Source organism: Aurantiacibacter aquimixticola (genome assembly GCF_003605475.1).
GTDB lineage: Bacteria > Pseudomonadota > Alphaproteobacteria > Sphingomonadales > Sphingomonadaceae > Alteraurantiacibacter > Alteraurantiacibacter aquimixticola_B.
Genome location: NZ_RAHX01000001.1, coordinates 1,741,143 through 1,855,097 on the forward strand (window position 1 = coordinate 1,741,143; position 113,955 = coordinate 1,855,097).

Consider the following 113,955-nt stretch of genomic DNA (forward strand, 5'->3'; position numbering starts at 1 on the left):
TGCACTATCCTGAAAGACTGCGCCGAGCGTCGTGTACCCGCACCACGCCAGCAGGGCCACGATCAGCGCCTGTCGCAGGGTGAACCGACTGCCTTCCTTGCTGTCGAGCAACACGTAACCCGCAAAAGCGGCGATGAATGTCACCAGCGACAGCGAAAGCGAACGAATGACGCCCCAGCCGATCAGCTGCGGGGACACGATATCGACATAGATGTAGAGCAGCACCCATAGGAAAGGCCGCTTGAACCCCATCGCGATGACGGCGGCGACGAAAGCTAGGAGGACGAGATCACGCATCGCGGCGCTCGCCCGGCTCGTTCTTCAACCAGGGCCGCTTCGTCTTCGCGGCATCGGGATCGCCGGAATCGAGATCGTCGCGAAAGAGCAACCGCCAGCACGCGGCCAAGATCAGGCCGTGCGTGAGAGCGATGGTGAAAATGTCGATCACGAGCGATGCGTCCGGTCAGCTGCGGGAATATGCGCGTTACCCGCAAGCTCTTGACGCGCCGTTAAGCACAATCTGGCAAAGCGCGATGCGATGACCCGGATCCTGCACATCCTCGATCACTCGCTGCCCATGCATAGCGGCTACACCTTCCGCACCCGTGCGATCATGTCCGCGCAGGCGCGCATGGGGCTGGACGTGCGCGGGCTCACGGGACTGCGTCACACGGCGGATGGACCGAACATGGAGCAGGTGGACGGGCTTACCTTTCATCGCACGGCGGGTGAGGCAAGCGGCCCGCCCGGGCTTCGCGAATGGCGCGAAATCGGCGCGCTTGCCGATGCGATCGCTACGCTTGCACGCGAGTGGCGGCCCGATGTGCTGCACGCGCATTCGCCGGCGCTGGGCGGGCTCGCCGCCTCTCGAGCGGGCAAGCGGCTGGGCATTCCGGTCGTCTATGAAATCCGCGCGTTCTGGGAGGATGCTGCCGTCGGCAATCTCGCATCGCGCGAAGGGTCGCTCAAATATCGGCTGACACGCCGGCTCGAGAACATGGCGGTGGCCGGGGCCGACGCCGTCTTCACCATCTGTAAAGGGCTCAAGAGCGATCTCGTTGCGCGCGGTGTCGCGGCTGGAAAGATCGGCATCATGCCGAATGGTGTCGATCTCACTCTGTTCGGAGACCCTGCAGCACCCGACCCCGAACTCGCCGCACAGCTCGGCCTCGGGAATGGACCGGTGATCGGCTTTATCGGCAGTTTCTACGATTACGAAGGGCTGGACGATCTGATCGACGCCATGCCGCTGCTGGTGCAGCGCCATCCAGATGCGCGGCTGCTGCTGGTCGGTGGCGGCCCGATGGAGGACATGTTGCGTATGCAGGCGGCCACTTCTCCGGCTTGCGATGCCATCATATTCACCGGGCGCGTGCCGCATGACGAGGTCGAGAAATATTACGCGCTGATGGATGTGATGGCCTATCCCCGCAAACGCAGCCGGCTGACCGATCTCGTCACACCGCTCAAGCCATTGGAGGCGATGGCGCAGATGAAGCTGGTGGCGGCGAGCGATGTGGGCGGGCACCGCGAGCTGATGTCGCATGACGACACCGGCACGCTCTTCGCGCCCGACGATCCCGCCGCCTGCGCCGCGGCGCTCGCCGATCTGCTGGACGCGCGCGGCGATTGGCCCGCCATGCGGGAGCGCGCGCTGACCCATGTGCGCATGCGGCACGACTGGGATGCCAATGTGCGCAATTATCTGCCTGTTTACCAAGCGCTGATAGGCGAAGGCGTGAACGGACGGGATCTTACCGCCGCGTAGCAACACGCAAGGATCAGGGCAGAGCATGTTCAGCTCCGAATATGAAAACATGAATACGGCCCGCAAACCGCCGGTCAGCGCGCATCCTGCATTCCCCGCGGTCGTCGCGCTGTGGTTTGCCGCACTGTTCGGTGTCGGCATGATGATCGTTCCGGCCCATGTCCTCGAAACGCTGGTGGCGCGCACCGGCCTTGCTGCTGCCCTCCCCGCCGCAGCACCGCCGCTCGGCGACACGGCCCGGATCGCGATCGCGTCTGTTGCAGCACTGCTGGGAGCTGTGCTGGGCTACCTTGCGGCGAAGCGCCTTGGCAGAACGAATGCGCGCCCGGTCGAAATCGAGGACGAGGCCGATCCCCTGGGCGAGGAAGTGGCCTTCACGTTTGAAGAATTGCCCTCCGATGAAGAGCCGATGCAACGCCCGCGCCGCCGCGCGCTCGCGCTGACGGAAGACGAGCGCCCTGCCGAAGACCCGCTCGCCCAGAAAGCACCCGTGACAGAGCAAGACGAAGTGCCGGTTGGAATCGCCCCGCATATCGACTTGCCGGACACGCAACCCAGCGAAACGATCGCGGAAGAAGCGCCGGGCATTGAAAACGAAACCGCCGTAACGATCGATCCGGTAGAAGTCGACGATCAAGTGCCGGTGCCAGAGAAAGAGGAAGCCGCCGACGAACCGGAGAATATCGTCGAAGGCACCGCGGCTCCACCGCCCTCCTTTCCGCCGTCACTGACTTGCGAATCTGCACAGGACAACGATGAAGCGGCACCCGCCTCCGATCCAGCCCCCAATCGCGAAGAGTCGGCATCGGCGAAGCAGCCCGGCCTGGTTCAGCTCGTCCAGAAGCTGGAAGCCACCCTCGAGCGGCACCGCAACTGGCGCGCGGAACGTGAAGCCGCCGGAGACCCGGTGCCACCGCCTGCGGCCCTGCCGGTCGCAATGCCTGCTGCTACAGCCATCGGCGCGGATTACGGCCCCGCCACCGTTCAGACCGCGATTGCGGCCACTGCGACCTATCTCGGCATGGACGTAGCGCCCATCGAGAACGGCACGCCGCCGCGTGAGGTGAAAGTTCCTACGTCGGAACAGCCCTTCGCGGCCTTTGCGGCGGTCGAGACCGGCAGTCTGCTTGCGGCCGACGATATCGGCGACGATGACGCTCTGGCCGAACTCAACGCGTCGCTGGCTCTGCCACGCGTCCAAGAGGCGGATGAGGCCATTGAGCACTCGGACCCAGTCGCCGACGATGAGGCGAATGAGGATGCGCCGACTCCGCCCACGCCGCTGCGCCGGGCCTCGAACGACGATCATGACCGCGCCTTGCGCGATGCCATCATGAACTTGCAACGCATGGGGAAGTAGGCCGCTTCCGCCACATGCTACGCAGCGCATATTGCGCTGCACCAAAAACTTGCAAAACGTGTTTCCTGTCGCCATGACGGGGTTTCGCGAAATTTTCGTGCAGCTCCGCGCTGTGATTTCGCGTTTCGTTACCGATGAAACCGGTTCCGAAGCGCGCTTCCCGGATGCTGCGCCTCAGGAAGAGAGCCGAGTTTGACCGAGTATCCGCCCCGCCAAGGCCTGTATGACAGCGTCAATGAACACGACAATTGCGGCATGGGCTTCGTCGCCCATATCCGGGGCGAGAAATCCCACGGCATCATCGGCCAGGCGCTGGAAATTCTCGCCAATCTCGATCATCGCGGCGCCGTCGGAGCGGACCCGCTGCTGGGCGATGGCGCGGGCATCCTCCTGCAGATCCCTGACAGGCTCTACCGCCGCTGGGCGGATGGCGAGGGGCTGACGCTTCCGCCGCCGGGCGATTATGCGGTTGCCATGTGCTTCATGCCGCAGCAGGCCGAAGCGCGCAGCTTCATCACCGAGCAATTCGAGAAATTCATCGCCAAGGAAGGCCAGCGCCTGATCGGCTGGCGCGATGTGCCCACGACGACAGCAGGGCTCGGCAAGGCGGTGCTCGATAGCATGCCAATGATCCGCCAGTGCTTCATCGCGCGTGGGCCGAATTGCGCCGATCAGGATGCGTTCGAGCGCAAGCTGATCGTCATCCGCAAGCAGACGCAGAACCCGCTCGCCGAGCTGGCCGAAAAGCACGATATGCCAGAGCTCGTGAAGCTCTACATGCCGAGCTTTTCCAGCCGCACGGTCGTCTATAAGGGCCTGTTGCTGGCGAACCAGGTGGGCAGCTTCTACGATGATCTGCGCGATCCCGACTGCGAGAGCGCCATCGGCCTCGTCCACCAGCGCTTCTCCACCAACACCTTCCCCAGCTGGCGGCTCGCCCAGCCCTTCCGCCTGATCTGTCACAATGGCGAGATCAATACGGTGCGCGGAAACGTGAACTGGATGAATGCGCGGCGCCGCACCATGGAAAGCGAATTGCTCGGTGCCGATCTCGACAAGCTGTGGCCTATCGTCCCGCACGGGCAGAGCGATACGGCCTGCCTCGACAACGCGCTCGAACTGCTGCTGCTCGGCGGATACAGCCTTGCCCATGCAATGATGATGCTGATCCCCGAAGCATGGTCCAAGAACGATCTGATGGATGCCAAGCGCCGGGCGTTCTACGAATATCACGCCGCGCTGATGGAGCCGTGGGACGGCCCTGCCGCCGTTGCCTTCACCGATGGCCGGCAGATCGCCGCCACGCTCGATCGCAACGGCCTTCGCCCGGCGCGCTATTGCGTCACCAAGGACGATCTGTGCATCTGCGCCAGCGAAAGCGGCGTGCTGCCGATCTCAGAAGAAGACATCGTGCGCAAATGGCGGCTGCAGCCGGGGCGCATGCTGCTGATCGATCTCGAAGAAGGCCGCATCATCGAGGACGAGGAGCTGAAGGCGAAGCTAGCCGCGGCGCACCCATACGAGGAATGGCTGGACGCCGCGCAATACAAGCTGCGCGATCTCGAAGCGATCGAGACCGATGCCGAGGCGGTGCACGAGCACGAGGTGTCTCTGCTCGATCGCCAGCAGGCCTTCGGCTATACACAGGAGGATATCTCCCGCTTCCTCGAACCCATGGCCGTGAAGGGCGACGATCCCATCGGTTCGATGGGCACGGACACGCCCATCGCCGTCCTCTCCAAGCGCAGCCGCCTGCTTTACGACTACTTCAAGCAGAACTTCGCGCAGGTCACTAATCCGCCGATCGACCCGATCCGGGAAGAACTGGTGATGAGCCTTCTGACCATGGTCGGCCCGCGCCCGAACCTGCTCGGGCGCGAGGCGGGCACGCATCGCCGCCTGGAAATCAGCCAGCCGATTTTGACCAATCGCGGGATGGAGAAAATCCGCTCGGTGGAAGCGAGCCTCGACGGCGCGTTCCGCACCGAAACCATCGACATCACCTGGGATGCGGCGAGCGGGGCCGAGGGCCTCGAAATGGCGATCAAGGAAATGTGCTGGGCCGCGACGGAGGCGGTGCTGCAGGACAGGAATATTCTTATCCTGTCGGACCGGGCGCAGGGTCCGGATCGCATCCCAATGCCCGCCCTGCTCGCCACCGCAGCCGTGCATCACCAGCTTGTGCGTCAGGGGCTGCGCATGCAGACCGGCATCGTCGTCGAAACGGGCGAGGCGCGTGAAGTGCACCATTTCTGCGTGCTGGCAGGCTACGGCGCGGAAGCCATCAACCCCTATCTCGCCTTCGAAACGCTGGAAGATATCCGCCAGCGCAAGGCGCCTGAACTCTCCGCCGAACAGGTTGAGCAGAATTACGTGAAAGCGGTCGGCAAGGGCATCATGAAGGTGATGTCCAAGATGGGCATCTCCACCTACCAGTCCTATTGCGGCGCGCAGATCTTCGATGCGGTCGGCCTGTCGTCCGAATTCGTCGAGCGCTTCTTTACCCGCACCGCCACCACGATCGAGGGCATCGGCCTTCCCGAAGTGGCGCGCGAGACGGTGCGCCGCCATGAAGAGGCCTATGGCGACAATCCCGTGCTGGCCAACATGCTCGATGTCGGCGGCATCTACCAATATCGCCTGCGCGGCGAGGAGCATGCCTGGACGCCCGCCAATATCGCGCAGCTGCAGCATGCCGTGCGCGGCGAGCCGGGCATGGATGCGAAGCAGAAATACGATGCCTTCGCTGCCAGCGTGAACGAGCAGAGCGAACGCTTGCTGACGATCCGCGGGCTGATGGAATTGAAGACGGCGGACGAGGCGATCCCGCTGGAGGAGGTCGAGCCCGCCGAGGAGATCGTGAAGCGCTTCAGCACCGGGGCCATGAGCCTGGGCTCGATCAGCCACGAAGCGCATTCGACGATGGCGATTGCGATGAACAGGATCGGCGGGCGCTCCAACACCGGTGAAGGCGGGGAAGAACCTTTCCGGTTCAAGCCGCTGGAAAACGGCGATTCCATGCGCAGCCGGATCAAGCAGGTCGCCAGCGGGCGCTTCGGCGTCACGACCGAATACCTCGCCAATTCGGACGATATCCAGATCAAGATGGCGCAAGGCGCGAAGCCCGGCGAAGGCGGCCAGTTGCCGGGCCACAAGGTTGACAAGCGCATTGGCAAGGTGCGCCATTCGACTCCGGGCGTGGGCCTCATCTCGCCTCCGCCGCATCACGATATCTACTCGATCGAGGATCTTGCCCAGCTGATCCACGACCTGAAGAACGTGAACCCCGATGCCCGCATCTCGGTGAAGCTCGTTTCCGAAGTGGGCGTCGGCACCGTGGCCGCAGGCGTTTCCAAGGCGCGGGCCGACCACGTGACCATCTCCGGCTATGAGGGCGGCACGGGCGCATCCCCGCTCACCAGCCTGACCCATGCGGGTAGCCCGTGGGAGATCGGCCTCGCCGAAACGCAGCAGACGCTGCTCCTCAACAATCTGCGCAGCCGCATCGCCGTGCAGGTGGATGGCGGGCTGCGCACCGGGCGCGATGTCGCGATCGGCGCGCTTCTGGGCGCGGACGAATTCGGCTTCGCCACTGCCCCGCTGATCGCTGCAGGCTGCATCATGATGAGGAAGTGCCACCTCAACACCTGCCCCGTCGGCGTGGCGACGCAAAACCCCGAACTCCGCAAGCTGTTCGTCGGGCAGCCCGAGCACGTGATCAATTACTTCTTCTTCGTCGCCGAGGAATTGCGCACCATCATGGCGCAAATGGGCTTCCGCACCGTGGAGGAAATGATCGGCAGGGTGGACCGGATCGATATGAACCGTGCCATTCGCCACTGGAAGGCCGATGGCGTCGATCTCTCCCGGCTGTTGCACACGGTCGAGCCGCCCGAGGGAAAGACGCTCTTCCATACCGAGGAGCAGGATCACGGCCTCGGTGCCGCGCTCGACGTGCAGCTGATCGAGGACTGCAAGCAGGCCATCGCCAGCGCCGCGCCGGTGCAGCGCGAATATGCAATCCGCAACGTCAATCGCACCGTCGGCGCAATGCTGTCTGGCGAGATCGCGAAGGCGCACGGCCATGCCGGCCTGCCCGCCGATACGATCCGCCTCGATTTCACCGGCACGGCTGGGCAAAGCTTCGGCGCGTGGCTCGCCCACGGCGTCACGCTCGATCTCACCGGAGACGCGAACGACTATGTCGGCAAGGGCCTGTCAGGCGGCCGGGTGATCGTGCGGCAGCCCAAAGGCGTCTCACGCAAACCGGACGAGAACATCATCGTCGGCAACACCGTCCTTTACGGCGCGATCTCGGGCGAGGCCTATCTCGCTGGCGTCGCGGGGGAGCGCTTCGCGGTGCGCAATTCGGGCGCGGTCGCCGTGGTCGAGGGAACGGGCGATCACGGCTGCGAATACATGACCGGCGGTGTCGTCGCCGTGCTCGGGCCTACGGGGCGCAACTTCGCCGCGGGCATGAGCGGCGGCGTGGCCTATGTCTACGATCCCGATGGCGATTTCCGGCAGCGCTGCAACACGGCGCAGGTCGATCTCGAAGCGATTGCGGCGGATGTCGACGAGCCCGAGGGAACCGGCCTGCCGCAACAGCGTGCGAACCACGTGGACGATCTGGGCATGGGCGATCCGCTCTATCATGACGCGGCGCGGCTGCGCGTGCTGCTGGAGCGGCACAAGCTGCACACAGGTTCGACCCGCGCCGAAGCGCTGCTCGCCGATTTCGACGGCGCGCTTGGCAAATTCGTCAAGGTCATGCCGAAGGGTTACGCCCGCGCGCTGCGACAACTCGAAGCCGAGCGCGAGCAAGCCGCCACCGTGGCGGCGGAATGAATTAGTCGCCCACCCCCAGCCCCTCCCGCAAGCGGGAGGGGAGCGAGACTTGCCAGCTTGCTGGCGTAGTCGCAGCGGGGTGGGCCAGCGAGACCGAAGGATTGGATATGGGCAAGGAAACCGGATTTCTCGAAATCGAGCGCGAGGATCGTTCCTACGTCGCTCCCGAAGAGCGGCTCAAGAACTACAAGGAATTCGTCGTCCAGCCGGATGACGACAAGCTGCAGAACCAGGCGGCACGCTGCATGAATTGCGGCATTCCCTACTGCCATAACGGCTGCCCGGTGAATAACATCATCCCGGACTGGAACCACCTCGTCTACGAAGGCGACTGGCGCAACGCGCTCGAAGTCCTGCACTCCACCAACAACTTTCCGGAATTCACCGGCCGCGTCTGCCCGGCGCCTTGCGAAGCGGCCTGTACGCTCAACATCACGGACCAGCCGGTCACGATAAAGAGCATCGAATGCGCCATCGTCGATCGCGGGTGGAAGGAAGGCTGGATCGCGCCGCAGCCGCCTGAAAAACAGACCGGAAAGAGCGTTGCCGTGGTTGGAAGCGGCCCGGCGGGCCTCGCCTGCGCCCAGCAACTTGCGCGTGCCGGACACTCTGTCACCGTGTTCGAGAAAAGCGACCGCGTGGGCGGGCTGATGCGTTACGGCATTCCCGACTTCAAGATGGAGAAGAACCTCATCAATCGCCGCGCCGTGCAGATGGAGGCGGAGGGGGTCACCTTCCGCACAAGCAACGAAGTCGGCGTCGACACCTCGATGAAATCGCTCAAGGAGAATTTCGATGCGGTGGTGCTGGCGGGCGGAGCCGAACATCCGCGCAGCCTCGATATTCCCGGTGCCGAGCTACCCGGCGTGCGGCTGGCAATGGAATTCCTCACCCAGCAGAACAAGCGCAATGCGGGCGACGACGAAACCCGCGCCGCCCCGCGTGGCAGCCTGACCGCAACGGGCAAGCATGTCATCGTCATCGGCGGCGGCGATACGGGCAGCGATTGCGTAGGCACCAGCAACCGACAGGGCGCGAAGAGCGTCACCCAGATCGAGATCATGCCGCAGCCGCCCGAGAAGGAGAACAAGCTGCTGACCTGGCCCGACTGGCCGATGAAACTGCGCACCTCCTCCAGCCATGAAGAAGGCGTGGACCGCGATTGGGCGGTGCTGACCAAGGAAGTGGTCGGCAAGGATGGCGAAGTCACCGGCCTCAAATGCGTGCGCGCCGACTGGTCCGAAGGCCAGCTTCGCGAAGTGCCCGGCAGCGAATTCACCCTGCCCGCCGACCTTATCCTGCTGGCCATGGGCTTTCTCGGCCCGCGCCGTCAGGGCATGCTCGATCAGGCCGCGGTCGATCTCACCCAGCGCGGCAATATCGATGCGAACGAGCAGGATTATGCGACCTCCGACCCGCACATCTACGCCTGCGGCGATATGCGGCGCGGGCAGAGTCTGGTGGTCTGGGCGATACGCGAAGGCCGCCAATGCGCAGCCAGCGTGGACGAAGCGCTGATGGGCGTCACCCAGCTACCGCGCTGATTTCGCCTGCGCGCTTAACCTTTATCAAATAACTGATCGGGAACGATTTTTCCGGCGACCCGCTGACCCGCTCGTGCGCCCCACTCGCCGCGCACGAAACTATGAAGCGACCCAGCCCGTGCCACCAGACGCCGGACAGTACCGCCATACCTATCGCCTCCGCTACATGGATGCAGGCGGCACGCTGCCGTGCGAGACCGAGTTCGAGGCGAACGAGGATTACTGCGCGCTGCAACAGGCGAGAAAATTGACCGGGCATCGTCCGGCAGATCTCTGGCGCGACGGACAACGTATCGCCCGCATCCGCGAAATGGCCTGCGGCATGTGGACTATAGAGCGGTGCGAGGATTTACCCAAGCGCTAGCTAATCGGCACACCCCACACAGCGCGGCACACTCGAGTCGCTCGCCAGCCACCCTGCCGCAATTCCTTCACCGCAGGCGACACAGTAGCCCCACTCGCCTTCGTCGAGACGCGAGAGTGCTGCCGCGATACGCGGGCGTTCGGCATCGCGCCGCTGCTGTCCTACAACCTCGCGGACGTGGCAACCGCAAGCCATGCTGGACACCTATCGCTCTTTACCGCGCGCATCGGGCAAAACGGAAGGATACGCACCGAAAGGCGTATCAGTGCCGAAAATCCCCCTAATTCAGCGAGCTGCTCAGACCGGCAGACTTCAAATTCCGGGCCTTCTGTGTAACACCATGCCGCTACAGCCGCCAGTCGACGGCATCGCGACCATGCGCTTCCAGAAATGCATTCGCCCTGCTGAACGGCCTGGAGCCGAAAAAGCCACGATGGGCGGAGAGCGGGCTGGGATGGGGGCTCTCGATCAGACAATGCCCATCACCATCGCGCAGCGTAGCAATCCGCTTCGCCTTGCCCTGTGCGTGGCTGCCCCACAGGATGAATACGGTGGGCACGTCCCGCTCCGCCACCGCCGCCACGCAGGCATCGGTGATCGCATCCCAGCCGCGTCCCGCATGGCTGCCCGCTTGCGCCTCCTCCACGGTCAGGGTGTTGTTGAGCAGCAGCACGCCCTGCCGCGCCCAGCGTTCGAGATTGCCATTGGCGGGCGGCGAAATGCCGAGATCGCTTTCCATCTCTTTGTAGATATTGCGAAGCGAGGGCGGCAGGCGCACACCGTCCGGCACGGAAAAGCAAAGCCCGTGCGCCTGGCCGGGCCCGTGATAGGGATCCTGCCCGAGGATGACGACTTTCACCGCGTCGAGCGGCGTCAGTTCCAGAGCCTTCAAGCGGCAGCCGCGCGGGGGGTATATGCGCTTGCCCGCAGCCTCCTCCGCCCGCAGCCATCCGCCAAGCTGTCGCGCCTCACCTGTAGCCAGTGCAGGCTCAAGCACGCTCGCCCAGCTTTCGGGTATCCGCTCAGTCATGCGCCAGGCGATACGCGCTGCTCGTGGCGGCACAAAGCCGCCCTTCCCTACAATCCCCGATGCGCCTAAGGGAGCGGGCGATGACAGTCCATTTCCACGAAGAAGACCTGCCCGCAGGCGTGCTCGCGGACGGCCCCGTTGCCGTCGATACCGAAACCATGGGGCTGGTCACGCCGCGCGACCGGCTCTGCGTCGTGCAGATCAGCGATGGCGAGGGTGACGAGCATCTCGTGCGTTTTGCCAATGGCAGCGAATACGATGCGCCGAACTTGTGCGAAGTGCTGGCGGATCCGGCGCGGGAGAAGATCTATCACTTCGGACGCTTCGATCTGGCTGCGATCGAGTACTATCTGGGCGTTACGGCAGGCCCGGTGTTCTGTACGAAGATCGCCAGCAAGCTCACCCGCACCTATACAGACCGCCACGGCCTCAAGATGATCGTGTCCGAATTGCTCGGCGAGGATATCTCCAAGCAACAGCAGAGCTCGGACTGGGGCGCGCCGGAATTGAACGATGCGCAGCGCGAATATGCCGCATCCGACGTGCGCTATCTGCACCGCCTTCGCGACGTGTTCATCGAGCGATTGGAACGCGAAGGGCGGATGGAACTGGCGCAGGCCTGCTTCGATTTCCTTCCCACCCGCGCCCGGCTCGACATTGCCGGGTGGGCGGAGAACGACATTTTCAGCCACGCGTAAGGTGCCGGTCCGCACTCTCGCGCATTAGGATAGCAGGATGACGGCAGCAGCAGACCGGATGCGCTCCAGGCGCCAGGCCTTCGCGGCCCCGGGCAGCGCGCTAGACCGGATCGTGCGCCTACTGGCCGTGGCTCTCCCCGCCGCCGTGGGCGTGGTCGCGGCGATGATGCTGATCACGCCGCTGTCCCCGCGCGGCGAAGTGAGCTTCCTGCTCGATCGCAACAAGGTTGCCATTGCGGAGGACCGCCTGCGCGTCGACGATGCGATGTATCGCGGACAGGACGATCGCGGTCGTCCCTTCTCGCTCAATGCCGGCGGCGCGGTCCAGCGCAGCAATACGGTGCCGCTGGTGGAGATGGACGATCTGGTCGCGCGGATACTTCTGCCCGAAGGGCCGGCAATCCTCTCCGCGCTCGAAGGCAGCTACGATATCGACGATCGCCAGGTCGCCATTCCCGGCACTGTGCGTTTCACCGCGTCGGACGGCTACGAGATCGCGGCGCGCGGCGTCGTCCTCGATCTCGCCACGCAAACGCTGCGCGGCAGCGGGCGGGTGAACGGCGTGATCCCGGCCGGCACCTTTTCCGCAGAAAGCTTCCGCGCCGATCTCGCCGCCCGCACCATCCTTTTGCGCGGAAATGTGCGCGGCCGTATGGTGCCCGGCCAGCTGCGCCTGCCGAGCGGCATGTGACGATGGAGAATGCCATGACCTCGAAACGCGCCCCCCTTTCTCGCCCGTCCCTTTCCCGACTCGCTCTGCGCGGACTGCTCGGCGGCGTGATCGCAGGCGGCCTGACGGCGCTCGGCTTCGGGTCGTTGGCGGGTGCACAGGACATTGCCGGGGTGAGCAGCAACCAACCGGTAAGCTGGGCCGCCGATAGCGGGCAGTTGCAGGATCGGCAGAACCGTGTCGTGCTGTCGGGCAATGTGGTGATCGAGCAGGGTGACCTCAGGCTCACCGCGCAGCGCACCACCATCGCCTATTCCGATGCGGGCACCCTGCGCATTCAGCGCATCGACGCCACGGGCGGCGTGGTGGTGACCCGCGGCAGCGAGCGCGTGCGCGGCGATGCGGCAGTCTACGACTTCAATCGCCGCGTGATCGTCCTGTCGGGCGGCGTTGCGATCAATCGCGGGACCGACCGGCTCGATGGCGGGCGGCTGGTGATCGATCTCAATTCCGGCGTGACGAGCGTGGACGGCGCGGGCTCCCGCCCCGCCGACGGTCGCAATGCTGGCCGGGTGTCGGGCACCTTCGCGGTCCCTGAAGGCAATTAGCTGCAGGCAATCGCGGTGAGGCGCTTCACGCGATCGCAAGGCAACTCTGCGCCGAGTTCGAGCGCAAGCGCGATCGTTGCGGCAAAGTCGTTCGCGTCCGACGCGCTGGCCAAGGGGCTAAGCGAATTGACTTGCCAGCGGCCGAAAGCGGCATAGCGCCGCGCCATGGCCTCGCGCCCTTCCGGCGTACGGATATGCGCGGCAAACAGGGCCGCTGTCTCCTCCGGCAGCTGACCGGTCGACAACAGCGCGACGATGCGCTGCGCGGCAATATCCGGAGCACCCGCCGCGATGGCGATGCGCGCGGCGGCAAATTGGGACAGCGGCTCTCGCCAGCCGCGAACCGATGCCGCCTCAAGCGCCGACGCGGAAAGCTCGGGCTCGCCCGCCAGCGCTGCGGCGACGGCAAGTTGCGCCAGGTGCTCGCCAGCGACCGGACGCGAACGGACAAGCGCCTTAGCCTCAGCGAGCGCGCGATCCTCGTCCCGGGCGGCTATCGCGAGGCGCGTGCGCTCTTCGGCTGCGAAACCGCTGAAGGCCTGGGGTACCAGCGGCGCGAGCTGCGGTGCAAACCGCGCGGAGCGATCCAGTTGTGCCAGCATCACAATGCCGGCGAGCGCTGCCATGGCCCCGAACCAGGACAGTCTCCCGATCATCGGCTGCCTTCCGGTGGGCGTATCAGCAGTACGACCAGCACTGCGGCAACACATAGCAGCGTCTGGTTTCGCAGCGGGTAATCGAGCACCGACTGCAGCGCAACGCAGGCGATCCCAAATCCTGCACCGAGCCGGATCCAGACTTCTTCCGGCGGTCCGCGGCGCACGGTCGCGGCGCCACACCATGCCAACCAGGCAAACGCCAAGCTTAGCGAGAAGACACCGCCCTCGATGGCGATCTCGATCCAGTCGCTATGCGCGCGCCCTGCCCTGCGAGGTGACACATATTCAAGCGATTCGTGCAGTTGGAAGACTTCGTCGAACGTCCCCATCCCGCTGCCCACAGGCCAGTAAGCACGAGCGGCGTGAACGCCATCTTCCCACATCTCAGGGCGGTCGGTCTGCATATCGGAGAATCGATCCAAGCTGTCCGCTGCGCGCCCTCCAATCATGGCAGACGCCGCAAGTGCTCCGGCGATCGCGACGGCAATCGCCGATGCGATAAGAGCACCGACGCCAGGTAAACGGCGACCGCTCGACCGCAGCCATTCGACGCTGGCACGAAACGCGGCGAAGATCAGCACAACACCCAGCAATGCCATCGAGGAGCGGGATTGCGTCAGAACCACGCCAAGAGCGAGGAGCGACCCGGCGACGACGTAGACGGTCAAAAGGACGGCTGATCGGATCGGCGCACTTCCAATCAGCAGAAGTCCGGCAAGCAAGAAGAAAAGCCCGGTCGAATTGCGATTGGCAAAGGCGCCGTAAAGCGCATCAGCGTTCGGCGTTATCGGATACAGCATCGCAGCGGAATTCGCCTGCGTTAATTGCGCGGCGCCGAGCAGGAAGGTGAAGCAAGCCGCCGCTGCAAGCAGAATCACAAGGCGCTCGCGGTCTTGTATGCCGAGCTCTCGACCGACGATGATGATAGTCGCAGGAGCGATCATTCCGGAGAATGCGACCAATGTGCGCATCGGGTCTAGGCTTAGCGGAAGCCACGCCTCTTTACCGAGGACATCGAGCGAACGACTGATCGGCTCACGGCCCGGGGCCGCTTCCCAGACCGATGGCGGTAGCGGGACAAGCTGCGCGAGAGGTAGCGCGAGCGATAACAAGACGAGAATAACGAGCATGCGCGGAGCCCGCTTCACGAAGCTCGTAGCTGCACGCCGATTGGCCGCAAGAATCCCAAGGGAGAGAAGCTGTACGAGGCCATTGCGCAAACCGTAGGCAACGCCTCCACCGCCCAGAAGCACCGCTGCCGCGATGAGAACACCCAATTGCATGAGTGGCGAGCTGAGAAATCGCACGGCCGACTTCACGCTATCCGATGATTGAGTATCGCCGATCCGTTCCATCATTCATAAATTGCATTGGAAAAAGAAAAGGCCCGCTAGCGTGCTGGCGGACCCCTTCAACTCAAACTGGCGCTGAGAGCGTCAACCGCCTGTGCCGGGCGACGCATCGTCCTCGCCGGTATCGCTGACGATCACAATAATAAAGCCAATCGCGAGCACAATACCGATAAGGATTGGAAACAGCGCACCTTCATCGTCGTCGTCATCGTCGTTCACGATGAAGTCCGCACTATCCGCACTGTCGAATGAGATCGGCGCGTCGTCGGCACGGGTGTTGGCATATGCAGAAACTGACGCCAATGTGAGCATGGCGGCTGCTGTCGTCGCAATGATCTTTCTCATCTCAGCGCTCCAGGCTCTGGTTGCGTCACGCCGCATACCGCAGTGCGGCATAGTTCGCAACTTTTGTATAGGTGGATGTTCTTTGAGGCATTTTATCCCTGGCATTTGCGAGCTTAGAAGCTAACCGCTTCCGCGCGTAATCGTGGCGGGGCGAAGATCCGCATCTTATTGGAGACGTGGTTTATGAGCGGTATTGCGGCAATCCTGCATGCCAGTGGCAAGCCCGCGAATGCCCAAGATATCGCCGAGATGACGAGAGCGATGTCATACCGCGCGCGGGATGGCAGCGATCACTTGATTGCCGGTTCACTTGCCATGGGGCATTGCGCAAGCCACACCTCACCCGAGGATAGTGCCTGCCGCCAGCCGCTTCGTTCGACGGCAGACAGCACCGTTATCACCATGGACGGATATCTGGCCAATCGCTGCGATCTCTGTCGGCAGTTGCGCCGGTCCGGCGTCGGGCTGCGAAACGACTCTCCCGCCGAGGTATCCCTGGCTGCCTACCGTTTATGGGGCGATGGCTTTGCGCCTTATCTGGAGGGTGAGTTTGCACTCATACTTTTCGATGCGCCACGACAGCGGCTTTTGTGCGTCGGAGACCATGCAGGACTTCGGCAGCTTTACTATTGGTACGATGGGAAGACGTTTATCGCGGCGACCGATATCGTCGCAGTTCTGTCCGCATTACGAGAACGCCCATCGCCCGATCTCTCATATCTGGCACAGCACGTCGCCAATGGCTGGTACGACCACGAAGGCACCGCCTGGAAGGGCATTAAACGATTGCAGCCGGCGTCACTCCTGCGACTTCAAGGCGGGGTCATCTCAGTTGAAACATATTGGCAGCCGCCAGCCGAAGTTGGCGTCCGTTATGAGAGCGATCGGGAATATTTCGAACACTACCGTTCCGTATTCACGGAGAGCGTCCTGGCCGCATCGCGCAGCTCAGCGCCGCTCGCTTGCGACGTGAGCGGAGGACTCGATTCCTCCGCCATTTTCTGTCTCGCCGATCATCTATGCGCTGAAGGACGGCTTGGAGCGCCCGACCTTCTCGGTTTCACCCTCGGCGCTCCGGAAAGTAGCGATGCCGACGAGCGAAGATACGTTGAAGCGGTAGAGCGACAGACCGGGCGCATGATCGAACGCGCCGCGATGTTCGAACCGAAGCTCGACTGGTATATCGCACAGGGACATGCCGACAAGCGACTACCGTCTCTTCCCAACACGGTGATGCTGCGCGCCACTGCTCGCGCGGCTGCGGCACGGGGCTGCCGTGTCAATTTGACCGGCCAGGGCGGCGACCAATGGCTCGACGGTCTGCCCCACAACTTTCGGGAAGATTTGCGAGCTCGGGATTGGAGCGCACTTAAACGCGGTGCCGCAGCAGACCTGTCTGCGCGTGGCAAGCGGCGATTCATAGCGAAAGCGTTGCGGCAGTCCCTTGCCGCATCGATCCCTCACTCGGTCAGGCGGATCCTGCTTGATCGTCGTGATCGCCGCACCGCTGAGCGTCATGGCGAAGATACACGGATGCTATCATCCGCGCTTGCGGCAGCGATTGCAGCGAAGCGCCACACTTATTTCACGCGCACGTCCACGTCAGACCCGGACCGGCGCCATATCCATCGCAAATTGCGCTACCCCTTCGCCCTGCTCGCTTACGACATGATGGAATTGCAGGCTGCTCAGGAAGGGATCGAATATCGCCATCCAATGCTGTCGCGAAAGTTCATAGAGTTCAGTGCTCGCACACCGGAATTCATCCGATTGCGCGGAGAACAGAACAAATTCATTCATCGTCGCGCCATGGCGGGCTTGCTGCCGGATGAAATCGTCGAGCGCGAAGACAAAGCCGGCTTCGACCAGACGTTTCATCCCCACCTGCCAGATATCGAGCAGTATTGTGTCGATGCTCTGGGCAATCCGCAGTTTGCTCGACTGGTTGACGGCGCCACGATGATCGATGATTTTGACCGCATGCGCATGGGGCGGATTGACGAAATCCCGATTTGGACGCTATGGGGATACTTCGCATGTGCAGCATTTCTCGATCTAGAGTGATCGGGAGACGTGACCAGGACGATCTAGCTATGAACCGATCGAAAACTGCCAAAGTTCTTTCGTACGCCAAGCCCGAGCTCCGCGTGTATGGTTCGGTGCGCAACTTGACCGGTGGAAGCGGGGGAATGGGGGCCGATGCAGGTCCGATGAATATGATGTCCGATATGCGCGCTAAGGAAAATGTAGCGAAGGTCGCCACGCATCCTGCAGGATTCGGATTGTACCTCTTCGACTACCGTTCGGAATTTCGCGCCGTTCATGGTGCACGGCGTCAATTCGGCGTTCTGGCGCAGGAAGTCGCCGAATTCGATCCCTCTTCTGTGGTGCGCGAAAAGGACGGATATTTGCGCGTCGATTATGCGAAGCTGGGCATCGTTCTTCATTAGTCCAGCCTACGGTCGCCTTGCGTGACATCCACACTCGACGAGCATATAGATTACCTGCAGCTTGAGGGTCGCCTCGATCTTTACGACGAGGCTCTGGCGAAAGTTCTGCGCGAGGGTGACGTCGTCGCCGATCTTGGCTGCGGGGTTGGCGTTTTAGGACTGGCCGCGCTGAAAGCGGGCGCGTCGCACATCTACGGAATAGACCAGTCCGACGCGATTGAGCTCACCCGTGAGACCATCGCGCGCGCCGGGCTGTCGGATCGCTACACGTGCATGAAGGCTTCCACCTTCCGCTGCAAGTTGCCTGAGCAGGTCGACCTGCTGCTTTGCGATCATGTCGGCTATCTTGGCTTCGATTATGGCATTATCGACATGATGCGCGATGCCGCCCGCCGCTTTCTAAAACCTGGTGGCGATGCCATACCGCGCAAGATTCAGCCGGTCCTTGCGGGTGCCTGTTCTGCGGCCTGTCGCGCGAAGGCGAGAGAATGGGGGGCGCAGGAAATACCGGCGGAGTATCACTGGCTCGAAAACTACGGTCGCAACACAAAACATAATTACGAGTTTGACAATGGCGAACTTTGTACCGCCCCCGCAGCGCTTCAACCCATCGACCTCATCGCGCCTGGGCCGGACCTCTTCGCGATGGAAGCCGATCTCGAAATTACGAGCGCCGGTTTATTCGACGGGCTCGCTGGCTGGTTCGATTGTGAACTCACTCCCGGCGTGGTGATGACGAACGCGCCAGGACGCCCGGAATCGATCGCGAGAAGCAACGCCTTCTTGCCGTGTCAAAGCAGCTTCCATGTCAATGTCGGCGATCGCGTGCATGTCGGGCTGAAATTCCGAAGCGATGGCGAATTTCTTGCCTGGACAATCACGCCACCGTGCGGGAGACCTCAGGTGCTATCCAATTGGAAGAGCCGGATTCTGACGGCCGGTGATCTTAGACAGGCGGCCAATGCACCGATCACTCTCAACGCCCTCGGCCGAGCCCGCAAGGCAGTGTTCGCGGCGACCGACGGCACACGCTCGGCGCAGGCTATTGCAGACAAGGTCGTCTCCGACAATCCCGATCTGTTTCCGACCGAAAGCGCGCTCCGTCGATTTGTCTTGCGCGAGATCGGCAATGTTTCCGAATGAAAGGATGGAAACTTTATGCGCCACGCAAACAGGTCGAGCTTGCCTCTGAAGCGTATGACCGATGGGTCGATCAAGACAATGACACGATCGCCGAATTCCATCGGACGAGCGAGGCCATTTTGGTGCGATTCTGGGACCAGGCCGATATAGCGATCGGCTCCGACAGCGTATCATGCTTCCCCGCGCCTGACACTTCAACAGAGGCCTTGGAGAGACTTCGGCAAAATGCCATTCATCCACTGCTCACCAATCACGAAGGCGGCCTCTGCCTGCATGGCAGTGCAATAGCGTTGAGCGGGGAGGCCATCGCCTTTCTTGGCCACTCCCGAACCGGCAAGACCACCCTCGCCGCAGCCTTTGCCGCATCTGGCGTGCCTTTTCTGACCGAGGACGTCATCGAATTGGAGGAAAAGGATGGCCGCTTTTTCGTGCAACCACAGCAACCCGTGTTGCGCGTGTTCAGTGATACGGCAAACAATGTGCTCGGGCAACGACGCTTGGCATCGGACACCGACAAGCGGGACGTGGCCGCGCAAGAGGGTGTCCCTTTTGCCGTCGAAGCAAGCCCTTTGGCGCGCATCTATCTTCTGGATCGCGACGAGATCGATGAGATTGTCATCAAGCCAGCGGATCCTGCTAACGCGCTTGCGGCGATGCTGCAGCACGCCTTCGTTCTCGATATAGCCGACAAGGCTCGTCTTCGCGGCCACTTCGAGAGGCTCTCCGGTCTTGCCATAAGGACTGCGTGCTTCACGCTTGACTATCCCCGGCGCTTTGCCGACCTGCCGAATGTGCTTAGCGCCATCAAGGACCATGCATGACGACTGACGATACGATCTCTGCTTCACCGGACGTCGTCGCGCGCGAGATCGGCGATGAGATGGTGCTTATGGATTTGCAAAGCGGGACTTATTTCGGCTTGAATCTGGTCGGCAGTTTCATTTGGGAACGCATCTCCGCTGAGCCGCAGACGATTGGCTCGCTCGCCGATGCAGTGGCAGCGCGCTTCGACGCCACTCGGGACGATATTCTGAGCGACATCGTCGATATTGCCGAGCAATTGCAATCGAATGGACTGCTGGCGACCTAGCGGCGCTTCGTGAGCCAGCGAAATGGCGCCGCAAGCATTCGACGCACGTATAGCCATGTAAGCGAAGCACCGGCTCGGTCCGGGTATCGCACTCGCATCCGCACCTCACTAGGGAACAGCTGCGCGCTCAGCACTTGCCTTTTGGCATAAAATCCATGGGCAGCAGATAAGTCGTAACGTAAGCGACGCCACGGCGTGGATGAGGAAATATACTCGTCGAGCCACGATGCGGCGCTCGCACCATTCAAAGCGTCAAGAACCGCCTGCGGAACTTCTGCTTTCAATGATTGAGCCGAGTGCCGAAGCGCCTCAGCAACAGTGCGCGCTATGCCGCGGCTAGCGGCACAATCTTTCAATTGCTCCCAGTTTTCGCTGTCGAATGTACGGCAAAGCACCATAACGTCATGAGCGCCTCCTAGGCGGCGCACGCCCTTGATGCACTCGCCATTGACGACGTAGCCCAGATGAAAATGTCGCGCTTCGTTCAAGGCAATGTTGATGAGGGTGGTCACCGGGTCGGTGCCGCGCGCGCCCATCGTCAATCGAGGCAGGGGCACGGCCAAAGCAAAGGGATCGGCGGGGAAGATCGTGGCAAGAGCAGGCGAATTCGTCATCGCCCAATGAAGATCGACTTGCTGTGAGACGCCGAAAACGGGTCGGCTCTCCCAGCCTTCTTGGGCAAGACCATCCTGCAGTCCGCCCGTGCGGACGAACCCGACTTGGGCAAGTACGCTTCGCGCATTTTCCGCCTGCTCCGGGCGAACGAGCACGTCGATGTCTCCAGACGCACGCTGTTCCGGTTTATCGTAGACGGAGTAGGCGAGGCGAGCGCCCTTCAAAAACAGCAGATCTACGGCTGCGGCGGCGAACTCTTCAGCCAACATCGTCGCCACTTCGTAGCGAGATGCGTTCAATATCGCCAGCCGACTCGCCTCGTTTTCAATGGCTTTGCGTAGGGCCGCATGCGTATCGGAGAAGGCATCCAATTTGTCAGTGAGAATACCAGCGATCCCATGCAGCCGCACCCGCTTCAGAACGTCATGGTCGGCAATCCGATCCGGCAGTTTCAGATCTGCCGCAGCTCCGATTACCAAGCAGCTTGCCAAGAAAGAGTCGATTAGCAGGGTATCATGTGTATCGAGCACGAGGCATCTCTCATTCGGGCACTACGTCCTTGACCCCACCGACATCGCGCTGCAATGCAGCATGGGTCTGCAGCGGCGAGGTATTGCGTGGCATATTCCGAAAGGAAAGGCATCATTCTCGCCGGGGGGTCCGGTACGCGCCTTTATCCGTTGACACGCGGCGTCTCGAAACAGCTGATGCCCGTGTTCGACAAGCCAATGATCTATTATCCGCTATCCGCGCTGATGCTTGCCGGCATTCGCGAAATACTGATCATCACCACGCCTGAAGATCAGGCACAGTTCAAGCGTCTTTTAGGAGATGGATCACAATTCGGCATCGTTTTGCAATATGCCGTGCAGCCGAAGCCCAAGGGGCTGGCGCAAGCTTTTCATATCGGTGCCGATTTCATCGGCGATGCAGCTAGCGCGCTCGTTCTAGGCGACAATATCTTTTACGGCCACGGCCTCCCGCGGCTTCTTGAAGCAGGGATGAACTTGCGCAGCGGAGCGGGCGTCTTCGCCTATCGCGTGAAAAACCCGGCAGCCTACGGGGTAGTCGAATTCGACGGCCGCGGCAGAGCGATTTCACTCGAGGAGAAGCCATTGGCGCCAAAGTCTAATTTCGCTCTCACCGGACTTTATTTTTACGATGATACGGTTGTCGAGCGGGCAAGATCTTTGGCTCCCTCGAAACGGGGAGAATTTGAAATCACCGACCTGAACCGCCTCTATCTCGAGGACGGGTCACTGACGGTATTTTCCATGGGTCGGGGTTTTGCGTGGCTCGACACAGGTACGCATGCGTCGCTGCTCGACGCAGGAACATATGTGCGAATCACTGAGGAACGGCAGGGGCTGAAAATTTGCTGTCCGGAAGAGATAGCTTGGCGGCAGGGTTTCATCAGTGACGATGCCCTAACAGCGATAGCATCGCCGCTCCGCAAATCTGGATACGGCGACTATCTTCTACGCTGTCTCGAGGAAGGCCGTTCCGATGCGCGTGTCTGAATGCGCCGTCGATGGTCCTTTGCTCATCGAGCCGGATGTGCATGGTGATGATCGCGGTTTCTTCATGGAGACTTGGAACGCTCGGACTTTCGCGGATGTCGGCCTGCCGAGCCAATTCGTTCAGGACAACCATTCGCGCTCACGAAAAGGCGTTTTGCGCGGACTGCATTTTCAAAACCCCGCTCCGCAAGGAAAGCTCGTGCGGGTTGCATCCGGTGCGGTGTTCGACGTGGCAGTCGATCTTCGGTCATCTTCGCCTACTTTCGGAAGGTGGGTAGGCTTCGAATTGTCGGCTGCCAATAAGCGAATGTTCTGGGTGCCGCGCGGCTTCGCGCATGGCTTCGTCACGCTGCAGGACGACACCGATTTTCTCTACAAATGCGATGCGCCTTATGCACCGGAAGCGGACCATTCCATCGCCTGGGATGATCCTGAAATCGGGATCGATTGGCCGATACACGATCTGAACGTCACCCTTTCGGAAAAGGACAGGGCGGCCTGCGCTCTGTCGGAAGCACCTGTTTTCACATGAACGTTTTGCTCACCGGTGCCGACGGGCAGCTTGGCACTGCCTTGCTCGAAACACAGCCGCATGGCGCGAATATCACCGGCATTACGGAAAGCGATTGCGACTTCCGCGACCCGGACGCCATCGACGCGGCCCTGAGTCGATATTTACCGGATATCGTCATCAACACAGCCGCCTATACGGCAGTCGATGCAGCCGAAACCGACGTAGATTGCGCGCGACAGATCAATTCCGAAGCTGTCTTGGCCATAACAACATCCCTCCCGGGTAAGCTCGTGCATGTATCGACCGACTTCGTCTTCGATGGCTTGCAAACGCGACCCTACCACCCGGACGACGCGCGAGCACCGCTTTCTGTCTACGGGAGAACGAAGGCGGAGGGTGAGAACCACTTGCGTGCAGGTGATCTACTTGTCCGGACCTCTTGGCTTTATTCTGCACGTGGGCGAAATTTCGTTCGTACTATGTTGCAGCTCATGGGACGCGAAGACCGGCTTCGCGTGGTTTGCGACCAGATTGGCGGGCCAACGTGGGCGGTATCGCTTGCGGAAACGATATGGGGCCTGATTGCCAAAGGCGCGTCGGGCACCTTCCATCACTGCGATGCAGGCGTGGCCAGCTGGTACGATTTTGCAGTCGCCGTTCAGGAAGAAGCGCTTGGCTTGGGCATTCTCGAGAACGCAATTCCGATCGTGCCGATCGCTAGCGAGAAATTTCCAACTGCGGCTAAGCGACCGAATTTCTCCGTGCTGGATTGTAGCGCCACACGAACCTTGCTTGAGGATGGCCATACCCACTGGCGCACGAATTTGCGACGTATGCTTCAGGTGGAACGAGGATATGGCTAATATGCTCGTCACCGGCGGGGCGGGATTTATCGGCGGCAATTTCATTCGCTATTGGTCAGATCATCATCCCGACGACTGGGTCGTGGTCCTCGATGCGCTGACCTATGCTGGAAATGAGGCCACAATTGCTGATGTCGAGAATGTCGAACTCGTCATTGGCGATATTCGCGACGCGGATCTCGTCACGCAGCTCTTGCGCGATCGTTCGGTTGATACTCTGGTCAACTTCGCAGCCGAAAGCCATGTCGACCGTTCCATCGGTGGGCCGGATGCGTTTATCGATACCAATATTGTGGGAACGCACGCACTGCTGAAAGCCGCACGCGCTGTGTGGCTCGATAGCGGCTCAAATACGTCTCACCGCTTTCACCATATCTCGACGGACGAGGTATACGGATCGCTGATGCCCGACGAGGAGCCATTCAGCGAGAATACGCAATACCGCCCGAACTCTCCCTACTCGGCCAGCAAGGCGGCGTCCGATCATCTGGTGCGCGCTTACCACCATACCTATGGCCTACAGGCGACAACCAGCAATTGCTCGAACAATTACGGCCCTTACCAATATCCCGAAAAACTGATTCCGCTATTCATCCTGAACGCGCTTCATGGGAGGCCGCTGCCGATATATGGTGACGGAACGAACGTGCGCGACTGGCTGCACGTTGAAGACCATTGTCGCGGTATCGAGGCTTGCTTGCTGAGAGGCCGAGCCGGCGAAACCTATAATATCGGCGGCGGTGTGGAGCTTGCAAATATCGAGGTGGTGGATCGGGTCTGTACCGAGGTCGATCGTGCATTCAGCGAGATTGGCAATCTTGATGAACGGTTCCCCGACGCTCCAGCAGCGTCAGGCCACAAAAGCTGCGATTTGAAAATATTTGTCGAAGATCGACTGGGCCATGACAAGCGCTATGCGATCGACGACACGAAGGCCCGGAACGAACTCGGTCTCGTTCCGCAGCGCGACTTTTCCGACGGCTTGAGAACCATGGTCCGCTGGTACGTCGACAACCCTAAATGGTGGCAGCCGCTTTGGGCAGACCGGGATACCGGCACGGCATGACAAGAGTCCCAAGCAAGCAGCGGCACATCGGACTGCTGTTTCATTCTTTCGAGTCCGAAAACCTCGGCGTCGGAGCGTTCACCGTTGCCAATAGCCGTATGATCGGAGAGGCTGTCGAGCGTCACGGCGGATCACCGGTATTCCATGTTCTTGGAATGCGCGGTCGACTGGATTACAGCGATTCATGCCCCTGGCAGACCGATTTCACAAATATCGGCACCAAGGCTCTAGCGAACCCCCGCTCCGACTTTCATTCAATGCTTCGAAAATGCGACGCGTTTTTCGATATCGGAGCGGGCGATAGCTTCTCGGATATCTACCAGGCCAGCCGTTTCAGTCGAATCGTAGCGGCGAAGATACTGGCGGCGCGAACCGGCAAACCCTTTCTACTCAGCCCCCAGACAATCGGGCCATTTTCGACATGGTGGGGAAAGGCTGGTGCGAAGATGGCGCTGCGCGGTGCAGATCGGATTTTTGCGCGCGACGAGCTTTCACGCGATGCCTCGCGAGACCTCGGATACGGCGCAAAGACGTCTCTTTCAACGGATCTCGCTTTCGCGCTTCCATACGACCCGCCCGAGGACAAGGGCAAGCTCGGGAAGTGGGTTGGCATCAATGTCTCGGGACTTCTGTTCGACCTGTCGGGCGAGGGAACGGGGCGAGTCAGCCTTGCGCTTGACTATCAAAGTTTGACAAGGCGCATGATCGACCGCCTGCTGAATGAGCCGCAAGTGGAGAAGGTGTTTCTCGTCCCTCACGTGACTGCGCCCAGCTTGGCGCGTGACGATGATGGTGCAGTCAGCGATCTGCTCCACCGCGAATTTCCAGGCCTTCACCGGGCACCTGCGTTCGAGTCCCCGTCGACCGCCAAAAGCTTTATCGCCGGTCTCGACCTCCTGATCGGAGCACGAATGCATGCGACGATCGCAGCCATTTCTTCGGATATCGCCGTGCTCCCGCTGGCTTACAGCCGTAAGTTTAATGGCCTGTATGGCTCGCTTGACTATCCGTTTCTCGCCGATATGGTAAACGCCGGTGAAAACTCATCGCTCGATAAGCTCGATGACGTGCTAGGCCGACTCGATGAGGTGACTGCCGCCGCGAAACGCTCAAATACCGTCGCGCAGGAAAAACTGGCCGAATATACTGGTTTCATCGATCGCTTTGCCGCGCGGATCATGGCGGCGTGACCGCGTTGATTGAACGGATCAAGTCGGCCGATCTGTGCGCCGGCTGCGGACTGTGCGCTGCACTCGCACCCGAAGGCGCAATCAGCATGGAGGAGGATCGCAAGGGGTTTCTTCGCCCCACACAGCTTGCGAAGCTGAGCAGAGGTGCCGAGCAGGTCATCGAGCGCGTCTGCCCGGGCCTCCGAATCGAGGAACCTGCAAAAGAGACCGATGGCGAGGAGCATCACGTTTGGGGTTCGATCGCTGCATTGCAATACACATGGGCGCGTGACCCCGCCACGCGCCATATTGGATCGTCGGGCGGCGCGCTCTCGGCCACGTTGATTTACTTGCTCGAAAGCAGACAGGTGGATGGCGTCGTAACGACTGCGGCCCGTTCCGATATGCCGATCCGCAATGCAACCATCATTGCCGACCATACTGTCGAAATCCAGAAGGCTGCCGGATCGCGCTACGCACCATCGGCCCCGCTCGCCGAAATTGCCGATCTCCTTGACGGACGTAGGGCGCTCGCCTTCGTCGGCAAGCCTTGCGACGTCGCGGCGCTGCGACAGCTCGCGCGGATCGACCCACGGGTTGATCGGACTTTCCCGTGGATGATCTCTTTCTTTTGCGCAGGTTTGCCCAGCTATGAGGGCACAGACGCGCTGCTGAGCGCGATGGGAATTGCGAAGCCGTCCGAAGTGGCGGCGTTCCGGTTCAGGGGCGACGGATGGCCAGGAAAAGCGACGGTTCGTGCAAAGGACGGGCGCGTCGCAAGCCTCGACTACGATACATCTTGGGGCGGCATATTGACCCGCTTCATCCAATTTCGCTGCAAAATCTGCCCGGATGGCATCGGCCAGTTTGCCGACATCGCTTTTGCCGATGGATGGCATCTGAATGCGGCGCGAAGGCCCACGTTCGAGGAGGCCGATGGCCGAAGCCTTGCTTTGGCAAGAACGCATCGCGCGGCTGTAATGCTGCAACAGGCTGTCGATGCGGGATATCTCGCTTCGACCCTGGCAGATGTGACGGATTTGCCTTTCATACAGCCGCATCAGGCGGGAAGGAAAGGCCTTGTGCCCGCGAGACTCTTGGCCATGCGGCTGACAGGTCGCAGATCACCATCGTTCATCGGGCTCAACTTGCGCCAAAACGCCCGGCAGTTGTCCTTTGAAACGAAACTCCGAAATTTTCTGGGTACGCTCCGGAGACTGATCGCGCCGCGCCGACGCCGCTGACGAATTCACTTCGGTTTTGCAATGCCGCGCCATATCTCTATCCGCTCGCGGCGAAGCACAACAAAATAGGCGACGATATTTCGGGCAATGCCCGCAACGCATACGCATGCGGCAATTCCTGGAAGCCCGGTCCACGCCGCCGCAATTGGTACGGAAAGCAGGAGCAAGACGGCACTTGCCAGCGTGATTAGAAGATTGGTTCGCTCATTCCCAGACATGGCCAACACCAGACCGCTGGGACCTGTCAACGCTATAGCGATCTGGCCTAGGGTCAGAATCACCAATGCAGGATAAGCTGCCTCGAATTCGGGGCCGATTTGCCTCAGTAGGATCGCACCGAAAGCGAGGAGACCGACACCTAACGGGATTGCGATAATCGCGCTCAATCGTATGGCAGTTGCCGCGATTTTGGCCGCTGCATGCCGGTCGCTATCGTGGAAGGCGGTGCTGATCTGGGCGGAGTAGACAGAAGACAATGCCATTGTCGTAATCTGAATGACGGCAGCTATTTGAACCGCGACGCGGAAATATCCCGTCTCTTCCGCGCCGAGAGCATGTGCGGCCACTGCTAAACCGTACCAGTCGGCAACGCTCTGAATGACGCCGACACCCCACAGGGGCAGCGACGAAGCCAAGACCGGTCTCAGCGCAATGCTGACAGTGTTTTGCCCGCGGGAAACATGTCGTAGCGCTCCGACGCTTCCAATCGCTGTCGCAAGTATACCTCCCAGCGCAGTAGCCCACATTGCCTCTCGGACATTGTCCGCCAGGCCAGTAAGCAGTGCGAGACCTGCACAGACCGGGATCAGGAGCGTCGACACAAGTTGACCAAACACAAACGAGTGTCGGGACCGAAGGACAGCGCCGAAAAAGCGGGCACCTGCCCGACCGACAATTAAAATACACAGGAGCAGCAGAAAGTCGCTCGGAAGAATATCCGCGAACAAGGCTCGCCATGCAACCGAACCCCCAAGGAAGAGCGCAGCGCATACGATCAGCACCAGACACGCGGCGATCCCGGTTACCGTGAATAGTGAACGTGCCGAAAGCTTCCGCTTGAGCGCAACCGAGCGCGCAAAATGCCGCACGGCGCTGACATCCAGCCCCGCGAGCCCCAACACGGCTAGTAGCATGGCCGTTTGCGTCATCAGGGCATACTGCCCGGTGGCGCTCGCACCAAAATTGCGACCGATCAGAAACGTCACTGCAAAACCCGCAGCGACTGCGCTGCCGGTGATTAAAAGCGACGAAAGCGCCGTACCGTGGCGAGAGACTTCTGCGACGAGCACCCTGACCGCGCGAAAGGCTTTCCAGCGCCGGCCGCGAGAGTTGAAGCCGTTGCTTTTCACCACCGCGTTCTGGAGGTTTTTTTGCACGTGGGCGAGAAGAAATTCGCGGATGTATAGACAGACCGCTCCAACCGGCGCTCTCACCACGACAATAGCCCTAGGACAGGGAGTTCGAACTGGATAAAAGGTAGGCGATGGCGACGATGGCGAAGACGTCCGGGCGGGAAGGCCCACAGACTACCCGGCGGCTTTCGACCGCGAATGGCCGGCGCGTTTATCTCGGAGTGATCCTTGGCTACGCTTTGATGCTGCCACCACAACTGAATGCAAATTTCCTTGGCTCGGTCTTTCCTCCATACCGGATCTTGCTGATGGTCATGTCGCTCTACATATTGTCGGCGATTTTCCGCCGGCAATTGAAGCCGACCTGGGCCGATGGCGCCGTGCTCGCAGCCACGGGATGGATTTGCGCAGCGATGTTCGTCTCGTCCGACACCCAGCAGGCCATTACGGCAAGCCTCGCACACATCGTCGACGTAGCGATTGCCTATTTCCTGTCGCGCGCGATCTTTCGCAATATCGGAGATCTTCGCGCATTTCTCCTGTTAATGCTTCCAGGATTGCTGATCGTGGGGACGATCATCATGGTGGAGGCGATCACGCACACGCACATTATTCAAGGCATTTTCAGCGAACTGACGGGACATCCGGTCCAGTATGGCTCGTCACCCAGGTTCGGCTTGATGCGAGCACAAGGACCATTTCCCCATCCGATCCTTGCCGGAATATTCTTTGTAAGCTTTCTGCCGCTGTATTGGTTGGCCGGATATAAGAAGATACCGCGCATGTCGGGCAGCTTTGCCGCCCTCACAAGCTTCTTTTCCGTCAGTTCCGCAACGCTTCTCGGCCTCGTCGCATCTATCGGGCTATTGGTATATTCCTGGATGACGAAGCGCGTTGCCAACATCACTTGGCCCCTGTTCTTCTTCGCCGCCTCCATCGTCATCTTCGTCGCAGAGCTCGGTACGAAATCCGGCACGTTTTCGCTATTCGTCCGCTTCGCCTCACTCAATTCGATGGGCGCGTACAACCGGATCCTGATCTGGGATTATGGCACCGAGAACGTAGCGCGAAACCCTTGGTTTGGCATTGGATACGCGGACTGGGTCCGCCCAGACTGGATGAGCGCATCGATGGACAACTATTGGCTGCTTTTGGCTGTAAGGTTCGGTTTGCCCGCAAGTATCTTGGTCGCAGTCGCCGTCTTGATCGGTATATCGTCGTTGATGCAGCGCTCTATCGACAATTCGGTTGCGGATGCCGATGTGCTTCGGGGGGTCGCGATCTCTCTCGGCGTCTTCGCCCTCGGTCTCGCCTCGGTTTCACTTTGGTTAGCCGTGCAAGTGTGGTTCTTCGCGCTTTTAGGTATAGCAGTTTCGTTAGGCCAAGCCGACGCGAGAAAGATTGGCAGGGTCGTGCACCCAATGTCTCACGACGGCATACGCAAGTCTAATAGCGGGGCATTCTCCTAATGAAAAAACAATTCTCCTTACTTCGCCGCACCAGCTGGTACTCTTCTGCGTGAAGTCTTTTGACGATTTTCATTACTGACCAGATCGGCGCAGGGGAGTCGAATTCGACACAAAGCTGATTGGGAAAAATACCCTTTTCGAGCATGTCGGTCAAAACCCTCGCCCAACTGCCTTCGATATCGATCTTCAAGAGCTCGATCTTTGAATGGCCCAATTTCTCCATGGCTGTTTCAATCGTGAAGCAATCAGCTTCGAAAAAGGCATCGGTGCGGTGGAGGTTCTCCACAAACCAATTCGCATGCCGGGGGTCGGTAGGTGCGTGAAATCGCACCTTGTCATCTCGATCTAGGAAGCCCCACGGATGAAAGCATACCCTGCCAGCATTCGAACGCTGCATGTATTCGACAGAGGTTGGAGTAGGGTCGAAGCTATGCACTTCCAACGCCATTTTGTCTGCGAGGGCAAAGTCGTAAGTGGCATCAAGCCCGACACCACCACAGTATGCTACCGCCCCCGGCGCGGTTTCGGCGAGCACCCACCAAGAAGCATGCCCTTCGCCAAAGCGCGCTATTTTGGCGTCTGACTTTTTGAGCTGTGTCCGCAACCACGCTCGTGCAGCCATGCGATGCAGCCTACGCCATCCTCGACTAGCAATAACTTTCACAGGCCGGTGTTCCTTTTTATTCTATGAGCGAGACCACTTTTCCAATTGAGAAGAATGATCCACGGTGTCAGAAAATACACATCTGTGATCCCATTTCACGCCACATCCACCATGATCGTTTCGTCATTGTCGCCGCGCAGCACGAAGATGCGGTCCACGCCGGTCAGCGGTTTCGCCACCGTCACCTGCCCGCCATCGAGCGCGAAATACCCCTCGCCATTGCCGCCGTAGCGGGCGTGGAAGGCGGAGGCGGCCACGCCGGTCGCCACCACGCTGCCCACTGCCGCACCCGGCGCGATCTCGGCAAGGTGATCGGGCTTACGGTGATAGACCGCTGCCAGCCCCGCAATCACGTCGTCCCATGCGGCATGATTGCCGCGCGCCAGCGCCAGCGTAGCGTTCGGATCGAAGCCCAGCTTGGCCGCCGCGCCATCGGCAAAGGCGAAAGTCCACGGATCGGTGACCGGCTCGGCCTGCCCGCTCGCATGAATGTCAGCGGGGTCGAGCAGGTCCGTCAGCACGCCGTCGCTCGCGCCGGGCGTGGTGTAGCCGCTGAAACCCTGCGCGCGGGGCAGGCCGATGCGATTGAGCGTGCCGGTCGTGGTGCCGCCGCCGCTATCGGAAAGTCCGGTCGGATGCGCCGTTGCGCTCCACACATTCGCGCCGAGCTGGAGCGTGTTGTTTGCCCCCGCTGCGCCGATATTCATGGCGATGCCGTCGCCGCCCTCGAAGCGATAGTCGCTGTATGCCTGCACAAGCAACGAATTCTGCAAGGTCTCGACGCTGCCTGCCAGCAGCGAATGGTCGAAGCGATAGGCATTGCTGACATCTGCCAGCACCGCGACGAAGCGGTCGGTGACGATGCCGGTGATCGAACTTCCGTCCGCCGCAAGCGAGGACGTGCCGGTGTGGAACGGGCCCTGCCCGTGATTGAGCATCACCACATCATCCGCCACCATGCCGTTGATGGTGACGAAGAAGCGGTTCACCTGATCGTTGTCGCCATGCGTGCCGGTGCTGGTCAGCGCCGGGTTGGTATCGACGTTCCAGACATTGCCCGCGCTGTAGCGGCCTCGGTCGAAGGTGAAGCGCGCTTTCAGCGTGCCGGTGTCGATCTCGTAGACATCGCCCGTCTGCTGGTGCCGCGAATAGCCGCCCATATCGACCTGCTGGGCGTTCCACTCATAGCCGGGACGCGAGGTGCCGATGCCGCTGCCCGGCGCGTAATAGCGGATGCGGCAGGTCTTCGCCGGATCGGGCGCGGCGGTGAAGGTGTCGGTGTCGAAATCCCACATCCCGACCAGCTGCGCTTCATGGCCATGCGGCAGGTCCGCCAGCGTCAGCCCGCTCGCATCGAAGGGGACGAAGCCGCTGCCGGTATCCACCTCGATCTGCTTGCGGCTCTGCCATATGGACATGCCGGGATGAAAGGTCATGGAACCGTGGAAGCGGCGCGATGCCTGCACGTTGGCGAACGTGCCACGGCTCCAATAGATCGGATCGGACCACATGAGGCTGTAGCAGGTATCGTCGAGATTGAGCGCAACGGCGGTGTTCCTGTCGCGCGCCTCCATCGACATGCGAGCAAGCCGTTCGAAGCGAGAGCCGGACAGGTCGATGCTGCCAGCGTTCTCGATAAAAGGCAGGAACTCGCCGACATAGACGCGCTGCTCATCGCTTTCGTCCGCCTGCGCCTCGCTCCGCGCGCGCGTGGTGTGGACGGTCTCTCCCATGACGAGGCAGCCGCGCGCGTTGAGCGCGGTGCCAGCGGCCAGAAGGAAACTGGTGCTGTTGCCGAAGGTGCGAATATCGGTCTGCCGCCAATAGGTCGAAACCGTGTCGCCAAGCGCGAGGAACACGCAGCCGTCGAGCGTCAGCGCGCCGGTCACATAAGCGCCGCTGGTCGCATGCTTGCCCAGCACCGGAGCGAGATCGCGCCGCGCCTGAAACACGGGCGCGATAGTCGCATCGCCGACCCGGTCGTTGATGTCGTCGGCGACCAGCCAGCGCGAGGCGATGTAGCCGGGGCCGTAATGCAGCGTGATGCTGGCGGGCTGCTCCCACGGGCGCGCGTAGAAATGCAGGTTGGGATTGTCGAGCAAGCCGGTGCGATCCGCCGCCTCCGCGCCCGTTGCGATGCCAATGCGCGTCTCCAGCGGCTCATACGGCACGCCCAGCGGCACGGCGGGCGCTTCGATCGCGCCGCCCGGCACCTGCGAACGCGCCATCGCCAGCCCTTCGCAGATATAGCCTGCATTGGAGAGCGTGCTGACCAGCGTGTCGGCGGTGAAGGTCTTGCTCGCGGCACACACCGGCACGGCAGCGGGCGCGCAGGCCGGGTTCTTGCGGATCATCGCCTCGCAGACGTGGACCTTGCGACCCTGCCCCGCAGTGGTGCCGGAATAGTTGATGCCGATGCCCTGCGTGTCGCCCGTGCTGTCGGCAAGCCTGTCCGCCCAGAGATACCACCATCGCTTGCCGTTGATGATACCCATGTCGTGATATCCTGCGCGATAGGTCGCCCAGTTCTCGGTGAAGCCGGTGATGTTGCCTTGCGCGTCGTGGTCGAAGTCGAAGCTGAAATTGCTGTTGCCGTGACCTCGCGGGCCGACCTTGCCCGCTTCGGTCGTCTCGATGCTGACAATGACTTCGTGCCGCAGCACATCGCCTTCCAGCACACCCGACACCTTGACGTTGTTGGCATTGTGGAAACTGCCATCGGCATCGGTCTGCGTGATGACGACGCCGCCGCCCGAGCCGCCGAAAATGTCAGGCTCGCTATGCGCCCCGGCATAGGCGATGGAGCCGCCCGAACGCGGCGCGAAATAGGCGGCATCGCCCGATCCGTGTGTTGCCGCCGGATCGTCCCACGGCGCGGAATGATAGGTGTCCGCGCCTTGCAGATACTGCCCGACAAACGCGCCGTCCCCGGCAAAGCACAGCCGCTCCTCATCCGCAGCACAGCGGACGAGCCCCTCAGGCGCGCGGCGGAACCGGCCCTCGGTGGCGGTGTAGGCGGACACGCGGCTATCGGCGGCAAACCCTTCGGACACGTCTGGCTGGCCGAGAGTGGTGAGGGCGATCGCATTGGCGGAAATGGGCCACCCGATCTTGTTTTCGCCCGGTCGGCGGAAAGCGCAGGTTAACGAGATGCCAATCCCGCTCATCAAGACAGGCCCACAATTCGCGCTGCGCTACTTGCGGGGCGCACCGCTTTCGTCCGGATCGGAAGGACCGTGCCGGAGGGCACATTGACAAGCTCAACGTCTTCGCCAGAATCCACGGCGCGCAAAACAAGACTTCCGCCTTCGCCAACGTATAGAGCTTTCGCTGTCAAAGGTAGCTCTTCAGTTTCGTGAGGAGTGATTGTGAAGGCGTGCTTTGCAGGGGACGTCAGGCTGTCAGTGGCATTTGCGAAGGGATCGAATGACATGAGATTCTCCTGGATGATTCGGGAGAGGCCGATAACCACATTGGTTCTCATGTAGGAAAGCGATTTAAGGGCGCCGGGTCTTTATTTCGGGATTTGGAGTAAATGATGGCGATATCGTCAGCCGAACTACCGCGAAAAAAGAGCCTGCCACGAAGCCGACGTTTCTTCAGGCTCATCGGTTCGCTCTTCGATCCACGGGCGTGGGCGCACGTCGCAAAGATCGTGAATTACTACAACTATTCTCACGTCGTGCCGCTGCGAAGCGTAACTTTCGATGGCGAGCGTAATGTCAGTCCCGACGCGGTGTTCCAGAATGGGGAACGTATCAGGATCGGTGAAAACGCCCGTATCGGTTCACGCTGTCATTTCTGGGCTGGGCCGGCGCACGGTCGGATTGTGATTGGTAAGCATGCGCTTTTCGGGCCAGAAGTGTTGATAACGGCGGCCAGTTACCGGTACAATGATGGGAGTCCGGTGACAGAGCAGGCAATGGACGAAGCGGACGTCATCGTCGGCGACGACGTATGGGTCGCCACCCGTGCCGTCCTGCTTCCCGGAACGGTCCTTGGAGACGGCACGATTGTCGGCGCCGGTGCCATGGTGCGCGGCGAGTTCCCCGCAATGAGCATTTTGGCTGGTTCGCCCGCCAGAATCGTCGGCGAGCGCAGGACGAGTGGGCTGAAAAATTAAGTGCGCTATCGGTCCCTAAAGGCGCGCCTGAAAGAACTGCTTGGTTCTGACTTTTAGATTGAGCGCATCTACATCGATCTGGCGTTTTTTGGGGATGCCCCCCATCAGCGCCGCAGTGACCGAGAAGGTTGAGTGGCTGCTGTGAATGAGCCAATCGCAACGCGACAGCGCGACCATATCCGCAAGAGCATAGCGTGCCTCAGAGAGCGGGTCGGTCATTTCTCCCGCTTCGAAGTGCAGCGTGTGCCCCTCGCTGGCTAGTATCTTGGGTAAAGCCTGTACGTCGCTGAAGCGGCTCGTGATTGCATCGCTAGCCTCTTGGCTATCTGTCGCGAGAAAAATTTCGGCATCGCGGTGCGAATTTTTAACGGATTCAAGGCGCCCGATAATCCTCGATAAAGGAGCACGGCGATCAGTATAGCGGACATGCACACCTATCTTTGGACGCGAGGAGGCTCCGAACAGTTTGTCGACCTTCAAGGAGACTTCCTCTAGCGGTTGAAAATGCGTTGCAAGCGTATTTGCCATGATTTCGGAAAGTGCGAGACCTGTGAATCGCCCATCCTTTCTCAGCCGTTTCGTCAAGCGATGGAGCTTTGGCACGTAGGACCAAAACACCGCCACGTCGGCTGCGTGGCCTTTCCCCGTCAAGTCGATTGAAAGCTTTCTGTAAAGCAGCGGGTCCTGATGCTTGTCCGGGAAATCCGCCCTGATGAGATCGACGGGATGCCGCGACAGCTTTCCCGCCCAGATCGCAGGGGTTACGCTGTCTGCATGATCATGACGGTCCGGCGGCTCCATCCATGCTGCGTTGAACAAAAGGGGGTAGAGATTTACGCCGGTCGGAACATACATCCCGTCGCGCCAATCCACGCTGGGAGAACGCTCGTCGAGTTGTGCTAGAACGATTCCAGTCGCTGCGGAGAGCATGCGATTGCCGAGCCCTCCCTTTGCCTTGATCACGAGGAAGCGATTTTTGTCGCGGCCGTTCATCGATGAAGACTCAATTTTGCGAGAAGACCCTTTTTCGGATGATAGCCCCGCCACCAAAGCCAAGGTTTGCCGGCAATTACACGATTGGCTTTTCCAACAGCTAGCCATCGCGCATTTCGTCGCCCGAACAACAGTCCGATGCCAACCCGGATCGCTGCTCCGGTCCAAATAAGAATGGCCGATAAGAACACGGCGGGAGCCGCCCAATGGTGCCGCGCAAATTCCATGATACCGCTGATCCGAAACAATTGTCGGCGTGTTGAGAGCGCTCGCCCATGGCCTGCGTAATGAACCGCTTTGGCAGCAGCGATCCGCATGAACGCGTGCCCTCCTTCACTCAGGCGGAAGAAGAGGTCCACTTCTTCGCAATACAGGAAATAGCGCTCGTCAAAGCCATCAACCTCTTTCCAAGCGGATTTCCGGATGAGGGCCATTCCGCCCATCAGGACCGGAACGACCATGTCTGCGGCAAATGAAGTGCCCTCCCGCGACGAGGCACCTGCATGTCCAATGGCATATCGGAAATGCCCGCCGAGCGATGGGATTGAGAGATTATTGCCTGTGTCGGCCTTCCCGGCAGGATCGAAGGAGACACCTCCGAATGCAGAGATGGAAGGTCTGTCGCGCGCCGCCTCGATGAGAATGTCAATGGCTTTGGGAGCCAGGAACAGATCCGGATTCAGCAAAAAATACAAGTCTGCACGGGCCCGCCCTGCCAACACATTGTTCGCTGCGGCGAACCCGATGTTCCCTCGGCTTTCGACGATCGAGACATATGGGAAGCGCTCACGAACGAGAGCTTCGGTCGACAGATCGCCATTGTCGATTAATAGAATTTCAAATGTGTGCGCCGCGCACGCAGCGTTTAGCGCATCGATGCATTCTTCGATGAAACCCGAAGAATTATATCCAACGACGAAGACCGAGATGTCCGGTTTGTCGTGATCGACTTTGGGCACCGCCGACCCACCCCGGCTATCGGTCGCCTCCCCTGTCATGCCCGCCGCGCAAGCTCGTCACGCTCCCACTCGATAGCACGGCCATTTCGTCGAAGGAGACCCACCCTCACTCTCGCGGTGATTTTCATTCCGAGATAGGCTAAAATATCCGCAACACTCGCCCCGGAGCGCCGCGCAGCTTTCAGATCGGTCCACGAATTGGATCCTGTGTAATTCAATTCCGGAAAGCGCGCACGCAACTCCGCATTGCCAAGCCGACGCCGCGTTTCGACCCTGATCTGGTCCCACGCCCGCCTGGGCGGCGACACCACGAAGAATACAGGCTCACCGTTCTTTGTCTGTGACACATTTTCACGTGCATTCTTTGGGAATGTAGAATGAACCCAGATATCGTCGCCCACCAGGTCGGGAAACGCACCGATCCGCCGGCTACCTGCCTCGCTGAGCCCGTAACATCCCGAACCGACCATGCTTTGAGTAACATACGGCTGCGTCGTCCAAACGCGGTAGTAGGCCCGGACCAGAAAATTGGATCGCGTCAAGTCGAGACGAAGAGCGGGAGAAGCGGCCATGATCCCCGGCTTCCGCAGCGCGTGAGCGACCGCCGAGAGCGAACGGAAATCGCACTGAATGTCGGCGTCGAGATATATTCTCGGGAAATATTTCGCGACTGCGCTCGCAGCGTTCATCGCTTTTGTTTTCGAACCTTCGGCAATCTCGACGACATCTATATTGGCGGGGAATTCACGCGCGATGCTCGCAGTTCGATCATCACACCCATTGGCTGCGACAATAATCTGAGTGCCATGTCCGGCAGGCGCTTCGCAAAGCGCGGTGCGCAGACATCTTTCGATTACGGCTTCTTCATTATGGGCGGGGATGATTACGGTGAATGGCGGCGGCATGATCAGTGTTCTCTCGCCATCGGCAGGGCACGCCGTTGCTTCAAGCGGTCTCCGTCTCACTCACATAACGATAATAATTATACTGGGAGTTGTACTTTTCACCAGCGTTCAGCGCACGGTATTTGGTGAGTATGCCGCCGATTGGATTGCCGCCATTCACTCGAAGACGACGAATGGCGCTGCGCACCTGGCCAAAGCGTGTTCGGTTCGCTTCCATGACAAAGGCGGTTCCGTCGACCATTCTCGATAAGGTCGGAGCGTCGGCCAATCCGAGGATTGGCGGAGAATCGAATATGATGAGCGAGTACTGCTGCCGATACCGAGCGATAAATTCGGCGAGCTGGCTGGACCCAAGCAGCTCGGTCGGATTTGGCGGCACCTCTCCAACGGACAGAATTTCAAGGTTCTCATGCACGCCTCTGATAACCGCAGAAGACAGGTCGGCGTGTCCCAAGAGCACCTCGACAAGTCCCGTCTTCGGTCGCTTTGTTCCGACCAGCGAAGCGATCGACGGCCGCCGAAGATCGGCGTCGACAAGCAGCACTTTCCTTCCGAGACTGGCGAATAGTTCTGCGAGAATGATCGCCGTTGTCGATTTCCCTTCCGCCTCTTGGCTGCTCGTCAATTGAATGACGTTGCGGTCCCTGGGCAAGGAGAAGTCGATCGTCGAGCGGATCGATGCATACGCCTCCACCAGCTCTCCGTAACGCTCTCGCCCTTCGTAATCGATATCCTGTTCAGCGACGAAGGGCGTATGTCCCAGAAGCGGTAAACCCAAACGTTCTTCGATGTCGGTGATTGATCGAATGCGATCATCCAGCATCTCTCTCAACACAGCAAGAACGCCGGCAAGCGCGATGCCGAAAACCATCGCTAGCAACAAGTTTCCCGAAAGGCTCGGTGCGTAAGGAGCTGAAGGCACGACGGCAGTATCGAGAAGATTCAATTGGCCGCCGTCGATATTCGTCGTGGCGCTTAACTGGTTGAACCGCGCAAGCAGGGCCTGAAGTTGTTCACGCAAGGCCTGGGCTTCGCGCTCGAGCACTCCGTATTCCACCTGGCGATCCTGCTCCAGCAGTGTTTCACCGGTTGCGGTGCGCAATTCTTCGGCAAGCGCGCTTTCCTGGTTTCTTGCTACCAAATATTCATTGCGGATCGACATCTTGATGTCATTCATTGCGGCATCGACCCGTTCATCGACGGCAGCAATTTGAGCGCGTAGATCTGCGACTTGCGGGAAATTGTCGTTATATCGCTGCCGCAGCGCGACCAGCTCGGTCTCCTTAGCGACCCTATCGGCCCGCAGCGATTGAACGTACGTGCTTTGCTGGACTTCCGCCAACTGTCCTGCGGGCGTGTTCTGCACGGCTCTCCAGCGTTGCTCTGCCGCAATACGCGCGGCGCGTGCAGCCGCGGCTCGGGCATTGATATTGGCGAGGTTGGCCGAGGTCAGTGTTGTTTCGCTCTGACCATCCTCCGATGCGATTGGCTGGACAACAATCCCGTTTGTGCGGGCATACCCATTCGCGGCGTTCTCGGCATCCCGCAGACGCTGGCGAATAACGGCGATCTGCTCGCGGAGGTAATCGCGCGCATATTCATTGCCTTCGACCGCCTCGCGGGTTTCGGATGCCGCAAACGCTGTCGCGTAGGCATTGGCCATTTCTGCGGCGATGGCGGGATCTTCGGAACGAAAGGCGATCTCGATGATCCAGTTGTTCGCCGGAACCTCTGCACTTACCCTGTCGTGCAGCATTGCGACGGCAATGTCCGTCTTGGAATCGCGCCAAGCGCTGTCGGACAAATCGGCCGGTCTACGCTCTTCAATATCTTCGCCGATAAAGTCATCGCGCGCGCCAAGATTGTGGTCCTCGGCGATTAAGCGGGCGAGGCTACGGCTTTCGATGATGCCCACCTGCGTCGACATGAAGTCGTAGACCTGATTGGAGGCGATTCCCTGATCGAGATTCTGGCCCTCGATGATGAAGGCCCCGAATGGCTCGACACGTACGGTCGAACGCGCTTCGTACATTGGTGTCGCGAGAATGGTAAAAACGAGCCCTGCGAGCACGGCCAGCGCAATCGTCATTGCAATCAACCAGCGCTGTCTGAACAGAATGCCACGGATAGTCGCGATGTCGATCAACTTCGGCTGGGTCGGCCCTTGCGCCGCTTCACCGTCGAGCACATAGGCATCGACCCAATTGCGGCGATTGGACCCAGGCCCATGCATCAGTGGATAATCGTTCATCGCGGTCTCAGAAATTTGCCGGATTTGCGAAAATGCCGAAAGCCGGCATGGCCCTAAGGAAGTCCTGCCAGAACACCGACAGTCCGTCCGTCCCCATAACCACACGGTCGCCGGGCTCCATCACGGGGTCGATCATCATCCCGCTACTCATCTTTTGATAGTCGAACTTCGCGACCGTAACTCCGGCTGCGGACTCGCGGAAGACAGCGACTTGTCTGGTATCGGCCGTTCGGCTCGGACCGCGGGCTTGCGCAATGGCTGATGACAGGCGCGCTCCAGGCTGGAATGTATAAACGCCCGGCTGCACGACAGCCCCCTCGACCGTAACAAGGTGTGAAGCATATTCGGAGATGTTCACACTGACCATGGGGTTGTTTAGACCGGCTGCAGCAAGCCGCTGCGTCACGTCTCTTTCGAACTCGCCTGCGGTAAAACCGGCGGCCCGTACCGGCCCCAGCATCGGTATTGAGATGTCGCCCTCCACGCCGATTTGAACGCTTTCAAGAGAGAAGTCGGGTTCTCGAAATACGCTCACGGAGATGCGGTCGGATGGACGAAGAAGATAAACATCCGGAGGTTGAACCGAATATCCGGCTTGGCCATAACCGGAGCTCGCTTGCGAAGCCGCTGGGCCGATGGCTGGATCGGGCGTATTTACGCAGGCATTCAAAAGCAATGCACACGCTATTGACGCAGATATACTCCGCATGTTCCGTCCCCGCAAAGCCCGCTTGAGAGCGTTAATGCATAATCAGGGATATTCCGCATTGCAACATCGTCTATCGGTTCCGAGGCACAGTCGCGGCGAAGGCATGTCGCTTCAGTACTAAGTATTAAATCGGATCGATGACAGTCCGCTACCAGCCACAGCCGGCACCGGTTCCGCAGCAGAGGAGCACCTTTCGTCAAACATGGTCGACCGCCTTGATCGGTCTGCTCTTTTTGATGGAATGCAGGACATGTTTGTTACAACCTCTCCCCTAAGCCTCGTCGCAATCGCGCTTTACGCCGGGGTCGCGGCGTGTGCCGCGGGGGCTGCTTGGACGGCGATAACCGAACGTCAGATGCGTTGGCATTTCCGTTTTTGGTGCATCATTGCTATCATCTTCACCCTCTTGATCCTCCTGCGCGCTTATGGCTTTGAAGAGGCGACGCGTGACACGCTGCGCACATATCTGAAAGCGAGCGATCTCTACGCTAGCAGGCGCGTGTTTCAACGTCCCGCCGCTGCTTTTCTCGTCATCAGCATAGCGGGCGCCGGAATTTTGGCCGTGCGATATCTGGCAGTCAGAAATTCCGGCCGCAGGGACGTCCTCGTTTCCGTTTCGCTTACGTGTTCAGTGCTCTCGCTTGCGCTCTTGCTGCTGCGCATTCTTTCGCTCCACAGCATCGATTTTCTTCTTTATGGACCGCTCAAGCTGAATTGGGTCTTCGATATCGGTTCGTCCGTGCTCGCTGCGGGAAGCGCGCTGGCCTACATACGCAGAGTTCGCGGGCGAATTGCGGCTGCGCATGGCAATCATTCGAAAACGCGACCGACGACGAAGGGTGGACAATACGAATGACCGGACCTTCACGGAAGCCATCCATATGTCTTGCTGGCTCCGGTGGTGGCCATTTGCGGCAGCTGCTCGACCTCGAGGGTTTCTGGGGGCGCTACGACTATTTTTTTGTTACCGAAGATACTGCATTCGGTCGCTCGATTTCAGCGAAGCATCGAGCGTATTTCCTGCCACATTTTGCTTGGGGCCAGGCGAAACTGGGAAGACCACTGCTTTTGTCGCTGAGAGCCTTGCTCGGCATGTGGCGATCGCTGACCATCATATGGAAGCGCCGGCCGGACCTCGTTTTGACGACCGGGGCCGGGTCGCAGATTTTTATCGTGATTTGGGCACGCATCTTCGGCGCGCGGATCATCGTTCTCGATAGCTTTGCGAGGTTTCGTGGCCCGAGCCTCTTCGCCCGATGGGCCGGGAAACTTGCTCATCTGCGCATTGCGCAGTCTCGCTCGGCAGCGCAACGCTGGCGGGGCGCAACACTTTACGACCCGCTTCGCGAACTCGCGCCGGTCGAGATGCCGAAAAGCGATTTGCTCGTAGCCACCGTTGGCGCGACTTTACCATTCGGCAGGCTGGTGGGAATGGTAATCGACGCAAAGGACGATGGCATCTTGCCCGAACAAATGCTTGTGCAGACGGGCTCATCGGACGCAAAAACAGCCGGACGAAGCGATGTTACCCTTGTCGAAGCCTTACCCTTCGATGACCTGATGGATGCGCAGAGGCAAGCGAAGATCGTGGTATGCCACGGCGGTACGGGCTCCATCATCACCGCTCTGCAAGCGCAGGCCGGTGTAATTGCAGTGCCCCGTCGATACGAACTCGGCGAGCATTACGACAATCATCAAGCGGAGATCTGCGAAGCGTTCGCCGCTCGTGGTTTGCTGCAGGTGGCGGAGAATGCGGAGGAATTCGCGGGCGCGCTAGAACGCGCACGATTATCGGAACCGAAACCGGTCGCAACCGATTACGGCGGCCTCGTCGAACTTCTCCATCACTTCCTCATCTCGCAAAAGTCGGTCGGAAAAGCGCTCTCGCGCGATAGCGACTGAAGCTACAGCGGCGCGCCCAAGATTTTCCTCGTCCTGCGGTCTATTGTCTTTATGAAACGCGACCTCCATCCCTAAACCGCAACGCAACACGGGAAGAAAAGTTGCAAGAATGCCAATGAATTCAGAAGCTTCAAGTCCGACTGCCGTAATCGTCGGCCTCGGATATGTGGGCCTGACCCTCGGCGTTGCCCTCGCCCAGCGCGGATGCCGCGTGATCGGGCTCGAAAAGCGCGAAGATGTCGTCGATCTGACCAATGCAGGCAAACCGCACTTTTCCGAGACGGGCCTTGATCGCGCAATGAGCAAGGTCGTCGAGAATGGCAATTTCATCGCTTGCACTGCGCTCGATCCCGCGCTGGAGGCAGGGTATTACGTCATCACGGTCGGCACCCCGCTTATCGCGGGCAGCACCAAACCGCGGATCGACATGATCGAACAGGCATCGCGGCAGGTGGCGGATCACATGCGCGATGGCGCAAGCGTAACTTTGCGCTCCACGGTCAAGCTGGGAACGGCGCGCGATGTCGTTCGGCCAATCCTCGCCGAGAGTGGCAAGAGCTTCCACCTTGCCATGTGCCCGGAGCGCACGCTGGAAGGCGCAGCGCTGAAGGAACTTGCCGAATTGCCACAGATCGTCTCCGGAGAGACGGCTGAAGCTGCAGACAAGGCTGCGGCGCTGTTCGGTCTTCTCACACCGGCGGTCGTACGTGTGAGCGATCTCGAAACCGCCGAAATGATCAAACTGATCGACAACACCTCGCGCGATGTGCGTTTCGCTTTTGCCAATGAAGTCGCGCGCGCCTGCGATGCTGTCGGCATCGATGCGGGCGAAGTCATTCGCTCCGGCAAGTTCGAATATCCGCGCACCGACGTCGCACTGCCTGGGCTGGTCGGGGGGCCGTGCTTGGAAAAGGATCCTCACATCCTGATGGCGTCCCTGGCCGAAACCGGCACTGCGCTTGAAATCACGCGGGCCTGCCGGCTGGTGAACGAGCGGCAGCCCGAGGAAACCGTGAATGCCATTGTTGCGCGCTTGGTAGAGCGCGGCAAGGGGCCGTTCCGGGTCGCGATCGCGGGTATGGCGTTCAAGGGTCGGCCGGAGACGGATGACCTGCGCGGTTCGATGTCGCTGAAAGTGATCGACGCCCTTCAAGCGCGTGACGAGATCGGCAGCATTGTCACCTATGATGGCGTGGTAGCGCGCGAGGATATCGATGCGCTTGGCCTCGATATCGAAGTCGCCGACGATCTGGTGTCCGCCTGCGATGGCGCCCACGCCTTGATCATAGCGAACAACCACCCGGAATATAGCGATCTCGACATCGACAGCTGCGTGGATGCAATGAATGATGGCGGCTTCATCTACGACTACTGGGCGCATCTCGTGAAGCGTCCGCCTGCAACGCTGGAAGGGCGGTACTTCGTGGTTGGCAACAATCGGGGCCGTTTCTGATGGCGAAAGTTGCCGTAACCGGCGCTGCAGGCTTCATCGGCGCCTATCTGACCATCGCGCTGGCCGAAGCCGGGCACGAGGTGCTGGCACTCGACAATTATGCTCGTGGCCGCCCCGCTCGCCTTGCCAAAGCGCCGGACAATGTCGAGACGATCACGTGCGACGTGCGCGATCGAGAGGCGCTGGAGCAACACCTTGCCGGCGTCGATACGATGTTTCACCTCGCCGCGATCAACGGCACGGAAAATTTTTACAAACAACCGCAGCTCGTCCTCGATGTCGGCGTGCGCGGTGCATTGGCCGTGGCGGAAGCCTGCAACGCCGTCGGCGTTCGCACGCTGATCGCGGCCTCTTCAGCCGAGGTCTATCAGACGCCGCCCGAAGTGCCGACGGATGAGGACGTGCCGCTTATCCTCCCCAATTCGCTCAATCCGCGATATTCCTATGGCGGTTCGAAGATCGTCACCGAACTGATCGCGTTCAATTACTGCCGCGAGACGATTGCACAGGTGCAGTGCTTCCGTCCGCACAATGTCTATGGCCCCGACATGGGCTGGAAGCACGTGATCCCGCAGCTTATCGCCAAGATCACCGCAGCTAGCGCGGGCGATGGCGTGGTGGAGCTGCAGGGCGACGGGACGGAAACGCGCGCCTTTTGTTATGTCGACGATATCGTCGCGGGTATCATCGCCATGTGGGAGCGCGGCGAGACGATGAATGTTTACCACATCGGCTCGATGGAGGAGGTCGCGATCCGCGACCTCACCGAACGAGTGGCGGCAGCGATGGGCGCTGATGTCTCGTTCCGCACTGGCGAGGCCCCAGCCGGCGCAACGCCGCGCCGCTGCCCGGATATCGCCAAGATGCGGGGGCTCGGTTACGAGCCGAAGGTGCCGCTTGCCGAAGGGATCGCGCGCACCGTCGCATGGTATCGCGACAATCCCGAGCCTGTCGGCGGGAATGAATTGCTGTGAGCGATAGCTACGACCTGAAGGGAAAGCGCGTTTTCGTAGCCGGGCATCGCGGCCTGGTCGGCAAGGCAATCATGCGGCGGCTGGAAAACGAAGACTGCCAGTTGCTGACGGTGGGCCGCGAGGATTGCGACCTGCGAGAGCAGGCGCAGGTGCGCGACTGGTTTGCGGCCAACACGCCCGATGCCGTCATCGTCGCTGCAGCAAAGGTCGGCGGCATCCTTGCCAACGATACCTATCCGGCCGAATTTCTCTACGACAACCTCATGATCGAGGCCAATGTCATCGACGCGGCCTATCGCAGCGGTGTGGAGAAGCTGCTATTTCTCGGATCGTCGTGCATATACCCGAAAATGGCGCCTCAGCCGATCACCGAGGACGCGCTGCTCACCGGTCCGCTGGAGCCGACGAACGAGTGGTATGCCATTGCCAAGATCGCCGGGATCAAATTGTGCCAGGCGTATCGCAAGCAATATGGCGCAGACTTCATAAGCGCCATGCCGACCAATCTCTACGGCCCGGGCGACAGCTTCGACCTTGAGAACAGTCATGTCCTGCCCGCACTCATTCGCAAGGCGCATGAGGCAAAAGAAGCCGGCGACGCGTCTTTCGAAATCTGGGGCACTGGATCGCCCCGCCGGGAATTTCTGCATGTCGACGATCTCGCCGACGGCGCGATTTTCCTGCTGCAGAACTATTCCGGCCATGAGCATGTCAATCTCGGCTCCAGCGAGGATCTGCCGATCGTCGAGCTTGCCGAGACGGTGTGCGAGGTCGTGGGCTTCGATGGCGACATCACCAAGGACACCAGCAAACCGGACGGCACCCCGCGCAAGCTGATGAGCGGCGACAAGATCGCCGCCATGGGTTGGAAGCCGCAGATCGGCCTTCGTGAAGGTATCGCCGATGCCTATCGCGCCTTCCTGGCAGGCGAGCGAAAGAACTGATTAGAAAGCGCGGTCGTGCATCAGGACGCGCAGCGTGCTGACAAGAATCACCACGTCGCGCCAAAGCGTCCACCCGCGCATGTATTCGAGATCGGCGACCAGGCGATGGGACAGATCCGCCTCGGTATCGGTCGCTCCGCGATAGCCGCGCACCTGCGCGAGACCGGTGATACCCGGGCGCAGCGTGTGGCGCTGCCAGTATTTCGTGTCCACCTGCCAGAAAAGCTTCGCCCCCGCCTTCGAGCCGAGTGCGTGGGGGCGGGGTCCCACCATGCTCATATCGCCGCGCAGGACGTTGATGAGCTGTGGCAACTCGTCCACGCTGGTGCGCCTGATCATGCGGCCGATGCGGGTGATACGATCGTCGTCCTTTGCGGCAGACCGCAAACCGTCGGCATCGCTTTCGCGCATCGATCGGAATTTCAGGATTTCGAAGAACTGGTTGCCGCGACCCATTCGCCGCTGGACGAACATCACCGGGCCGCCGTCCTCGAGTTTGATCAGCAATGCGACGAGCAGCATGATCGGCGAAAGCATGAGCAACGCGCTTCCCGAAATCACGATGTCGAAAATGCGCTTGGCCGCCCGCGCTCGCAAGCCGAGCGTACCGGTCGACACCTTCAGGGCGGAAAAGCCCGCTGCGTCATGATGGACCACATCGATCGCGCCGATATCGCGCGAAAGCTGGTGGACCACTTCCCCAGAAATGCCGGTTCCCTTCAACACCTTCGCCCATGCGGGCCGATCGGCTTGCGAACAGCTGACGATCACCTCGTCCATATTGCGCAGATACTTGCTTAGCCGGTCGAGCGCGCGTGGGTCATCGATATCGGGCACAAGACCATGTTCGCTCGCATCGATATGCTGCGCATGCGGCACGTCGAATGCCGGTCCTCCGGCATGGATTGCAAGGCGATTGATCGCGGTCGGCCCCAAGCGTTTCCGGACGGCGCGAACCAGCGCTACGCGCATGGCAATCATCGGGATGATGACGGACATCAGCCCTGCAACGAATACGACACGCGAAAGCTCGGCATTGATCTTGGCGAAGAAGGCCAGAAGATTGAGCAGCGCGGCAGACAATGCGAGCGCGACGAGCGCTTTCAGGGCTGTATCCTGCCAATCGACCAGCGCACGGCGCGAATAGGTGCCGTTGTATAGCGCGATGGTGAGATAGAGCGGGAGGATAACGTAGGCGGACAGCATACCGCTATCGAGCCGCGACCAATCCGTCAGCGTGCCGAGATAGATCGCCGAAACCGCATAGAAGCAGCCGAGCAGGATCGCGACATCACCGCTCAGCAGGGCAAGATAGGCGCGGAGCCGCCGACGCTCGAGCGAACGTACCAGGCCGTTTTCGGGCGCGGTCGGCAGCTGGGCACGCGACTGTTCGGCCCGGTTTTCGTCGGACTCTACCGCGACTGGCAGCAATTCGATTTGTGCAGCATCCGCCATCGGATTTCACACCCGCCATTCGCACTTGCAACATGCTAGGTAGAAACGCTTAGGCGGAAATAGTCAATATGGGTGAAATGTCAGGCCCGGTCTCGCGGCGCGTCAGCGGCGAGCTGCCGCATATCGGGCGATCTGGGTCAGCTCCCGGGCGAGCAGAAGCTGCGCGGTCTGGCTGTTCGCCAGAAGCGAGCGGTGAAGGTCCGCAAGCCGCGGCACAAGCCGTTCCAGCTTGCCGCCGCTCCAGCAGTTGAGCTGTGCCGCGACGTCGCGATGCTCCCGGAAGAAGACGCCGTTCTGGCTCAGAAATTGCTTCATGTCGCTGCCGGCCCGCCAACGTGATGCCAATGAGGCGAGCTGTGCTGCGCGGCGTTCGAGGGCGAGGGCGACGCCGACGGGATTGAGCGAGACTTCGTCCATCCGCGCCAGTTCGCTGGGCAGCTTGCCGAGCTCGCCGCCAAGCGCGGCATTCACCAGCGGCATGAAGCCATCCTCCTCAGTGCTCGCGCCGACCGCTTCCCATGCCGCCCCATCCGCGACTTTGGGGGATTGCGGCGATGCATCGAGATAGAGGGCGAGTTTGTCGATTTCCGACTGCGCCAGCCGCACGTCCAGGCCGGCCGCCCGGGCGATCGTCTCGCCCAGATCGCCGCCCAGCCGCATTCCGGCCGCATCGGCCATCGCGCGCACGTCGGCCGTTACGGATTTGAGATCGGGCGGATAGAAGATCGCGACCAGCGCATCGTCGCGCTTGATCAGAAGTTTGGCACTTCGCGATTTGTCGGTGGCGCTGGTGGCGACGATGAAGATCGGCCATCCGTCCTCCACTTCGCCGCGATCGGCAAGTTCGCACCAGCTCTTGATCGCATCATGCGCTTCCTCGCCTGCGACGCGGGCGAGGATGTGGCGAGTGTCGCCGAATAGCGAGGTCGAGCGGGCCTCGTCCACCAGGCGCGCCGGATCGCTCTTCAGTTCCCCGCCGGACAGGTCGATCCGCTCCCCCGGCTCGCCCAGCGTTTCGAGGATCTTGCCGACGGCAGCGGACGCCCCGGCCTCGTCCTGTCCGCAGAAGAAATAGAGCCCGCAGCGCCCGCCCGCCCGCTTGGCGGCCTGGGCATAATCGCGCTGCGTCGCTTTCACTGCGCCCGTCTCACTGGTCGGCGTCGCGCAGCGTGCGCGAGACGCGGAGCACGATCTGGTCGGCGACTTCCTCTGCGAGATTCTCGAGCGCGGTCTGCTCGGCGGCGATCGTTGCGTATTCGCTGCCCACCACGTCGATACCGGCATCGGAGCCGGCGGTGGCGTCTATCAATATTATATCGCTCGATAAATCCACGAGTTGATAGCGAGCGCGCAGGGTCCGACGTTCGCGTCCGATGGTGTCGTCGGTCAGCAGGCCGAAGCCTTCAAGCTGGTCGTCGAGAACGATGTCGAGACGGTAGCGCGATGCGCCGCCATCCTCGCCCCGGCCCAGCCTGTCCTCGAGCGCGTTCTTGACCAGCCAGCCCTCGTTTCCGGGGATTGCGGCCACTTCGACAGCCGCGAGACCGCGTGCCACCGCCCCGCTGGAACCGCCAGCATAGACCGGTTTTAGCCCGCATCCCGAGAGGGACAGGGAAAGGACACCAAGGGTCAGAGCGAGGGCGGCACGGGTTCTCATGTGACGATGTTCACCAGCCTGTCGGGCACCACGACCACCTTGCGGATATCGGCCCCGTCGATCGAGCGCTGGACCTTCTCGCTGGCGAGGGCGAGCGCCTCCAGAACTTCTTTCGCCGCGCCTTTGGGAGCGGTGAGCGTATCGCGCAGCTTGCCCTTGTGCTGAACGGCGATGGTGACTTCGTCCTCCACCAGCAGCGCGGCGTCGACTTCCGGCCAGGCGGCTTGGGCGATCAGCCCGCTTTCGCCGAGGCGATGCCAGCCTTCCTCGGCGAGATGGGGCATCATGGGCGAGGCCATCAGCAGCAGCGATCGGATCGCGTGGTTGCGGCTCGCCGAAGGCGCGGCCTTCTCTGCGGCGCTGGTGAGTTCGTAGAGGCGGGCGACCGCCTTGTTGAAGGCAAGCGCCTCGATGTCCTCGGCCACGGCGGCGATGGTCTGGTGGGTCTTGCGGGCGAGCGGCCTGTCCTCGCCCTGAGCGCCATCGTCATGCTGGCCGAGCAGGCGCCAGAGGCGTTGGACATAGCGCCCGCAACCTTCGATCCCGCTTTCGGACCAGGGCAAGTCGCGCTCGGGCGGGGAGTCCGACAGCATGAACCAGCGCACAGCGTCGGCGCCGTAATCGCGGATGATGTCCTCGGGATCGACGACGTTCTTCTTCGATTTCGACATCTTCACGACGCGGCCGATCTCGACCTCGCCGCCATCCGCCGTCAGCAGCGCCCGCTCCGCTTCGCGGCTCACTTCACTCGGCGCGAAATAGACCGTCCGCTCGCCTTCGCGGCGCGAATAGGTCTCGTGCGTCACCATGCCTTGCGTGAACAGGCTGGCGAAGGGCTCCTTAACCTCCAGCTTGCCGATGCGGGCGAGGGCGCGGGTCCAGAAGCGAGCGTAGAGCAGGTGCAGGATCGCATGCTCGATCCCGCCGATATACTGGTCCACCGGCAGCCATTTGGCGACTTCCTCCGCGTCGAAAGGCCGGTCCGCCGGCTGGCTGGCGAAGCGCAGGAAATACCAGCTGGAATTGACGAAGGTGTCGAGCGTGTCGGTTTCGCGAACCGCTGCGCCACCGCATTTCGGACAGTCGGCGTCCTTCCAGCTTTCGTGCCGCAGCAGCGGATTGCCCGGCTGGCTGAAATCGACATCCTCGGGCAGTTTTACGGGCAGCTGGTCTTTGGGCACGGGAACAACGCCGCAGGCATCGCAATGGATGAAAGGAATGGGCGTACCCCAATAACGCTGGCGCGAAACGCCCCAGTCGCGCAGCCGCCAGACTGTCGTGCCCTTGCCCCAGTCGCCGCTTTCGGCGCGCGCGATCACTTCGCGCTTGGCGTTCTCTACGTCCATGCCGGTGAGGAAATCGGAATTGACGATCACGCCGTCGCCTGCTTCCGCCTCACCTTCGAAAGGCTTGCCCGCTCCATCGACCGACGCAGCGACGACGCGCGGGATCGGCAAGCCGTATTTCACGGCGAATTCGAAATCGCGCTGGTCGTGGCCGGGCACCGCCATGATCGCGCCGGTGCCGTAATCCATCAGCACGAAATTCGCGATGTAGAGCGGCAGGTCCGCACCTGTGAAAGGGTGCTTCGCGGTGATGCCGGTGTCGAAGCCGAGCTTTTCGGCTGTCTCGAGCTCCGCAGCGGTCGTCCCGCCTTTCTTGCACAACGCGATGAAGTCGCGCGCTTCGGCGCTGTCGAGCGCCTGCGCCACCGGATGATCCGCCGCCACGGCAACGAAGCTCGCACCGAAGATCGTGTCGGGCCGGGTGGTGTAGACGGGCAGAGCCTCACCATTCGAGAGGTCGAAGGAAAACTCCAGTCCCGTGGATTTGCCGATCCAGTTTTCCTGCATCAGCCGCACCTTTTGCGGCCAGTCCTCCAAGCCCTGCACGCCGTCGAGCAGCTCGTTGGCAAAATCGGTGATCTTGAGGAACCACTGGTTGAGCTTGCGCTTCTCGACCTCCGCGCCGCTGCGCCAGCCCTTGCCGTCAATCACCTGCTCGTTGGCGAGCACGGTCATGTCGACCGGATCCCAATTGACCTCGCTTTCCTTGCGATAGACGAGGCCTGCCTCGAACAGGTCGATAAACAGCGCCTGTTCGTGGCCGTAATATTCAGGATCGCATGTCGCGAATTCGCGGGACCAGTCGAGTGCGAAGCCAAGCTGTTTCAGCTGCCCCTTCATCGTCGCGATGTTGTCGTAGGTCCAGCCGGCGGGATGGACGCCCTTTTCCATCGCCGCGTTTTCGGCGGGCATACCGAAGGCGTCCCAGCCCATCGGATGCAGCACCTCGTCACCGCGCATCTTGCGATAGCGGGCGAGGACGTCGCCCATCGTGTAATTGCGGACATGGCCGATATGGATGCGCCCGCTGGGATAGGGGAACATCTCCAGCACGTAGCTTTTCGGCTTGCTGCTGGCGCTGTCCGCCTCGAAACAGCGCGCGTCGTCCCACGCGCGCTGCCAGCGCGCATCGGCAGTGCCAGGATCGAACCTGGTTTCGAATCCGTCCAAACTCATGCCCCGCCTCTAGCGAGGTTTACAGGACGGTGGAACGGCGCAAATCGCGTGCCTTGGTGAGAATGATGTCTTCCAGCCGCTGGACGGTGGCGGCCTGTACCGGCGCTTCCACCCAGTTGCCGTTCTGCATGACCTGTCGGCTGGCGGCGACGCGCAGCGCATCGGCGCGCAGCGTCTGGTCGAGGATGGAGACCGATACCTTCACCCGCTCGTTCGGCGAGGTGGGATTGGCATACCAGTCGGTGATCAGGACGCCGCCATTGCTGTCCGCGGTGGTCAGCGGCATGAAGGAAAGCGTCTCCAGGCTGGCACGCCAGAGATAGGAATTGACACCGATCGTCGTGGTCTGCGCCGCAGCCATGTCCGCCCGTAGCCGCGCGTCATTGCCGCCGCCGCAAGCCGTGAGGCCGAGCGCGGCCGCGCCGAGAATGGCGGAGCGGATGAAGATGCGGGAGGTCGAATGGGCCATTGTCTATCCTGAAAAATGCGCTGCGGAGCGATCGTCGCCGCTCCTTGTCAGAGCCTCTATACAAGTCGCCAGCCGGGCGGCAAGCCGCGGCCGGTTTCAAGCATCGCACATGCGCCCTGCAGGCGTGAATGGCGGCTTAATCGGCGGATGCCGGAGCGGGAGCGGCGGCGTTTACGATTTGTAGACTCAAGGCAACACTTCGCCGAAAGCTGATTCAATTCCGCGCATTAAGTGGAAAACATGGGCACCAAAGCCTACGAAGTGAGTCGACACCATGCGTACCGAGTCGGTTTCGTTCACCGGCGGTGCACGGACAGGGGATTAGAGGCCGAGCCATGAGCAAGAAGGGCAACATAGCGGTACGCAAGGCGGCGCTCGCAGCGTCCGCTGTGCTGTGCGCCGTTGCCCTGCCAAGCTCCGCCATCGCCATCGGCCTTCTGGAGAGCGATTCGTCGCAGCTGCGCAACCAGTTCGCATTCACGCCGGCATCCGCCGATCCCGACATTGCAGAACTCGTCGCCGAGACCACCAAGGGCCAGGCGCGGATGATGCGCTTCACGCCGGCGGCCGCTGCCGTGCCGGGCGCGGAACGTGCCGTGACGGTTGCCGTGCGTGTCGATGCGCAAACCGCACAGGCACTGGCGAGCAGCACGAACATCGCCGCCGGTCGCAGCGATGCTTCGTCCTCGACGAGCCTGAATGTGACGCCAACACGCTACAATCTCGGCCTGGCCCGCGGCTTCGGCAATTTCACGCAGTCTTCCACCAGGCCCGGCGCGCGCAGTGCTGCGCTTTCGCCGACCCGCTCGAGCCCGCAATTGTCGCGCTCGCTGTCGGATGCCAATATTCCGGACCTGTCCACCTTCGCCCCGCGCAGCCGCGCTCGCGAGGAGGACAGCCGTTTCGCCGCGCGCGTCGAAATGGATGAGCGCCGCTCGGTCGCCGCGCGCGACAATCGCGGCGCGGTGAGTGACCAGATGGTGGATGTGCAGGGCAGCTATCGCCTGACCAACAATCTCGATATCACCGCGGGCGTCCGTTACGAGCAGGATCGCGATATCGTGCCGCTGCCCGAAGTCGATCAGCAGGACAGCCAGGCCGTTTACGTCGGGACGCAGTTCCGCTTCTGATATTCGCGCCTTTTCGCCCGGCATTCGTATGTGAGACCTCGCTTCTGCGGGGTTTTTCTTTGCGTGCCCGGCGAGCGCTCGCTTAAGACAAGACCACAAATCGACTCAAAGCGATAAAACAGGAGAGAGAATTATGGGCCGAGTAGCAGTCGTCACCGGTGGCACGCGCGGTATCGGACGCGCCGTGTGCGAACATCTGAAGGATGACGGCTTCACCGTCGTCGCCAGCTATGCAGGCAATGACGATGCAGCCCGCGCCTTCACGGACGAGACGGGCATTCCGACCTACAAATTCGACGTTGGCGATTATGACGCGACGCAGGAAGCCTGCGCCAAGATCGCCGAGGACGTCGGGCCGATCGAAGTCATCGTGAACAATGCCGGCATCACCCGCGACGGCACGCTGATGAAAATGAGCTATGACGACTGGAACGACGTCATGCGCACCAATCTCGGCGGCTGTTTCAACATGGCCAAGGCCGCGTTCGAAGGCATGAAAGAGCGCAAATGGGGCCGGATCGTGAATATCGGTTCGATCAACGGACAGGCGGGGCAGTACGGCCAGGTCAATTATGCCGCCGCCAAGTCGGGCATTCACGGCTTTACCAAGGCGCTGGCGCAGGAAGGCGCGCGCTACGGCATCACGGTCAACGCGATTGCGCCCGGCTATATCGATACCGACATGGTCGCCGCCGTGCCGGAAAACGTGCTCGAAAAGATCGTCGCCAAGATCCCGGTCGGCCGCCTCGGCCAGGCAAGCGAGATCGCCCGCGGGGTGAGCTTCCTCGCCAGCGAAGACGGGGCTTTTGTCACCGGATCGACCATGTCGATCAATGGCGGGCAGCACATGTATTGATGTTTCGGCGAAACGTGCTTGCATCGATGTAAGTAGCGCGCTAACTGACACTCGTGTAATTACGAGGTCAGACCGGTGGAAGCGAAGCAGATCGAACGCAATGTCATCGCCCGGGTGCGAGCATTGGAAGTGCGCATTGCCTGGCCGACGATTGCGCTGGCCGCAGCAGTCTTTGTCGGCTGGAGCCTGACGGTCCTCGCCGCTGCGATGGGCTGGCTGCCGCTCTGGCTGGCGCTGCCCGTCAACGCCGTCTTCGCCTATCTCGCCTACACGCCCGCGCATGACAGCACGCACGGCTCGGTGGCGCGCGGCGCGCATGAATGGCTGAACTACGTCGTCGGGCTGAGCGCGGTTTTTCCGCTTCTGCACAATATCTCGCTGCATCGCCTTACGCATCTTTCGCATCACCGCCACCTCAACGATCCGGAAATGGATGCCGATCACTGGGTCGCGGCCGAACGCTGGTGGAGCGTGCTTGCGCGCTGCATGACGGTGGTGTTCTCGCATTATCGCCTCGGCTGGCGACTGGCCGATTGGCGCACACGGGCGATCGCAGTGCTGGAAAACGCGGCGAGCCTGGCCGTGCCGCTTTTGGTCGCGCTATTCGCGGGATGGGAGACCGCGCTTCTGGCAGTCATCGTGCCCGCGATTATCGGCCAGACGGCGCTCGCCTTTCTGTTCGATTACATCGTTCATGCACCCTACGATGGCAAAGGCCGCTTCGGCGCGACGCGCGCTTTCTTATTGCCGCACCGCTGGCGGCGCATCGGATCGGCGCTCTGGATGCAACAGAACTACCATCTCGCGCATCACCTCTATCCATGGATCCCGTTCTACCGCTATCGGCATGTGCTCGAAGCGGCGGAACCTCTTGTCGAAGCGCGAGGCGGCGTTATCGTTCGCTTGTGAGCGACGATATCTATCATCCGCCGATCAAACGCTCTGTCGAGATCGCCGGGCACAAGACTTCGATCAGCCTCGAACCGCTATTCTGGGATATGCTGCGCCATGAGGCGGACAGGCGCGGGCTGCCGCTCAATGCTCTGGTCGCGCAGATCGACGCCGAACGGCTGGAGGCCGAGCAGCCGCCCGGCCTTGCAACGTCAGTCAGACTGTGGCTGGCCGCAAGGGCACAGTCCGCCGGCGATCAGTAATTGGCAGGCGGATCGCTGGCCGGGGTCGCCTGATCGCTCTCCTCGTCGATCTGGTCCCACGTGTCCTTGTTCGGCTTGTCCTTCATCGCGCCCGGACCGGCATTGCGAACTTGCGCGAAGTTCTCCCCGCCCGCTTCACCTTCGGCGAAAGCTTCGTTCTGTTCGCGGCGGCGCTTGTCGAAATAGCGATATCCGGCATAGCCGAGACCGCCGAGTGCTGCGAGTTTGATAAGCATTTTTGAAACTCCTGTTCCTTTCCATGCCAACGGCGCAGATTGCGGAAAGGTCCGCCGGTCAGTCCATCATTGCTTGGACCGCGCGTAGCTCGTAATTGCCAGCAGGCAGCAGCAGATCGACCGTTTCGCCAGGGAAAATCAGCACCCTGTCCATCGGCACGGCTGCTTCCGGCTCTCCCGACAAGCGCGCTTCGACGACGTGGGCGCCCTGTGTGGGAATGAGTGGGGCGGGGACGGAAACGCGAAGATCGCCAGCCTCCGCTCGCCAAGTAGGGCGCTGCCCTTCGAAACGCGTTACGGGGTGCGCGATGACGAAGTCGAACGCGCCCTCCGGCGCGTCCGGCCCATTGCCTGCGAGCCTGATGGGACCGGACTCTTCTCGGCACTGATATTGCGAAATGGTCAGTGGATCGATGCCGGTCAGATCGCGCAAGCGCGCCGCCATCCAGAGGTCTTCCCGCCCGTCGGAAAAACCGATCGGCGTCTCTCTCGCGTGGCTGTAGCCGACATGCACGAGCATGCGTGCATCCGGGCCTGCTTCGGCAAGGGCGTCGGCCAGCGCTTGCGCCTGAAACGCCTCGCGCCAGGCAATTTGCTGCGCGACGGGCGCGGACCGGTCCCGCTGCACATTATCTTCGTAAGGTACCGGAATATACCCCAACCGCTTTACCGTTCTGAGCAGGCGGCCAAAGGCAGGTTCCGAACTGTAGTGTCCATCGACGTCGCGCGGATAGGGCAAGCCGACGCTTTCAAGCACTGGAGGCACGCCATCGGTTGGGTTCGAGAATGTTTCCGCGGCGAAATGCGTGAAGCCGAGCGGTTCGAGGCGTGCGGCAAGTTCTGCAGTAAAGTTGCGATGGCGCGAAACGACATGACTTTCGTTCACGATGACGATCCGCGCGTTTTCCGCAGCGTCGACAATGGCATCGAGCACCGCCTGCTCACCGGAGACATTCGACGGGTGTGGTGCGCAGGAAGCGGGACGGTATTCGTCGCTGGTTGCCGCGGTCAGATCTTCCCGCCCCAGCCCTGCATAGAGCTGCTCGAAAATGCTTGTCCGATAAGCGGCATCGCGATCTGGAATGCGCAGGTCGTATCGGATCGGCAAGCTGGTGTCAGCTGCATCCACGATCGGCATCTTCGGCCCGAACGTGACGCGAGCTGGCTCACTCGTGATGCAAGCCGACAGGGCGATTGCACCCATGGCCACCAGTGCGCCCTTGACCGTTTTTGCAGCGTCTTTCATTGCCCAGAGCATGACCACTCGCAAACCCATTCGCAAGGCCGTGTTCCCCGTTGCCGGGCTCGGCACGAGGTTCCTTCCGGCCACCAAGGCTATTCCGAAGGAATTGCTGCCGATCGTCGACAAGCCGCTGATCCAGTATGCGGTGGACGAGGCGCGCGAGGCGGGGATCGAACAGATGATCTTCGTGACGGGCCGCGGCAAGACCGCGATCGTCGAACACTTCGACGTCGCCTACGAGCTCGAGACCACGATGGGAGAGCGCGGCAAGGATCTGAGCGTGCTCGATTCCAGCCGCTTCACGCCCGGCGACATCATTACCGTGCGCCAGCAGGTTCCCATGGGCCTCGGCCATGCCATCTGGTGCGCGCGCGCCATCGTGGGCGACGAACCGTTTGCAATCCTGCTGCCCGACGAGATGATGGTGGGCGAGCCGGGCTGCATGGCGCAGATGGTCGACGCCTATAACGATGTCGGCGGGAACCTGATTTCGGTGCTCGAAGTGCCTCGTGAGGACGTATCGAGCTACGGCGTGATCGACCCCGGCTCCTCATCCGGCGCGCTGACCGAGGTGAAAGGCCTGGTGGAGAAACCGCCGGTGGACGAGGCGCCGTCCAACAAGATCATTTCCGGCCGCTACATTCTCCAGCCCGAAGTGATGCGCACGCTTGAAAACCAGGGCAAGGGCGCGGGCGGCGAAATCCAGCTGACCGATGCGATGGCACGGATGATCGGCAACCAGCCTTTCCATGCCGTCACTTTCGAAGGCCGACGGTTCGATTGCGGGAGCAAATTGGGATTCGTCGAAGCGACGCTGACGCTGGCGCTCGAGCGTGAGGACATGGGCGAAGACGTCCGCGCGATGGCGCGGCGCCTGCTGGAAAGCTGACACCAAAGAAAAAGGCGGACCGTCAGGCCCGCCTTTTCATTTCCCGTCCAAAGGAAGCACTTATTCTTCGGGTCCGCCGCGTGCGGCGTGCTCGTGATCGTCGGTCTCGAGCTGCGCCGTCATATACGGAATCGGGTTCACCGGATCACCGCCAACGCGCACTTCGTAGTGCAGGTGCGGGCCGGTAGAACGGCCGGTCGAACCGACATAGCCGATCAGGTCGCCGATGCGGACCGTATCGCCGGCGCGAACGGTGTAGCTGGACAGATGCGCGTAACGCGTTTCCGTGTCCTCTCCATGCTCGAGCTGCACATAATTGCCGTAACTGCCGTAATACTGGGCCATTTCGACCACGCCATCTGCGGTCGCATAGACCGGCGTACCGCGGGGCGCGGCAAGATCGACACCGTTATGACGGGCGCGGCGGCGCAGGACCGGATGGTTCCGCATGCCGTAACCGCTCGTCAGCCGGACATTGTCGACCGGCATGCGCTGCGGCACCATGACGGCGGCGCGCGGCGTCGGCACGATGATGCTCGACATGTCGACGCGACCGTTGTCTTCCAAGCCTTCCCAGCTGTCGAAAAGCTGGCTGAATTCGGAGTCTGCACCGCTCTCCGCGACGGTTGCAATTTCGATAATGCCTTCGGGATTATCGGTTTCATCGGCGGCGGCGGGCGTTGCCATAAGAGCAAGGCCAGCGGCGACCGCAGTGGAAATCTTGACGAGCATACGATCCCTTTTGTTTTTCGTTGTCAGGCACTTGCGTGCCCTCGTCAGAGTCATGCGTACGGCTACGCGGCCGCAAAACGCTATTTTTATCTGAGAGCGCCGGAACCCCCCGCCGTCTCGTTGATTGGGAGGTATGCGGGTAATTCTTAACTACACAATACCAGCGTAGAATTCGCGCGACAGACCGGCTGCAAGACGCGCTGAGTCGTTGAACGGAGGCTTCAAGGAGCCTCTGAAATACCGCTTCACCAACAGTTTCCATTGGATTTCCGGGGTTTTTCCGGTTCCCGCGCAGTACGCGGCGAAATGCCTTGACCCCGCAAGGACGTGACGGATTTCGTCGTCAAGGATGCGCCGCAGGATCGCCGCGCCGCGCGAATCGCCCTGTCGCTCGACCCGCGCAAGCGTCGCAGGCGTGACATCGAGACCGCGCGCCTCCAGCACCAAGGGCACCACAGCGAGGCGCGCGCCGACATCGTGTGCGGTGTCGCTGGCCGACTGCCAAAGCCCGTCATGGACCGGCAGGTCGCCATATTGTGCGTCCATCGTCGAAAGGTGGCGCTCGATCAGCGCGAAGTGCATCGCCTCATCAGCCGCCACCGCGAGGAAATCGGCGATAAAGGCTTCGCCCATCTCCTCGCCGAAACGCCCGACGATATCGAGTGCCAGGTCGATCGCGACGAATTCGATATGCGCGAGGCTATGCCAGAGGGCGATCCGGGTCTTCGCAGACCCGCCTTTGCCGCGCCTGGGCATCTGCGCGGGTGGCAGAACCTCCAGTCCGGCGGGCCAGTTGGGCCTGTCAGGCACGGTGACGGAGAACCGGCTTGCCAGCTTGCCCGTCCTCCACCCCCGCACGAGCGCGCGCGTCCGCATGACCTTGGCGCGCTTGTCTCCTGTCAGCAGGGCTTTGCGAATCGCGGTGGAAAGGTCTCCGCTCATCTCCGACTAGAGAGCCTTTGCAGCGGCCAGCACCTCGTCCGCATGACCTTTCACCTTCACCTTGCGCCATACCTGCTTGATCTTGCCGTCGGCAGCGACGAGATATGTGGTCCGCTCCATGCCCATATATTTCTTGCCATACATGTTCTTCTCGACCCAGATGCCGAGGGCTTCGGCAATTCCGTCCTCATCGCTTTCGGCGGGCGTGTCGGAGGCGAGCGGCACGGCGAGATCGTGCTTGGCGATGAATTTCTGGTGCTTGGCGGGCGGATCCTTGCTGACGCCCAGCAGCGCAGTGTCCGCCGCGGCGAACTCGTGCTTCAGCGCGGTGAAGTCCTTGTTCTCCGTCGTGCAGCCGGGCGTGTCGTCCTTGGGGTAGAAAAACATCACCAGCTTGCGACCGCGAAAGTCGGACGGTTTGACGGTGCCGCCATCGGGCGTCTCCATCATCACGTCGAGCATCGCGTCTCCGGCTTCGGGGCGTGTGGTCATGGTTCAATCTCCAGTTGCTGGTCGAAATGGCGCTGCCATTGTCCGGCGATGACGTGGCGCGTGCGGGTGATGGATCGCAAGAGCATATCGTAATTTTCCTGCCCGCATGCCCGCGCCAGTACGGCCCGGGCCTGCGGCGAAGGCGTCCCGCCATCGGGAGCGAACAAACGCTCTGCGACGAGGAAACGCGTGAGCGAGAGGTGGTGGGCGGCATAGTCGGCGGGCAGGAGACCGGCCTCGGCAAGCTGAGCGATTGCTCTTTCCAGGGCCGGGTCGAGCGCGATTCCCTTGCGCAGCTGAAGGTAGTGAATCAGGAATTCGGAATCGACCAGTCCCCCGCGCAGCAGTTTCACATCCAGCGGACCGGAAGCGGGTTTCGCCGCCAGCATTTCGCTGCGCATAACCAGTACGTCGTTCCGCAGCGTTTCAGGATCGCGCGGCGTGGCGAGGATATCCGATACAAGCTCAGCGAGCTGCGCCTTCGCCGGGGGTGAGCCGTAGAGCGGACGCGCGCGGCACAGCGCCATATGTTCCCACGTCCACGCATCTTCCCGCTGGTATTTCTCGAAGCTGTCCAGCCCCACGGCGAGCGGACCTTGGGTGCCCTGCGGCCTGAGCCGAGTGTCCACTTCGTAAAGCGCGCCCTGCGCCGTCGGCACGCTGAGCGCGGCAGTCACGCGCGCGGCGAGGCGATTGAAATAGAGCGTGGAGGATAGCGGGCGTGGTCCGTCCGATTCCCCGCCGGTGCCGTTGGTGAACAGATAGACCATGTCGAGATCGGAAGCGTGTGTCAGCGCGCCGCCGCCGAGCCGTCCAAGGCCGAGGATCATCAGTTCGCTATCGGCCATCCTGCCATGCTTGGCGCGAAATTCGCGTGTGGCGATGGACGCGCCGGTGGCGACCGCCGCTTCCGCCACGCGGCACAGGCCCTCGGCGATATCGAGTGGGTCGTGGCGGCATTCGATCAGCTGGACCCCGAGTGCGAAGCGTTCCTCCCCGACCACCTGCCGCAGGCGATCCAGCTGGACCTCGTATTCGTCCTCCTCGCTGCGTGCCATGCGGGCAATGAGGGCGGGAATGTCGGAAGGCAGGTCGAGCGCGCCGGTATCGATCAGCGCATCCAGCAGTTCCGGGCGCCGCGCCAGCTCGTCCGCGAGCGGCTGGGCGAAGGTCAGAATACGCAGCACCCGCTCCAGCAGGCCGGGCCGCTCCTCGAACAGACGGAAGAGATTGATGGCGGTGGGCAGACGGGAGAGAAACGTCTCCCATCTGGCAAGTGCGCGTTCCGGCTCCGGCGCATCGCCAAGGGCCTGCAGCAATTCGGGCGTAATGGCTTCGAACGCACTGCGCGCTTCGCTAGAGCGCAAGGCACGCAGAGTGCTCCGCCACATATCGACACGGCCTTCGAAGCGGGAGCGGAAAGATTCGGGAACGCTGACGGCAATGGGAGGGGCATCCTGCTCGCCCAGCAATCCGTCGTATCGCGCCGCGACTGCGCCGCAAATCGCGGCAAGCTCGCTTATCAGTGCAGCGCCGTCCGCCATGCCGTCGAGCCGTGCGACCCGATCGATGGCCTCCGCACTGGAAGGCAGCGAATGGGTCTGGCGATCGTCCACCATTTGCAGGCGGTGTTCGATCACCCGCAGCCGGTCGTAACTTTCGCCCAGCAGCCGGGCGTCGTCCGCATGGATGATCTGCGCCGCAGCCAGCGCGTCGAGCGCGGCGCGCGTGCCTCGGTGGCGCAAGGCAGGATTGCGGCCGCCGTAGATCAACTGCTGCGTCTGCGCGTAGAATTCGATCTCGCGAATGCCACCGCGCCCTTTTTTCACGTCGAAACCCGGGCCCGGCTCGCGTGGTCCGGAATGCGCCTTGCGGATACGCGCGGTGAGCCGGCGGATCGATTCGATGGCGGTGAAATCGAGGCTCTTGCGCCAGACGAAGGGGCGGATATCGTCGAGAAAAGCTTTTCCCGCCGCGATATCGCCCGCCGCCGCGCGCGCGCGAATGAAGGCGGCTCGCTCCCAGGCGAGCGCCGAGCTTTCGTAATGCGACATTGCACCGCCCAGCGGCACGGCGAGCGGGCTGACTTCGCTATCGGGACGCAGTCGCAGATCGACCCGCAGGACATAACCTTCCCCCGTCGGCCTGGAGAGCAATTCGACGATCTGGCGCGCATAGCGCTGCGCGGCTTCGCCGGGCTCGTCCTTATCCCGCCGGGCGATGGTGGAAGGTTCGTAAATCAGGATCGGATCGATATCGGACGAATAGTTGAGTTCGCCCGCACCCTGCTTGCCGAGCGCGAGTCCGATGAAGCCGCGCGTATCGCCATGCTCGACCCGCCGCTGCACCGCTGCCAGCATCGCCGCATCGAGCGCGCGGTCGGCGAAGCCGGTCAGTTCCGCCATCACCTGCTCGAGCGGGAACGCCCCGGCAAGGTCGCCTATGCCGAGCACCAGGGCGAGCGAAAGCCTTTCGCGCCGAAGAGCCAGGCCGCTTTCCGCGATTCCCTCGCCGCTCGCCTTTGCGGCCGCCAGCGCCTCGTCGCCCAGACCATCGGCCAGCTGCGCGGCAAGTTCGGGCCGCCGTTCGAGCGCCAGGCGCAGGAACGGCGAATGCGCTCGTGCCCGCTCCAGTCCCGATTGCCAATCCGCCGCCATGCGCCACCCCTGCCCCCGCGCCGCTTGTCTCGCAAGGCCCGCCCTGCCAGAGGATGCGGCAAACAATTCTGCGAAGAGGTCTGCCATGTTCCGAACGCTCGCCCCGATTGCCGCACTCACCTTGACGGCCTGCGCCACCGTTCCTGCGGCAACCGATGCGCCGGTATCACAGCCTTATCTGGAAGAGATGGTGCGCACGCTGTCCTCCGACGCGTTCGAGGGCCGCATGCCGGGCACGCCGGGCGGGGAGCGCACGGTTGCCTATCTGGAAGAGCAGTTTCGCGCGGCCGGCCTGCGGCCGGGGAACAATGGCAGCTATCGCCAGCAGGTGCCGCTGGTGGAGATCACGGGAAGCGATTTCGCTCCGCTCACCATCGGCGATCAGCAATTTCAATATGGCGAGGATTGGGTCGGCGTCAGCTATCGCCAAGTGCCACAGACCACGATCGAGGACAGCGAGCTGGTCTTCGTCGGCTACGGCATCAACGCGCCCGAGCGCGGCTGGAACGACTACGAGGGCGTCGATATGCGCGGGAAGACGGCGCTGATCCTCGTCAACGATCCCGACTTCGCCGAGGAGGCCGCCGAAGGCCTCTTCAATGGCCGCGCGATGACCTATTACGGCCGCTGGACCTACAAATACGAGGAAGCCGCACGGCAGGGTGCCGCTGCCGCGCTGATCGTGCATGAAGATTTTGCCGCGAGCTATGGCTGGAACGTGGTCGAAACGAGCTGGTCCGGCGCGCAGGCCTACACCGACACGGGCGGCGACGGCACCGATCAGACGATGATGAATGGCTGGGTCTCGAACGAGACGGCGCAGGGCATCATGGACGCGGCCGGCATGGAGCTGGACGCGATGGTTGCGGCCGCCAGCAGGCCGGATTTCCGAGCCGTTTCGCTTGGACAGGATGTCTCGACCAGCTTCACCAATGCCACCCGGCGCTATACCTCGAACAATGTGATCGGCGTATTGCCGGGCGCCGAGCGACCGGACGAATATGTGCTGCACACTGCGCATTGGGACCATCTGGGCATCTGCGCGCCTGGAGAAGCGGACGAAATCTGCAACGGCGCCATCGACAATGCGACCGGCACCGCCGCGCTTGCTGCTCTGGCGCAGGCCCACGCGCGGACAGGCGCGACCGATCGCAGCCTGGTCTTCCTCGCGGTGACGGCTGAGGAGTCCGGCCTCCTCGGCGCGGAATACTACGCGTCCGATCCTGTCTTCCCGCTCGACCGGACTGTCGGCGGCATCAACATGGATGGGATCGCGGTACGCGGCGCATCGCGCGATGTGAATGTGCGCGGTGGCGAAAAGAGCGATCTCGACTCCTATCTCGCCGATGCACTGGCAGCGCAGGGCCGCGTGGCGACGCCCGATCCCGCTCCGCAGGCAGGCTATTATTACCGTTCCGACCACTTCGCGCTCGTCAAACGCGGCGTGCCGATGTTCTACGTGAAGTCCGGCCTCGACCTTGTCGACGGCGGCACGGCTGCAGGTGAGGCTGCGGAAGACGCCTACCGCGCCGATGCCTATCACGCGCCGGGCGACGAATACGATCCGAACTGGAACTGGGACGGGATCATGCAGGATCTCGACCTGTATTTCCGCCTCGCCCGCGCGCTTGGCAACACGCCGGACTGGCCGAACTGGTACGAAGGCGACGAGTTCCGTGCGATCCGCGATGCCAGCTGCGCTTCCTCCCCCGCGGGCTGCTGACGCCATGACCTTCCGCATGCCGGCCGAGTGGGCGGAGCAGGACTGGATCTGGATCGGCTTCCCCGCACACGCCGATCTGTGGGAAAAGAACCTGGCTCCCGCGCAGGAAGCGATGGCGGCCTTCGCCAATGCGGTCGCCGAGACCGGGCAGGGGGTCCGACTGGTCGTGCGCAATGCAGCGGCGGAAATGCGCGCACGCGATCTGGTGTCGGGCGCGGTGCGGTTCGAGCGGCACCCCTATGGCGATATCTGGCTGCGCGACACCGGTCCGCTGACGGTGCTGGGGGCGAACGACAGGCGCCGGGCGCAAGGTTTCCGTTTCAATGGCTGGGGCGGGAAGTATTTGCTCGAAGGCGATATGGAGACGGGTGCCTCACTGGCCGAGGCGTGCGATTTGCCATATCGAAAGGCGGACTGGGTCCTGGAAGGCGGCGCTGTCGAAACGGACGGGACCGGGCTGGTCGTCACGACGGAGCAGTGCCTGCTCAATCCCAATCGCAACCCCGATCTTTCCCGCGAGGAAATCGAGGCGCGGCTCGAGCGCGATCTCGGCTTCGATCGCGTGCTCTGGCTTGGCGATGGCCTGGCGGGCGATCATACGGATGGCCATGTCGACAATCTGGCGCGCATGGTCGGCGAGAACACCATCGCCATTCCGCTGGCCAGCTCGCCTGACGATCCCAATGTCGCTGTTTACGAAGACGCGCGAAACCGGGCACGCAATGCCGGGCTCACTGTGCGCGACGTGCCGTCTCCCGGCTGGATGGGTCAGGGAGAGGATGCCGAACCGGCAAGCTACATGAATTTTGCAATCTGCAATCACATCGTCGTGGTGCCGACTTATGGCTCCCCGCATGACGAAGATGCGGTGGCGGCCATCGGCGATCTTTTCCCGGGCCGCGCCGCTATCGGTATTCGCGCCGATGCCGTGCTGACGGGCGGGGGCAGCTTTCACTGCGCCAGCCAACACGTTCCCAGAGCACGACCGGACGACGCATCTTAACACTTCGTTAGGATATGCGCGCGACAATAGCTGTATGGCTCGCGCAATCGCCTCTGTCCGCACGAACACCCCCCTGATGCAGGACTATGTCCGCATTTCGGTGACGAGTTTCTGTGCACTGGCGCTGATTGCCGCCGGACCCGCCCTGCCGTTTATCGGCTGATAGCGCACTTCACATCAGCAGCTTCCATAGCGCGCCCGCCGCCGCGCCGCCGAGCACCAGTGCGGTCGCCACCTTCCATCGCGCCTTGCTGACACGTCCGAAAGCGCGGTGGCCCAGCCAGTCGCCCAACAGCACGGCTGGAAAGAGCAGCAACGCCAGCTCGACTTCCTGCCAGCCGCCCACATCCAGCCAGACGAAGACGGCGGCCGAGATCGGTGTGACGACCAGGAAGATCGCCATCATGCTCGCCCGCGCCGCTTTCGGCTCCAATCGACCACGCAGGTAGAAGGGCGCCATGCCTGGCCCGGGCATGCCCGCAAAACCGCCGAAGAAGCCCGTGAAGAAACCCGACAGCGCCATGGCGGGGCGGCGGGGCATGACGATCTTTCCAAGCGGGATGACCACGAGAACAAAGGCAGCCAGCGACACGAGGGCGATGAGCAGTCGCGCCCAATCGACACCGAGCGCGACCAGCGCCCACAATCCGAGCGGCATGCAGGCGATAGCGAGCAAGGCTATCGGAATGGCCGAGCGATCTGCATCGCGGCGGATGCGGCCGATATCGGTGAGGCCGATGAGGAAAAGCGAGACGATACCGACCAGAACCGCGGCGCTCGGCGCGATGGCGAGCTGCAGGATCGGCACGAGCACAACCGAGAGGCCGAACCCCGCAAGGCCCCGCACGAAGCCCGCCGCCAGCGCCGCAAGCGCGGCGATTGCCACTGCTTCGATAGCGAAGCCGAACATCGCTACAGGTTGATCAGAGCGGCCAGTGCCGCAGCGCCGAGCACCACGCCGACGAAAGCGCGCCAGACTGGGTCGCTCACGCGGCCAAACACCAGCGACCCAAGCCAGTTGCCGAGCGCCATAAGCGGGAAAAGCAACACGCCGAAAACGATCAACCGCCATTCGAGCAGTCCCGTCACCGCGCCAGAGGTCAGGCTCGCCAGCGCGGAGACACCGAAGACGCCGATCATCGATGCCTTGGCGGTCACCCGCGCCATGTCCTGCCGGACGTAATAGGGCACCACGGAAATGCCGGGCATCGCAGCGAAGCCTGTCATGGCGCCCGCGATCAAGCCGGTCGCCCCGGTGGTGACACGGCCAGGCGCAAAGGCCGCGCCACGGCGGGGCAGGACGACGATGACGAAAGCAGCGAGCGCCGCCAGCGCGATCAGCACGCGCGCCAGTTCAGGCGGTGTGGCATCGAGCAGCAGCAGGCCGGGCATGACCGTCAGCACCAGTAGCGCGGCAATCCAGTAGGCGGACCGGTCCGCCTCGCGCAGGACGTAGCGCACTTCGCTGAGCGCAAGTGTGAAAGCGAGGATATTGACGAGCAGCACCGCCTCGACCGGTGCTAGCGCCAGAGCGAGGATCGGCGCGAGCAGGAAACCGAAGCCGAAACCGGTCAGCCCGCGGACGAATGCGGCAAGCAATGTCGCCAGCGCGGCGGCTACGATCTGCGCCGTCGAAAAGCCCGACAGGAGGTCCATCAAGGCGTGCTGCGGACGACAATGAGGCCGAGCGTTATCGCATGGAATGCCGCAATGGCGAGATTGCTGACGACGACCGGATTGTCGACGCTGACGGTCGCCGCGGTCGTCACCTTGTAAGCAATCTGGAGCGCCAGCAGACATGCGACGGCCGCCGGAAGCGGCTTGAACAACAGGGCTGCCGAACCGACCAGGATGGCGAGATACATGGCCAGCACGATCCCGCGTGCGGGGCTCGCCGCGCCGTAGGCGTCATCGGCCCATGGTGCAGCCGTGGCGATACCGTAAGCAACTGGCATCAGCACGACGATGTTCAGCACAAGCGAGACTACGATCATCCACTTCATGCGACGCGCCCGCGCATGTCCGTCAGGCCTTCAGATCGGGCGGGGTCGCGGCGTCTTTCAGCATGGCGATAGCTTCGTCGAGCGAGATGAACTTCTGCTCCTTCTCGCCAAGCGTGCGCATGGCGACGGTGCCTTCCTCGGCCTCTCGCTTGCCGACCACCAACAGATGCGGAACCTTCGCCAGCGAATGTTCGCGCACCTTGTAGTTGATCTTCTCGTTGCGCAGATCGCTTTCGACGCGGATGCCCGCCTCTTCCAGCTTCGCCACCGCTTCTTTCGCGTAGTCGTCCGCATCGGAGACGATGGTCGCGACCACGGCCTGTACCGGGGCGAGCCAGACGGGCAGCTTGCCGGCGAAATGCTCGATCAATATGCCGATGAAGCGTTCGTAGCTGCCGAAGATGGCGCGGTGGAGCATTACGGGGCGATGCTTCTCACCATCCTCGCCGACATAAGTCGCGTCGAGCCTTTCCGGCAGCACGCGGTCGCCCTGGATCGTACCGACCTGCCAGGTTCGGCCGATCGCGTCGGTCAAATGCCATTCGAGCTTTGGCGCGTAGAACGCCCCTTCGCCCGGCAGCTCTTCCCAGCCATATTCGTCATTGTCCATGCCCGCTTCGGTGACGGCATCGCGCAATTCCTGCTCGGCCTTGTCCCAATCGGAATCGCTGCCGAAGCGCTTTTCCGGACGCAGCGCCAGCTTGACGTGATAGTCGAAGCCGAAATCGCGATAGACGCTGTCCGCCAGTTTGCAGAAGGCGCGCACTTCATCGACCACTTGGCGCTCGGTGCAGAAGATATGCGCGTCGTCTTGCGTAAACTGGCGCACACGCATCAGGCCGTGCAGCGCGCCATGCGGTTCGTTGCGATGGCAGCAGCCCATTTCGCCGAGCCGAATCGGCAGGTCGCGATAGGAGGTGATGCCCTGCTTGAAGACGATGACATGCGCTGGACAATTCATCGGCTTCATCGCCAGCCAGTCGGCATCCTCAGCGACCCTCGGCGCGGCAAGGCCGTCTCCCAGCCCGTCAACATCGGGCACGATATCGGGCACGGCGAACATGTTCTCGGCATATTTGCCCCAGTGGCCGGACTGTTCCCATTGCTTGATATTCATCAGCTGCGGGGTCTTGATCTCGCGATAGCCCGCATTGTCCATCTTGCGGCGCATATAGGCTTCGAGCTCGCGCCAGATCCTGTAGCCGTTCGGATGCCAGAAGACCGAGCCGTGCGCCTCTTCCTGCAGGTGGAACAGATCCATTTCGCGGCCGAGCTTGCGGTGGTCGCGCTTGGCGGCCTCTTCCAGCCGCATCAGGTGCTGATTGAGCTGCTTCTTGTTGAGCCAGCCAGTGCCGTAAATGCGTGTAAGCTGCGCATTGTTCTGGTCGCCGCGCCAGTAGGCGCCCGCCACCCGCATCAGCTTGAATGCCTGCGGATCGAGCTTACCGGTGCTGGCAAGGTGTGGGCCGCGACACATGTCGAGCCAGTCCTCACCCGACCAGTACACGGTCAGTTCCTCGCCCTCGGGCAATTCCTTCGCCCATTCGGCCTTGAACGTCTCGCCTTCGGCTTCCCACTTGGCGATCAGATCCTCGCGGCTCCACACCTCCCGTTTCAGCGGTTTGTCGGCCTTGATGATGCGGCGCATCTCCTCCTCGATCGCGGGGAGGTCTTCAGACGAAAACGGCTCGCGCGTATCGGGCGCCTTCACATCATAGTAGAAGCCGTCATCGGTCGACGGGCCGAAAGTGATCTGCGTTCCGGGAAAGAGCGACTGCACCGCTTCGGCCAGCACGTGCGCGAAATCGTGCCGCGCCAGCTCAAGCGCCTCTTCCTCGTCACGGCTGGTCACCAGCGCCAGTTCGGCATCGCCTTCGAACGGGCGGTTGATGTCCCGCAATTCGCCGTCGACGCGCGCGGCGATGGCGGCCTTGGCAAGGCCCGGCCCGATCGCTGCGGCAACATCGGCAGGCGTGGAGCCGGCCTGCATTTCACGCACGGAACCGTCGGGCAGACTGATTTTCACGAGTTCGGTCATGGCACGCCACCTAATGCGTGCGAGGCGATGCGCCAAGAGCGCAATACGCCTTGCAGCGAAGGGGCAGACGGCGATAACCGCTTTGCCATGACGGACGCGCTCGACATAGACGGCATCGCCATCGCCTATCGCCACGCGCCCGGCAGCGGGCCCGCCGTGGTGTTCCTGCCCGGATACATGTCGGATATGGCAGGCGGCAAGGCGACGGCGGTGTTCGACCGGAGCACCGCGCAGGGTCGCGAATGCCTGTTGCTCGACTATTCGGGATGCGGGGAAAGCGAGGGTGACTTTGCCGACGGAACCCTGTCGCGCTGGCGGGACGAGGTCGTGGCGCTGATCGAAGCCAAGGTGGAGAACGAAAGCGTGATCATCACCGGCTCTTCGATGGGTGGCTGGCTGATGCTGCTTGTCGGCCTCGCGCTGGGCGAGCGGCTTGCCGGTCTCGTCGGCATCGCCTCGGCGCCCGATTTCTCCGAGTGGGGCTTCGATGCCGCGCAAAAGGCGAAGCTCTCTGCCGGGGAGACAATTTACGAAGAAAGCGATTACGGCTACGATCCGATGCCGACCCACGCGGCATTCTGGCGCGATGCCGAAAGCCTGAAGATGCTGGATAACGGGATCGCCATCACATGCCCGGTCCGCCTGCTGCATGGTCAGGACGACGATGACGTTCCGAGCGATATCTCGCTGCGCCTCGCCGGAGCGCTCAACAGCGAGGACGTTCAGGTGACGCTGGTAAAGGGCGGAGACCACCGTCTGAGCCGCGAAAGCGATATTGCGCTGCTACTTCGCACCGTCGCCTCTTTTTAGAGCGAAATACGGAGCTCCGCCGAATTTCCGCAAGGGCGGAATCGGAGCCGGAGGCGTAGATGGCCTTAGGCCACCTGCACACCCGCCAGCATTCCAAGAAAGTTTCATCTGAAACATTTTATGTGCATTGCCGATATTGCTTCGATAGAGACTGCGGGGAACTTCCGGTATCGGAACGCGCTGGAAGCCCCGACTCGCAAATGTCGGGGGAGGAGAGAGAACAGGGCATGGCCACCAGCAAGGGCGCCAGCGGCGCATCTTCCGATCTAAACAAGGCGGAACGCGCCTTTGCCAAGACGCTGGCGGACAGGATCAGCGGTTCGATCCTGCCTGGCGAATCTCCGCTCGAAGGCGAGCGGCTGACACAGGCGTCGCAATTTGTCGTCGAGGCGGCGCGGCAGCGGGAAGATGGCAAGCCCGCCATCCTCATCAGATCGGCAGCCGAAGGCCGCCGCTTCATGCGCATCGCCGTCATCAACAAGGACATGCCCTTCCTCGTCGATTCCATCGGCGCGACCATGGCCGCGCGAGGCCTTTCCATAGACACGCTCGTCCACCCGATCCTGCCCGTGCGACGCGAGGACGGAAAGCTGGCCGACATGCCCGAGGGCGACACAGGCGAGAAGAAGGAAAGCTGGGTCTATATCGAGACGCCGCGGCTCGATGCGAAAGAGCGTCGCGCGCTGGAAAAGGACTTGGAGACCGCCATCCTCGATGTTCGCGCCGCCGTTTCGGACTGGCCGAAGATGCGCGATGGCATGGAAGCGGATGCGGAGCGGCTCTCAGACGCGGAGGGCGCTGCCCTGCTGCGCTGGCTGTCGGAAGGCATGCTCACGCAGCTCGGGCATCTCACCCGGACGCGGGACGGCAAGGAGAGCGACAAGCTCGGTATCTGTCGCCGCTCGACCCCCGACCTGCTGGCCGAAGATGCCTATGATCGCGCTTTCGCCTGGTTCGACGGGACAAATGGCAAGCCGGGCCGCGCGCCGCTGATCATCAAGGCCAACCGGCTGAGCAAAGTGCATCGCCGCGTTCCGCTCGACCTGTTCATCGTGCCGATCCACGAGAAAGGCCTCGTCACGGCCATTTCGATCCATGCCGGCATCTGGACAAGCGCAGCGCTGGTTTCCCCGCCCGACACGGTGCCGGTCCTGCGCCAGCAATTGTCGACCATCATGGACCGGCTCGATTTCGAAACGGGCAGCCACGATTACAAGGCGCTGGTCCACGCGCTCACAGCTCTCCCGCACGATCTGATCATCAGCTTTTCGGACACCGACATCACCCGCGTGGCGACAGCGATGATGGGCCTGTCCGATCGCCCGCGGCCGCGCGCGACGCTTGTGCCCGCCCCGCTGGGCCGCCACCTTTTTGCTTTCGTCTGGCTGCCCCGCGACATGCTCTCTACGTCCGTGCGGTTGCAGGTGCAGGAACTGCTAGAGCGCGAGACCGGCGCGAGCACGCTCGACTGGAGCCTGATGGTCGAAGGCGGCAATCTCGCTCTGCTGCGTTATGTCATGGATTTTCGTCAGTCGCAGATCGAGCCGGACAATGCCGCAGTCGACAAGGCGCTGGGCGACATGCTGCGCGGCTGGACCGACGCAGTCGAGGAAGCGCTGGCGGAAGGCGAGGACGCCGGTCGCGCGGGCGCGCTGGCCCTCCGCTATGCCGAAAGCTTTCCGATCTTCTACCGCACGACCTACGGCGCGAAGGAGGCAGCGCGCGATATCGGTCGGCTGCGCAATCTCGCGGCCAATGTCGAGGACAGCGGCCTCACTCGCGATGCGCGCCTCTATCATGCGCCGCAGGACGAACCCGGCCGCCTACGCCTGAAGGTTTATCAGCATCACGGTGCGCTGCCGCTGTCCGATGCGGTGCCCGCGCTCGAGAACTTCGGTTTCCGTGTCTTGTCAGAGGTGCCGACGGAGCTCGGCGGCGAGGATACGGGCGTCGTGCACGACTTCGTGCTCGGCCTGCCGCAAGGGATGGAGCCGGACGCGTTGCTCGAACGCAGCGAAGAGATCGAAGCGGCGGTGTCTGCGGTGCTCAACGAACGGGCGGAAGACGATGTCTTCAATCGCCTTGTCATCGCGGTCGGGCTGGACGCGCAGGAAACCGACTGGCTGCGCGCTTTCTATCGCTATCTGCGCCAGTCCAACATCGCCTTCACGATCTACACCGTGGTCGATGCGCTGGCGGGTGCACCCAAGGTTACGCGCGGACTTATCGACCTGCTGCGTGCGCTCCATGATCCTGCGGCGAAGGGCGATCGGCAAAAGGCAGCCGAAAAGATCGAGCGCTCGATCCGCAAAGGCCTGGCAGAAGTGGTCGCCATCAATGACGACCGCCTGTTGCGCCGCTATTGGGAAACCATTCGCGCCGTGCTGCGCACAAATGCATTCGCCGATGCCGCGCGTGAGGCGCTCGCCTTCAAGATCGATTCCTCGCTCGTGCCCGGCTTACCCAAGCCCGTGCCGTGGCGCGAGATCTTCGTGTATTCGCGCCGCGTCGAGGGTATCCACCTGCGCGCCGGACCTGTCGCACGTGGTGGCCTACGCTGGTCCGATCGGCGAGATGACTTCCGCACCGAGATACTCGGGCTGATGAAGGCCCAGAAGGTCAAGAACGCCGTGATCGTGCCGACCGGCGCAAAAGGTGGTTTCTATCCCAAGCGCCTGCCCAATCCAACGGTGGACCGCGACGCATGGTTTGCCGAGGGCAAGGAAAGCTACAAACTCTTCATCCGCACGCTCCTGTCGATCACCGACAACATCGTCGACGAAAAGGTCCTCCATCCCGAAAATGTCGTGATCCACGATGGTGATGATCCTTATTTCGTCGTCGCGGCGGACAAGGGCACGGCAACGTTCTCGGACACCGCCAACGCCATCGCGATGGAGCGCGATTTCTGGCTGGGCGATGCCTTCGCCAGCGGCGGCTCCAACGGTTACGATCACAAGGCGATGGGCATTACGGCCCGCGGCGCGTGGATTTCGGTGCAGCGCCATTTCCTCGAAATGGGCGTCGACGTGCAGACCGATCCGGTGCGCGTCGTGGGGTGTGGAGACATGTCGGGCGACGTGTTCGGCAACGGCATGCTGCTTTCCAAGGCGATCAAACTGGTGGCCGCCTTCGATCACCGTCATATCTTCATCGACCCCGACCCCAACCCCGGTGCGAGCTGGAAGGAGCGCAAGCGACTGTTCGACATGGATCGGTCGAATTGGGGCGAATACTCGGAGAAGCTGCTGTCGAAAGGCGGCGGGATCTATCCGCGGTCCGCGAAACGGATCGCGCTGTCCAAGGCGGCGATAGAGGCGCTGGGCATTCCCGACGATATGCTGAAGGACGGCGCGCTCGATCCCGAGACGCTTATTTCCTGCATTCTCAGGAGCCCGGCCGACCTGATCTGGTTCGGCGGGATCGGCACGTACATCAAGGCCAGCCATGAAAGCCACGCCGATGTCGGCGACCCGGCCAATGACGGCTTGCGTATCGACGCGAAGAGTGTCGGCGCAAAGGTGATCGGCGAGGGCGCCAATCTGGGCGCGACGCAGGCTGGCCGGATCGAGTTCGCGCTCGGCGGCGGGCGGGTAAATACCGACTTCATCGACAATTCGGCGGGGGTCGATTGCTCGGACAACGAGGTCAATATCAAGATCGCGCTCACGGCTGCACGGCGCGCTGGCCGCCTGTCCGAAGAGCGGCGCAATGCGCTGTTGAAGGACATGACGGAAGACGTCGCTGCGCTGGTGCTGGAGGACAACCGCCTGCAGGCGCTCGCGCTCTCCATCGCGGAACAGGGCGGCAACCGCACGATCGGCGCGCAGGCGCGGCTCATCGAGATGCTCGAGGAACGCGGCGGAATGGACCGCGCCAATGAAGGCTTGGGCGACTCCGAAACGCTGACTCGCCGCGCGGCGGACGGCGCGGGACTGACCCGGCCCGAACTCGCCGTGTTGCTCTCGCACTCCAAGCTCGTGCTGCAGGACGCGGTCGAAGCCGGATCACTTGCCTCGGACGATGCCGCCGATCCGCTGGTGCTCGGCGATTTCCCGCCGCAATTGCAGGAGCAATTCAAGAACCAGCTGCTCGATCATCGTCTGCGCAACGAGATCGTCGGAACGGTAGTGGCCAACGGCATCGTCAATCGCATGGGCATGCTGCATCCCTTCGAACTGGCGGAAGAAGAAGGCGCCGGGCTCGACCAGGTCGGCGCTGCGTTCGTTTCCGCCAGTGCCCTGCTCGGCATGGACCGCGTGTGGCGCATGCTCGACACCGATCCGATGCCCGAAACGGCGCGCCTGATGCTCTTCGACCAGGCGGCACTCGCCCTGCGCGGCCATATCGCGGACCTGTTGCGCGCCGGCGGCGGGGATCTCTCTCCATCCGAACTGCAGAACGAGATCGGCGGCACGGTCTCCAAGCTCAACGACAAGGTCGACACATTGCTGGGCGATGAGGCGCGCGCGCACATCGACAGCATTTCAGCCCGCCTTGTCGAACAGGGCGCGAGCGAGGAACAGGCGGCGATGGTCGCCCGGCTCTTTGCCGTGGATGGCGCAATCGGCCTTTCGCGGCTCGCTCACAGCACCGAGCTGGACCCGCTCGCTCTCGCGAAGGCCTTCATCCAGCTCGGCGCAACGCTCGGCATCGACTGGGCGCAGTCGCGCGCTGCGGTGATGAGCCCTGCCGATCCGTGGGAGCGGCTCCTCGTCGCCGGGCTCGCACGCGATTTTCAGCAGATGCGCTTTGAATTCCTGCGCAACCTCGCGCGGCGCAAGAGGAAGAATGGTGGTGATCCCGTTGCCATGATCGAGGCCTGGGCCGACAAGCACGAGACGACTATCGCGCAGTTCCGCCGCATGATCGCCCGGGCGCAGGCGGCCACTCCGGTCGCCCCCGCAATGCTGGCGCAGATTGCCAGCCAGGCGCGCAACCTGTTGCAGGGCTAGATCGCGCCCTTGCTTGACGCGCGCCGCGATTTTGCCCACCCCGCATGACCATGATGCGTCATGACGTCGTGATCGTAGGGACCGGGCATGGCGGAGCGCAGGCCGCCATCGCGCTGCGTCAGCAGGGGTTTGACGGCTCCATCCTCATGATCGGGCGCGACCGCGCGCCGCCTTACGAACGTCCGCCGCTCTCGAAAGAATATCTCGCCCGCGACAAACCGTTCGAGCGCATCCTGATCCGTCCCGAGAGCTTCTGGGCGGACAAGAACATCACGCTGATGCTCGGCCAGGCGGTTACGAAGATCGACCCGGAGCCGCATGAAGTCGAACTCGGATCTGGCGAGCGTATCGGTTACGGCAAGCTCATCTGGGCAGCGGGCGGCGATGCCAGGCGATTATCTTGCCCCGGCGGTCATCTCGAAGGTATCCACACCGTGCGCGACAAGCGCGACGTCGATGCGTTGCTGGCCGATCTCGATGCAGGCGTAAAGCGGATCGTCGTGATCGGCGGCGGTTATATCGGGCTGGAGGCGGCTGCCGTGCTGCGCGGGCTGGGCCGCGAAGTGGTGCTGGTCGAGATGAAGGACCGCCTGCTCAATCGCGTCGCAGGCGCGGAACTGTCGGAATTCTACGAAGCGGAACACCGCCAGCGCGGGGTGGATATACGGCTCGGCGTAACTGTCGAGCGTCTGCTGGGCGAGGATCGCGTCAGCGGCGTCATGCTCGGCGATGGAGAGGAAATCGCCTGCGACGCGGTCGTCGTCGGCATCGGCATCGTCCCGGCCGTCGGCCCGCTCATTGCCGCCGGTGCCGCCGGGGCGAATGGCGTGGAAGTGAGCGACACCTGCCACACCAGTCTGGAGCAGGTTTACGCCATCGGAGACTGCGCGGCGCATGCGAATGTCTGGGCGAATGGCGCGGTGCTTCGCCTAGAAAGCGTGCAGAACGCGCACGATATGGCGACCACCGCGGCGAAGGCCATTTGCGGAGAGCCGCAGTCCTACGAGTCCTTCCCATGGTTCTGGTCCAACCAATACGATCTCAAATTGCAGACCGCCGGGATCGGCATCGGTCATGATGCCAGCGTCGTGCGTGGAAACCCGTCGGAGCGCAGCTTCTCGGTGATCTACCTGAAGGACGGGCGCGTCATCGCCGTCGATGCGGTCAACAAGACGCGGGACTATGTGCAGGGGCGAAAGCTGATCGAAGCGCGCGCGCAGGTCGATCCGGCGGACCTTGCCGATACTGAAAAAGTCCTCAAGGACCTTCGCTGAGCCGCGACAGCGCCCAGCGCGCTGCTTCCGCAACGACATCGTCAGGATCGCGCGTCAGCGTCCGGACAATCGGCTCCAAGCCCCGATTGCCGCTATTGCCCGCCGCGGTCAGGCAATTGCGCACGAACCGATTGCGACCGATCCGCTTGATGGGCGAACCGGAGAATTTCGCCCGGAAGGCCGCATCGTCGAGAGTAAGCAACGCGTCCAATCGCGGTGCCACCAAGTCCTCTTGTGGCGCGAAAGCACGGTGGCGCGCGGCGGACTGGGCGAACTTGTTCCACGGGCAAACCGCCAGGCAATCATCGCAGCCATAGATGCGGTTGCCGATCGCTTCGCGGAATTCGTCCGGTATCGGCCCCTTGTGCTCGATTGTGAGGTAGGAAATGCAACGCCGCGCATCGAGCCTGTACGGCGCAGGAAAAGCATCGGTCGGGCAGGCGTCCTGACAGTCCCGGCACGATCCGCAGCGATCGGAATGCGGCGCATCCGGCTTCAGCGCCAGTGTCGTGTAGATCGCGCCGAGAAACAGCCAGCTGCCATACTCACGACTGACCAGATTGGTGTGCTTGCCCTGCCAGCCCAGGCCCGCAGCCTCCCCCAGAGGTTTTTCCATGACCGGTGCCGTATCGACGAAGACTTTCAACTGCGTGCCGGGTTCCCGCTCCACCAGCCAGCGCGCCAGTGCCTTGGCAGCCTTTTTCAAAGTGTCGTGGTAATCGCGGCCCTGCGCATAAACCGAGATGCGTGCCCTCTCGGCATCGCCTTCCAGAGCCAGCGGATCGACATCCGGCGCGTAGCTCATGCCTAGCGCAATCACGCTTTTCGCCTCGGGCCACATCGCATTGGGGCCCTGGCGCACATCGGCGCGGTCCTCCATCCAGCCCATCGTTCCGTGATATCCGGCGGCGAGCCATTCCTGCAATCGCCGCGCCTGCTCCGGGTTGTCCTCAGCCGGTGCGATCCCGAACGCGGCGAAGCCGAGCTCGCGCGCTTTTTCGCGCAAAGCGTGCTCCAGCGATTGGCTATCGGGCGAATTAACCATAACGTGGCGACAGGGCGTTCATTCATTCCGTCTAGCGGCCCGAACATGGACATGGCGACCGGAAATATGACTGCCACACCCGTCGACACTCGCCCGCTCGCCATCGACGCGCGCGGCCTTGTGAAGCGGTTCGACAAGACCCTTGCCGTGGACGGCGTCGATATCGCGATACCGGAAGGGGCGATCTATGGCATTCTCGGGCCCAATGGCGCAGGCAAAACGACGACACTGCGCATGCTGCTCGGCATTATCGATCCGGACGCTGGCACGCGAAGCGTGCTGGGCGCGAGCAATCCGCAGGACGTTGCGCGGCGGATCGGCTATCTCCCCGAAGAGCGCGGCCTCTACCCCGCGATGAAATGCGACGAGGCGATCGGCTTCATGGGCGCCTTGCGCGGCCTGCCATTGAAAGTCGGGAAAGAGCGCGGCCGTGAACTGCTCGAAGCGCACGGGCTCGGGCATGCAATCGACAAGCAGATACGCCAGCTGTCGAAGGGCATGGCGCAAACAGTGCAGCTCCTCGGAACGCTGGTGCATCGGCCGAAACTCGTCGTGTTCGATGAGCCGTTCAGCGGTCTCGACGCAATTAACCAGGGCAAGCTGGAAGTGCTGATCCGCGGCCTGGCGGACGAAGGCACGACAGTGATCTTCTCGACTCACGTCATCGCCCATGCAGAGCGTTTGTGCGAAGGCATCGCCATCATCGCCGGTGGCAAGGTTCCGTTTACCGGCCCGGTCGACGAAGCACGCGATCGCATCCCGGCGCAGGTTCGCCTGGAAACGCGCAGCGCGGACGGGCCATGGCGCGCGGCGCTCCCCGGCGATACGCGGCGCGTCGGCAATTACTGGTCCTTTCCGCTTCCCGAAACCGGCGTCGAACCTTTGCTGAAGGCACTCATCGATGGCGATGCGGGCATCCTCTCGCTCTCCATCGAGCGCGCCGGTCTGCACGACGCCTTCGTCGCCATTGCCGGTGAAGCGGCGGCCCGTGACATGGTGACACGGGGTGGGGGAGAAGCGGCATGAGCGGCAATGCGGTGAAGGACGGCAATCGTCTGTCGCTTTGGCGCGCAGCCTGGGTCATGGCACGCCGCGATTTCAGCGCTATCCTGTTCAGCCGCACATTCATCTTTTTCCTGCTCGGGCCGCTCTTCCCGATCGTCATCATGGCCCTTGCTGGTGGTGTCGGCGCGCAGGTTCAGAGCGAGGCGTCGGGTGCCGATGTCGGCATCGCGATGGAAAGTCGCAATGTCGATGCCATGCTCGAAGCGCGTGACGCACTTGCCGAGCAGATACCCGGCGCTATCCCGGAAATGGTCGCGATTGCGCGCCTCGCGCCGGGTGAGACTTACGACGCGCGCGCCGTGCTGGAAGATGCGCAAGGCAGCCTTGCCGCCGTCGTGACCGGCACGCCCGAAGCGCCTGTCCTTACCGCCACACCGGGCCGCATCGCGCGCTGGCAAGGCACCATCGGGCTGGTGGCGGCCAGGGCAACGGAAGGTGCGCCCGTGCAATACCCGCCGGTCGGCACGAGCGTGGTCGAAACCAGCGGGGCGGCTGAGACGTCGGGCCGATTGCGGACCGCGCAAGGCGGGCAATTGCTGCTCTTCCTCCTGATCATGTTGCTCGCCAGTATGGTCTTGTCCAATCTGGTCGAGGAAAAAGGCAACAAGATCATAGAGATACTTGCCGCCGCCATTCCGATGGATGCGGTTTTTCTGGGCAAGCTCTTCGCCATGCTCGGCATTTCCGTCGTCGGCATCGTCGTTTGGGTCGGCACGGGTGCCAGCATACTTCTGGCCAGCGGCATGTCGCTTTCGGACCTGGCCAATCCCGGTGTGGGCTGGACGATGTTCTTCCTGCTGTTCGCCGCTTACTTCGCGATGGGCTATCTGCTGCTGGGCTCGATTTTCCTCGCCGTCGGTTCGCTGGCGACGACCGTGCGCGAAGTGCAGACACTTTCCATGCCTGCCACCATGTTCCAGATCCTGGTGTTCTTTTTCGCCAGCCTCGCTGTAACCGACCGGGGCGGATGGATCGAATATACTGCCATGGCATTCCCGCTCAGCTCCCCCTTCGCGATGGTGGCACGCGCGGCGACGGAAGACGCGCTGTGGACGCATGTGCTGGCCCTCGCATGGCAGGCCATGTGGGTGGCGATCTTCATTCGCATTGGCGCCGGTCTTTTCCGTCGCCGGGTGATGAAGTCCGGCCCGCGAGAGGCGCGTCGCCAGCCGATTATCAAGGCGTTGGCGAGAATGTTCAGGAACGGTTCGTCCGCTGAAATATAGGGCTCTTGCTATGAAAAAATCCGTCATCGATCGCCGCACCGCTCTCGGCCTGCTTGGTGCGGGTGCTTCTCTTCCGGTCTTGGCTGCCTGTGGCGGTTCCGAAGCGCGTGCACAGCAGAACTTTCCCGTGCAACGCAGCGAAGCCGAATGGCGCCGGCGGCTCAGCACCCAGGAATTCCGCATTCTTCGCGGGGCGGGAACGGAGCGCGCATATTCGTCCCCGCTCAACGACGAAGAACGACGCGGCACCTATCACTGCGCGGGTTGCGGAAATCGGCTGTTTTCCAGCGCACATAAATTCGACAGCGGAACCGGCTGGCCAAGCTTCTGGCGTCCGATCGACGATGGGGCGGTAGGCTATTCGACCGACTACCACCTCGGCTATCCGCGCCGTGAAGAGCATTGTGCGGATTGCGGCGGGCATCTCGGCCATGTCTTCAATGACGGGCCGCGACCAACCGGCAAGCGGCATTGCATCAACGGCGCGGCGCTGGATTTCCGCCCGGCCTGATCAGCCGCGGTTTTGTAGGGCGAGCGCAATCCGCGCAAGCTCTCCAAACTGCAGAGTGTTGTCGAAAACGAGACCGCTTGTGCCGTCGCGTCGCCAGCGCACCTTGGCGAAGATATCCTCCATACCTTCGGCGACAAGTTTGACGCGCTGATCGATTGCGAAGCCGCTTCGGCAGGCAACCTTGGCGCCCTGCTGCGAAATGTCCTGAAAGGTGGCATGCTCGATACGTCCGGCAGCCTCGATCTCTGCAGGAGCTGTGAGGTTGATGCGCACCGGACGTTTGCTGAAGGCGCTCGGCGAGGCGATGATGCGGGCGATGTCGGCTTTTACGGCGAAACGGAAACCGGCGCGGACCTCTTCCTGCCATACCGGATCGACGCTGTAACGATCGCCATTCTGAAGCTCGAGGATCATACGCCCCTGATCGGGAATCGGGTGGAAGATGCGGACGGAGACGCCGCTTTCGGACGCATCGCGGATGACGCAGAGAAATTCGCCGTCGCGCGACACCAGCTTCGCAGCCCTGATCAGCAGAGTGTACCGCGTAGCGTCGCGCTGATCGGTGTGGTCGACCAGTTTCTGTTCTGCCGTCGCCACTCTGCCCTCCTGATCGGTTCAACGATTGCAGGCAATTAGGCAGGAAGAAGTATGGAAACGCAGCGACACCCTATCGGGGATTTTGCGGAGGCGATCTCGGCATTGCCGTAAATTATCGGTCGGCCCTGTCGGTCATCCTGCATCGGAATGCTGGTGCGGGCGGCGGGACTCGAACCCGCACGTCACAAGGGACAGGGGATTTTAAGTCCCCGGCGTCTACCATTCCGCCACGCCCGCACGCGCATGGCCTAGCGAGCGCGTCGGGCGGTGCCAATGCTGTTCGATGATGCGCGCGTCGGACAACGCGTGACCGCTCAACCCTCGTTGAGCCGCTCCCGCATATCCTTGCCGGGCTTGAAATAGGGAACGCGCTTGGCCGGGACTTCCACCGCTTCGCCGGTGCGCGGGTTGCGCCCCGTGCGCGCTTCGCGCTGGCGGGTCGAAAAAGTGCCGAAGCCGCGCAATTCGACACGGCCGCCTTCGGCCAGCCGCTTTGCAATCTCGTCGAAGAAGATATCGACGACTTGTTCGACCTCTTCCGGACGCAGGTCGGGATTGTCCGCTGCAAGAGACTGGAGGAGTTCGGACCTGATCATGACATTTCCCAAACACTATCGAGCGCGACCCGATCGCAGTACTATCTTGCGAAAGTGCCAAAAAATGATGCTGCACGCAACGGAAATGCACATTTATCAATATATGTGAGTGTTGCGGAGGCTCGTCGGATTCGCTCAGCCGCGCGCGAGCAGGTCAGCCGCATCGAGACCGAGCCGGTCCATCCGCTCGCGTATCGAGGGCCATTCCTCCTGCAGAAAAGCCTCTCGCTCGCTCTGGCGCAACTTGCTGGCGGCGCCCTCGCGAACAAACATGCCGACGCCCCGCTGCACGCGGATGAGCCCGTCGGACTGGAACTGCTGATACGCCTTAGCGACGGTAAGGGGATTGGCACCCTGTTCCGAAGCGAATGCCCTTACGGATGGCAGCATGGCCCCTTCGGCATAGCGGCCATCGAGGATGGCGGCGGCGATCTGCTCTCGTAGGCGGAGATAGACGGGGCGGGTATCGGCCATGACGGGTGCATCACTGCCATAATACAGCGTGGCGCGTCAAGCCGACGTAGCCATGCAGGCGACCGTTTCATCCGCAACTTCATGGCTTCACATAAACGAAACAATCGTTAGTGTGCGCGGCTCTCGGGGAGGGTCCGGCACGACGATCGGCCCGTTAACGACAAGGACAATTACCCAATGGTCGAGGGCGTCTTCTTCACATTCGATTCCGGTTTCGAGATGTGGACCTTCCGCATCGCGGTGATCGCGCTAGCCTCTTTTCTAATCGGCGGTTTGGTGTTGATCACACGGCCGCAGGAAGAAGTCATCGGCCACCCAAAGGGCCTTTTCCTGCTGTTCATGGCCGAAATGTGGGAGCGCTTCTCCTATTACGGCATGCGCGCGCTGCTGATTTTCTATCTCGTCCAGCACTGGCTGTTTTCCGACAGCGAAGCCTCGATCATCTACGGCGCTTATACCGCGCTCGTCTACATCACGCCGGTCGTCGGCGGCTATCTGGCGGACCAGTATCTCGGCCAGCGCAAGGCCGTGCTCTTTGGTGCGATCCTGCTGACCTTCGGCCATTTCTTCATGGCGTTCGAAGGCGACGGCGGGCAGGCAGATGCGACGATCAACGTCTTCTGGCTGGCGCTGGCGCTCATCATCGTCGGCTCGGGCTTCCTGAAGGCGAATATCTCGGTGATCGTCGGCCAGCTCTATGCCCGCACTGATGTGCGGCGCGATCCCGCTTACACCATCTTTTACATGGGCATTAACGTCGGCGCGGCGACCGCATCCATCATCTGCGGCTATCTCGGCCAGACGGTGGGCTGGGAGTACGGCTTCGGCCTCGCCGGCTTCGGCATGCTGATCGGCCTCCTCTTCTTCGTGTTCGGCAAGCCGCTCCTGCTCGGCAAGGGCGAGAGCCAGCATCCCGAGCGGATCGCGGGCGCCAAGGAATGGAAATTCTACGGCATCGGCCTCGCTCTCGTGGCGCTGTGCTGGATCGCCATCCAATTCCAGGACGAAGTTGGCGTCTTCCTTGGTACCTTCGGCGCGGCGCTGGTATGTTACGTCCTAGCCGTCGCGGTTTTCCAGCTGCCATATGGTAATTTCCGCACCGCACCGAAAGCGGCTTTCAACAGCTTCGCCGCGCTCTCAGTTGTCCTCGTTTTCGCGATGTTCTTCGTGTCCGGCAGCGGAACGGTGGTCTCCGAAGAACTAGGCACCTTGATGCGCTGGCCCGCAGCCATCGGGTTCGGTGGCGTGCTGACGATCATGATCCTGCAAATGGTGGGCAATGCCAGCGACGAGCGAGATCGTATCATCGCGGCCCTGTTCCTTATTATCGTTTCCGTCGTATTCTGGGCACTGTTCGAACAGGCCGGGTCGAGCCTGAATCTGTTTACCGAACGTCACGTCGATACGGGCGGTGTCAATGCGTCGATGTTCCAGTCGATCAACGCGATCTACATCGTGATGCTGGCCCCGATCTTCGCGACCGTCTGGCAATTCCTCGGCAGCCGCGGAGCTGAGCCGAGCACGCCGATGAAGTTCGGCTTGGCGGTCGTGCAGGTCGGACTCGGTTTCCTGGTCCTCGTCTGGGGCGCTCAGAGTGCGGGCGTCAACGTGCCTACGCCGGTCATCTTCATCTTCCTCATCTATCTGCTCCACACGACTGGCGAGCTCTGCCTTAGCCCGGTCGGCCTGTCCGCGATGAACCGACTCAGTCCGGTGCAAATGGCGTCGCTCATCATGGGCACGTGGTTCTTCGCTTCCGCCACCGGCAACTTCGCCGCTGGGCGGATTGCCGCCGCAACGGGTGCCGAGGGCTTGGGCGAAGGGTCCGGCAAACAAGTCGTGCTCGACGTTTACAGCACCGTCGGCTGGTATGCCGTCGGCATCGGCGTCGTCGTGATGGTGATCAGCCCGCTGGTGAAGAAGCTGCTGCATCTCGATACACTCACGGACGACAATGTCGGCGACGACCTGCTTGGCCAGGCCGAAGGGCCGGGTGAGCCGCAGGGCGCTGGCTGGCATCCTGAAACAAAGCCGCAGGGGTAAGCGATATGGATCGTCTTTTCTTGAAGGGCGGTCCATCCGCCGCATTTGCATCTCTTGCGGCACTGGCTCTCGCCAGCTGCGCAACGACTGCGAGCGACGGTGCCGAGCCCGCCGCGCCGGATAGGCCCGAGACTGCCTCCGAGCCCTACGCATCGACCTACGCGCGCTATCCGGGCGTGCCGACCGCTCTGGTTGGCGCAACCATCTATGACGGCGCGGGCGGAAGGATCGACAATGGCGTCGTGCTGTTCGCCGACGGCGAGATCGTCGGCATCGGCGATGCGAGCCTATCCATCCCGGCGGGCTACACGCAAATCGATGGCACGGGGCGATATGTCACGCCCGGCATTATCGACATCCATTCGCACCTCGGCGACTATCCCACGCCGTCCGTCGATGCCCATGCAGACGGCAATGAGGCAACCAGCCCGACAACGCCCGAAGTCTGGGCCGAACATTCGGTCTGGCCGCAGGATCCGGGCTTCTCCCGCGCGCTGGCAAATGGCGGCATCACCAGCCTGATGATCTTGCCGGGGTCGGCAAACCTCATGGGCGGCCGCTCCGTCACGCTCAAGAATGTGCCCAGCCGCACGGTGCAAGGCATGAAATTCCCCGGCGCCCCCTATTCCATGAAAATGGCGTGTGGGGAGAACCCAAAGCGCGTCTATGGCGGCAGGGGCCGCATGCCGTCGACCCGCATGGGCAATTTCGCCGTCAATCGCGAAACCTGGCTGAGCGCGCTAGAATACGCCGCCGAGGAAGAACCGGATCGTGACCTCGCCATGGAAACGCTGGCGGGCGTTCTGGACGGCGAAATCCTCATCCAGAACCACTGCTATCGCGCCGACGAAATGGCGCTGGTGATGGATATGGCCGACGAATTCGGATACCGCGTCTCGGCCTTTCACCATGCCGTCGAAAGCTACAAAATTGCCGATATCCTGCGTGAGAACGAGGTGTGCAGCGCCGTGTGGGCGGATTGGTACGGTTTCAAGATGGAAGCCTACGACGCAATCCCGGAAAACGCCGCCCTCATTCACAATGCCGGCGCCTGCGTGGTCATCCATTCTGACGATGAGAACGGTATCCAGCGCCTGAACCAGGAAGCGGCCAAGGCGCAGGCCGATGGGCGGCGCATGGGGATCGACATTCCCGATGCCGACGTGATTGGCTGGATCACGCTCAATGCCGCGCGCGCTATGGGTATCGATGCGATGACCGGCAGCCTGGAGGCGGGCAAGATGGCCGATGTCGTGCTGTGGAACGGCGATCCGCTGAGCATCTATTCGCGGCCGCAAATGGTGTGGATCGACGGGGCGCTGCTTTACGACATGAACAATCCGAGGCTGCGCCCGGTGAGCGATTTCGAGCTTGGCCAGCCTGGTGAAGGAGATGTGAAATGAGCATGCGCATCGCCCTCTGCACCGCAATAGTCGCCATGACGGCGTCTCCACTGGCCGCACAGGATATCGCCATCACCGGCGCAACGATCGCGACCGGCGATGGCAGTGAACCGATTGAAAATGCAACTGTCGTGGTGCGCAGTGGGCGCGTCGTCGCCGCTGGCGCGAACGTCGCCGTCCCCGCAGGCATGGAAACGCTCGATGGTAGCGGGACATGGGTCACGCCCGGTCTCTTCGCGTCACTGACAGAGCTTGGCATCTACGATGTCCAGGCCGTGAGCGAGAGCAACGATGTCGGCGCATCCGGCTCACCTTTCAGTGCCGCGCTCGATGTCAGCCCGATCATCAATCCGAACTCGCAGGATATCGGCTATAGCCGCGCAGGCGGCGTGACGCGGGCAAGCGTGACCCCGCGCGCCGATGCCAGCATTTTTGCCGGCCAAGGGGCGATCATCGACACGGGCGCAGATTACGACGCGGTGATACGGCCCCGAGCTTTCCAGGTGGTCGAAATGGGTGAGCGGGGCGCGCGTCTCGCAGGTGGCAGCCGCACCAGCGCGCACGCTCTTCTGCGCAACGCCCTGCGCGAAGCGGGCAGCTATGGCGATGATGCGCGCCTCACCGGACGCAGCGCCCGTAATCCTTCGCGGACCGGTGACGACCTGCCGCTCGATCCGCGCCTTACCGGTCGGGCGGAGCGTGATGGCGACGTGCTGCTGACTCGCTTCGATGCGGCCGCCCTTGTTCCTGTCGTGACCGGAGAACAGCGACTCTACGTCAAGGTAGAGCGCGCATCGGACATTCTCTCCACGCTCGCCTTACGCGAAGAATTTCCCTCACTCGACATGGTGCTGGTTGGCGCGACCGAGGGCTGGATGGTGGCGAACGAGATTGCCGCATCGGACGTGCCCGTTATCGCTGCCGCCCTTCGCGATCTGCCCGCCAGCTTCGAACAACTGGCTGCAACGCAGAGCAATGTCGGGCGCATGGTCGATGCCGGGGTCGATGTCGCGATCGGCGTCTATGACAGCAGTGGCGACCATCCACGCGGCCTTCCGCAGCAAGCCGGAAATCTCGTCGCGCTTAACCAGGTAACGGGCGCAACCGGCCTTAGCTGGGGTGAAGCTTTTGCCGCCATCAGCTCAGTGCCAGCGCGTGTCGCTGGACTCGAAAATGCGGGTGTTCTTTCCGCCGGAGCGCATGGCGATCTGGTGGTCTGGGATGGCGACCCGCTGGAAACAAGTTCCGCGCCGATCCGCGTTTTTATCGACGGGGTCGAACAGCCGCTGGACAACCACCAGACGCGCCTGCGTGACCGCTACCGGACGCTCGACGAAAGCCAGCTGCCCGCGGCCTACCGGCGGTGACCCGATGGACGCGGCGCTCCTCTCGCTGATCGCCGCCAGCCTGACACTTGTCGGGACGCATATCGCTCTATCGCATCCGCTGCGCGCTCCGCTGATCGGCGCGATCGGCGAGGGCGGGTTTCAGCTGCTTTACAATGCCGTCAGCGTCGCCGCGCTGGTATGGATGTATTTCGCTTTCCGAGCGGCGCCCGCGGCGGATTTGCCGGGAAGCGGAAACGTGGGATGGTTCGCCGCGACGATCCTGACACTCCCCGCGCTGGTGCTGTTTCTCGGATCGATAACACCTCGCAACCCGGCCCTGCCCGTTCCCGGAGCCGCATCGCAGGCAGGGAAGGCGGTGAAAGGCGTCTTTCGCGTCACGCGGCACCCCATGATGTGGGGCTTCGCACTCTGGGCTGTCTCGCATCTGATCCTGTGGTGGAGCTGGCGCACCAATGTCCTCGCATTGGCGATCCTCACACTGGCGCTGCTCGGCGCGCATTTGCAGGATCGGAAGAAGCGGGCTCTGATGGGCGAGGCTTGGCGATCAAGGGAGGCGCGGACCACTTACCTGCCGCGGCTCGCCGGTTTCCGCGCCGTTGGCTGGAAGCTTTGGGTGGCCGCCATTCTCGCGTGGCTCGCCATCAGCTGGGCGCATATGCCGCTTAGAGGCGTCCCTGCTGGCATTTGGAGCTGGCTCTAGCGCTTCGATTGCTCGTCGAGAAACCGTGCGATACGCTGCTGTATCGGCGTGTGAACGATCAGGTCGTGGCCCCAGCCCGGATAGGTTTCCATAACCGTGCTATTCCGCACAGCAGCCAGGGTCTGGGCCTGATCGAGCGAGATAAGCGTATCGCCCTCGCCGTGGAGGATCAGAACCGGTTCGGCAATCTCGTCAAGCTTACCGGCATTGTCGTAAGTGTCGCGAAGCAGCATCCGGACCGGCAGCCAGCGCATGCGGCGCGACACCGTCTCCTCCAGGCTGTCGAAAGGTGAGATGAGGACGAGCGCGCTCGCCTCCACCTCGCTCGCTAGTTGGACCGCGACGCCAGAACCGATCGAATTGCCGACCAGCACTATATCGGTCACACCTCGCTCGGCAAGACAGCGCCATGCCGCCCGACCATCGCGATATAGGCCCTGTTCCGACGGGGAGCCGGGATTTCCCGAGTATCCTCGATACTCGGCCGCCAGTATTCCGAAGCCCGACGCGGCGAGGTCCTCGGTGACCATCGCCGTCGATTGCCAGCTCGCGCCGTTTCCGTGGAAGAACAGAAGGGTCGGCTTGCCCGGCGCGGCAGTACGATAGCCTGCCTTAAGGTCCAAGCCGTCATCGGTGCGGTAAGTTACACGCACGAAGCCAGGCGGTACGCCATTGTCGACCGGCGGCACGGGATAGATCAGGCGCTCCTGAAAGATCCATGCCAGCACGACTGCGCCAAGATAGATCGTCGCCAAGACGAGGGCGGCAACGCCGAGCATCCGCGAGGCTCCGCGCTTCGGGTTCAGGCGCGCGCCTCCTCGACGCCCGCGCTATTATGCCGCAGCGCGCCAAGAACGGTCTCGACGATATGCGGCGCGTTGAGCCGCGCCTGATCGTATTGTTTTGTCGGATCGTCCTGATCGATAAACACGTCGGGCAGCCGCATCGTGCGAATTTTCAGGCCGCCATCCATCAGACCCTCGTCGCTCGCCATTGTGAGCACATGCGCGCCGAGGCCGCCGATCGCGGCCTCCTCCACAGTGACCAGCACATCGTGCGTAGCGGCGAGTTTGCGGATCATTTCCTCATCGATCGGTTTGGCAAACCGCATATCGGCGACGGTGGTGGCCAGGCCCTTGGCCTCCAGCTGGTCGGCAGCCTTCTTCGCCTCTTCAAGACGCGCGCCGAGCGAGAGTATGGCGACCTTGCCGCCCTTCTCGATTTCGCCGGTTTCCGGCCGCACGATGCGGCCCTTGCCGATCTCCAGCAATTCCGGCGTTTCCGGGATGTCCACGCCAACGCCGTTGCCGCGCGGATAGCGAAAGGCGATCGGCCCGCTGTCGTGTTCGGCTGCGGTATAAGTCATATGGGCGAGTTCCGCCTCGTCCGCAGCCGCCATCACCACGAAGTTCGGCAGGCTGGCCAAATAGGTGACATCGAAGCTGCCCGCATGGGTCGCGCCGTCCGCGCCGACAAGTCCTGCGCGGTCGATGGCGAAGCGCACGGGCAGGTTCTGGATTGCTACATCATGCACCACCTGGTCGTAGGCGCGCTGCAGGAAGGTCGAATAGATCGCAGCGAAGGGGCGCATGCCCTGCGCCGCGAGGCCTGCCGCAAACGTCACGCCGTGCTGTTCGGCGATGCCGACATCGAAGCTGCGATCGGGATGCGCGGCGGCGAACTTGTCGACGCCCGTCCCGCTCGGCATGGCGGCAGTGATGGCGCAGATGCGCTTGTCGGTCTCGGCCAGCTTGGCGAGCGTTTCGCCGAACACGTTCTGATACGCCGGGGGGCCTGCTTTCGATTTCGCTTTCTCTCCGGTGACAACGTCGAATTTCGGCACGCCATGATATTTGTCGGCGCTGTTTTCCGCCGGATCGTAGCCCTTACCCTTGGTTGTCACGACATGAACGAGAACCGGCCCTTGCTCGCTATCGCGGACGTTCTCGAGCACCGGGATAAGGTGATCCAGGTTATGTCCATCGATCGGGCCGACATAGTAGAAGCCCAGCTCCTCAAACATGGTGCCGCCGGTCACCATACCGCGCGCATATTCCTCGGCCTTTTCAAGACCCGAATGCACACGGCGGGAGAGCTTCTTGGCGAATTTCGAGGCGAGCGAGCGAAGGCCGAGATATTCGCTGGAGGATACCATCCGCGCGAGATAGGCGGAGAGCCCGCCGACCGGCGGCGCGATCGACATGTCGTTATCGTTGAGAATCACGATCAGGCGATTGCCCGCCTGCTCGGCGTTGTTCATCGCCTCGTAGGCCATGCCAGCGCTCATCGCTCCGTCACCGATGACGGCGATTGCCTTGCCGGGCTTGCCGTTCAGCTTGTTTGCCACCGCGAAGCCGAGACCGGCCGAAATGGAGGTCGAGGAGTGCGCCGCGCCGAACGGATCGTATTCGCTCTCGCTTCGCTTGGTGAAACCGGACAGGCCGCCGCCCTGGCGCAGCGTACGGATGCGATCGCGCCGCCCGGTGAGGATCTTGTGCGGATAGGCCTGGTGGCCGACATCCCAGATCAGCCGATCGTCGGGCGTGTTGAAGATGTAGTGAATCGCCACCGTAAGCTCGACGACGCCGAGTCCACTGCCGAGATGTCCCCCGGTCGACCCGACAGCATCGATCATTTCGGTGCGGAGTTCGTCGGCAAGCTGCCGCAGTTGCGCGGTCTCGAGCTTGCGGAGATCGTCTGGCGTGTCGACCGTATCGAGCAACGGCGTGTTCGGGCGGGGAGCTGTCATGCCAGTGCTCTACCAACGATTTTCTGGCCTGTCGATGAACGCTTCATCGACAATTCAGCACGTTCCGTCGCAGTCTATCCGGCGCATTCGCGGCACAGACCGCGCAATTCGACCACCGGGCGCACGCCGCTATAGCCGTGGTCGCTCCCAGCGGAGCGGAGAGCGCCTGTCAGCTTGTCATCGTCGAAATGGTCAGCCTGCCCGCAATCGTCGCAGATCAGGAACACGCAATCGTGGCGACAGCCAGGATGTGTGTTGACGAGATAAGCGTTCGCGCTCTCGATACGATTGGCGAGATTGGTTCGCACGAAGAGATCAAGGATGCGATAGACGCTGTTGGCGGCGACTCGTTTGCCACGCGCCTTTCCGACGTCCTCGGCGATATCGTATGCGGATGCAGGCCGGTCCTGTGCGGCAAGGACGCGGAAGACATCCTCCCGCATGGCGGTCCACTGTTCGCCGGCATCCTTCAGGACAGCTCCAGCCTCGTCGATAAGCCGGTCGCCGGAATGTTCATGGTGATGATGATGCACTGTAGCCATGCGCCCGATATAGGCGCGCGCGCTGCCCCCGGCAATCAGCCGGTGCGAAAGCGCGAACGGTAGAGCTGCGGGAAGTTCGCGCGAAGGGCGCGGATCTTTGGTGCATCCCAGCGGCGAATGTAGCCGTGATTGGGATTTCGATGCGCGAAATCCTGGTGATAGGCCTCCGCCTCGTAGAAGCGCTGATGATCCTCCACGCGCACGGCGATCGGGTCATCCCACACGCCCGAGCGGCCCATCTGATTGATGTAGGAGCGCGCAACCGCCCGCTGCTCGGTTGTCAGCGGGATGATCGCGGCGCGATAATGCGCGCCGCGGTCCGGCCCTTGGCGATTCACAAGCGTCGGATCGGCGACGACCGAGAACAGGATTTGCAGCAATTCGTCATAGCGGACCACGGATGGGTCGTACGTCACCCGCACCGCCTCGGCATGGCGGGTGAAGCCGCCGGAAACGCGATCATACGTCGCATTGGCGGAAGTGCCGCCATGATAGCCGGAAACGGCGCTCGTCACGCCGCGCGTGTGGCTGAAAACAGCTTCCACGCCCCAAAAGCATCCGCCCGCGAAAATGGCAGTCTGCAGTCCGGATTCGCTCGCCTGTCGCGCGGGCACTGGCGCATCGAACACCTCGGCCGACGCAGTGGCTGGGAGGGCGGTGGTCGCAATGCCGAGCGCGAGGGCTGCGGCGAATGTCTTCTTCAGCATCAGGCTCCTCCGAGTTGCGGAAGGATATTCGCGACCAGTATGGCAGCGGTTACACCGAAACCCAGGAAGAAAGAGCGATAAAGTTCGGAGTTGAAAAGTTCCATTGGGGGATGTCCGTATCGAAAATGGCGTATGCGCTGAATTTCGTTACAGACTAGCGAAGGGTTACTTTCGAAGTTCTGAATTTCGCCGAATTGCGTCGTTCAGACACAACGCTTCGGCGCGCTCGGTCAGTGCTGGAAGTGCCGCATCCCGGTGAACACCATGGCGATACCGGCCTTGTCGGCGGCTGCGATGACTTCCTCGTCGCGCATGGAGCCGCCCGGCTGGATCACCATCGTCGCGCCCGCTTCCACCGCGCTCAGCAAGCCGTCAGCGAAGGGAAAGAAGGCATCCGAGGCCACCGCGCTGCCGACCGTCATCGGCTCCTCCCAGCCCGCCGCTTCGGCTGCTTCGCGAGCTCTGACGGCGGCTATCCTGCTTGAATCGCGCCGGTTCATCTGGCCCGCACCGATGCCAGCCGTGACGCCATCCTTGGCATAAACGATGGCATTGGACTTTACATGCTTGGCAACCTTCCAGGCGAAGAGCGCGTCTGCGACTTCGTGCTCGGTCGGCTGACGCTTGGTCACGACCTTGAGATCTTCGGCAGCGACGCGCCCGGCATCGCGCGACTGAAGGAGCATGCCCCCGGCGATAGTCTTCATCTCGAATCCACCGCGTGAAGGATCGGGCAATTCGTCGAGCATCAGCAGACGTAGATTCTTCTTCGTGGCGAAGGTTTCACGCGCCTCGACGTCGGCTCCCGGCGCGATGACGACCTCGGTGAAGATTTGCGTGATCGCCTTGGCGGTCGCTCCGTCGAGCGGGACATTGCTGGCGACGATGCCGCCGAACGCCGAGACGCTATCGCAGGCCAGCGCTTTTTCCCACGCTTCGAGCAGACTGTCCGCCACGGCGACGCCGCACGGATTGGCGTGCTTCACGATCACGACGGCGGGTCGGTCGGCGGGGAATTCCGCCACCAGGCCCAGTGCCGCATCGGCATCGTTGAGATTGTTGTAGCTGAGCGCCTTACCCTGCACCTGCTCGGCCTGAGGTATGCCTTTCGCATTTACGCTCTGCGGCACGTAGATCGCGGCGGACTGGTGCGGGTTCTCACCGTAACGCAGCTCGTCCTTCTTGGTAAAGGCAAGCGGCATCGTGTCCGCGAAAGGCGTTGCTTTCAGCGCTTCGGGGCCGAGCGGATTGGTGAACGCATCGCCGAAGGCTAACCAGTTCGCAATGGCGGCATCGTAGCTCGCCGTTTTGGCAAAGGCTTTCACTGCCATGCGCGTGCGGAAGGCGAGCGTGGTCGCGCCGTCATGATCGGCAAGCTCTTCCATCAACTCGCCATAATCGGCCGGGTCGGTGACAATAGTGACGTAGTGATGGTTCTTGCTGGCCGAGCGGACCATCGCCGGGCCGCCGATATCGATATTTTCGATGATATCGTCGCGGCTCGCTCCGCGCGCGACGGTTTCCTCGAATGGATAGAGATTGACCACCAGCAGATCGATCGAGCCGATATCGTGCGCTTCCATCGCGGCGGCGTGATCGGGATCGTCCCGCACGGCGAGGAGACCGCCATGCACCATCGGGTGGAGCGTTTTGACCCGCCCATCCATCATCTCGGGAAACTGCGTCACATCAGAAACGTCGCGCACGTCCAGCCCGGCATCGCGCAGAGTTCGCGCCGTGCCGCCGGTCGAGATCAGCTCCACGCCTGCCTTCGCCAGCCGACCCGCCAGTTCGACAACGCCGCTCTTGTCGGACACCGAAAGGAGGGCCCGCCGGATCGCAATATCGCTCATTTCGTGAATTCTATCCCATGCGTTTGAGCAGCCAGGCGAAGTTTCCGCCGCCGCGCGAGGCGAGTCCCTGGATTACCAGCTGCTGTATCGGATGCGGGCGGCCATGGCCATCGACCCACATGCTCTCCTCGATCTCGAGCGCTTCCGCCCCGGTCGCGAATTGCCACAGGCTCCCATCGGGCAGAAGCAGGCTCGCCCCGCGCCCGCCGTCGGCAAGGGTCGCCTCGACATGCCTGCCGATATGGAAGCGGATGGCGAAAGGCACCTTGCCGCGCTTGCCCTTGCGACCGGAGGGCAGGAGCACGTCTTCACCACGCAATTCCGCACCGTCATCGCGCAATAGCAGGACGCGCTTGTGCAGCAGGCCAAAGCGCTGGGCGTAACCGTCATGCGAGGTTTCGATCCGCCGCGCGCCGCCACTTTCCAGCGTCACGGGGCGCATATCGATCTCGACTTCGCCCACGCCGCCGCCAAGCTTTCCGTCGAGCAGAACGGCGGTGGAATTGGCGTCGCCCAACACTAGGGTCGAATGCGCGGCGGTGGCGCGCAGGCCCTGCTCGATGCGGATCGGCACCTGCCCTCCGGCAAGCGCCGATCCGCCGCAATTCACGATCAAGCGATGATCGCCGTAGCTGAATTCGAAGGCCAGCGTGGAGGCGCAACCATTGCGGGCGTGACGGGCGAGAGGCGGCGGAGACGCGTCGATCTGGAGAATGGCCGGCCCCGCCGCCACGCTCTGATAGCCCCAGCCGCGTGGCTCTCGCAAAGGTCGGGCGCGCACACCGGTCGCCTCGACCAGAGCGGCGATGGAATCGCCAGGAAAAGCGGCGCCGCCCTGCCAGTTTCCAAGTCCACCATCGCTGTGTCGCAGGGCGAGCAGCGGGGGGACGAGAAGGGACAGCACGGTGCCGATCGCGTCCGGCAAGGTGCGCTTCGCGGCCCGATAACAGGCACCCAGATCCACCAGCATCGCGATCGCCTGGATTTGCGCCACCGGGCTTCGCGAGAGCACCCCACCATCGTCACCGACCAGTTCGCCCAGCGCTTTCACCAGACCGGCTTCGCCATAGAGGCGGCGCGGCTTGCCGTCGGGCAGCAATAGGCCTGCCGCGATAATCGCACACCAGGCCGCGGTCTCGCCTAGCCTGTCAGTCGTGCGGGATGCATTGCGATCGAGCCAGCGGGCGGTCTCTCCAGCCGCATCGAGCACACGCTGGCGCAGCCCCCTGCTCTCGTCCGACAGGATGAGCGGCGCGTGGACGAGCCAGCCGAGCAGACGCAGTCCAGCGTTCTCGACCTTCCATGCCGGCCCTTTGCCGGGATGCGGATTGGCATCGAGCCAGCTTTCGAGAACCCGTTCCGCCACGGAAGTGCATTGGGCGCGCGGGGCACAGGAATCGAGATCGCGCAGCCAGGTAAAACCGTGCAGGCAGCGCTCGATGGGCGGAGTGAGCTTTGCGGTCGGGCCGAAATCGACCTGCGCGATCGGCGTTTTGACGCCGTGAACGTAGAAATGCCCGGCCCTCAACGCCGTTCCTGCCGCCGGATCGCCCGATAACGGGCTTTCCACGGTCGCCAGCAGACGTGGGCGGGCGGGCTTGCGGAACGGGGCAACAAGTGTGTGGCCGGGTACACCGAGACGATAGGCCAGCCGCATCATCTGCTCGCCCGGAGACAGCGCAGGCGGATCGAAATCCGTGACGACGAGCGAGCGATCGGCCGCGATGGTGTCCGGCATCTCGTCGCGCTGAACGGTGTCCTCGACCAGCGGCTCGCCCGCGTCGCTCAAAGGAATAGCGAGCTCGCCCTGCTTCAGCTCCTCCGGCGCGTGATCGCCGCGAACCGGCTCGGCCGTCTCGCGCATCTGGCGCGTCAGGCCGAGCGTGTCGGCATTCATACCCCACTCCCGCGCAGGGCAGCGATATTGGCAGCGTAGTGTGCCTCGCCGCCCTTGAAAGTGGCAGAACCCGCCACCAGCACATCCGCGCCGGCCTGCACGCAGAGCTTGGCGGTGTCGGGATTGACCCCGCCATCGACCTCGATCTGGATATCGAGCCCGGCGCGATCGATCGTGCCGCGCAATCGCTCGATCTTGCCGAGCTGCGAGTGGATGAAGCTCTGCCCGCCAAAGCCCGGATTAACGCTCATCACCAGGATCAGATCGATATCCTCCAGGAGATAGTCGATCGAATCCTCATGCGTGCCGGGATTGAGCGACACGCCTGCCTTCTTGCCCAAGCCGCGGATCGCCTGCACCGTGCGGTGAGCGTGAGGCCCCGCTTCGGGATGAATGGTGATGATGTCGGCCCCGGCCTCGGCAAATGACTCCAGCCACTGATCGACCGGGGACACCATCAGATGCACGTCGAATGTCTTTTCACTGTGCGGGCGCAGCGCCTTGACCACATCGGGCCCGATGGTGAGGTTTGGCACGTAATGCCCATCCATCACATCGACATGGATCCAGTCGCAGCCCGCGGTGTCGATCGCGCGCACTTCCTCGCCCAACCGGGCGAAATCGGCGGAGAGGATCGACGGGGATATGAGAGGGCGCGCCATGGCCCACTGATAAAGACGCGCGAATCGCGCCTCAAGGCAGCGGCAAGCGCATTTACCACCTTCACGGGGGAAAACTCCCGCTTCTTGCCGCCGAATGCGCCGCTTCAGCCTCCATTCAGCGCAAGTCCTGCAAAGCTTCGCGCAATATCGGGAAAGTGTGCAGAGCTCGCCACATGGTCGCTCGTCCGAGAGCCGTGGCGGTTCACCGCGCGCGACCTTCCCGCCCGTCGATTATGGATATGATACGCGCCATGAAAACAAAGATACGTATTGTCGCCCTTGCGACCGCCGCTGTTGCAGCGACCGCGCTCGCCGCGCCAGCGGGCGCCCAGCAATATCGGCAGGAGCTGCGCCATTCTGTCGCGCCGTGCCAGGGCAGCGGCCCGGCGGTGTGGATCAATATCACCGGGATCGAGGAAACGCGCGGCACGCTGCGCATTCAGCTATATCGAGGAACGCGAGACGACTGGCTGGAGCGTGGCCGATGGCTGAACCGCATCGAAGTGCCGGCCCGCGCAGGATCGATGCAGGTCTGCATGCCCACGCCTGCCGCCGGAACTTACGCAATCGCCATCCGCCACGATCTGAACGGCAATGGCCGCACCGACATGACGCAGGATGGCGGCGGCATGTCGAACAATCCGAGCATCAATATCTTCAATCTCGGCCGCCCGGGCGTCGACCGGACGCGCTTCGCGATGGGCCGCGAGGTGAAGAGCATGACCATCCGCATGCGGTATATGTAGCGTCAGACAGAGGGCGGTCTGCGAAAGCGGGGGTGCAAACTCAGGTTTTTTTCCTGCGCCAGACTCTCCAGAGGACGGCCGGCGCAGCGAGAACGGGATGCCGTTCGCGCCACGGCGTAACCTCTACCTCCACACCGGTATGCCGCTGCACTTTCCATGCAGCGTAGCGGCCTGCCCCGTCGAACGTCCGCGTGGCCCGCAGCAGGCGCGCGATATTTAGCGGTTTTCCGAGCCGCCGCCGCCTGCGCCACCAGCGTAGCGTTTCCCGACACTCGACTTTCGATAGCTGCGGGCGAATTGTGTCCGCCTGCCGCACATAGCCAATCCCGGCAGCGTCTAGCGCATCGGGCAACAATCCGTCGAAATGCGCCGCATTGAGTTCGAGGATTGAATTCTCGCGACCCGGCTTCTCCACCCGGAGCTCTGCCTTGTATGTCGCGCGGAACAGGGCGCGCCAGAAATCCGCTTCGATTCCTGCATCGGGGCCGACGGCGACGGCCAGCCGCGCCGCGGTGATGCATGCCGCCTCCACGGCGCGGGCCACCGCCGCGCCTGCCCGTTCATCGCTTTGCCAGACGAGTGCGCTCGGCTGCACGAAGCGCGCCCAAATCGTCGTATCGCGACTGGCTCCCGAAGCGGCGGCGTGAAACTTCGCCAGCGTCATCGTGGCGATCTTGGCGCGCAGAGTTTCACCTTGATGCTCCCATTCGCGGTAGGACACGCGCGGCCACATGCCTCGCTCCGCCTCGCCGGGCAGCAGAACATAGAAATCGAGCACTCCATCCAGCGATCCGGTCCGCAAATTGGAGCCATAAAAGAGCACCGTCAGCGCGCCAGCCTCTTCGGCAAGACGCGCAGCGAAAGCTGTCACGGCAGGGTCAGCAGGTTGGGAAAGCGCCGCCGCAACCCGGCTGGCAAGCGTCATTGCGGTGTGACGAAGCGCAGTGTCCCGCCCGCGCGGATGCGATAATGCCCGGATGGGAACGCTTCGCCATCGAGAATGAAACTGTCGGAAAGCTCCGCCTCGATGCTCTCGTCGCCAAAGACGTGCGCGCCGCGACGTTTGGTCGCCGCGCTCGCATTTCCGCGGATCAGCGCGGCCAGCCGCAAAAGCAATCCGCGCCGTGGATTGTCCAGCAGAGCAACCCGCACCGGCTCCTCGATACCGCGAAATGGCGTGATGCCGGCAGGAAAGCTGTCGAGCGTTGTGGCAAGCAGCAGGTACCGCTCATCCTCGGGCAGGCCGCCGAGATGAGGAATCTCCACGCCATTGCCGGAACGCACACGCATCCGGCTGCCACGCCGCCAGCCATTGTCGGCCCGGCCGAGCAGCGCCTGCGCGACGCTCCACGCGGCGGTTACACCCACGACGGCAGCGTTGAACGCACCCAGATCGTGGCTGCGCTGGCCTAGCGCGATAGCCTTGTTGAAAACGCCTCCGCCCATGATGAAGCCGCGCACCTGCTTGCGATCGTGGTCGCGCTGGGCGATCACCAGCGGACAGCGGCGAACGGTGCTTCCTGCGCCGAGAGAGGCAAGCGCCTCTTCCAGCGTCCAGCCGGTCGGGATGCCCAGGTCGGAAGCGAGCGCATTGGTCTTCCCATTGGGAAGCACGATCAAAGCCGGCCAGCTTTCGCCGAAGACGCCCGCCCCGCAGGTCAGCACATCGCGCACCGTCCCGTCGCCGCCATCGATGGCGATGCAATCCACACCGCGCGCCGCGAAGTCGGCGAGGATCTCGGCCAGGTCGCTGCGCCTGGCGGGCGCGGTGGCGATGACATTTTCCGGCTCCGAGCCGTGCGGGACGTTGCCTTCATTGCGATGGCTGCGCGCATTACGGATGAGGCCGACCAGCGGCGTGGCGCGCCCGCTCGTCCGCCCGCCGCTTTTCGGGGCGGCGGAAGGCGAGGGCACCTGGGGCAGGCTCTCGAAAAGATGAACGCTTCCGTGCATATTCTCCTCGCCCTTACACATCGACCCCGCGCAAAAGCTACGGGGAATGCCGCAAAACGTTCCTTATTGTCGTCCGTGCGCAACGCGACCGATGCGCTGCGGACACATTCGCACGCATTGCGGCGTCGGTTACACCGCGCAAGCGATCGAGATGGGTGCCGAAAGGCGCGTTGCAAGCTGCAACGTTTCGGCCCTAAGCTGCTTGCCGAGCGCGACTCTCTAAGGAAAATGCGATGCTGACCGAAAATCTGCTCGACGCAGCCAAGGGCGAGGAAGCGGCCATTATCGCTTTGCGCCGGGCCATCCATGCAGAGCCGGAGCTGGGCCTCGAAACGCCCAGAACGCTGGCCAAGGTGAAGGACGCGCTCGCCGACCTTCCGCTCGAATGGCGCGAAGGCCCATCCTGCACGGGCGCCGTGGCGGTGCTGAAAGGCGCCGAAGCGGGGCAGAGCGTGCTGCTACGCGGCGATATGGACGCGCTGCCGATGGATGAGCATACCGGGCTCGATTTCGCGTCCACCATCCCTGGCCGGATGCATGCCTGCGGGCACGACGCGCACACGGCGATGCTGGCGGGCGCTGCACGCATTCTTGCCGCGCAGCAGGATCGGCTGGCGGGCGAAGTGCAGTTCATGTTCCAGCCCGGCGAAGAAGGCTTCCACGGCGCGCGCTTCATGATCGAGGACGGGCTGCTCGATCCGCTGCCCGATGCCGCCTTCGCGCTGCATGTCTGGCCCAATGCGCCGCATGGCCGGATCGAGGGGCGTTCCGGCGCGATGCTCGCTTCCGCCGACATGCTGGAAATCACGGTGAAGGGCAAAGGCGGCCATGCGTCCATGCCCTATGATGCGATCGATCCCGTTCCCGTGGCGGCCGAAATCGTGCTCGCGCTGCAGGCCATGGTCACCCGCCGGTTCGCCGCGAGCGAGGCGAGCGTGATCACCATCGGCAAGATCGAGGGCGGCTCCAACAACAACATCATTCCCGACCAGGTCTACATGCTGGGCACGATGCGCAATCTCTCGCCCGAACGGCGCGAGGCGGTGAAGGCCGCGGTGGTCGACGTGGCCGAGAACATCGCCCGCGCCCATCGTTGCGAAGCGCAAGTGACGATCACGCCCGGCTTCCCACCGACGATCAACGATCCGCGCGCCGTAGTGCTCGGCGAAAAGGTCGCGCGCGAGCTCGGCGGCGAGGAACCGTGGGCCACCCGCCCCGCACCGACGATGGGTGCGGAAGATTTCTCCTACGTGCTGGAAAAGGTGCCGGGTGCGATGTTCTTCCTCGGCGTCGCGGCCGAAGGCGTGCATTGGCAGGGCTGCTGCGGCCTCCATTCCAGCCGCATGGTGGTGGATGAAAGCGTGATGCCCAAGGGCGCCGCGTTTCTCGCGGGATGCGTGCGTAATTTCCTGGCGGACGGTTGGGCATAGCTTTTGCTTGGCGGACGCGCCGCGCGTTGCTAACCGCCCCTGGCCAGTCGATTGGCTCAGGCACCCGTAGCTCAGCTGGATAGAGCGCTGCCCTCCGAAGGCAGAGGTCACAGGTTCGAATCCTGTCGGGTGCGCCAGCTTACATGACCGCCTCCACGCCCACACGGCGGCTTGACTCACCAGCCCGTTTCGCGGTTAGAACATTTCATGAACATACAGGCGATTCGATCCGCGCCGCCGTATCGCGAAGCGGCGCTGTGCGAACTGTTCACCAGCAGCAGGGATGCTGCCGGGATAGGCTTCGTGCTCGCTCGCCTCGGCGCGGCCGGCACTGCGAACAAGCCCATCCTGTGGGCGCAGGACCGGATGACGCTTCTTGAGCTGGGATCGCCCTCGCCACGCGGGCTCGCGGGCTGGGGTGTCGCACCCGACATGATCCGGGTGTGCGTTTCGCGCACTGCGGACCTTTTGTGGACGATGGAAGAAGGTTTGAAATGCGCGGACGTTTCGGCAGTGGTGGGGGAAGTGTGGGGCGATGCGCCCGCGCTCGGCTTCACCGCGACCAAGCGGCTGATGATGCGCGCCGAGAAGAGCGGCATTCCCGCCTGGCTGATCCGGGTGAACGGCTCTGCCGATCTGAGCGCGGCGGGGGAACGCTGGCGCGTGCAGGCGCTGCCATCGGCCCCGCATCCCTACGACACGAGGGCCCCAGGCGATCCGCGCTGGTCTGCGGAGCTTTTCCGCGCCCGCTGGCGAAAGCCGGGCGAATGGGCGGAGCGCTATAATGTCGCGGCGCATCGTCTCCATCTGGATTCCGCACCTGCCGATCGAGCGCTGGCTGCGGTATCATCGCCCGAATGGAAGCGGCGGGCGGCAGGCTGATGCGCATGCTGTCTGCGGCAAAGGCGGCGTGGAGGCCGGCCCCATCGTCCTGTCGCGCGAAGACACGCATGGCCCCGTCATCCACGCGGTAACGCCCGCCGCGCGCGATGCCGGTGCGCGGGTCGGGGTCAGAGTCGTCGATGCGCGCGCGCTGGACCCTTCGCTGAAAGTCGAGGAGGCCGATCCTGCGGGCGATGCTGCATGGCTTGCGCGGCTGGCAATCTGGTGCCGACGGTGGTGCCCCGCCAGCGCGGTGGACGGCGATGACGGATTGGTGCTCGACACCGGCGGGGCCGATCACCTCTGGGGCGGCGAGGCGGCGATGCTCGAGGATATCGTCTCCCGATTCCGCCGATTGGGGCACGGCGTGCGGCTTGCCGTCGCCCCCACGCATGGCGCGGCCTGGGCGTTGGCGAGGCATGGGGCGCAAGGGAATATCCGCCAGCATGCCGAAGGGTTGGAGAAAGCACTCGCCCCGCTGCCCGTCACCGCATTGCGGCTCGATGCCGAAACGGTACTTCTGCTGCGGCGGCTCGGCCTCAAGACCATCGGCCAGCTCGCCGCCGTGCCGCGCCTCTCGCTCGCCCGGCGTTTCCGCACGATGGTGTCGCGCGGCAAACCGCTCGAAACCCCGCTCCGGCAGCTCGACCGGGCGCTCGGCCGGGCACCGGAACCGCTTGTTGCCGCCACGCCGCCGCAGCGCTTTCGCGTCGTGCGGCGATTGGCGGAGCCGCTGCCCGATCCCTATCCCCATCTCATGCCGCTGCTGCAGGAATTGTGCGGCAAGCTCGATGCGGCGGATCACGGCGTACGGCGGCTGCGGTTCGAAGCGTTCCGGGCCGATGGCGATGTCGGATATGTCGAGGTGGCGACCGCCAGCCCGGTGCGCGCGCCCGAACATCTGGTGCGACTGTTCGATGAGCGTCTGGACAGGCTCGATCCGCTTTACGGCTTCGATGCCTTTGCAATGGAAGCGCTGTGGACGGAGCCGCTCGCCCCGGCGCAGGTGCGCCTGGACGGTGATGAGGCCGATGGCGTCGCGGCGGCGCGGCTTGTCGACAGGCTGATCGCCCGGCTCGGCCCCGATGCGGTCATGCGCCCCATGGCGCGCGAAAGCCACGTGCCCGAACGTGCCGAAGGGTGGATCGGTGTGCTGGCTCCAAAGGCCGCGCCGCCCGCTCCGCCGCCCGAACGCGAACGCCCGCTGCGCATGCTGCGCCATCCCGAGGAAATCCGCGTGCTCTACGCCGTGCCGGAAGGTCCACCGGCGCAATTCGTCTGGCGGCACCAGACGCACCGCATCGCCCGTCACGAAGGGCCGGAACGGATTGCGCCCGAATGGTGGCGCGAAAAATCGACCGCGCGGCTGCGCGATTACTACCGCGTCGAAGACAGCGAGGGCAGGCGCTACTGGCTGTTTCGCGAAGGGCTGCACGGGGACGGACGCGGTGACGATCCGCGCTGGTTCCTGCACGGCATGTTCGCCTGAGCGCGCCCTGAGCACCCAATGCCCGAAGCTCCTCTCACCCCGGACAAGCGCACATTGTCCCAGGACAACGATTTCACGCCCAATGCCCGCGCGCCTTTCATCGAGCTGGGGCTGACATCGTGCTTTTCCTTCCTCCACGGCGCATCCGATGCCGTCGACCTGGTGCAGACCGCATGGCAGCTCGGCTACGACGCCATCGGCATTGCCGATCGCAACACCATGGCCGGCGTCGTGCGCCTCCATACCGAAGCAAAGACGGCGAAGATGCGGCCCGTGATCGGCTGCCGGATCGTGCTGGCCACGGGCGAGGCATTCCTTGCCTTCCCGCGCGACCGTGCCGCTTATGGCAGGCTCTGCCGCCTCGTTTCCAAGGGCCGGATGCAGCGCCTCGATGGCAGCTGGCAGGACAAGGGCGCGTGCGACCTCTCGCTGGACGATCTCGCCGCGCATCAGGAAGGCATCGTGCTGATCGTCATGCCGGGCGAGGATTGCGATCGCTTCGCCGAGCGTCTGCCGGAACTCGCCCAGGCCTTGCCCTCGCTAAGCCATATCGCGGCAAGCTATCTCTATCGCGGCGACGATCGCGCGCGGATCGAAAGGCTGGACCGGCTGGCGCGCGCGTATGGCCTCGCCATCCTTGCGACCAACGATGTCCACCATCACGTGGCCGAGCGTCGCCCGCTGCAGGACGTGATGACCTGCATCCGCGAAAAAACGACCATCGCGCAGGCGGGATATCTGCTCCACGCCAATGCCGAACGGCATCTCAAAAGCCCGCAGGACATGGTCCGGCTGTTCGCCGATTGGCCGCACGCCATCGCCGCGAGTCGCGAGATCGCCGATGCCTGCACCTTTTCCCTCGACGAGCTGCGCTACGAATATCCGCACGAAACGGTGCCCGACGGGCGCAGCGCGGACGATTATCTGGCCGAACTGGCCTGGGCCGGCGCGGCAGGCCGCTATCCGGATGGCACGCCGCCCGATATCGTCGCGACGATCGAGAAAGAGCTGGCGCTGATCGCGAAGATGGAAATCGCCCGCTATTTCCTCACCATTCACGACATCGTCGCCTATGCCCGCTCCATTGGCATATTGTGTCAGGGGCGCGGATCGGCGGCGAATAGCGCGGTTTGCTATTGCCTCGGGATCACTTCGGTCGATCCGGCCAAGCACCAGGTGCTGTTCGAACGCTTCATCTCAGAAGAGCGCAAGGAGCCGCCCGATATCGACGTCGATTTCGAGCATGAGCGGCGCGAGGAGGTGATCCAGCATATCTACGCGAAATATGGCCGCAAGCGCGCCGGGCTGTGCGCCACCGTCATCCATTATCGCCCACGCATGGCGATCCGCGAAGTCGGCAAGGTGATGGGCCTGTCGCAGGACATCACCGCCGCCCTGGCAAAGACGGTGTGGGGATCGTGGGGCTCCTCGGTCGATGACGACAAGGTGGAGGAGGCCGGGCTGGACCTGGCCGATCCGCATCTCAAGCGCACCATCATTCTGGCCGAACAGCTGATCGGCATGCCGCGCCACCTGTCCCAGCATGTCGGCGGCTTCATCCTGACCGAGCAGGCGCTGACCGAGACGGTGCCCGTCGGCAATGGCGCGATGGCCGATCGCAGCTTCATCGAATGGGACAAGGACGACATCGATGCGCTCGGCATCTTCAAGGTCGATGTGCTTGCGCTGGGCATGCTGACCTGCATTCGCAAATGCTTCCAGCTGATCGGCGCGCATTACGACCGGCCGTTGACGCTGGCGAGCGTGCCGAAAGCGGACACGGCGACATACGACATGCTGTGCAAAGGGGATTCGCTCGGCGTGTTCCAGGTGGAAAGCCGGGCGCAGATGAACATGCTGCCGCGCCTCAAGCCTCGCTGTTTCTACGATCTCGTGATCGAAGTCGCCATCGTCCGGCCCGGCCCGATCCAGGGCGATATGGTGCACCCCTATCTGCGGCGGCGGCAGGGAAAGGAAAAACCGGTCTATCCCTCCCCCGGCATAGAGCATGGCCCGCCGAACGAGTTGAAGGACATTCTGGAGCGAACACTGGGCGTCCCGATCTTCCAGGAGCAGGCGATGAAGATTGCCATGGTCGCCGCGCGCTTCTCTCCCGACGAAGCCAACCAGTTGCGCCGCGCCATGGCCACTTTCCGCGCCAAGGGGCTGGTGTCGAAACACAAGGCGAAGATGGTCGGCCGGATGATAGAGCGCGGCTACGATCCCGAATTCGCGGCGCGCTGCTTTTCGCAGATCGAGGGCTTCGGCGAATATGGCTTCCCGGAAAGCCACGCCGCCAGCTTCGCGCATCTGGTCTATGTCTCGAGCTGGCTGAAATGCCACTATCCCGCCGCCTTCGCCTGCGGCCTGCTCAATTCCCAGCCGATGGGCTTTTACGCCCCGGCGCAGATCGTGCGCGATGCACGCGAACATGGCGTGCGCGTGCTGCCCGCCGATGTGAATTACAGCGATTGGGATTCGACGCTCGAGCCCGTCGCGGGAAAAAGCGGCGGCGGTGGGTTTGCCCTGCGCCTCGGCCTGCGGCAGGTCGGCGGACTGGCCGAGGCCGAAGGGGCCAAGCTGCTCGCGGCCCGCAGCGCGCCTTTTGCCAGCGTGGAGGAATTGCGCAGCCGCGCCGGACTCAATGCGCGCAGTATAGAGCTGCTGGCAGCGGCGGACGCCATGCGCTCGCTCGGCAGCGACAGACGCGCCGCGCTATGGGATGCGCGCGCCATCAAGGCCGGGCCGGATCTGCCGCTTTTCTCTTATGCGCAAGCGCCGGAGGAAGGCGCGGATCCGCCGATGGCTCTGCCTGCCATGCCTCTGTCCGAGCATGTCGTCGCCGATTACCAGACGACGCGCCTGTCTTTGAAAGCGCATCCGATGGAGTTTTTGCGGCAAGGGTATGCCGCGCAGGGTTTCACCCGGGCGGTCGATCTCAGATCGCTGAAATTCAACCAGCGCTGCTCGGTCGCGGGCGTCGTCCTGATCCGCCAGCGGCCCGGCAGCGCGAAGGGCGTGGTGTTCATCACGCTGGAAGACGAAAGCGGTGTGGTGAACCTGGTGGTGTGGCCCGATGCGCTGAAACGCTTTCGCAAGACGATCATGGGCGCGCGGCTGATGGCGGTGCGCGGTTATGTGCAGATGGATGACGATGTGATCCACGTGGTCGCGCAGCAAATGAATGATGACACACACCGCCTTTCGGAGCTGTCGGACGACTTGCTGCGCCCCGATTATGCCCGCGCCGATCACGTGAACAAGCCACTGCAGGGCTCTTGGCCGTCCAATGCCGGCCGCCACCCGCGCAACGTGACTATCATTCCGAAATCGCGCGATTTTCACTAAATGGGGCAGCGCCACTTTACGCGACACCTTGACCGCGTTCCGCTTTCGTTCCAGTTTGGCGGGATGGTCGAATCATCCTCAGCCCTCGCCACGCCGCCATCGCTCGAGCGCCGCTCTCATGCGGTGTGCCGGGGCATATCCCGCCTGTTCGCGCGCAACGGTGTCTGGGTTCTTGCCGAAATGCCGCTGCGCAACGGTAGGCGGGCGGATCTGATGGGGCTCGATGCCAAGGGAAAAATCGTCATCGTCGAAATCAAGACTGCGCGTTCGGACTTGCTGGGCGATGGCAAATGGCCCGATTATCTCGACTTTTGCGATCGCTTTTATTGGGGCCTTCCGCCCGAACTCGATCGGCAGGTGCTGGAAAACGAGGATTTCCGACCCGATTGCTGCGGGGTGATCGTGGCCGATGAATATGATGCCGAAATTCTCCGGCCGGCCCCCAGCCATCCACTCGCAGCCGCGCGCCGCAAGGTGGAAGTCGAACGGCTCGCCCGCACGGCGCTGCGCCGGCAGCTGGTCGCGAGCGATCCGGGATGCGGTGAATGGGGCGGAGAGCTTGCCGGCTGAGGCGTTGCGCGTGCGACACGACAGTGGCGCGAAAGCTGGTATCGCCATTCGGTAATAGCGCATTTACGATGACGCGGGCATAAGGCGCCAGGATATGTGGACGGCCCTGCTCATCTCGATGAGCGCGATGACCCTGATCGTCGCGCTGCGTTACCTGCTCACGAGCGGGGCATTCGCGCTGGCCACATCGCGCGTGCGCCCGGGGCTCTACGCCGGTCTGTCGCCGCAGATCCGCCGAGAGATCGGCTGGTCGATGGTCTCCGCGCTGATTTTCGGCCTGCCTGCCGGATTCGTTACATGGGGTTGGCAGCAGCACGGTTGGACGCTGCTTTATACCGACATGGCGGACTATCCGCTCTGGTATCTGCCGCTTTCGGTATTCCTCTACCTGTTCGCGCACGACACCTGGTTCTACTGGACGCACCGGCTGATGCACCGCCCGAAATGGTTTCGCATCGCCCATGCCGTCCACCATGCCAGCCGTCCGCCAACCGCATGGGCGGCAATGAGCTTTCACCCGATCGAGGCGCTGACGGGCGCAGTGGTCATTCCGCTGCTCGTATTTCTCGTCCCGATCCATGTCGCCATGCTTGGCGTCGTTCTGGCTGTCATGACGGTGATGGGGGTCACCAATCACATGGGCTGGGACATGTTTCCGCGCTGGCTCGTTCATTCGCGCGTAGGGGAGTGGGTGATAACAGCGAGCCATCATCAGCGGCATCACGACGAATATCGCTGCAATTACGGACTTTACTTCAGATTTTGGGATCGCCTGTGCAAAACCGACCGAGGACTCGTTTCGCATTAATCGCCGCATCTGCCGCGGCGCTTGTCACATCCGTGATGCCGGTGGTGACCGCCGCCGAGCCCACGGGCACCGATGTGACGATCGACATCACCAATATGCGCAACCGCGATGGCGTCGTGCGCGCATGCATGACGCGCGATTCCCAGCGCTTCCCGCGCTGCCAGGACGCGGCGCAGGGGTACAATGTGGTCGTTCCTGCCGGAGAAGCGCGCCAGCTACGCTTCCGCAACGTGGCACCCGGAACCTATGCGATCGCCCTGCTGCACGATGAAAACGGCAATGGTCGGGCGGATCGCGCGCTCGGCATGATGCCGAAGGAGGGCTTCGGCTTTTCGCGCGATGCGCCGGTCAGGATGGGTCCGCCGGATTTCGAAGACGCGGCGATAGTCGTAAATTCTTCACCAAGTCGGCAAACCATCCGCATGCGGTATATGCTCTAGAAAATCAGCAGTTTGCGTAGGCGAAAACGCCCGCGCGACTTCACGAAAAATTTACCATGGTGCGCCACAACGGCCTTGAATCGCACGATTGAAGGCATTGCGGAATGGACACCTTACGCGGCAATTACGACGCGCTCGAACCGGCGGACTGGGACAGCTTTTCCGCGCCTGAAGACGATCGCGCAGACGATGCGGAAGCGGTGCACGATGCGCCGCCGCCCGCCATCGGCACGGATGAGCGGCGCATGCAGGTGCGCGCTTACAATTTCTGGGCGGGCCTGCTCGACGATCGCAATTTCCCCTCGATCGAGGATCTCGATCCCACGCTGCTGCCCGATTTCGGCCCGAACAGCGTGTTGCTGGACTTTTCGCACGGCCTCGAAGACCCGCTGATTGCCTATATCGGCGATCAGCTCGCCGCCGAATGCTCTACCGATGGTCGCGAGCCAAAGCGCCTTTCCGAAGTGCAGCCGCGTTCGCTCCTGTCACGCATCACCGATCACTACATGCAGATCCTTGCAAACCAGTCGCCGATCGGTTTCGAAGCCGAATTCGTCAATCATGTGGGCGCATCGATCCTCTATCGCGGCATCCTGCTGCCTTTCTCCAGCGACGACGAGACAATCGATTTCATTTACGGCGTCATCAACTGGAAGGACATGGCGGACAGCAAATCGGCCGACGAATTGCTGCTCGAAATCGATCAGGCGCTTGAGGACGAACTCGCCGAGCCGACCGCAGCCCATCACCACGCGCGGGACGAAGATCTGACCGATTGGGCGGACGGCCCCTCGGCCACGAATGAAGAGCCCGCCGCCGTCGAGCCGACTTTCGGCGGAGCGGCCGCCCGACCTTCGCTCGATCTGTCGGGGCAGGCGGACACTGCGCTCGAATCGGTCCTGGATGCGGAACCGGAAACGCTGGCCGATTGGCTTGCAATCGCCCGCGACATGGCCGCCGAAGCCGCCGGAAGCGAAGAACGCACACGCGCCGCGCTTTACGAGGCCGTCGGCCGCGCATGGGATTTCGCCCTCGCCGCGCAGGATGCGCCGGACGATTTCGCCGAGCTGCTTGGCGATGCCGGGATCGCCATGCAGGACCGCGCACCCATGACGCCGATCGTAAAGCTCGTCTTCGGTGTCGATTATGACAAGACGCGCCTTACCGAATATGCCGCCGTCCTGTCCTTCGCCGCACGCACGGGAATCGGCCAAGGCGAGTTGGGCGCGTTTCTCAAGCGAGCCGAGGGCGGCCTGAAGGGTGTCGTCGCGCAGGAGCGCGCACATCGCCGGGAGAGCGAAGGGAAAGCGCCCAAACAGGTCCGCAAGCAGCCGCGAAAAGCGATCGCGAAAAAGTTGCGCGCCCTGGCACCGCAGGGTTTCAACGCGGTGTCTGACGATGGCGGCGAGTTCGGCCTGGTGATGATCCGCCGTACCGAAACGGGTGAAGTCGTGATGCTGGGCGAAGTGCCGGCCAATGCCAGCCTGATCGAAAAGGCGGCTCGCGAATTGATCGGCTGACGCCCGCTTTTAGGCATGTGGAACGCGCGCATCGCTCGGCCATTGGCTAGGCATGCCGCTTTCACCGTCTGTCGCCACCCGTATCCAGCCTTATTTCGGCCATCGCAATCGTGATCGGCTGGTGCTGTCGGCGCGCGCCTTGCGTTGCAGACCGCCCGCATTCGGCGAAGGCTCCCGATGGAAGGCGATGCGCACGCTGCTCGCCCAATTCGCGAGCCGCGAAGTCGAGGGCGTTGCCGTGCGGCTAATGGCAAGGGACGGCGAAACCGTCTTGCTCGATACGATGCGCGTCACCGATGGCGAGGGCTTCGTCCATTTCGACGCCGCCCTCGATCCCGCATGGGACTTGCCGGTGCACCCCGCATGGGAGGTTGTGCAACTGGAATGGGAAAATTCCGAAGGCCCACAAAGCGTCGATGCGCACATTCTCGTGCCCGGCAGCAAAAGCGACCTGGCGGTCATCTCTGACATCGACGACACCATCATCGAAACCGGCATCACCGGCGGTCCGCGCAACATTGCGCGCAACTGGAAACGCATTTTCGCGCAATTGCCGCATGAGCGGATCGCAGTCCCCGACGCACAGAGCTTCTATGGCGAGCTGGGCGGCGGCGATCCTGCGCCCGACGCGGACGGCTGCCCGCACCGCATGCGCGCGACAAGGCGGCCATTCTTCTACATCTCCTCCAGCCCATGGAACCTGTTCAGCTATCTCGTCGCTTTCATGCGCGGCAAGGGGCTGCCGCTTGGCCCGATGAAGCTGCGCGACTGGGGTCTCAGTCGCGAGACATTCGGAAAGAGCAGTCATGGCGCACACAAGAAGGCTGCGCTCGATTCGATCCTCGGCATGTATCCGGAGATGGGGTTCGCGCTGATCGGCGACGATACGCAAGGCGATCTTGCCGCCTTTGCGCATGCCGTCGCCCGGCACCCCGGACGGGTCGCGGCGGTATTCCTGCGGAAGGCTGCGGGCGAGGATTTTTCAGCCGAGGAGGTCGAGGCGAAGGCCGTGATCGAGGGCGCGAATGTGCCGCTCTGGCTCGGCGCGACCTATGCCGAAGGCGCGGATTTCCTGCGCGCCCTGGATTTCACGCTGGGCGGCGAGACCGAGCAGATCGTACGCACCGTGGAGAAGGTGGAAACGGCAAAGGAAGGCGCAGAAGCCCCGGCTACGCTCTGAAATCTTCATTGCCCGTTCACCGCGCGGAGCGATATGCTGCCGATCGACACGATGCACATGCTTTCAAACCTGCTCGCCCGCCTGATCGCGCTGGTCGCGCTTTCGGCCATGCTCGCCCAGCCCGTGGCTGCGCAGGGCATTTCAATCCTGCGCGACGCGGAGACGGAGGCACTGCTGCAGGACATGACCGATCCGCTCGCCGAAGCGGCCGGGCTGGGCGAGGGCGCCGTCGAGGTCGTGCTGGTCGGCGACAGTTCGATCAATGCTTTCGTTGCCGGCGGACAGCGCATCTTCGTGCATTCCGGCCTGCTCAACGCAGCTGAGGATGCGGGCGAAGTGCAGGGCGTGATCGCGCATGAGCTCGGCCACATCACCGGCGGGCATATCAATCGCTTTTCCGAAGGTGTCGGCAATGCGACCAAGATCACGCTGCTGTCCGCTCTGCTGGCGGCGGCGGCGGCCTTTGCCGGCGGCGGCGAAGCGGCCATGGGCGTGCTCGCGGCGGGGCAGCAGGCGGCACAGGGCAGCTTCCTCGCTTTCAGCCGCACGCAGGAGGCCAGCGCCGATGCGGCTGGCGCACAATATCTCTCCGATGCCGGCATCAGCGGTCGCGGGAGCCTGGCCTTTTTCGAGAAGCTGCAGAACTTCGAGTTCCGCCGCGGCATTCCGCAGGGACAGGAGCGCGAATACGGCCGTACGCACCCGCTTTCCGGCAATCGCATCTCCCGGCTGCGCGATGACTACGTCGCGGATGTCGCGTGGGACACGCCGACCGATCCCGACCTGCAACGCAGGTTTGAACGGGTGAAGGCCAAGCTCTACGGCTACATCGCACCCTCGGAACGCACGCTGACTGCGTTCCCCGAATACATGACCGGCATCCCTGCCCGCTATGCGCGCGCCTACGCATACCACAAGGATGCGCGGATGGACGATGCGCTTGGCGAAGTGGATGCGCTGCTTTCCGCGGAGCCCGACAATCCCTATTTTCTCGAGCTGAGAGGCCAGGTCCTGATGGAATCGGGACGCGTAGACGAAGCGTTGCCGCCTCTGCGCGAGGCGACCCGGCTCACCGGATCGAACCCGCTTATCGCCAGCATGCTTGGCCATGCGCTCATCGCCACCGAGGACCGCGCCAATCTCGACGAGGCGGAGCAGGTGCTGCGCGCGGCCATCGGGCGCGACCACGAAAATCCCTTCGCGTGGTATCAGCTCGGCGTTGTCTACGGTCAGCGCGGCGACACACCTCGCGCGCGGCTCGCCAGTGCCGAACAGCAGATCCTGTCCGGCAATCCGCAGGCCGCGCTCGTCAATGCAGGAGCCGCCGAACAGGCTCTGGAGCGCGGCACGCCCGACTGGATCCGCGCGCAGGACGTCCAGCTGCAGGCGCGCGCGCAGCTTGAACGTATGGCTGAGCGCCGATAGGCGCCGGAGCCGTCATGCGCTGGATCGTCACTGCCCTTATCGCTCTTGTCGCCGGTTTCGCCGGCGCGGCTGCGTTCAGCTATTCCGGCCTCGGCCCGGATGGGACGCGCGACTATCTGATGGCCAATCCCGAAGTGCTGCCCGAGGCTATGGCCGAGCTGCAACGCCGCGATACGATGGCGCGTATCGAACCGATCCGCAGCGAGTTGGAAACCCCCTATCCCGGCGCCGTGCTAGGCAATCCCGACGGCACGATCACCCTGGTCGAATTCAGCGATTATGCCTGCGGATACTGCCGCCAGAGCCTAGCTGATGTGAATGCACTCATCGCTGCCAATCCCGATCTGCGCGTCGTAATCCGGGAGTATCCTGTGCTGTCGGATGGCAGCGTGGACGCGGCACGGATGGCGCTCGCCGCCGCAGACCAGGGCAAGTTCGAAGCTTTCCATAACGCCATGTTCGCGCAGGACGCGCTCGGCGCGGGCAATATCGAAACCGCCGCGCAGGTTGCGGGCCTCGATCTGGAACAGGCGCGCGCACGGATCGATGCAGGTGCCTACGATACGCAGCTTCAGAACAACGTCTTCCTTGGCCAGAACATGCGCCTCTCCGGCACGCCTGCCTTCATCGTCGGCGATGAGGTGCTCAATGGCGCCGTGGGTGCGGAAATGATCGGCGATGCCATCGCCGAGGCGCGCGATTCGTAAGGCGAACGGCCTGCCGCGGGAGGCCGCACCGTGAAATTTGGTCTGACGAAGGCCCGCATTTCGGCTAGGAAAGGCGGCATGGCCGTGCTGCCGTTCAAACCTGCACCGTTCTTCGAGGACAAGAACCGCGCATTCTGGCGGCTGCAAATGCTGGGCTGGGGCGGCGCGTTCATTCTGCGCATGGCGACATCGCTTGCCAATGAACGCGGCCTCGATTTTCTCGTCGTCGTGGTGATCTTCACCATTGCTGGTTTCTCGATCAGCACCGTGCTTTCGGTGATCTACAACCACCTTATAAATCGCACGCCGCTGGTGACCTGGACTGCGACCGCGCTCGTCTTGTCGGGTGCCGTGGCGGTGTCGGCCTTTATCAGCGCGTGGACGCTCGATGTGTATTCCGGCGGAAGCGAGGCGAGCTTCGCGCAGCTGATGTTCGGGGTGTTCTATATCGATCTCACGCTGCTCGGCGCATGGTCCGGCCTCTATTATGCGATAAATTTCTTCCTTCAGGTCGAGGAACAGACGGACAGGCTGGAGAGGCTAGAGGCGCAGGCGACCAGCGCGCAGCTTGCGATGCTACGCTATCAGCTCAATCCGCATTTCCTGTTCAACACGCTCAATTCCATCAGTACGCTCGTCCTTCTCAAGCAGACCGCGCCTGCGAACGCGATGCTGACCAAGCTTTCCAGCTTTCTCCGGCACACGCTCGTTACCCAACCGGGTGGCAAGGTCACGGTCGCGCAGGAGGTGGAAACGCTGCAGCTCTATCTCGAAATCGAGCGGATGCGCTTCGAAGACCGGCTGCGCACCGAATTCCGGGTGGAGGACGACGCTTCACGGGGCTGCATTCCCTCTTTCCTGCTGCAGCCGCTGGTCGAGAATGCGATCAAATACGGCGTTTCCGCACAGGAAGAAGGCGCGCGCATCAGCCTTGCCGCCAAGGTGATCGGATCCCGCCTGCGCCTCGTCGTTTCCGACACCGGGCCGGGCCTGCAGGGCAATCAGAACGCTGCCGAAGCGGTTGCGAAAAGCCAGACCTCTACCGGAGTCGGCCTCGCCAATATCGTCGAGCGCCTCAGCCAGGCTTACGGCGAAGACCACCTCTTCGCGATCGAGACGCCGCCCGATGGCGGCTTCACCGTCACAATCGAAATCCCCTATGAGCGCGGCGACGAGGAGGAGCCGGCCGCCGACGCGCAGAAACTTCCCCGCCCTTCACCCGTTGAGAAAGGCGGGCGACCCACTTTCGGAACCCCCCAGACCGGAGCCCCCGCATGACCATCCGCACCATTGTCGTCGACGACGAAAAACTCGCCATTCAAGGGCTGCAATTGCGGCTCGAGCCGCATGAAGACATTGAGGTGATCGAAACTTGTGCCAATGGCCGGGAGGCGATCCGCGCCATCAAGACGCTCAAGCCCGACCTCGTCTTCCTGGACATCCAGATGCCCGGTTTCGATGGATTTTCGGTTGTGAAGGGCGTGATGGAGATCGAACCGCCGCTTTTCGTCTTCGTCACCGCCTATCAGGAGCATGCGATCCGCGCATTCGAGGCCAATGCGGTCAATTATCTGATGAAGCCGGTGGACGAGGACAAGCTCGCCGATACGATCGAGCGCGTGCGCCAGCGCCTGTCCGAAAAGCGCTCCTCCGAAGAAGCGGAAAAGCTGAAGGATGTTTTGGCCGAAGTGAGCCCGGAAAGCCTCGACGAGATGGATACGGGCGAGGAAGTCGCAGGGCGCTACGAAAAGATGATCAACGTGAAGGATCGCGGGCAGATCTTTCGCGTCGATGTCGACTCGATCGAGCACATCGAGGCCGCCGGCGATTACATGTGCATCTATACCGGCGACAACTCGCTGATCCTGCGCGAAACGATGAAGGATTTGGAGCGGCGGCTGGACCCAAAGAACTTCCAGCGTGTACATCGATCAACCATCGTCAATCTCGACCAGGTGCGGCAGGTCAAGCCGCACACCAATGGCGAATGCTTTCTCGTTCTCGACAGCGGCGCGGAGGTGAAGGTGTCGCGCAGCTACCGGGACGTGGTCGCGCGCTTTGTCCACTAAGGTATTCAAACTCACCGGTTTCGATCTCGATGCCTTCGTGCAAGACACGCTCGCAGAGGATCTTGGCAAGGGCCTGCACGGCGGTGGGCGGGACGTCACTGCCGAAAGCGT

The 113,955-nt window shown here is 62.5% G+C and carries 103 protein-coding genes and 2 tRNA genes (2 of these 105 running past the window's edge); 60 read left to right on the forward strand and 45 right to left on the reverse strand.

All coding sequences use genetic code 11. The features are described 5' to 3' along the window. A protein-coding gene (locus D6201_RS08750; protein WP_120048441.1) for a putative O-glycosylation ligase, exosortase A system-associated crosses the window boundary here: on the reverse strand, nucleotides 1–297 show its 5' portion. It extends 1,071 nt beyond the left edge of the window; only the first 297 of its 1,368 coding nucleotides appear in the window; the start codon lies at nucleotides 295–297; the stop codon falls past the left edge of the window. After that, entirely contained in the window at nucleotides 290–448 is a 159-nt protein-coding gene (locus D6201_RS12965) for a hypothetical protein (RefSeq protein WP_165853528.1), read from the reverse strand. Before D6201_RS12965 ends, D6201_RS08750 begins: the two co-directional genes overlap by 8 nt. A 90-nt stretch (nucleotides 449–538) precedes the next feature. On the opposite strand from D6201_RS12965, the gene D6201_RS08755 reads away from it, so the two are divergent. From D6201_RS08755 to D6201_RS08775, 5 genes are all read left to right on the forward strand, one after another. Continuing rightward, nucleotides 539–1,768, forward strand: a complete 1,230-nt coding sequence (locus D6201_RS08755; RefSeq protein WP_120048442.1) for a TIGR04063 family PEP-CTERM/XrtA system glycosyltransferase — start codon at nucleotides 539–541, stop codon at nucleotides 1,766–1,768. 25 nt (nucleotides 1,769–1,793) lie between these two features. Then, nucleotides 1,794–3,128, forward strand: a complete 1,335-nt coding sequence (locus tag D6201_RS08760) for a hypothetical protein (protein WP_120048443.1) — start codon at nucleotides 1,794–1,796, stop codon at nucleotides 3,126–3,128. A gap of 192 nt (nucleotides 3,129–3,320) precedes the next feature. Then, nucleotides 3,321–7,976: a glutamate synthase large subunit gene (gltB, locus tag D6201_RS08765; protein WP_120048444.1), complete on the forward strand. Its 4,656-nt coding sequence runs from the start codon at nucleotides 3,321–3,323 to the stop codon at nucleotides 7,974–7,976. Between the two features lie 107 nt (nucleotides 7,977–8,083). Beyond that, nucleotides 8,084–9,520 carry a glutamate synthase subunit beta gene (locus D6201_RS08770; RefSeq protein WP_120048445.1) on the forward strand — a complete coding sequence of 479 codons (1,437 nt, stop codon included), beginning with the start codon at nucleotides 8,084–8,086 and terminating at the stop codon, nucleotides 9,518–9,520. Between the two features lie 118 nt (nucleotides 9,521–9,638). Further along, a complete protein-coding gene (locus D6201_RS08775; protein WP_133303983.1) occupies nucleotides 9,639–9,884 on the forward strand; it encodes a hypothetical protein in 246 nt (81 codons plus the stop codon). Nucleotides 9,885–10,230: 346 nt separating this feature from the next. Here D6201_RS08775 and D6201_RS08785 read toward each other — a convergent pair whose 3' ends face one another. Beyond that, a complete protein-coding gene (locus tag D6201_RS08785) occupies nucleotides 10,231–10,914 on the reverse strand; it encodes a uracil-DNA glycosylase (RefSeq protein WP_120048447.1) in 684 nt (227 codons plus the stop codon). An 80-nt stretch (nucleotides 10,915–10,994) separates the two neighbouring features. Between D6201_RS08785 and D6201_RS08790 the strand changes: the two genes are divergently transcribed. The 3 genes from D6201_RS08790 to D6201_RS08800 are packed head-to-tail and all read left to right on the forward strand — an operon-like array spanning nucleotide 10,995 to nucleotide 12,890. Further along, on the forward strand, nucleotides 10,995–11,612 hold the full coding sequence (locus tag D6201_RS08790; RefSeq protein ID WP_120048448.1) for a ribonuclease D: 618 nt from the start codon (nucleotides 10,995–10,997) through the stop codon (nucleotides 11,610–11,612). Between the two features lie 37 nt (nucleotides 11,613–11,649). Continuing rightward, nucleotides 11,650–12,303: an LPS export ABC transporter periplasmic protein LptC gene (locus D6201_RS08795; protein ID WP_120048449.1), complete on the forward strand. Its 654-nt coding sequence runs from the start codon at nucleotides 11,650–11,652 to the stop codon at nucleotides 12,301–12,303. Nucleotides 12,304–12,317: 14 nt separating this feature from the next. Beyond that, a complete protein-coding gene (locus tag D6201_RS08800; RefSeq protein ID WP_120049312.1) occupies nucleotides 12,318–12,890 on the forward strand; it encodes an LptA/OstA family protein in 573 nt (190 codons plus the stop codon). On the opposite strand, the gene D6201_RS08805 is transcribed toward D6201_RS08800, so the two are convergent. The 3 genes from D6201_RS08805 to D6201_RS08815 all read right to left on the reverse strand — a co-directional run bounded on the left by D6201_RS08805 (nucleotide 12,887) and on the right by D6201_RS08815 (nucleotide 15,246). After that, nucleotides 12,887–13,516 (reverse strand): hypothetical protein, encoded by a 630-nt coding sequence (locus tag D6201_RS08805; protein WP_120048450.1) that lies wholly within the window; start codon nucleotides 13,514–13,516, stop codon nucleotides 12,887–12,889. The two genes, D6201_RS08800 and D6201_RS08805, sit on opposite strands and share 4 nt — an antisense overlap. 26 nt (nucleotides 13,517–13,542) lie before the next feature. After that, nucleotides 13,543–14,907: an O-antigen ligase family protein gene (locus D6201_RS08810; RefSeq protein WP_120048451.1), complete on the reverse strand. Its 1,365-nt coding sequence runs from the start codon at nucleotides 14,905–14,907 to the stop codon at nucleotides 13,543–13,545. Between the two features lie 78 nt (nucleotides 14,908–14,985). Continuing rightward, entirely contained in the window at nucleotides 14,986–15,246 is a 261-nt protein-coding gene (locus tag D6201_RS08815; RefSeq protein ID WP_120048452.1) for a hypothetical protein, read from the reverse strand. 261 nt (nucleotides 15,247–15,507) lie between these two features. Here D6201_RS08815 and D6201_RS08820 point away from each other — a divergent pair, with 261 nt between their 5' ends. Genes D6201_RS08820 through D6201_RS08840 form a run of 5 tightly spaced genes read left to right on the forward strand, consistent with a single transcriptional unit; the run spans nucleotide 15,508 to nucleotide 19,929 of the window. Next, nucleotides 15,508–17,310 (forward strand): asparagine synthetase B family protein, encoded by a 1,803-nt coding sequence (locus tag D6201_RS08820; protein WP_277949495.1) that lies wholly within the window; start codon nucleotides 15,508–15,510, stop codon nucleotides 17,308–17,310. A gap of 29 nt (nucleotides 17,311–17,339) precedes the next feature. Further along, a complete protein-coding gene (locus D6201_RS08825) occupies nucleotides 17,340–17,696 on the forward strand; it encodes a tail fiber domain-containing protein (protein WP_133303984.1) in 357 nt (118 codons plus the stop codon). Between the two features lie 21 nt (nucleotides 17,697–17,717). Further along, complete coding sequence (locus D6201_RS08830) at nucleotides 17,718–18,839, forward strand: 50S ribosomal protein L11 methyltransferase (protein ID WP_120048455.1); 1,122 nt, start codon at nucleotides 17,718–17,720, stop codon at nucleotides 18,837–18,839. Then, nucleotides 18,836–19,660, forward strand: a complete 825-nt coding sequence (locus tag D6201_RS08835; RefSeq protein ID WP_120048456.1) for a phosphoenolpyruvate carboxykinase (ATP) — start codon at nucleotides 18,836–18,838, stop codon at nucleotides 19,658–19,660. The genes D6201_RS08830 and D6201_RS08835 overlap by 4 nt, the downstream gene beginning before the upstream one ends. Beyond that, a complete protein-coding gene (locus D6201_RS08840) occupies nucleotides 19,657–19,929 on the forward strand; it encodes a PqqD family protein (RefSeq protein ID WP_120048457.1) in 273 nt (90 codons plus the stop codon). Before D6201_RS08835 ends, D6201_RS08840 begins: the two co-directional genes overlap by 4 nt. Here D6201_RS08840 and D6201_RS08845 read toward each other — a convergent pair. After that, nucleotides 19,926–21,074: a nucleotidyltransferase family protein gene (locus tag D6201_RS08845; RefSeq protein WP_120048458.1), complete on the reverse strand. Its 1,149-nt coding sequence runs from the start codon at nucleotides 21,072–21,074 to the stop codon at nucleotides 19,926–19,928. The two genes, D6201_RS08840 and D6201_RS08845, sit on opposite strands and share 4 nt — an antisense overlap. A gap of 87 nt (nucleotides 21,075–21,161) precedes the next feature. Here D6201_RS08845 and rfbA point away from each other — a divergent pair, with 87 nt between their 5' ends. The 6 genes from rfbA to D6201_RS08875 are packed head-to-tail and all read left to right on the forward strand — an operon-like array spanning nucleotide 21,162 to nucleotide 26,920. Continuing rightward, complete coding sequence (gene rfbA, locus D6201_RS08850) at nucleotides 21,162–22,064, forward strand: glucose-1-phosphate thymidylyltransferase RfbA (RefSeq protein ID WP_242447494.1); 903 nt, start codon at nucleotides 21,162–21,164, stop codon at nucleotides 22,062–22,064. Continuing rightward, nucleotides 22,051–22,596, forward strand: coding sequence for a dTDP-4-dehydrorhamnose 3,5-epimerase (gene rfbC, locus D6201_RS08855; RefSeq protein WP_120048460.1), 546 nt, complete (start codon nucleotides 22,051–22,053; stop codon nucleotides 22,594–22,596). Before rfbA ends, rfbC begins: the two co-directional genes overlap by 14 nt. Then, nucleotides 22,593–23,441, forward strand: coding sequence for a dTDP-4-dehydrorhamnose reductase (gene rfbD / locus D6201_RS08860; protein ID WP_120048461.1), 849 nt, complete (start codon nucleotides 22,593–22,595; stop codon nucleotides 23,439–23,441). The genes rfbC and rfbD overlap by 4 nt, the downstream gene beginning before the upstream one ends. Continuing rightward, nucleotides 23,434–24,507 (forward strand): dTDP-glucose 4,6-dehydratase, encoded by a 1,074-nt coding sequence (gene rfbB, locus D6201_RS08865; protein WP_120048462.1) that lies wholly within the window; start codon nucleotides 23,434–23,436, stop codon nucleotides 24,505–24,507. The genes rfbD and rfbB overlap by 8 nt, the downstream gene beginning before the upstream one ends. Continuing rightward, entirely contained in the window at nucleotides 24,462–25,697 is a 1,236-nt protein-coding gene (locus D6201_RS08870; RefSeq protein ID WP_120048463.1) for a polysaccharide pyruvyl transferase family protein, read from the forward strand. The genes rfbB and D6201_RS08870 overlap by 46 nt, the downstream gene beginning before the upstream one ends. After that, the gene (locus D6201_RS08875; RefSeq protein WP_242447495.1) at nucleotides 25,694–26,920 is read left to right on the forward strand and encodes a Coenzyme F420 hydrogenase/dehydrogenase, beta subunit C-terminal domain; all 1,227 of its coding nucleotides are present in this window, start codon (nucleotides 25,694–25,696) and stop codon (nucleotides 26,918–26,920) included. Before D6201_RS08870 ends, D6201_RS08875 begins: the two co-directional genes overlap by 4 nt. Before the next feature lie 5 nt (nucleotides 26,921–26,925). Here the strand turns inward: D6201_RS08875 and D6201_RS08880 are convergent, their stop codons facing one another. After that, nucleotides 26,926–28,269 carry a lipopolysaccharide biosynthesis protein gene (locus tag D6201_RS08880; RefSeq protein WP_165853530.1) on the reverse strand — a complete coding sequence of 448 codons (1,344 nt, stop codon included), beginning with the start codon at nucleotides 28,267–28,269 and terminating at the stop codon, nucleotides 26,926–26,928. A 143-nt stretch (nucleotides 28,270–28,412) separates the two neighbouring features. On the opposite strand from D6201_RS08880, the gene D6201_RS08885 reads away from it, so the two are divergent. After that, nucleotides 28,413–29,741: an O-antigen ligase family protein gene (locus D6201_RS08885; protein ID WP_165853531.1), complete on the forward strand. Its 1,329-nt coding sequence runs from the start codon at nucleotides 28,413–28,415 to the stop codon at nucleotides 29,739–29,741. On the opposite strand, the gene D6201_RS08890 is transcribed toward D6201_RS08885, so the two are convergent. From D6201_RS08890 to D6201_RS13230, 3 genes are all read right to left on the reverse strand, one after another. Next, nucleotides 29,719–30,363, reverse strand: a complete 645-nt coding sequence (locus tag D6201_RS08890; protein ID WP_120048466.1) for an FkbM family methyltransferase — start codon at nucleotides 30,361–30,363, stop codon at nucleotides 29,719–29,721. The two genes, D6201_RS08885 and D6201_RS08890, sit on opposite strands and share 23 nt — an antisense overlap. 137 nt (nucleotides 30,364–30,500) lie before the next feature. Then, nucleotides 30,501–33,572 carry a hypothetical protein gene (locus D6201_RS08895; RefSeq protein WP_120048467.1) on the reverse strand — a complete coding sequence of 1,024 codons (3,072 nt, stop codon included), beginning with the start codon at nucleotides 33,570–33,572 and terminating at the stop codon, nucleotides 30,501–30,503. Continuing rightward, nucleotides 33,572–33,889, reverse strand: coding sequence for a spike base protein, RCAP_Rcc01079 family (locus D6201_RS13230; protein WP_422664699.1), 318 nt, complete (start codon nucleotides 33,887–33,889; stop codon nucleotides 33,572–33,574). Before D6201_RS13230 ends, D6201_RS08895 begins: the two co-directional genes overlap by 1 nt. Nucleotides 33,890–33,940: 51 nt before the next feature. Here D6201_RS13230 and D6201_RS08905 point away from each other — a divergent pair, with 51 nt between their 5' ends. Continuing rightward, complete coding sequence (locus D6201_RS08905) at nucleotides 33,941–34,528, forward strand: acyltransferase (RefSeq protein ID WP_165853532.1); 588 nt, start codon at nucleotides 33,941–33,943, stop codon at nucleotides 34,526–34,528. Between the two features lie 15 nt (nucleotides 34,529–34,543). Here D6201_RS08905 and D6201_RS08910 read toward each other — a convergent pair whose 3' ends face one another. Genes D6201_RS08910 through D6201_RS08930 form a run of 5 tightly spaced genes read right to left on the reverse strand, consistent with a single transcriptional unit; the run spans nucleotide 34,544 to nucleotide 40,312 of the window. Next, nucleotides 34,544–35,521, reverse strand: a complete 978-nt coding sequence (locus D6201_RS08910) for a nodulation protein NodZ (RefSeq protein WP_165853533.1) — start codon at nucleotides 35,519–35,521, stop codon at nucleotides 34,544–34,546. Then, nucleotides 35,518–36,519: a glycosyltransferase family 2 protein gene (locus D6201_RS08915; protein ID WP_120048469.1), complete on the reverse strand. Its 1,002-nt coding sequence runs from the start codon at nucleotides 36,517–36,519 to the stop codon at nucleotides 35,518–35,520. The genes D6201_RS08910 and D6201_RS08915 overlap by 4 nt, the downstream gene beginning before the upstream one ends. Further along, entirely contained in the window at nucleotides 36,516–37,385 is an 870-nt protein-coding gene (locus D6201_RS08920) for a glycosyltransferase family 2 protein (protein ID WP_120048470.1), read from the reverse strand. The genes D6201_RS08915 and D6201_RS08920 overlap by 4 nt, the downstream gene beginning before the upstream one ends. Before the next feature lie 40 nt (nucleotides 37,386–37,425). Further along, the gene (locus tag D6201_RS08925; RefSeq protein ID WP_120048471.1) at nucleotides 37,426–39,636 is read right to left on the reverse strand and encodes a GumC family protein; all 2,211 of its coding nucleotides are present in this window, start codon (nucleotides 39,634–39,636) and stop codon (nucleotides 37,426–37,428) included. A 7-nt stretch (nucleotides 39,637–39,643) separates the two neighbouring features. Continuing rightward, nucleotides 39,644–40,312, reverse strand: coding sequence for a polysaccharide biosynthesis/export family protein (locus tag D6201_RS08930; protein WP_242447496.1), 669 nt, complete (start codon nucleotides 40,310–40,312; stop codon nucleotides 39,644–39,646). A 235-nt stretch (nucleotides 40,313–40,547) separates the two neighbouring features. Here D6201_RS08930 and D6201_RS12970 point away from each other — a divergent pair, with 235 nt between their 5' ends. The 5 genes from D6201_RS12970 to fcl all read left to right on the forward strand — a co-directional run bounded on the left by D6201_RS12970 (nucleotide 40,548) and on the right by fcl (nucleotide 45,618). Next, complete coding sequence (locus D6201_RS12970; RefSeq protein ID WP_120048473.1) at nucleotides 40,548–41,201, forward strand: hypothetical protein; 654 nt, start codon at nucleotides 40,548–40,550, stop codon at nucleotides 41,199–41,201. Further along, complete coding sequence (gene welK, locus D6201_RS08940) at nucleotides 41,198–42,247, forward strand: beta-1,4-glucuronosyltransferase WelK (protein ID WP_120048474.1); 1,050 nt, start codon at nucleotides 41,198–41,200, stop codon at nucleotides 42,245–42,247. Before D6201_RS12970 ends, welK begins: the two co-directional genes overlap by 4 nt. Nucleotides 42,248–42,362: 115 nt before the next feature. Next, nucleotides 42,363–43,700 (forward strand): nucleotide sugar dehydrogenase, encoded by a 1,338-nt coding sequence (locus D6201_RS08945; protein WP_120048475.1) that lies wholly within the window; start codon nucleotides 42,363–42,365, stop codon nucleotides 43,698–43,700. Then, nucleotides 43,700–44,674, forward strand: coding sequence for an NAD-dependent epimerase/dehydratase family protein (locus D6201_RS08950; RefSeq protein WP_120048476.1), 975 nt, complete (start codon nucleotides 43,700–43,702; stop codon nucleotides 44,672–44,674). Before D6201_RS08945 ends, D6201_RS08950 begins: the two co-directional genes overlap by 1 nt. Continuing rightward, nucleotides 44,665–45,618: a GDP-L-fucose synthase gene (fcl, locus tag D6201_RS08955; protein ID WP_422664720.1), complete on the forward strand. Its 954-nt coding sequence runs from the start codon at nucleotides 44,665–44,667 to the stop codon at nucleotides 45,616–45,618. The genes D6201_RS08950 and fcl overlap by 10 nt, the downstream gene beginning before the upstream one ends. Here the strand turns inward: fcl and D6201_RS08960 are convergent, their stop codons facing one another. The 5 genes from D6201_RS08960 to D6201_RS08980 form a co-directional block, all read right to left on the reverse strand. Further along, entirely contained in the window at nucleotides 45,619–47,073 is a 1,455-nt protein-coding gene (locus D6201_RS08960; RefSeq protein ID WP_120048478.1) for an exopolysaccharide biosynthesis polyprenyl glycosylphosphotransferase, read from the reverse strand. A 102-nt stretch (nucleotides 47,074–47,175) separates the two neighbouring features. Further along, nucleotides 47,176–48,210 (reverse strand): DNA polymerase III subunit delta, encoded by a 1,035-nt coding sequence (holA, locus tag D6201_RS08965; protein ID WP_120048479.1) that lies wholly within the window; start codon nucleotides 48,208–48,210, stop codon nucleotides 47,176–47,178. A 10-nt stretch (nucleotides 48,211–48,220) separates the two neighbouring features. Continuing rightward, nucleotides 48,221–48,730 carry an LPS assembly lipoprotein LptE gene (gene lptE, locus D6201_RS08970; RefSeq protein ID WP_120048480.1) on the reverse strand — a complete coding sequence of 170 codons (510 nt, stop codon included), beginning with the start codon at nucleotides 48,728–48,730 and terminating at the stop codon, nucleotides 48,221–48,223. After that, nucleotides 48,727–51,252 carry a leucine--tRNA ligase gene (gene leuS, locus D6201_RS08975; protein WP_120048481.1) on the reverse strand — a complete coding sequence of 842 codons (2,526 nt, stop codon included), beginning with the start codon at nucleotides 51,250–51,252 and terminating at the stop codon, nucleotides 48,727–48,729. The genes lptE and leuS overlap by 4 nt, the downstream gene beginning before the upstream one ends. A 19-nt stretch (nucleotides 51,253–51,271) precedes the next feature. After that, on the reverse strand, nucleotides 51,272–51,721 hold the full coding sequence (locus D6201_RS08980; RefSeq protein WP_120048482.1) for a DUF3576 domain-containing protein: 450 nt from the start codon (nucleotides 51,719–51,721) through the stop codon (nucleotides 51,272–51,274). A gap of 335 nt (nucleotides 51,722–52,056) precedes the next feature. Between D6201_RS08980 and D6201_RS08985 the strand changes: the two genes are divergently transcribed. The 4 genes from D6201_RS08985 to D6201_RS09000 all read left to right on the forward strand — a co-directional run bounded on the left by D6201_RS08985 (nucleotide 52,057) and on the right by D6201_RS09000 (nucleotide 54,861). Beyond that, nucleotides 52,057–52,851 (forward strand): hypothetical protein, encoded by a 795-nt coding sequence (locus D6201_RS08985; protein ID WP_120048483.1) that lies wholly within the window; start codon nucleotides 52,057–52,059, stop codon nucleotides 52,849–52,851. Nucleotides 52,852–52,984: 133 nt separating this feature from the next. After that, nucleotides 52,985–53,707 (forward strand): acetoacetyl-CoA reductase, encoded by a 723-nt coding sequence (gene phbB, locus D6201_RS08990; RefSeq protein WP_120048484.1) that lies wholly within the window; start codon nucleotides 52,985–52,987, stop codon nucleotides 53,705–53,707. 75 nt (nucleotides 53,708–53,782) lie between these two features. Beyond that, nucleotides 53,783–54,616 (forward strand): fatty acid desaturase, encoded by an 834-nt coding sequence (locus D6201_RS08995; protein WP_120048485.1) that lies wholly within the window; start codon nucleotides 53,783–53,785, stop codon nucleotides 54,614–54,616. Then, nucleotides 54,613–54,861, forward strand: a complete 249-nt coding sequence (locus D6201_RS09000) for a ribbon-helix-helix domain-containing protein (RefSeq protein WP_120048486.1) — start codon at nucleotides 54,613–54,615, stop codon at nucleotides 54,859–54,861. Before D6201_RS08995 ends, D6201_RS09000 begins: the two co-directional genes overlap by 4 nt. Here D6201_RS09000 and D6201_RS09005 read toward each other — a convergent pair. Together D6201_RS09005 and D6201_RS09010 are read right to left on the reverse strand one after the other, a co-directional pair. Further along, nucleotides 54,855–55,097 carry a hypothetical protein gene (locus D6201_RS09005; RefSeq protein WP_120048487.1) on the reverse strand — a complete coding sequence of 81 codons (243 nt, stop codon included), beginning with the start codon at nucleotides 55,095–55,097 and terminating at the stop codon, nucleotides 54,855–54,857. The two genes, D6201_RS09000 and D6201_RS09005, sit on opposite strands and share 7 nt — an antisense overlap. 58 nt (nucleotides 55,098–55,155) lie before the next feature. Continuing rightward, nucleotides 55,156–56,343, reverse strand: coding sequence for a hypothetical protein (locus D6201_RS09010; protein WP_133303986.1), 1,188 nt, complete (start codon nucleotides 56,341–56,343; stop codon nucleotides 55,156–55,158). Nucleotides 56,344–56,353: 10 nt separating this feature from the next. Between D6201_RS09010 and galU the strand changes: the two genes are divergently transcribed. Further along, entirely contained in the window at nucleotides 56,354–57,229 is an 876-nt protein-coding gene (gene galU / locus D6201_RS09015) for a UTP--glucose-1-phosphate uridylyltransferase GalU (RefSeq protein ID WP_120048489.1), read from the forward strand. A gap of 60 nt (nucleotides 57,230–57,289) precedes the next feature. On the opposite strand, the gene D6201_RS09020 is transcribed toward galU, so the two are convergent. The 4 genes from D6201_RS09020 to D6201_RS09035 form a co-directional block, all read right to left on the reverse strand. Then, complete coding sequence (locus D6201_RS09020; RefSeq protein ID WP_165853535.1) at nucleotides 57,290–57,961, reverse strand: M23 family metallopeptidase; 672 nt, start codon at nucleotides 57,959–57,961, stop codon at nucleotides 57,290–57,292. A gap of 150 nt (nucleotides 57,962–58,111) precedes the next feature. After that, nucleotides 58,112–58,903, reverse strand: coding sequence for a ferritin-like domain-containing protein (locus D6201_RS09025; RefSeq protein ID WP_120048491.1), 792 nt, complete (start codon nucleotides 58,901–58,903; stop codon nucleotides 58,112–58,114). A 6-nt stretch (nucleotides 58,904–58,909) separates the two neighbouring features. After that, nucleotides 58,910–59,395, reverse strand: a complete 486-nt coding sequence (locus D6201_RS09030; RefSeq protein ID WP_120048492.1) for a peroxiredoxin — start codon at nucleotides 59,393–59,395, stop codon at nucleotides 58,910–58,912. Beyond that, a complete protein-coding gene (locus D6201_RS09035; RefSeq protein WP_120048493.1) occupies nucleotides 59,392–62,052 on the reverse strand; it encodes a [protein-PII] uridylyltransferase family protein in 2,661 nt (886 codons plus the stop codon). Before D6201_RS09035 ends, D6201_RS09030 begins: the two co-directional genes overlap by 4 nt. A gap of 85 nt (nucleotides 62,053–62,137) precedes the next feature. Between D6201_RS09035 and D6201_RS09040 the strand changes: the two genes are divergently transcribed. The 3 genes from D6201_RS09040 to D6201_RS13175 are packed head-to-tail and all read left to right on the forward strand — an operon-like array spanning nucleotide 62,138 to nucleotide 64,941. Continuing rightward, the gene (locus D6201_RS09040) at nucleotides 62,138–63,775 is read left to right on the forward strand and encodes a M28 family peptidase (RefSeq protein WP_120048494.1); all 1,638 of its coding nucleotides are present in this window, start codon (nucleotides 62,138–62,140) and stop codon (nucleotides 63,773–63,775) included. Between the two features lie 4 nt (nucleotides 63,776–63,779). Beyond that, nucleotides 63,780–64,778, forward strand: coding sequence for an agmatine deiminase family protein (locus D6201_RS09045; RefSeq protein ID WP_120048495.1), 999 nt, complete (start codon nucleotides 63,780–63,782; stop codon nucleotides 64,776–64,778). Nucleotides 64,779–64,812: 34 nt separating this feature from the next. Continuing rightward, on the forward strand, nucleotides 64,813–64,941 hold the full coding sequence (locus D6201_RS13175; protein ID WP_277949490.1) for a hypothetical protein: 129 nt from the start codon (nucleotides 64,813–64,815) through the stop codon (nucleotides 64,939–64,941). A 9-nt stretch (nucleotides 64,942–64,950) separates the two neighbouring features. Here the strand turns inward: D6201_RS13175 and D6201_RS09050 are convergent, their stop codons facing one another. From D6201_RS09050 to thrS, 4 genes are read right to left on the reverse strand one after another with little or no spacing between them, the layout of a single operon-like run. After that, the gene (locus D6201_RS09050; RefSeq protein WP_120048496.1) at nucleotides 64,951–65,688 is read right to left on the reverse strand and encodes a sulfite exporter TauE/SafE family protein; all 738 of its coding nucleotides are present in this window, start codon (nucleotides 65,686–65,688) and stop codon (nucleotides 64,951–64,953) included. 2 nt (nucleotides 65,689–65,690) lie between these two features. Next, entirely contained in the window at nucleotides 65,691–66,434 is a 744-nt protein-coding gene (locus D6201_RS09055; protein ID WP_120048497.1) for a TSUP family transporter, read from the reverse strand. Further along, nucleotides 66,434–66,781, reverse strand: coding sequence for a hypothetical protein (locus D6201_RS09060; protein ID WP_120048498.1), 348 nt, complete (start codon nucleotides 66,779–66,781; stop codon nucleotides 66,434–66,436). Before D6201_RS09060 ends, D6201_RS09055 begins: the two co-directional genes overlap by 1 nt. A 22-nt stretch (nucleotides 66,782–66,803) precedes the next feature. Continuing rightward, complete coding sequence (thrS, locus tag D6201_RS09065; protein WP_120048499.1) at nucleotides 66,804–68,819, reverse strand: threonine--tRNA ligase; 2,016 nt, start codon at nucleotides 68,817–68,819, stop codon at nucleotides 66,804–66,806. A gap of 87 nt (nucleotides 68,820–68,906) precedes the next feature. Here thrS and D6201_RS09070 point away from each other — a divergent pair, with 87 nt between their 5' ends. From D6201_RS09070 to D6201_RS09080, 3 genes are all read left to right on the forward strand, one after another. Then, the gene (locus tag D6201_RS09070) at nucleotides 68,907–69,629 is read left to right on the forward strand and encodes an alpha/beta hydrolase (RefSeq protein ID WP_120049316.1); all 723 of its coding nucleotides are present in this window, start codon (nucleotides 68,907–68,909) and stop codon (nucleotides 69,627–69,629) included. Between the two features lie 227 nt (nucleotides 69,630–69,856). After that, on the forward strand, nucleotides 69,857–74,584 hold the full coding sequence (locus tag D6201_RS09075) for an NAD-glutamate dehydrogenase (protein WP_120048500.1): 4,728 nt from the start codon (nucleotides 69,857–69,859) through the stop codon (nucleotides 74,582–74,584). Between the two features lie 50 nt (nucleotides 74,585–74,634). Then, nucleotides 74,635–75,858: an NAD(P)/FAD-dependent oxidoreductase gene (locus D6201_RS09080; RefSeq protein ID WP_120049317.1), complete on the forward strand. Its 1,224-nt coding sequence runs from the start codon at nucleotides 74,635–74,637 to the stop codon at nucleotides 75,856–75,858. Here D6201_RS09080 and queG read toward each other — a convergent pair. After that, entirely contained in the window at nucleotides 75,842–76,903 is a 1,062-nt protein-coding gene (gene queG, locus D6201_RS09085) for a tRNA epoxyqueuosine(34) reductase QueG (RefSeq protein ID WP_120048501.1), read from the reverse strand. The two genes, D6201_RS09080 and queG, sit on opposite strands and share 17 nt — an antisense overlap. A gap of 66 nt (nucleotides 76,904–76,969) precedes the next feature. Between queG and D6201_RS09090 the strand changes: the two genes are divergently transcribed. From D6201_RS09090 to msrB, 3 genes are read left to right on the forward strand one after another with little or no spacing between them, the layout of a single operon-like run. Next, nucleotides 76,970–77,929 (forward strand): ABC transporter ATP-binding protein, encoded by a 960-nt coding sequence (locus D6201_RS09090; RefSeq protein ID WP_120049318.1) that lies wholly within the window; start codon nucleotides 76,970–76,972, stop codon nucleotides 77,927–77,929. Continuing rightward, the gene (locus D6201_RS09095; RefSeq protein WP_120048502.1) at nucleotides 77,926–79,194 is read left to right on the forward strand and encodes an ABC transporter permease; all 1,269 of its coding nucleotides are present in this window, start codon (nucleotides 77,926–77,928) and stop codon (nucleotides 79,192–79,194) included. Before D6201_RS09090 ends, D6201_RS09095 begins: the two co-directional genes overlap by 4 nt. A 10-nt stretch (nucleotides 79,195–79,204) precedes the next feature. After that, complete coding sequence (gene msrB, locus D6201_RS09100; RefSeq protein ID WP_120048503.1) at nucleotides 79,205–79,705, forward strand: peptide-methionine (R)-S-oxide reductase MsrB; 501 nt, start codon at nucleotides 79,205–79,207, stop codon at nucleotides 79,703–79,705. Here msrB and D6201_RS09105 read toward each other — a convergent pair whose 3' ends face one another. The 4 genes from D6201_RS09105 to D6201_RS09120 all read right to left on the reverse strand — a co-directional run bounded on the left by D6201_RS09105 (nucleotide 79,706) and on the right by D6201_RS09120 (nucleotide 81,372). Next, entirely contained in the window at nucleotides 79,706–80,302 is a 597-nt protein-coding gene (locus D6201_RS09105) for a PilZ domain-containing protein (protein WP_120048504.1), read from the reverse strand. Between the two features lie 151 nt (nucleotides 80,303–80,453). Then, nucleotides 80,454–80,539, reverse strand: a tRNA-Leu gene (locus tag D6201_RS09110). A gap of 77 nt (nucleotides 80,540–80,616) precedes the next feature. Beyond that, a complete protein-coding gene (locus D6201_RS09115; protein ID WP_120048505.1) occupies nucleotides 80,617–80,898 on the reverse strand; it encodes an integration host factor subunit beta in 282 nt (93 codons plus the stop codon). A 135-nt stretch (nucleotides 80,899–81,033) separates the two neighbouring features. Further along, a complete protein-coding gene (locus D6201_RS09120) occupies nucleotides 81,034–81,372 on the reverse strand; it encodes a GntR family transcriptional regulator (RefSeq protein ID WP_120048506.1) in 339 nt (112 codons plus the stop codon). A gap of 177 nt (nucleotides 81,373–81,549) precedes the next feature. Between D6201_RS09120 and D6201_RS09125 the strand changes: the two genes are divergently transcribed. From D6201_RS09125 to D6201_RS09140, 4 genes are read left to right on the forward strand one after another with little or no spacing between them, the layout of a single operon-like run. Next, nucleotides 81,550–83,415, forward strand: a complete 1,866-nt coding sequence (locus D6201_RS09125; protein WP_120048507.1) for a peptide MFS transporter — start codon at nucleotides 81,550–81,552, stop codon at nucleotides 83,413–83,415. A gap of 5 nt (nucleotides 83,416–83,420) precedes the next feature. Continuing rightward, a complete protein-coding gene (locus D6201_RS09130) occupies nucleotides 83,421–84,818 on the forward strand; it encodes an amidohydrolase (protein ID WP_120048508.1) in 1,398 nt (465 codons plus the stop codon). Further along, a complete protein-coding gene (locus tag D6201_RS09135) occupies nucleotides 84,815–86,185 on the forward strand; it encodes an amidohydrolase family protein (protein ID WP_120048509.1) in 1,371 nt (456 codons plus the stop codon). The genes D6201_RS09130 and D6201_RS09135 overlap by 4 nt, the downstream gene beginning before the upstream one ends. A gap of 4 nt (nucleotides 86,186–86,189) precedes the next feature. Beyond that, the gene (locus tag D6201_RS09140; RefSeq protein ID WP_120048510.1) at nucleotides 86,190–86,867 is read left to right on the forward strand and encodes an NnrU family protein; all 678 of its coding nucleotides are present in this window, start codon (nucleotides 86,190–86,192) and stop codon (nucleotides 86,865–86,867) included. On the opposite strand, the gene D6201_RS09145 is transcribed toward D6201_RS09140, so the two are convergent. From D6201_RS09145 to rpe, 7 genes are all read right to left on the reverse strand, one after another. Next, the gene (locus tag D6201_RS09145) at nucleotides 86,864–87,646 is read right to left on the reverse strand and encodes an alpha/beta hydrolase (protein ID WP_120048511.1); all 783 of its coding nucleotides are present in this window, start codon (nucleotides 87,644–87,646) and stop codon (nucleotides 86,864–86,866) included. The genes D6201_RS09140 and D6201_RS09145 overlap by 4 nt on opposite strands. 23 nt (nucleotides 87,647–87,669) lie before the next feature. Then, a complete protein-coding gene (gene dxs, locus D6201_RS09150; RefSeq protein ID WP_120048512.1) occupies nucleotides 87,670–89,616 on the reverse strand; it encodes a 1-deoxy-D-xylulose-5-phosphate synthase in 1,947 nt (648 codons plus the stop codon). 74 nt (nucleotides 89,617–89,690) lie between these two features. Then, nucleotides 89,691–90,158, reverse strand: a complete 468-nt coding sequence (locus D6201_RS09155) for a Fur family transcriptional regulator (protein ID WP_120048513.1) — start codon at nucleotides 90,156–90,158, stop codon at nucleotides 89,691–89,693. Between the two features lie 35 nt (nucleotides 90,159–90,193). Further along, a complete protein-coding gene (gene msrA, locus D6201_RS09160; RefSeq protein WP_120048514.1) occupies nucleotides 90,194–90,865 on the reverse strand; it encodes a peptide-methionine (S)-S-oxide reductase MsrA in 672 nt (223 codons plus the stop codon). A 230-nt stretch (nucleotides 90,866–91,095) separates the two neighbouring features. Next, the gene (gene purH / locus D6201_RS09165; RefSeq protein ID WP_120048515.1) at nucleotides 91,096–92,718 is read right to left on the reverse strand and encodes a bifunctional phosphoribosylaminoimidazolecarboxamide formyltransferase/IMP cyclohydrolase; all 1,623 of its coding nucleotides are present in this window, start codon (nucleotides 92,716–92,718) and stop codon (nucleotides 91,096–91,098) included. Between the two features lie 10 nt (nucleotides 92,719–92,728). After that, nucleotides 92,729–94,615: a heparinase II/III family protein gene (locus D6201_RS09170; RefSeq protein WP_242447497.1), complete on the reverse strand. Its 1,887-nt coding sequence runs from the start codon at nucleotides 94,613–94,615 to the stop codon at nucleotides 92,729–92,731. Further along, nucleotides 94,612–95,277, reverse strand: a complete 666-nt coding sequence (rpe, locus tag D6201_RS09175; protein WP_120048516.1) for a ribulose-phosphate 3-epimerase — start codon at nucleotides 95,275–95,277, stop codon at nucleotides 94,612–94,614. Before rpe ends, D6201_RS09170 begins: the two co-directional genes overlap by 4 nt. Nucleotides 95,278–95,528: 251 nt before the next feature. Here rpe and D6201_RS09180 point away from each other — a divergent pair, with 251 nt between their 5' ends. Continuing rightward, nucleotides 95,529–96,023 (forward strand): DUF2141 domain-containing protein, encoded by a 495-nt coding sequence (locus D6201_RS09180; RefSeq protein WP_120049320.1) that lies wholly within the window; start codon nucleotides 95,529–95,531, stop codon nucleotides 96,021–96,023. Between the two features lie 40 nt (nucleotides 96,024–96,063). On the opposite strand, the gene D6201_RS09185 is transcribed toward D6201_RS09180, so the two are convergent. After that, nucleotides 96,064–96,948 (reverse strand): hypothetical protein, encoded by an 885-nt coding sequence (locus D6201_RS09185; RefSeq protein ID WP_120048517.1) that lies wholly within the window; start codon nucleotides 96,946–96,948, stop codon nucleotides 96,064–96,066. Continuing rightward, nucleotides 96,945–97,976: a diacylglycerol kinase family protein gene (locus D6201_RS09190; protein WP_165853536.1), complete on the reverse strand. Its 1,032-nt coding sequence runs from the start codon at nucleotides 97,974–97,976 to the stop codon at nucleotides 96,945–96,947. The genes D6201_RS09185 and D6201_RS09190 overlap by 4 nt, the downstream gene beginning before the upstream one ends. 233 nt (nucleotides 97,977–98,209) lie before the next feature. On the opposite strand from D6201_RS09190, the gene D6201_RS09195 reads away from it, so the two are divergent. The 15 genes from D6201_RS09195 to nadC form a co-directional block, all read left to right on the forward strand. Then, on the forward strand, nucleotides 98,210–99,406 hold the full coding sequence (locus D6201_RS09195; protein ID WP_120048519.1) for a M20 metallopeptidase family protein: 1,197 nt from the start codon (nucleotides 98,210–98,212) through the stop codon (nucleotides 99,404–99,406). A gap of 60 nt (nucleotides 99,407–99,466) precedes the next feature. Beyond that, nucleotides 99,467–99,543: transfer RNA gene (locus D6201_RS09200), tRNA-Arg, on the forward strand. A 70-nt stretch (nucleotides 99,544–99,613) separates the two neighbouring features. Next, entirely contained in the window at nucleotides 99,614–100,288 is a 675-nt protein-coding gene (locus D6201_RS09205) for an ImuA family protein (protein ID WP_120048520.1), read from the forward strand. Next, the gene (locus tag D6201_RS09210; protein WP_199798184.1) at nucleotides 100,191–101,777 is read left to right on the forward strand and encodes a Y-family DNA polymerase; all 1,587 of its coding nucleotides are present in this window, start codon (nucleotides 100,191–100,193) and stop codon (nucleotides 101,775–101,777) included. The genes D6201_RS09205 and D6201_RS09210 overlap by 98 nt, the downstream gene beginning before the upstream one ends. Nucleotides 101,778–101,795: 18 nt before the next feature. Then, the gene (locus D6201_RS09215) at nucleotides 101,796–105,125 is read left to right on the forward strand and encodes an error-prone DNA polymerase (protein WP_120048522.1); all 3,330 of its coding nucleotides are present in this window, start codon (nucleotides 101,796–101,798) and stop codon (nucleotides 105,123–105,125) included. 63 nt (nucleotides 105,126–105,188) lie between these two features. Further along, nucleotides 105,189–105,695: an MmcB family DNA repair protein gene (locus D6201_RS09220; protein ID WP_120048523.1), complete on the forward strand. Its 507-nt coding sequence runs from the start codon at nucleotides 105,189–105,191 to the stop codon at nucleotides 105,693–105,695. A 94-nt stretch (nucleotides 105,696–105,789) separates the two neighbouring features. Next, entirely contained in the window at nucleotides 105,790–106,503 is a 714-nt protein-coding gene (locus D6201_RS09225) for a sterol desaturase family protein (RefSeq protein ID WP_120048524.1), read from the forward strand. 35 nt (nucleotides 106,504–106,538) lie between these two features. Then, the gene (locus D6201_RS09230) at nucleotides 106,539–106,943 is read left to right on the forward strand and encodes a DUF2141 domain-containing protein (protein ID WP_120048525.1); all 405 of its coding nucleotides are present in this window, start codon (nucleotides 106,539–106,541) and stop codon (nucleotides 106,941–106,943) included. A 104-nt stretch (nucleotides 106,944–107,047) separates the two neighbouring features. After that, on the forward strand, nucleotides 107,048–108,463 hold the full coding sequence (locus D6201_RS09235; RefSeq protein ID WP_120048526.1) for a PAS domain-containing protein: 1,416 nt from the start codon (nucleotides 107,048–107,050) through the stop codon (nucleotides 108,461–108,463). 52 nt (nucleotides 108,464–108,515) lie between these two features. Continuing rightward, nucleotides 108,516–109,643: a phosphatase domain-containing protein gene (locus D6201_RS09240; RefSeq protein WP_120048527.1), complete on the forward strand. Its 1,128-nt coding sequence runs from the start codon at nucleotides 108,516–108,518 to the stop codon at nucleotides 109,641–109,643. Nucleotides 109,644–109,676: 33 nt separating this feature from the next. Further along, on the forward strand, nucleotides 109,677–111,068 hold the full coding sequence (locus D6201_RS09245) for a M48 family metalloprotease (protein WP_242447498.1): 1,392 nt from the start codon (nucleotides 109,677–109,679) through the stop codon (nucleotides 111,066–111,068). Nucleotides 111,069–111,082: 14 nt separating this feature from the next. Beyond that, on the forward strand, nucleotides 111,083–111,775 hold the full coding sequence (locus tag D6201_RS09250) for a DsbA family protein (protein ID WP_120048528.1): 693 nt from the start codon (nucleotides 111,083–111,085) through the stop codon (nucleotides 111,773–111,775). A 78-nt stretch (nucleotides 111,776–111,853) separates the two neighbouring features. Beyond that, nucleotides 111,854–113,053, forward strand: coding sequence for a sensor histidine kinase (locus D6201_RS09255; protein ID WP_120048529.1), 1,200 nt, complete (start codon nucleotides 111,854–111,856; stop codon nucleotides 113,051–113,053). Continuing rightward, the gene (locus tag D6201_RS09260) at nucleotides 113,050–113,844 is read left to right on the forward strand and encodes a LytR/AlgR family response regulator transcription factor (protein ID WP_120048530.1); all 795 of its coding nucleotides are present in this window, start codon (nucleotides 113,050–113,052) and stop codon (nucleotides 113,842–113,844) included. Before D6201_RS09255 ends, D6201_RS09260 begins: the two co-directional genes overlap by 4 nt. Then, nucleotides 113,834–113,955 carry the start of a carboxylating nicotinate-nucleotide diphosphorylase gene (nadC, locus tag D6201_RS09265; protein WP_120048531.1) on the forward strand. 748 nt of this gene lie beyond the right edge of the window, so only the first 122 of its 870 coding nucleotides appear in the window; its start codon is at nucleotides 113,834–113,836; the stop codon falls past the right edge of the window. Before D6201_RS09260 ends, nadC begins: the two co-directional genes overlap by 11 nt.

What these genes read in the sequence shown, in the direction of transcription:
- D6201_RS08755 (WP_120048442.1), top strand. Translation starts at nt 539, where the DNA reads ATGACCCGGATCCTGCACATCCTCGATCACTCGCTGCCCATGCATAGC.
- D6201_RS08760 (WP_120048443.1), top strand. Translation starts at nt 1,794, where the DNA reads ATGTTCAGCTCCGAATATGAAAACATGAATACGGCCCGCAAACCGCCG.
- D6201_RS08770 (WP_120048445.1), top strand. Translation starts at nt 8,084, where the DNA reads ATGGGCAAGGAAACCGGATTTCTCGAAATCGAGCGCGAGGATCGTTCC.
- D6201_RS08785 (WP_120048447.1), bottom strand. Translation starts at nt 10,914, where the DNA reads ATGACTGAGCGGATACCCGAAAGCTGGGCGAGCGTGCTTGAGCCTGCA.
- D6201_RS08790 (WP_120048448.1), top strand. Translation starts at nt 10,995, where the DNA reads ATGACAGTCCATTTCCACGAAGAAGACCTGCCCGCAGGCGTGCTCGCG.
- D6201_RS08795 (WP_120048449.1), top strand. Translation starts at nt 11,650, where the DNA reads ATGACGGCAGCAGCAGACCGGATGCGCTCCAGGCGCCAGGCCTTCGCG.
- D6201_RS08800 (WP_120049312.1), top strand. Translation starts at nt 12,318, where the DNA reads ATGACCTCGAAACGCGCCCCCCTTTCTCGCCCGTCCCTTTCCCGACTC.
- D6201_RS08805 (WP_120048450.1), bottom strand. Translation starts at nt 13,516, where the DNA reads ATGGCAGCGCTCGCCGGCATTGTGATGCTGGCACAACTGGATCGCTCC.
- D6201_RS08810 (WP_120048451.1), bottom strand. Translation starts at nt 14,907, where the DNA reads ATGATGGAACGGATCGGCGATACTCAATCATCGGATAGCGTGAAGTCG.
- D6201_RS08815 (WP_120048452.1), bottom strand. Translation starts at nt 15,246, where the DNA reads ATGAGAAAGATCATTGCGACGACAGCAGCCGCCATGCTCACATTGGCG.
- D6201_RS08820 (WP_277949495.1), top strand. Translation starts at nt 15,508, where the DNA reads ATGTCATACCGCGCGCGGGATGGCAGCGATCACTTGATTGCCGGTTCA.
- D6201_RS08825 (WP_133303984.1), top strand. Translation starts at nt 17,340, where the DNA reads ATGAACCGATCGAAAACTGCCAAAGTTCTTTCGTACGCCAAGCCCGAG.
- D6201_RS08835 (WP_120048456.1), top strand. Translation starts at nt 18,836, where the DNA reads ATGAAAGGATGGAAACTTTATGCGCCACGCAAACAGGTCGAGCTTGCC.
- D6201_RS08840 (WP_120048457.1), top strand. Translation starts at nt 19,657, where the DNA reads ATGACGACTGACGATACGATCTCTGCTTCACCGGACGTCGTCGCGCGC.
- rfbC (WP_120048460.1), top strand. Translation starts at nt 22,051, where the DNA reads ATGCGCGTGTCTGAATGCGCCGTCGATGGTCCTTTGCTCATCGAGCCG.
- rfbD (WP_120048461.1), top strand. Translation starts at nt 22,593, where the DNA reads ATGAACGTTTTGCTCACCGGTGCCGACGGGCAGCTTGGCACTGCCTTG.
- rfbB (WP_120048462.1), top strand. Translation starts at nt 23,434, where the DNA reads ATGGCTAATATGCTCGTCACCGGCGGGGCGGGATTTATCGGCGGCAAT.
- D6201_RS08870 (WP_120048463.1), top strand. Translation starts at nt 24,462, where the DNA reads ATGGTGGCAGCCGCTTTGGGCAGACCGGGATACCGGCACGGCATGACA.
- D6201_RS08885 (WP_165853531.1), top strand. Translation starts at nt 28,413, where the DNA reads ATGGCGAAGACGTCCGGGCGGGAAGGCCCACAGACTACCCGGCGGCTT.
- D6201_RS08890 (WP_120048466.1), bottom strand. Translation starts at nt 30,363, where the DNA reads ATGGCTGCACGAGCGTGGTTGCGGACACAGCTCAAAAAGTCAGACGCC.
- D6201_RS08895 (WP_120048467.1), bottom strand. Translation starts at nt 33,572, where the DNA reads ATGAGCGGGATTGGCATCTCGTTAACCTGCGCTTTCCGCCGACCGGGC.
- D6201_RS13230 (WP_422664699.1), bottom strand. Translation starts at nt 33,889, where the DNA reads ATGAGAACCAATGTGGTTATCGGCCTCTCCCGAATCATCCAGGAGAAT.
- D6201_RS08905 (WP_165853532.1), top strand. Translation starts at nt 33,941, where the DNA reads ATGATGGCGATATCGTCAGCCGAACTACCGCGAAAAAAGAGCCTGCCA.
- D6201_RS08910 (WP_165853533.1), bottom strand. Translation starts at nt 35,521, where the DNA reads ATGAACGGCCGCGACAAAAATCGCTTCCTCGTGATCAAGGCAAAGGGA.
- D6201_RS08915 (WP_120048469.1), bottom strand. Translation starts at nt 36,519, where the DNA reads ATGACAGGGGAGGCGACCGATAGCCGGGGTGGGTCGGCGGTGCCCAAA.
- D6201_RS08920 (WP_120048470.1), bottom strand. Translation starts at nt 37,385, where the DNA reads ATGCCGCCGCCATTCACCGTAATCATCCCCGCCCATAATGAAGAAGCC.
- D6201_RS08925 (WP_120048471.1), bottom strand. Translation starts at nt 39,636, where the DNA reads ATGAACGATTATCCACTGATGCATGGGCCTGGGTCCAATCGCCGCAAT.
- D6201_RS12970 (WP_120048473.1), top strand. Translation starts at nt 40,548, where the DNA reads ATGGTCGACCGCCTTGATCGGTCTGCTCTTTTTGATGGAATGCAGGAC.
- welK (WP_120048474.1), top strand. Translation starts at nt 41,198, where the DNA reads ATGACCGGACCTTCACGGAAGCCATCCATATGTCTTGCTGGCTCCGGT.
- D6201_RS08945 (WP_120048475.1), top strand. Translation starts at nt 42,363, where the DNA reads ATGAATTCAGAAGCTTCAAGTCCGACTGCCGTAATCGTCGGCCTCGGA.
- D6201_RS08950 (WP_120048476.1), top strand. Translation starts at nt 43,700, where the DNA reads ATGGCGAAAGTTGCCGTAACCGGCGCTGCAGGCTTCATCGGCGCCTAT.
- D6201_RS08960 (WP_120048478.1), bottom strand. Translation starts at nt 47,073, where the DNA reads ATGGCGGATGCTGCACAAATCGAATTGCTGCCAGTCGCGGTAGAGTCC.
- lptE (WP_120048480.1), bottom strand. Translation starts at nt 48,730, where the DNA reads ATGAGAACCCGTGCCGCCCTCGCTCTGACCCTTGGTGTCCTTTCCCTG.
- leuS (WP_120048481.1), bottom strand. Translation starts at nt 51,252, where the DNA reads ATGAGTTTGGACGGATTCGAAACCAGGTTCGATCCTGGCACTGCCGAT.
- D6201_RS08980 (WP_120048482.1), bottom strand. Translation starts at nt 51,721, where the DNA reads ATGGCCCATTCGACCTCCCGCATCTTCATCCGCTCCGCCATTCTCGGC.
- D6201_RS08985 (WP_120048483.1), top strand. Translation starts at nt 52,057, where the DNA reads ATGAGCAAGAAGGGCAACATAGCGGTACGCAAGGCGGCGCTCGCAGCG.
- phbB (WP_120048484.1), top strand. Translation starts at nt 52,985, where the DNA reads ATGGGCCGAGTAGCAGTCGTCACCGGTGGCACGCGCGGTATCGGACGC.
- D6201_RS09005 (WP_120048487.1), bottom strand. Translation starts at nt 55,097, where the DNA reads ATGCTTATCAAACTCGCAGCACTCGGCGGTCTCGGCTATGCCGGATAT.
- D6201_RS09010 (WP_133303986.1), bottom strand. Translation starts at nt 56,343, where the DNA reads ATGAAAGACGCTGCAAAAACGGTCAAGGGCGCACTGGTGGCCATGGGT.
- galU (WP_120048489.1), top strand. Translation starts at nt 56,354, where the DNA reads ATGACCACTCGCAAACCCATTCGCAAGGCCGTGTTCCCCGTTGCCGGG.
- D6201_RS09020 (WP_165853535.1), bottom strand. Translation starts at nt 57,961, where the DNA reads ATGCTCGTCAAGATTTCCACTGCGGTCGCCGCTGGCCTTGCTCTTATG.
- D6201_RS09025 (WP_120048491.1), bottom strand. Translation starts at nt 58,903, where the DNA reads ATGAGCGGAGACCTTTCCACCGCGATTCGCAAAGCCCTGCTGACAGGA.
- D6201_RS09030 (WP_120048492.1), bottom strand. Translation starts at nt 59,395, where the DNA reads ATGACCACACGCCCCGAAGCCGGAGACGCGATGCTCGACGTGATGATG.
- D6201_RS09035 (WP_120048493.1), bottom strand. Translation starts at nt 62,052, where the DNA reads ATGGCGGCGGATTGGCAATCGGGACTGGAGCGGGCACGAGCGCATTCG.
- D6201_RS09040 (WP_120048494.1), top strand. Translation starts at nt 62,138, where the DNA reads ATGTTCCGAACGCTCGCCCCGATTGCCGCACTCACCTTGACGGCCTGC.
- D6201_RS09045 (WP_120048495.1), top strand. Translation starts at nt 63,780, where the DNA reads ATGACCTTCCGCATGCCGGCCGAGTGGGCGGAGCAGGACTGGATCTGG.
- D6201_RS13175 (WP_277949490.1), top strand. Translation starts at nt 64,813, where the DNA reads ATGGCTCGCGCAATCGCCTCTGTCCGCACGAACACCCCCCTGATGCAG.
- D6201_RS09050 (WP_120048496.1), bottom strand. Translation starts at nt 65,688, where the DNA reads ATGTTCGGCTTCGCTATCGAAGCAGTGGCAATCGCCGCGCTTGCGGCG.
- D6201_RS09055 (WP_120048497.1), bottom strand. Translation starts at nt 66,434, where the DNA reads ATGGACCTCCTGTCGGGCTTTTCGACGGCGCAGATCGTAGCCGCCGCG.
- D6201_RS09060 (WP_120048498.1), bottom strand. Translation starts at nt 66,781, where the DNA reads ATGAAGTGGATGATCGTAGTCTCGCTTGTGCTGAACATCGTCGTGCTG.
- thrS (WP_120048499.1), bottom strand. Translation starts at nt 68,819, where the DNA reads ATGACCGAACTCGTGAAAATCAGTCTGCCCGACGGTTCCGTGCGTGAA.
- D6201_RS09070 (WP_120049316.1), top strand. Translation starts at nt 68,907, where the DNA reads ATGACGGACGCGCTCGACATAGACGGCATCGCCATCGCCTATCGCCAC.
- D6201_RS09075 (WP_120048500.1), top strand. Translation starts at nt 69,857, where the DNA reads ATGGCCACCAGCAAGGGCGCCAGCGGCGCATCTTCCGATCTAAACAAG.
- D6201_RS09080 (WP_120049317.1), top strand. Translation starts at nt 74,635, where the DNA reads ATGATGCGTCATGACGTCGTGATCGTAGGGACCGGGCATGGCGGAGCG.
- queG (WP_120048501.1), bottom strand. Translation starts at nt 76,903, where the DNA reads ATGGTTAATTCGCCCGATAGCCAATCGCTGGAGCACGCTTTGCGCGAA.
- D6201_RS09090 (WP_120049318.1), top strand. Translation starts at nt 76,970, where the DNA reads ATGACTGCCACACCCGTCGACACTCGCCCGCTCGCCATCGACGCGCGC.
- D6201_RS09095 (WP_120048502.1), top strand. Translation starts at nt 77,926, where the DNA reads ATGAGCGGCAATGCGGTGAAGGACGGCAATCGTCTGTCGCTTTGGCGC.
- msrB (WP_120048503.1), top strand. Translation starts at nt 79,205, where the DNA reads ATGAAAAAATCCGTCATCGATCGCCGCACCGCTCTCGGCCTGCTTGGT.
- D6201_RS09115 (WP_120048505.1), bottom strand. Translation starts at nt 80,898, where the DNA reads ATGATCAGGTCCGAACTCCTCCAGTCTCTTGCAGCGGACAATCCCGAC.
- D6201_RS09120 (WP_120048506.1), bottom strand. Translation starts at nt 81,372, where the DNA reads ATGGCCGATACCCGCCCCGTCTATCTCCGCCTACGAGAGCAGATCGCC.
- D6201_RS09125 (WP_120048507.1), top strand. Translation starts at nt 81,550, where the DNA reads ATGGTCGAGGGCGTCTTCTTCACATTCGATTCCGGTTTCGAGATGTGG.
- D6201_RS09130 (WP_120048508.1), top strand. Translation starts at nt 83,421, where the DNA reads ATGGATCGTCTTTTCTTGAAGGGCGGTCCATCCGCCGCATTTGCATCT.
- D6201_RS09135 (WP_120048509.1), top strand. Translation starts at nt 84,815, where the DNA reads ATGAGCATGCGCATCGCCCTCTGCACCGCAATAGTCGCCATGACGGCG.
- D6201_RS09140 (WP_120048510.1), top strand. Translation starts at nt 86,190, where the DNA reads ATGGACGCGGCGCTCCTCTCGCTGATCGCCGCCAGCCTGACACTTGTC.
- D6201_RS09145 (WP_120048511.1), bottom strand. Translation starts at nt 87,646, where the DNA reads ATGCTCGGCGTTGCCGCCCTCGTCTTGGCGACGATCTATCTTGGCGCA.
- dxs (WP_120048512.1), bottom strand. Translation starts at nt 89,616, where the DNA reads ATGACAGCTCCCCGCCCGAACACGCCGTTGCTCGATACGGTCGACACG.
- D6201_RS09155 (WP_120048513.1), bottom strand. Translation starts at nt 90,158, where the DNA reads ATGGCTACAGTGCATCATCATCACCATGAACATTCCGGCGACCGGCTT.
- msrA (WP_120048514.1), bottom strand. Translation starts at nt 90,865, where the DNA reads ATGCTGAAGAAGACATTCGCCGCAGCCCTCGCGCTCGGCATTGCGACC.
- purH (WP_120048515.1), bottom strand. Translation starts at nt 92,718, where the DNA reads ATGAGCGATATTGCGATCCGGCGGGCCCTCCTTTCGGTGTCCGACAAG.
- D6201_RS09170 (WP_242447497.1), bottom strand. Translation starts at nt 94,615, where the DNA reads ATGAATGCCGACACGCTCGGCCTGACGCGCCAGATGCGCGAGACGGCC.
- rpe (WP_120048516.1), bottom strand. Translation starts at nt 95,277, where the DNA reads ATGGCGCGCCCTCTCATATCCCCGTCGATCCTCTCCGCCGATTTCGCC.
- D6201_RS09180 (WP_120049320.1), top strand. Translation starts at nt 95,529, where the DNA reads ATGAAAACAAAGATACGTATTGTCGCCCTTGCGACCGCCGCTGTTGCA.
- D6201_RS09185 (WP_120048517.1), bottom strand. Translation starts at nt 96,948, where the DNA reads ATGACGCTTGCCAGCCGGGTTGCGGCGGCGCTTTCCCAACCTGCTGAC.
- D6201_RS09190 (WP_165853536.1), bottom strand. Translation starts at nt 97,976, where the DNA reads ATGCACGGAAGCGTTCATCTTTTCGAGAGCCTGCCCCAGGTGCCCTCG.
- D6201_RS09195 (WP_120048519.1), top strand. Translation starts at nt 98,210, where the DNA reads ATGCTGACCGAAAATCTGCTCGACGCAGCCAAGGGCGAGGAAGCGGCC.
- D6201_RS09205 (WP_120048520.1), top strand. Translation starts at nt 99,614, where the DNA reads ATGAACATACAGGCGATTCGATCCGCGCCGCCGTATCGCGAAGCGGCG.
- D6201_RS09210 (WP_199798184.1), top strand. Translation starts at nt 100,191, where the DNA reads ATGTCGCGGCGCATCGTCTCCATCTGGATTCCGCACCTGCCGATCGAG.
- D6201_RS09215 (WP_120048522.1), top strand. Translation starts at nt 101,796, where the DNA reads ATGCCCGAAGCTCCTCTCACCCCGGACAAGCGCACATTGTCCCAGGAC.
- D6201_RS09220 (WP_120048523.1), top strand. Translation starts at nt 105,189, where the DNA reads ATGGTCGAATCATCCTCAGCCCTCGCCACGCCGCCATCGCTCGAGCGC.
- D6201_RS09225 (WP_120048524.1), top strand. Translation starts at nt 105,790, where the DNA reads ATGTGGACGGCCCTGCTCATCTCGATGAGCGCGATGACCCTGATCGTC.
- D6201_RS09230 (WP_120048525.1), top strand. Translation starts at nt 106,539, where the DNA reads ATGCCGGTGGTGACCGCCGCCGAGCCCACGGGCACCGATGTGACGATC.
- D6201_RS09235 (WP_120048526.1), top strand. Translation starts at nt 107,048, where the DNA reads ATGGACACCTTACGCGGCAATTACGACGCGCTCGAACCGGCGGACTGG.
- D6201_RS09240 (WP_120048527.1), top strand. Translation starts at nt 108,516, where the DNA reads ATGCCGCTTTCACCGTCTGTCGCCACCCGTATCCAGCCTTATTTCGGC.
- D6201_RS09245 (WP_242447498.1), top strand. Translation starts at nt 109,677, where the DNA reads ATGCTGCCGATCGACACGATGCACATGCTTTCAAACCTGCTCGCCCGC.
- D6201_RS09250 (WP_120048528.1), top strand. Translation starts at nt 111,083, where the DNA reads ATGCGCTGGATCGTCACTGCCCTTATCGCTCTTGTCGCCGGTTTCGCC.
- D6201_RS09255 (WP_120048529.1), top strand. Translation starts at nt 111,854, where the DNA reads ATGGCCGTGCTGCCGTTCAAACCTGCACCGTTCTTCGAGGACAAGAAC.
- D6201_RS09260 (WP_120048530.1), top strand. Translation starts at nt 113,050, where the DNA reads ATGACCATCCGCACCATTGTCGTCGACGACGAAAAACTCGCCATTCAA.